This window comes from Curtobacterium sp. MCPF17_002, from assembly GCF_003234115.2.
Taxonomy (GTDB): Bacteria; Actinomycetota; Actinomycetes; order Actinomycetales; family Microbacteriaceae; genus Curtobacterium.
Genome location: NZ_CP126251.1, coordinates 1,182,754 through 1,296,722, shown reverse-complemented (window position 1 = coordinate 1,296,722; position 113,969 = coordinate 1,182,754). Strand labels below are relative to the sequence as shown.

Here is a 113,969-nt window from a genome sequence, read left to right as displayed (position 1 = left end):
TCCCCGGTCGCCTACTACCAGCAGATCGGTCGTGCAGGCCGTGCGACCGACAACGCCGACGTGCTCCTGCTGCCCGGGCGTGAGGACCGCGAGATCTGGCAGTACTTCGCCAGCGCCTCGATGCCCACCCAGGAGCGCGCGACGGCCGTGCTGCAGGCGCTGTCCACCGACACGGCGATGTCCACCGTCGCGCTCGAGGGACTCGTCGACATCAAGCGGTCGACCCTCGAACTGCTCCTCAAGGTGCTCGACGTCGACGGTGCCGTCCGCCGGGTCACCGGTGGCTGGGTCGCCACCGGGCAGCCGTGGGAGTACGACGCGCCCCGGTACGAGCGGGTCGCCGCGGCCCGCGCCGCCGAGGCCCGTTCGATGCTCGACTACGAGTCCACCACGCAGTGCCGGATGCAGCTCCTGCAGCAGGACCTCGACGACCCGTCGGCGGAGCCCTGCGGCCGGTGCGACAACTGCGCGGGCGCCTGGTTCCCGACCGCGGTGTCCGACACCGACGCGTCCGGCGCCGCTGCCGCGCTCGACAAGGTCGGGGTCGAGATCGCTCCCCGCGCGCAGTGGCCGTCGGGCATGTCCGCGCTCGGCGTGGCCGTCCGCGGCAAGATCGGTCCCGACGACCTCGTGCAGCCCGGCCGTGCCGTCGCCCGCCTCACCGACCTGGGGTGGGGCGGCCCCCTCCGGACGCTGTTCGCCGCCGCGACGCCGGACGGCCCGATCACGCGCGAGCTCGTCGACGGCTGTGTCCGCGCACTCAAGGACTGGCCGTGGGACGTCCGGCCGACCGGGGTCGTGGCGATGTCCTCACGGTCCCGCCCCGAACTCGTCGCCTCGCTCGCCCAGGCGCTGTCGACGATCGGACGGCTGCAGTTCCTCGGCACCCTCGGTCGGACCGGCGGCACGCCGCGCGGTGACGGCGCGACGAACAGCGCCTACCGGCTCTCCGGCGTGTGGGACACCTTCCATGTCGGCCTCGAGCTGGCGGCCACCCTGCAGTCGCACGAGGGGCCCGTGCTGCTGGTGGACGACCTCGTCGACAGCCGGTGGACGATGACCGTCGCCGGACGGGAGCTCCGGCGTGCCGGGGCCTCGGCGGTGCTGCCGTTCGCCCTGGCGACCGTCGCCTGACCGACTCCCTACGCGGCGGTGCCGATCGCGTCGAGTTCCTCGAGTGCGTCCGCCGGCAGGGTGAAGCCCGCCGCGGCGACGTTGTCCCGGAGGTGCGCCACCGACGACGTCCCCGGGATGAGGAGCACGTTCGGCGACCGCTGGAGCAGCCACGCCAGGGCGACCGTCAGCCGGGACACACCGAGCCGCGCCGCGACGGTGTCGAGCGCGCCGGACTGGATCGGTGAGAAGCCACCGAGCGGGAAGTACGGCACGTAGGCGATGCCCTGGCTGGCCGTGAGCTCGAGCATGGCCTCGTCCTCGCGCCGAGCCAGGTTGTACAGGTTCTGCACGCACACGACGGGCGCGATGGTCTGCGCTTCGGCGAGCTGTTCCGCGTCCACCGTGGACAGGCCGAGGTGCTTGATGAGCCCCTGCTGCTGGAGTTCCGCGAGCGCCTCGACCTGGGGCGCGATGCTGCCCGGCTGCGGCGCGTCGAACCCACCCATGCGGAGGTTCACGACGTCGAGCTGCTCGAGGCCGAGGTTCCGCAGGTTGTCGTGCACCTGCTCGACGAGCTCGTGCGGCTCGCGGGCGTGCGGCCATCCGCCGTCGGCGTCACGCCGGGCGCCGACCTTCGTGACGATGTGGAGGCCGTCCGGGTAGGGGTAGAGGGCCTCGCGGATGATCTCGTTCGTGACGTGGGGACCGTAGTAGTCCGACGTGTCGATGTGGGTGATCCCGAGCTCGACGACGGTGCGGAGGACGCGGATGGCCTCGTCGCGGTCGGCGGGCGGCCCCATCACGCCGCGGCCAGCCAGCTGCATGGCGCCGTACCCGACGCGGGTGAGCTCGAGGTCGTCGGCGAGGCGGTACGTGCCGCCGGGGAGGGTCGTGTCGGTCATGTCCACCACGATGCTCTCGCGTGGCCCGGTGCCGCACAGCCCGGTGCGACATGGCCGCTGTCGTGCAACGACGACGATGTCGATCCGGGTCAGCAGCACTGGGCACGCCTGCGCCACCCCGAGCCGCGCCAGCCGCTACCGCCGCACCGGCCTCGGGAACGTCGCCCGCATGTGGTCCGTGGTGAGCACGTCCCCGATGCCGACCATCAGCAGCGAGAACACGATCTGCTCGATCACCATCCAGAACGGGTAGAGGCCCGGGATCGCCGCCACGACGAGCGTCACGATCGGGAAGATCCGGCTGAAGAGCCGCAGTCGCTGGTACGCCCAGTAGTACCCGAGCTGCGCACGCCACGCGAAGACGTAGAGCGTCAGGGTGATGAGCAGCACGACCGTCGCCCGGAACCACACCGCCCACGGGATCGTCTCCCCCGCGCGGGTCAGCAGCACCGCGACCACGATCGCCGCGAGGCCGACGATCGTCTCCGCAACGAGCAGCCACCGGATCCAGCGGAACGACCGCACGGTGTCGGGGTGCTCGAGCATGTCCTCGCGGATCACGTAGCCGGACTGCCGACCGCCGGCCAGCCGGTCGAGGCGCAGGCGGCACCAGAGTCGGTCCGCCAGGGCACCGAGCCCGTCGTTCTGCTGCGTCACGGTCCCATCGTGCCGTATCCGGCGTCCAGAGCCAGACCGCGCGCGGATCGCACCCTCCCACGAACGTCGCGCCCCGCCACACCGGGGCGCGACGTCCGCGCGGGGGTGCGACGCCCCCAAGCCCCGAGCGCACCCAAGCCCCGAGCGCACCCAGGCGCCGAGCGCACCCAGGCGCGGATCGCACCAAGGCCCGGCGCACCGCCCGCGGGCGCGTCAGTCGACGGGGATCAGCTGCGCGCCGCCGAGGACCTCGCCGTTGTCCGGGTCGACCAGCAGCAACGAGCGGACATCGGCGGGCAGACGCTCCGGCCAGTCGATCGTGAGCGACTGCTCGGACGTGTCGATCGGGATGCTCCCGACGTCGACCACGTCGCTGCGCTTCGACCAGTACCCACGACGTTCCCCGACGACGATGCCGTCGGAGAGGACGACCCGGACCGACCGCAGGTTCCGGTTCGTCGACCACGCCGTGAAGTGGTCGAAGGTGATGAAGAGCCCGAGGTCCGGGTCGTTCTCCATCCGCACGTGACCGGCCGCGTAGCGGTCGATCCAGATGAGGTTGCCCTCGACCGGCGGCACCCGCTCCCACCACGGCGCGATCGGAGAGCCCTCACCGCGCTCGTGGACCTCCGGTTCGGGCAGGGGCGCACCGAGTGCGTTCGACGGCACCACCGGGTCCCCACCGCTGACGCCCTCCTGTGCGAGCGGACTGCCGGTCGCGACGGGCCGCGCGTCGTCGCTCTGGCGGTCGACCCGGATCGTGTTCCAGGTAACGGCGAGGGCGAGCACGGCGACGGCCGCGAACAGCCATCGTCGTCTCGCCCCCGTCATGCCCGTCCCCCGATCGACCTCAGCGCTTGCGGCGCTCCCGCACGCGCATGTTGACGTTGATCGGCGTGCCCGAGAAGCCCCAGACCTCGCGGAGTCGACGGGTGATGAACCGTCGGTACTGCGGGTCGAGGAAGCCGGTCGTGAAGAGCACGAACGTCGGCGGCTGGCTCGACGCCTGCGTGCCGAACAGGATGCGGGGCTGCTTGCCGCCGCGGACCGGGTGCGGGTGCTCCTGCACGAGTTCGGCGATGAAGGCGTTGACCTTGCCGGTCGGGATGCGGGTGTCCCACGACTCGAGCGCGGTCTCGAGCGCCGGCACGAGCTTCTCGAGGTGACGACCGGTCCGAGCGGACATGTTCACGCGCGGGGCCCACGCGACGTGCGCGAGGTCCTGCTCGATCTCGCGCTCGAGGTAGCGGCGGCGCTCGTCGTCGAGCAGGTCCCACTTGTTGTAGGCCAGGACGAGCGCACGACCGGACTCGAGGACGAGGTCGATGATGCGGAGGTCCTGCACGGAGATCGGCTCGGTGACGTCGAGGACGACGACGGCGACCTCGGCCTTCTCGAGCGCGGCCGTGGTGCGGAGCGAGGCGTAGAAGTCCGCACCCTGCTGCAGGTGCACGCGCTTCCGGATGCCGGCGGTGTCGACGAAGCGCCAGACCTTGCCGCCCAGCTCGATCTGCTCGTCCACCGGGTCGCGGGTGGTGCCGGCGAGGTCGTTCACGACGACGCGCTCTTCGCCCGCGGCCTTGTTGAGCAGCGAGCTCTTGCCGACGTTCGGACGGCCGAGGATCGCCACACGGCGGGGTCCGCCGACTTCTTGCTTGGCGACGGCGGAGGTGTCCGGCAGCGTCTTGATGATGAGGTCGAGGAGGTCCGCGACGCCACGGCCGTGCAGCGCCGACACCGGGTGCGGTTCGCCGAGGCCGAGGTTCCACAGCTCGTACGCGTCGAGGTCGCGGCGGTCGTCGTCGGACTTGTTCGCGACGACGATGACCGGACGGTCGGTGCCGCGGAGCATCTTCACGACGTGCTCGTCCGTGGCGGTGATGCCGACCGTGACGTCGACGACGAAGAGCACGGCGTCGGCGAGGTCGATCGCGACCTCGGCCTGTGCGGCCACGGAGGCGTTGATGCCCTGCGCGTCCGGCTCCCAGCCGCCGGTGTCGACGAGGGTGAACCGCTTGTCGTTCCAGTCGGCCTTGTACGAGACGCGGTCGCGCGTGACGCCGGGGACGTCCTGCACGACGGCCTCGCGCCGACCGAGGATCCGGTTGACGAGCGCCGACTTGCCGACGTTCGGGCGACCGACGATCGCGAGTACCGGGTACGCCGGCAGGTAGGTGATGCCGTCTTCGCCGAGCTGACCGGCTTCGAGCAGGGCGACGTCTTCCTCGTCGAGCTCGTAGTCCTCGAGCCCGGCGCGGAGCGCGGTCGCCCGCTGCTCGGCCTCGGCCTCGTCGAGTCCGGCGAGGCGCTCACCGAGCGCGTCGTCGTACTGGGGGAAGTCGTCGTGGTCGTTGTCGAGCTGCGCCATGTGGGTTCCTTGCCGGCGACCCTTCGGCCGCGTGTTGTCAGTGCGTGGCCGCGGGGCCAGGCCTTGCTGTCAGTGCGAGGCCGTGGTGGACCAGGCCTTGCTGTCAGTGCGTGGCCGCGCGGGCCAGGTCGACGACCGCCTGCACGGTCTGGTCGAAGTCGAGGTCGGTGGAGTCGAGCGTCGTGACGCCGTCGGCGGCGTTCATGAAGTCGACGACCTTCGCGTCCGCCGCGTCGCGACGAGCGAGTGCGGCAGAGGTCTCGGCGGCGGACTGGGTCGTGACCTCGGCCGCACGCCGTGCCATTCTAACGGACTCGTCGGCCGTCAGCAGGATCCGGACTTCGGCGTCGGGAGCGACGACGGTCGTGATGTCCCGTCCCTCGGTGATGATGCCCGGGGCGTCGGCCTTCCGCATCACCGTGCGGAAGAGCTGGACGAGGCGCTTCCGCACGTCGGGGAGCTTGGCGATGTGGGCCACGGCACCGGTCACCTCGGGGGTCCGGATGGCGTCGGTCACGTCGGTCTCCCCCACCCGGACGAAGTAGGCGTCGGGGTCGGTGCCGATGGCGTAGTCGAACGTGTCCCAGCTCGCGAGCACCGCCGACGCGTCGTCGAGGTCGACCCGCTGCTGCAGGACGTGCCAGGCGAGGGCACGGTAGGCGGCACCGGTGTCCTGGTACCCGAACCCGAGCGCGCGCGCCGCCGCACGGGAGACGCTGGACTTGCCGCTGCCGGCGGGGCCGTCGACGGCGATGACGGTCTTGGCGACGTAGGCGCCGTCGGCCAGGCCGGCCGGCATCGGGTCGCGGGTGGAACCGAGTTCCCCGTCGAGGCCGCCACCCGAGCCGGCACCACCGAGGGGACCCGGCTGGTCGTCGGGGCTCGGCAGACCGGTGTCCGGCGCGTCCGGGCCGCCGGTCACCCCGGAGTCCTGCACGGCCGCGTTCGTGGCGGCGTCGGTGTCGTCGTTCAGGCCCATGCTGCTGCGATCCTCCATCCGCGGCCCTCGAGTTCCTCGACGAGCCGCTGTTCCTGCTCGGGCACGACCGACACCTCGACGATGCCGATCGGTGCGCCCGGTGAGTGCTCGAGGCGCATGTCCTCGAGGTTGATGCCGATCTCCCCGATGAACGTGAGGAGTGCGGCGATCTGCCCGGGGGTGTCGTCCACGAGGACGACCACCTGGGCGAAACGCCTGGTGGTGCCGTGCTTGCCCGGCAGCCGTTCGACGCCGCGGTTGCCCGCCGCGATCGTCTCGGCCAGGGCACGGGGCGAGCCGGACGCCGACGGGTCGTCGAGTGCTTCGAGCACGCGGTCGAGGTCGTCGCGGAGGTCGGCGAGCACCGGCCGGATGTTGCCGGCGTTCGCGCCGATGATCTGCACCCAGAGCCCGGGGTCGCTCGCGGCGATGCGCGTGACGTCGCGGACACCGCCGCCGGCGAGCTCGAGCGAGCCCTCGGGGGCGTCGCGCAACCGTGACGCCATCAGCGTGGAGACGAGCTGCGGCGCGTGCGAGACGTAGGCCACCGCGAGGTCGTGCGACCGCGGGTCCATCGGGACCACCGTCGCACCGACGTCGAGGGCCAGGTCCTCGACCAGCGCGGCGCGCTGGTAGGTGATGCCGTCGTGCCCGGCGACCACCCACGGGCGGCCGACGAACAGGTCGGCGCGGGCCGCGGTCGGGCCGCTGCGCTCACGACCGGCCATCGGGTGCGACCCGATGTACCGGCTGACGTCGGCGCCGGCCGCGACGAGGCTGGCCAGGGGGCCGGACTTCACGCTGGCGACGTCGGTCACCACGGCGTCCGGCCAGGCCGCGAGCTCGCGTCCGACGACCGTCGCCACGACGTCCGGCGGGACCGCCACCACGACGAGCTCCGGCGCGTCGCCCGGAGCGGGGTGACGGCCGGCGCCGTAGTCCACGGCGAGCGCCAGCGCGGCAGGCGACACGTCGTCGAGGACGACGTCGACACCCTTCTCGCGGAGCGCGAGGCCGATGGACGCACCGAGCAGGCCGGTGCCGACGATGCGCACGGGTCCCCGCAGCCGCCGGTCGATGTCCGGTTCGGCGTACAGGGGCGTGGGGTCGGTCACCCGGCAAGCCTACCGATGCGTCAGTCCGCCGACTCCTCGCCCTCGTCGCCCTGTGCAGAACCCTTCGCCTCACGGGCGATGCGGAGGAGCTTGCCGAGCTCGACCGTCGAGAGCTCACGGGTCTTGCCGATCGGCAGCGACCCGAGCTGCAGCGGACCGAACGAGCGGCGGACGAGTTCGAGCACCGGGTGGTCGACCTCGTCGAGCATGCGGCGGACGATCCGGTTGCGGCCGGAGTGCAGGGTGATCTCGATGAGCGACTCCCCGCGGGAGGACTCCAGCAGGCGCACCTTGTCGGCGGCGATGGGCCCGTCCTCGAGCTCCACACCGTCGAGCAGCCGCTGCACCGTCGCGGGGTTCACGTTGCCGCGGACCTTCGCGATGTAGGTCTTCGTCACACCGAACGACGGGTGTGCGAGGACGTGCGCGAGGTCACCGTCGTTCGTCAGGACGATGAGCCCGGAGGTCTCGGTGTCCAGTCGGCCGACGTTGAACAGGCGTTCCTCGTACCGGTCGACGTACTCCGACAGGTCGCGACGACCGCGCTCGTCCTGCAGGCTCGACACCATGCCGGTCGGCTTGTTGAGGAGGATGTACCGACGCGATGCGTCGATCTGCACCGGCACCCCGTCCACGGCGATCTCGTCGGTTGCGGGGTCGACCCGGCGGCCGAGCGCGTCGACGACCTCGCCGTTGACCGTCACGCGGCCCTCGACGATCAGGTTCTCCGCGACTCGTCGGGATGCCACGCCCGCACCGGCGATCACCTTCTGCAGGCGCTCGCCCTCTGCCTGGAGGCCCGGTTCGGCTCCGGCAGGTGCCGTCCCCTCCGATGCGTCCCAGTCGGGGATGATGGGCCGTTCCGGCGTGCCCTCCAGCGGGGCGCCGGACTGGTCACGGGCACCCTCCGGCTGCGGTGTCGTGCGACGGTCCGGGGTGCGGGGGCCGGTGCCACGGTTGCGGTCGCTGTTGCGCGCGGTCGTGGTGCCGCCGACGTAGCGGCGGCCGTTGTGCCAGACGCTGCTCGGACGGCCGTCCGGGGTGCGCCGGTCCTCGCGGGCCGGGTCACGCCGGTCGTCACGCCGGTCGTCACGCCCCTGGTACCCGCCGCGGTCATCGGTGCGACGGGGAGCGTCACGGCGGTCGTCGCGGCCGCGGTAGCCGCCACGGTCGTCGTCTCGACGCGGAGCCTCACGACGGTCGTCGCGGCCGCGGTAGCCGCCACGGTCGTCGTCGCGACGCGGAGCCTCACGGCGGTCGTCGCGGCGGTCGTCACGGCCGCGGTAGCCACCACGGTCGTCGTCGCGACGCGGAGCCTCACGGCGGTCGTCGGTGCGGCGCGGCGCATCACGGCGGTCGTCGCGGCGGTCGTCACGGCCGCGGTAGCCACCACGGTCGTCGCGCTGCTGGTCGTCGCGCCGGACGAAGCCGCCGCGCTCGCTGCCGCGGCGGTCGTCGTCGCGTCCGACGAAGCGTCCGCGGTCACCCCCACGGTCGTCGCGGCCGCGGTACCCGCCGGACGCGGGACGCTCGTCACGGCCCCGGTATCCACCACCCGAAGCCGGACGGTCATCACGACCCCGGTAGCCACCACCAGAAGCCGGACGCTCGTCACGACCCCGGTACCCGCCACCGGACGACGGACGCTCGTCACGACCCCGGTACCCGCCACCGGACGACGGACGCTCATCACGACCCCGGTAGCCACCACCAGAAGCCGGACGCTCATCACGGCCGCGGTAGCCGCCACCGGAAGCAGGACGCTCGTCACGGCCGCGGTAGCCGCCACGGTCGTCGTCACGGCGGCCGGGAGCCGGACGCTCGTCGCGGCCCCGGTACCCGCCGCGGTCGTCGCGACCGGAGTCACCAGGCCGGCCACCTGCACGGCCGGAGCCGGCGTTGCGGTCGCGGGACGGGCCTCCAGGCCGGCTGCCACCATCGCGACCGGACCCGCCTCGTGGGCCGCCTCGTCGTTCTTCCTCATACGCGGCCATCGGGGATCCCTTCGTTCTGCTCGAAGCCGTCGGCACCGTCGTCCAGGAGGGGCGAGATGAGCGGCAGCTCGTCGAGCGAGTTGATGCCGAGCTGCTGCAGGAGCAGGTCGGACGTGACGTAGTTGATGGCGCCGGTCTCGGCGTCCGTGAACGACTCCTCGATGAGTCCTCGGGCGACCAGGGTGCGGACGACCCCGTCGACGTTCACGGCGCGGATCGCGGCGATCTGCGAGCGGGTGATCGGCTGCTTGTAGGCGACGACCGAGAGGGTCTCGAGCGCGGCCTGCGACAGCCGGGAGGGGCGCTCGGCCTCGACGAACTGCTCGACGACAGCGTCCAGGTCCTCGCGGACGTAGAAGCGCCAGCCTCCGCCGACCTCGCGGAGTTCGAACCCGCGCCGGATCGTGCCGTCGACACCGTCGAAGTCGGCGACGAGGCGTTCGATTGCCTGCCGGACCGCGGGCACCGGCGCGCTCACCGCCGTGCCGAGGGCCACGAGGGACTGCGGCTCGTCGGCGATCATGAGGATCGCCTCGAGCTGTCGGTCGATCGGGATCTCCGGGTGCGGGACGTGCGCCTCGGGCTGTTCGGGCTCGGGCTGTTCGGGCTCGGCGTGCGCCTGCTGCGCCTGCTCGCGCCGTTCGTGGATCTCGTGCTCGATCGCCCGGGCGTCCGCCATCTCGTCCGCACCACCGGGCTCGGCGCTCGACAAACCGGCGCGCGACGCACCAGCGCGCGACGCGTCTGCCACGTCATCCGTCATAGTCGGCTCCCAGGTTGGCGAGGCTCTCGTCGGACCAGTCGTCGGCGGTCCAGCGGAGCGTGAGCTCCCCGAGCGGTTCGAGCTGTTCGAACGAGATGGATGCGTTCCGGTACAGCTCCAGGATCGCGAGGAAGCGAGCCACCACGATACCCGTCTCCGAGACACCGGCGACCAGTTCACGGAACGAGACGTCCTCGTCGGCACGGGTCCGGAGGATCGAGACGACGATCGCCGCCTGCTCCCGGATGCTCACGAGCGGCGCGTGCAGGTGGTCGAGTCCGACGGTCGGGAGCTCCCGCGGCGCCAACGCCATCGTGGCCAAGGCCGCGAAGTCCTGCACGGACAGGGTCCAGACGAGCTCGGGCGTCCGCGCTCGGAAACGCTCCTCGAGCCGGACGCTCCGCACGTGCCGGCGCGACTCGGTCAGCCACCGGGACCCGAACCAGTCGGCGGCCTGCTTGAACGCCCGGTACTGCAGCAACCGGGCGAACAGCAGGTCCCGCGCCTCGAGCAGCGCCACGTCCTCGGCGTCGACGAGTTCCCCCTGTGGCAGGAGCCCGGCGATCTTGAGGTCGAGGAGCGTCGCCGCGACGACGAGGAACTCACTGGCCTCGTCGAGTTCGTCCTGGGACTCCGCCAGCCGGACGTACTGGATGAACTCCCCCGTCACCGCGCCGAGCGACACCTCGGTGATGTCGAGTTCGTGCTTGGTGATCAGCGAGAGGAGCAGGTCGAACGGTCCGTCGAAGTTCCGCAGACGGACCCGGAAGCCGGGCGCGGTCGTCGTGCCCGCGGGAGCGTCGGATGCACGGCCGCGCGTGTCGCTGTCGTCAGGCGACGGCGAGCTGTCGTCAGGCGACGGCGCCACGCTCGACGAGCTCCCGTGCGAGCTGCCGGTACGAGTGCGCGGCGGCGTGGTCCGGAGCGGTCTGCGTGATCGGCCGGGCCGAGACGGTCGCGTCCGGGAACTTCACCGTGCGCCCGATCACCGTGTCGAGCACGCGGTCGTCGAAGGTGTCGACGACGCGCTCCATGACCTCGCGCGAGTGCAGCGTGCGCGAGTCGTACATCGTCGCGAGGATGCCGTCGAGCTGCAGCGCCGGGTTGAGCCGGTCACGCACCTTGTCGATGGTCTCGATGAGGAGTGCCACACCACGGAGCGCGAAGAACTCGCACTCGAGCGGGATGAGCACGCCGTGCGCCGCCGTGAGGGCGTTCACCGTCAGCAGCCCGAGCGACGGCTGGCAGTCGACGAGGATCACGTCGTAGTCCTTGGCGACCTTCCGGAGCACGCTCGCGAGGATCTGCTCCCGCGCGACCTCGTTCACCAGGTGCACCTCGGCCGCGGACAGGTCGATGTTCGCCGGGATGACGTCGAGGTACGGCGTGTTCGTCGGCTGGATGACCTGGTTCGGGTCCTTGATCGACCCCATCAGCAGGTCGTAGATCGTGGGGATGTCGTGCGTCCGCACCCCGAGGCCCGCGGACAGCGCGCCCTGCGGGTCGAAGTCCACCGCCAGCACCTTGCGGCCGTACTCCGCGAGTGCCGCGCCGAGGTTGATGGACGTCGTGGTCTTGCCGACGCCGCCCTTCTGGTTGCAGAGGGCGATGATGCGAGCGGGGCCGTGACCGTCGAGTTCCTCGGGCACCGCGAACTGCCGGACGGGCCGTCCGGTCGGACCGTAGGTGGTCTCGCCGGCTCCGGGGGTGGTCGTCGGGTTCGTGCTCACCCGGCCATCGTACCGGCGTGGTGACGGAGACCCGGGCCGCACCGCCGTACCGGCGCTGTGACGGAGACCCGGGCCGCACCGCCGTACCGGCGCTGTGACGGAGACCCGGGCCGCACCGCCGTACCGGCGACGCGACAGACGGAGGCGAGTCGCGCCTCCAGTCCGGTTCTGGCCTGGAGGCACGGATCACGCCCGGCGCAACGCCACCCGCATGCTGTCCACCCGGTCCGCGATGACGGCGTCCGCCGTCCAGCGCTGCTGGAGGCGACCGACGAGCTCCCGCACCTGCTCCTGGTCGAGCCCCGGATGGAGCGCGAGCCCCACCGTCAGCTCGGCACCGGCGAACCGGCCGAGCGGGTCCCCCGGTGCCAGCTCGACCCGCGCCACCGCCCCTTCGCCGACGACGGAGTCGGCGAAGGCCTGCGCGACCTCCGGGTCCTCGAAGCAGGGTGTCCAGGGCAGGTCCTGCCCGAGCGCCCACACCGCGGGGCGCCGCAGCACGAACTCGGTCGGCGCCGTCGGGTCGAGCACGACGAGCTGGGTGTCCTCGCTCGCCGCGGCCATCGCCACGCGGCGGGACTCCACCGGCACCGGTCGGGCATCGGCGTCCCAGGAGCGCATCGCCTCCACCGAGGTGAACGCGGGCATCACGCTGCGACCGTCCGGCCCGGCGACCGTGACGATCGAGAGTTCCTGCGTCTTGTCGACGAGCTGGCCGGCGTCGGTGTGTCCGACGTCGCCGGCCTCGGCGATGAGCGGGATGAGCAGTCGGGCGCTGCGGAGCGCGTCGACGATCACGCGCTGCGAGCCGCCGTCAGGCAGGGCCGCGATCGCAGCGATCAGCGCCGGGTCGGCGAGGCCGTCGTCGTCGTCGAACGCGGTGTCGTGGTGGTCGAACGAGCGACCGTCCCACGCGAAGCCGGCCGAGTCGGCCGCGCCGCCGGGAGTGTGCGCGTCGTCGGTGTGGACGTCGTCGTTGTGCGCCTGGTCCGGGGCAGCCGGCCCGGTCCCGCGGCCGTTCGAGATCCCCGCCACCCGGCTACTCCGAAGCGATGTCGAGGGCGGCCGGCAGCGTGAACGCCCCGGAGTACAGCGCCTTGCCGATGATCGCACCCTCGAGCCCGTGCGGCACGAGGGCACGCAACGCACGCAGGTCGTCGAGCGTCGAGATGCCGCCGGAGGCCACCACGGGCTGGTCGGTGCGATCGCACACCTCGCGGAGCAGCTCCACGTTCGGGCCCTGCAGCGTGCCGTCCTTCGTCACGTCGGTGACCACGTACCGGGCGCAGCCGGCTTCCTCGAGTCGGTCGAGCACCTCCCACAGGTCCCCGGCGTCCTCCGTCCAGCCGCGACTCGCGAGGGTCGTCCCCCGGACGTCGAGCCCCACCGCGATCTGCTCGCCGTACGTGCGGATCACGCGGGCCGCCCACTCGGGGTTCTCCAGCGCGGCCGTCCCGAGGTTCACCCGGGCCGCTCCCGTCGCGAGTGCCGCCTCGAGGGAGGCGTCGTCGCGGATGCCGCCGGACAGCTCGACCGCGACCCCTTCGACCTCACGCACCGCGTGCGCGATCACCCTGCGGTTGTCGCCGCGGCCGAACGCCGCGTCGAGGTCGACGAGGTGGATCCACTCCGCGCCCTGGTCGCGCCACGTACGCGCCGCGGCGACCGGGTCGCCGTAGGAGGTCTCGCTGCCCGCCTCGCCCTGGGTGAGGCGCACCGCCTGGCCGTCGACGACGTCCACGGCGGGCAGCAGGACGAGGGGCGGGGTCGCGATGAGGTCGGTCATGGTCCTTGTCGGTTTCGTTGCGGGGCCGGGAGGTCCGGCGGTCGGCTTGCGACTGTCGGCCTGGAGGCGCGGGGCGGCTCCGGTGAGCGGCCAGCGCCCGGCCGTCGCCGGGTCTAGAGCGAGTTCACCCAGTTCCGGAGCAGGCGGATGCCCGGCTCCCCCGACTTCTCCGGGTGGAACTGCGTTGCGGTGAGCGGGCCGTTCTCGACGGCGGCGACGAAGCGCTGCCCGTGCTCCGCCCAGGTCAGGCGCGGCGCGCGGAACGGCCCGTACGCCTCGAGCGGGAAGTCGGTCACGCCGTACGAGTGCACGAAGTAGAAGCGCTCGTCGTGCAGGCCGTCGAAGAGCACCGAGTCCTCCGGCGCCTCGACGGTGTTCCAGCCCATGTGCGGGAGGACGTCGGCCTGGATCTGCTCGACCGTCCCCGGCCACTGTCCGAGCCCCTCGACGTCGGCACCGCGCTCGATGCCCCGCGAGAAGAGGACCTGCATCCCGACGCAGATGCCGAGCACCGGACGGCCGCCGGCCAGCCGTCGGTCGACGATCTCGCCGCCCTGCACGCCCTCGAGCTGGTCGATGACCGCGGCGAACGCGCCGACCCCGGGGACGAGCAGGCCGTCCGCCTTGAGCGCGGCCTGCTTGTCGGAGGTCAGCGTCACGGCGGCGCCGGCGCGCTCGAGTGCCTTGGCGGCGGAGTGCACGTTGCCGGAGCCGTAGTCGAGGACGACGACGTTCGGCTTCGCGCCCGTCGTGCTGCGGTCGGTGGCGCTGTCGTCCGGCGTGCTCGGCTCGGTCACAGCGCACCCTTCGTGGACGGGATGCCGTCGACGCGCGGGTCGAGCTCGACCGCCTTCCGCATCGCCCGGGCGAACGCCTTGAACTCCGCCTCGGCGATGTGGTGCGGGTCGCGACCCTCGAGGACGCGGACGTGCACTGTGATCCCGGCGTTGAAGGTGATCGCCTCGAACACGTGCCGGATGAGCGACCCGGTGAAGTGGCCGCCGATGCGGTGGAACTCGAACCCGGCGGGCTCCCCCGTGTGCACGAGGAACGGCCGCCCGGAGACGTCCACGACGGCCTGCGCGAGGGCTTCGTCGAGCGGCACGAGGGCATCGCCGTAGCGACCGATGCCGGACCGGTCGCCGAGGGCCTGCTTGAGCGCCTGACCGAGCACGATGCCTGTGTCCTCGACCGTGTGGTGCACGTCGATGTCCGTGTCGCCGGTCGAGCGCACCCGCAGGTCGATGAGCGAGTGCTTGCTGAACGCGGTCAGCATGTGGTCGAAGAACGGCACGCTCGTCGAGATGTCGGACGTGCCGGTGCCGTCGAGGTCGAGCTCGAGTTCGACGCTCGATTCGCTCGTGCTGCGGCGGATCGAGGCGGTGCGCGCGGTCATGCCCCAAGCCTAACCGGCGGCTGGTCGGCGGCCACGCGGCGCATCGCGTCGAGGAAGGCCGTCGTCTCCTCCTCCGTCCCCGCGCTCACCCGGAGGTGGCCCGGGATGCCGAGGTCACGGACGATGACGTCCTGCTCGAGGAGCGCCTCGAACGCGGCGTGCGGGTCAGCCACCCCTCCGAAGAGGACGAAGTTCGACCAGGTCTCGTAGGTGCGGTACCCCATCGCCTGCAGCTCGGTCACCATGCGGTCGCGCTGCTGCTTGATGTCGTCGACCATCGCGAGCATCTCGGGAGCGTGCCGGAGTGCCGCGACCGCTGCCGCCTGCGTGAGGACGGACAGGTGGTACGGCAGCCGGACGAGCCGGATGGCGTCGATGACCGCGGGGTGCGCGGCCATGTAGCCGACGCGGGCGCCCGCGAAGGCGAAGGCCTTGCTCATGGTGCGGGACACGACGAGTCGCTCGCGTCCGGGGAGCAGGGTGATCGCACTCGGCACGTCGGACGGCATGAACTCGGCGTAGGCCTCGTCCACCATGACGATGCCGTCGGTGGCGTCGTACGCGGCCGTGATCGTCTCGATGGGCAGGGGCGTACCGGTGGGGTTGTTCGGGCCGCAGAGGAACACGATGTCCGGCTGGTGCTCCTCGATCGCTTCGACGACCGTCTCGGGAGCGATCCGGAACTCGTCGTCACGCTGCGCCGGGATCCACGTGGTGCCGGTGCCGGCCGCGAGGATCGAGTGCATCGAGTAGGTGGGCGGGAACCCGAGTACGGAACGCCCGGGTCCGCCGAACGCCTGGAGGAGCTGCTGCAGGACCTCGTTCGATCCGTTCGCCGCCCAGATCTGCTCGGGGGTGAGCCCGTGCTGGAGGTAGTCGGCGAGCGACTGACGGAGCTCGGTGAACTCGCGATCGGGATAGCGGTTCACGGTCGCCAGCGCCTGGCGGATCGACGCCACGATGTCCTCGGCGACGTCAGCGGGCACCGGATGCGTGTTCTCGTTGACGTTGAGCTGCACGCGGACGTGCTTCTGCGGGGCGCCGTACGGGCTCTGCCCGCGCAGGTCGTCTCGGATCGGGAGGTCTTCGAGCGTGAATGCCACCGATCCATCGTAGGCCGCGTGACTGATCATGCGACCGGCCGTCCGGACGGTGTGCTGACCACTCCCGCAGCCGTGGTGTCGCGCGGTGCTACTGGCCGGAGGTGTACTTGGCCGGGATGGCGATCTGCTCGCCGGCCTGGAGCCCGGAGCCGTCCAGCGCGTTGAGGCTGATGACGTCCTGCACGAAGTCGCGCGGGTCGGCGTTCGGCGCGGTCTCCTCCGCCAGCTGCCAGAGCGTCTCGCCCGGCTGGATGGTGACGGTGTCGAAGTGGACGTTCGCCGAGGCGTTGCCGGCCGAGGCCTGACCGCCGTTGAGCACCGCGAGGGCGACGACGATGAGGAGCGGGATCGCGACGAGCGTCGTGATGACGAATCGACCGCGGCTCGTGAGGCGCAGGCGCGTCCGCACAGCGGGAGCCGAGGTGCGCTGGGTGTCAGCGATGGCGATGGTGCTCATGTCGTTCTTGCCTTCCCGTTCGGGTGAACCGAAGTCCTGTACCGAACATACGTTCGAATCCGTGGTCACACAAGTCCTGTGCGGAGATTTCTGGGGGGATTTCTGCCGACACGCTCGAACAGGTGTTTGTCCGGCGGGGACCGGTCGGATACTGTTTCGATCGACTGGGACAAGTCAAACGGGGACCACCGACATTCCCGTGGGCATGCTCCCGGCACCGACGAAGGGCGAGACGACGTGGCGGACGAACTGCGGGTCCAGAAGCCGTTGACGGCGAAGCAGCAGGCGATCCTCGACGCGATCCGCGCGTCGATCGCCAGCCGGGGGTACCCGCCGAGCATGCGCGAGATCGGCGACGCTGCCGGCCTCTCGTCGCTCTCGAGCGTCTCCCACCAGCTCGGCCAGCTCGAACTCGGCGGCTGGATCCGTCGCGACCCGAACCGTCCCCGTGCGCTCGAGGTCCTCGTCGACGAGCCGACCCCCGACGTCGACGGCCCCGACGTCGACGCGACGACGCTCGTCCCCCTCGTCGGCCGCATCGCCGCCGGTGTCCCGATCACGGCCGAGCAGCACATCGACGAGATCGTGCCGCTCCCCCGTCAGCTCGTCGGGACGGGCGACCTCTTCATGCTCAAGGTCGTCGGCGAGTCGATGATCGACGCCGCGATCTGCGACGGCGACTGGGTGGTCGTCCGGTCGCAGCAGACCGCCGAGAACGGTGACATCGTCGCCGCCATGCTCGACGAGGAAGCGACCGTCAAGGTCTTCCGCCAGCGCGACGGCCACACCTGGCTGCTCCCGCGCAACACGGCGTTCGAGCCGATCCTCGGCGACGCCGCCACCGTGCTCGGCAAGGTCGTGGCGGTCCTCCGCTCACTCTGACGACCCTGCTGACGCCGGCCGCGTCAGCCGTCGGAACAACGAAAGTCCCCCGGAACCGCACCATGGCGTGGTTCCGGGGGACTTTCGTTGTGCGACCGGCGAGGCGGGGCCGCACCGCGCCTCCAGTCGGGGTCGGTCCCCGTCAGGCGGACGGGACGGACGCGACCACGAACGGGTCGAGCTCGGCAACCTGCCGACGGAAGACCCGCACGTTCAGCCGGGTGCCGTCCTGCACGTAGTCGACCGACTCCACCGCACCCGCGTCGTGCAGCGACGACACGAGGTCACCGCGGTCGTACGGGATCACCACGGTGAGGGACACGTCGGGCTCGGGCAGCCGGGCCTCGATCGCCCCGAGCAGCTCAGGGATGCCCTCGCCCGTCCGGGCCGAGACGAACACGGCGTCCGGCACGAGGCCGACGAGCACGAGCCGCTGCGACTCGTCGATGAGGTCCGACTTGTTGAACGCGACGATCTCCGGGATGTCCCGGGCACCGACGTCGCCGATGACCTCGCGCACCGTCGCCAGCTGCGCGGCAGGGTCCGGGTGGGACCCGTCGACCACGTGCACGATGACGTCGGCCTCGCCGACCTCTTCCAGCGTGGAGCGGAAGGCCTCGACGAGCTGGTGCGGCAGGTTCCGCACGAAGCCCACGGTGTCGACGAAGGTGAACTCGCGGCCCTTCGCACTCTCGGTCCGGCGGACCGTGGCGTCGAGCGTCGCGAACAGCTGGTTCTGCACGAGCACGCCGGCACTCGTCAGACGGTTCAGCAACGAGGACTTGCCCGCGTTGGTGTACCCGGCGATCGCGACGCTCGGGACGTCGTTGCGGTGCCGGTCGGCGCGCTTGGCCTCACGCGCGGGGCGGAAGCCGGCGATCTGCCGACGGAGCTTCGACATCCTGGTGTGGATGCGGCGCCGATCGAGCTCGATCTTCGTCTCACCAGGACCACGTGAACCCATGCCCGCACCGCCGGAGACCTGGCCACCGGCCTGGCGGGACATCGACTCACCCCAACCGCGGAGTCGCGGGAGGAGGTACTCGAGCTGCGCGAGTTCGACCTGCGCCTTGCCCTCCCTGGTCTTCGCGTGCTGGCTGAAGATGTCGAGGATCACGGCCGTGCGGTCGATGACCTTCACCTTCACCACGTCCTCGAGCGCACGGCGCTGGGAGGGTGCGAGTTCGGTGTCGGCGATGACCGTGTCGGCGCCGGTGGCCTTGACGACCATCGCGAGTTCCTCGGCCTTGCCCTTGCCGAGGTAGGTCGCCGGGTCGGGGTTCGGCCGGCGCTGCAGCAGCCCGTCGAGGACCACCGCGCCGGCGGTCTCGGCGAGGGCCGCGAGCTCGCGGAGGGAGTTCTCGGCTTCGGCGGCGTCGCCCTGCGGGTACACGCCGATGAGGACGACCTGCTCGAGCCGGAGCTGCCGGTACTCGACCTCGGTGACGTCCTCGAGTTCTGTGGAGAGGCCGGCGACGCGACTGAGGGCCGCGCGGTCCTCGCGGTCGTACTGGTCGCCGTCGCCGTTCCAGCCGCGGTCGTCGACCGACCGGGTCTGGATGGCCTGCGCGGGTGCGAACACGGACGATGACGCCCGGGAGTCGGCATTGCGCAGGACTCGTTCGACGACACCGGCAGCGCTGTCGTCGGTGGTTGGTTGGTCGTGCTCAGTGGGTTCCGTCATGCTGTCCACAGGCTACCTCCGCCGCGCTCGGGACACACGGAGATGCCGGTACGGTTCATCCATGGCGAACGACCACTACTTCTCAGCGAGTCCGGAGAGCGACGCTCGCCCCCGCCAGATCGACGTCACCCTCGCGGGCCGACCGCTCACGCTGACCACCGCCGCGGGCGTCTTCAGCCCCGACGGCCTCGACCGCGGCACCCGCGTCCTGCTCGGTTCCGTCCCGCCACCCGCCCCCGAGGGCGCCCTCCTCGACGTGGGCTGCGGCTGGGGTCCGATCGCGATCACGATGGCGCTGCACTCCCCCGAGGCGCAGGTCTGGGGGGTCGACGTCAACGAACGGGTGCTCGGTCTCGCGCGGGCGAACGCCGCAGCCGCCGGCGCCTCGAACGTCTCGATCGCGTTGCCCGACGACGTTCCCGCCGAGCTGCGCTTCCGGACGATCTGGTCGAACCCCCCGATCCGCGTCGGCAAGGACGAACTGCACCAGATCCTGCTGACCTGGCTGCCCCGACTCGAGGTCGGCGGCGACGCGTGGCTCGTCGTGTCGAAGGACCTTGGCGGCGACTCGCTGCAGCGCTGGCTGCGGGACTCGCTCGACGCGGCGTTCCACGTCACGCGCGCGACGACCGCGAAGGGGTTCCGCGTCCTGCGGGTCCACCGCACCGCGGAGTAGTCGCGCGCGGGCCGGGCGGCATCGCGGCGCGGGCCGGGTCGCGAGACATTGCGGCGCGGGCCGGGTCGCGAGACGCCGCCCGGGTCGCAAGACACCGCCATTTCCGGCGGCGTCTCGCGTCTCGTGTCTCGCGTCTCGGCAACCGCCCCGACGCCAGAGCGCCCGAGCGCCCGAGCAGGGTCAGACGGTCAGGTCCCCGGAGAAGACGAGGTCTGCCGGACCGGAGAGCGAGACGTGCTCGCCGTCCTCGGTCGCGAACATGCGGACGGTCACGACGCCGCCGGGCACGCGGACGCGCCAGGTGTCCGGCGCACCGTTGCCAGCCCAGTGCCGCGTCGCGAGGGCCGCGGCGACCGCTCCGGTCCCGCAGGACAGCGTCTCGCCGCTCCCGCGCTCGTGGACTCGCATCGTGATCTGGCCGACGCCGTCCTGGACGAGCGGTTCGCCGGGCAGGACGAACTCGACGTTCGCCCCGGCTGCAGGCAGCGGGTCGAGCACCGGCACGTACGTGAGGTCGAGGTCCGAGAGCTCGTCGTCGGTCGCCACGGCCACGACGACGTGCGGGTTGCCGACGTCGATGCCGAGGCCAGGACGCGCGCCGTCGAGGTTCTTCGCGCGGACGAGGACGTCGTCAGCGCCACCGCCCTCGATCCCGAGTCCCCAGCGGCCGAGGTCGGCCGAGAAGCCGTTCGTGGTGCGCTGGATGTCGACGAGCCCCTTGCGGCTGCCGACCGTCAGGGTCTCCCCCGGCGCGAGGTCGACGAGCCCGGACTCGGTGAGGTACCGGGCGAAGACGCGGATGCCGTTGCCGCACATCTCGGCGACCGTGCCGTCGGCGTTGTGGTAGTCCATGAACCACGTCGCGGCCGGGTCGATGGCGACGAGCGCGCGACCTTCCGGCAAGGATTCGGACCGCACCGCGCGGATCACACCGTCGCCGCCGACACCGAAACGCCGGTCCGCGATGGCCCGGATCCGGTCCGGGGTCAGGTCGACCGTGGCGTCGGGGTCGGCGAACAGGACGAAGTCGTTGCCGGTCCCCTGGCCCTTGGTGAAGTGCAGCTCGGTCACGGGACGATCCTACGGGCAGCGTCCGTCAACGCGGCCCGGTCGGCGCCGGTCACGTCGAGGACCTCGGCGTCCGCGTACCGACGGAACCAGGACACCTGCCGGCGGGCGTACTTCCGGGTCGCGATGCCGGTCGCCTCGACGGCCTGCTCGACCGTGGCATCCCCGTGCAGGACGTCGAGCGCCTGCGAGTAACCGATCGCCGCACGCGCCGTGCGGCCCTGTTCAAGCCCGAGGTCCCGCAGGCCACGGACCTCGTCCACCAGGCCCGCGTCGAACATCCGTGCCGCCCGCCCGTGCAGCGACTCGATCAGCTGCGCGCGTTCGCGCTGCAGGTGCAGGATCCGAGCGGGTCGCCAGGCGCGGGGCGCGGACGGGAGGCTCGGGGTCACGACCTCGGATCGGCTCGCGATCTCGAGGGCGCGGATGAGTCGCCGCGGGTTGCGCGCGTCGATCGTGGACGCGGCCGCCGGGTCGAGGACGCGGAGATGCTCCAGCAGGATGCCCGGCCCGAGCTCGTCGTGCTCGCGTTCGAGTCGTGCGCGGAGCTCCGGGTCGGTGCCCGGGAACGCGAGGTCGAACAGCACGGCCGAGACGTACAGGCCGCTGCCACCGACGAGCACGGCGATCCCGCCCCGCCGCTGGATCGCGTCGATGTCCGCGCGGGCGTCGCGCTGGTACGCGGCGACGCTCGCCTCGTCGGTGACGTCGAGGACGTCGAGCTGGTGGTGCGGGATGCCGTGACGCTCGTCGACCGACAGCTTGGCGGTGCCGATGTCCATGCCGCGGTAGAGCTGCATCGCGTCGGCGTTGACGATCTCGGCGTCGCGGCCGGCGGCGCGGAGGCGCTCCGCGATCGCGATGCCGAGGTCCGACTTGCCCGTCCCCGTGGCACCGACGACGGCGATCAGGTCGGTGTCGTGCACATCGCGGGCGACGGCGTGACGGGCACCCTCGCCGGAGCGGTCAGCGTCCGACACGGAGGGACGGCAGCCCGAGGGAGACCGGGCGGGGCCCGTCGACGGGCGCGGCCGGGGTCGGGGTCGGTACGCCGCAGCTCTCGGCCTGGGCACGGTCCCACGCGTCTCCGGCACGGGTCCGTCGGATCGGCAGCGGGCCGTCGTTGTCGGCGATGAGGAAGTGCGGCGCGGACCGCGTCACCTCGACCGTCACGACGTCGCCGGGGCGCGGGATCCCTGAGCCCTGCGGGACGGCGAAGTGCACCAGCCGCGAGTCCTCCGCACGCCCGGACAGCCGGTGGGTCGCGTCGTCCTTCTTCCCCTCGCCCGTCGCGACGAGCACCTCGACGCGGCGACCGACCTGCTCGGCGTTCTCCTCGGCGGTGATGTGCTCCTGCAGGGCGACGAGGCGCTCGTAGCGCTCCTGCACGACCTGCTTCGGGAGCTGCTCGTCCATCGTGGCGGCCGGCGTGCCCGGACGGATCGAGTACTGGAAGGTGAACGCGGACGCGAACCGTGCCTGCTCGACGACGCGCAGGGTGTCCTCGAAGTCCTCGTCGGTCTCACCGGGGAACCCCACGATGATGTCGGTGGTGATCGCCGCGTGCGGGATCTTCGCGCGCACGCGGTCGAGGATCCCGAGGAAGCGCTCGCTCCGGTAGCTCCGGCGCATCGCCTTGAGGATCCGGTCGGACCCGGACTGCAGCGGCATGTGCAGCTGCGGCATCACGTTCGGCGTCTCCGCCATCGCGTCGATGACGTCGTCGGTGAACGCGGCCGGGTGCGGGCTGGTGAAGCGGACGCGCTCGAGGCCCTCGATCCGCCCCGTCGCGCGGAGGAGCTTCCCGAACGCCTGCCGGTCTCCGAACTCGACCCCGTACGAGTTGACGTTCTGACCGAGCAGCGTGACCTCGATCGCGCCGTCGTCGACCAGCGCCTGGACCTCGGCGAGCACGTCACCGGGGCGGCGGTCCTTCTCCTTGCCGCGCAGTGACGGGACGATGCAGAACGTGCAGGTGTTGTTGCAGCCGACGGAGATCGAGACCCACCCGCTGTGCGTCGACTCGCGCTTCGTCGGGAGCGTCGACGGGAAGACGTCGAGCGCCTCGAGGATCTCGATCTGGGCCTCGTCGTTGTGCCGCGATCTCTCGAGCAGTGTCGGGAGTGACCCCATGTTGTGGGTTCCGAACACCACGTCGACCCACGGCGCCTTCTCGAGGATGACGTTCTTGTCCTTCTGCGCCAGGCAACCACCGACGGCGATCTGCATGCCGGGGTGTTCCCGCTTGATGCCGGCGAGCTGTCCCAGGTTGCCGTACAACCGGTTGTCGGCGTTCTCGCGCACGGCACAGGTGTTGATCACGACGACGTCCGCCTGCTCACCGTCCGCCGCGACGTACCCGGCGGCCTGCAGCGACCCGCTCAGGCGCTCGGAGTCGTGCACGTTCATCTGGCACCCGTAGGTGCGGACTTCGTAGGTGCGGGGGCGCGCTTCGACGGTGGCCATGGTCGTCCCAGTGTAAATCGGTCCGGGATGCCCGAACGGCGTTGCTACTCGAACCGGACGGATCCGCGAGGACCGCCCGTCGGCCGCCCGCCGCCGTCGAGTGCACGCTCGACCGCGATCCGGACGACGCCGCCGTTGTAGCCCTTGCGCATCAGGAACCCCGACAGCCGACGTTCGGCGGTCGCACGGTCGAGACCACGGAGCTGTCCGGCACGCTTCTGGGCGAGCTCGATGGCGCGAACGAACTCGTCGTCCTCGTCGTCGGCGGCTGCGTCGAGTGCGGCGTCGATGGCGGCCTGGTCGATCCCGCGCCGTCGGAGTTCGGCGACCACGCCCTGCCGACCGAGGCCCTTCCGGTCGTGCAGGCGGTCGACGAGGTCCGTCGCGAGGGCGACGTCGTCGAGCAGCCCGACACGCACGAGGCGATCGATCTCGTACTCGACGACATCGGGATCGAGGTCGTTCTTCGCGAGCATCGTCCGCAGTTCGGACGTACTCACGCCCTTGCGTCCGAGCGCACGCATGCTGAGCCGCTCGGCATCGGCACGCTGCTCGTCGATCGGGCGCGGCGCGTCGGCCGGGTCGATCTCCTCGCCGGAGCCGATGGCGAAGACCGACGCGGTCGATGCGCCAGCATCAGCACCGGCATCCGTGTGCCCGACGTCACCGTCGCCACCGTCGTCACGGCCGTGTTCGGCGCGGGTGTCCCGAGCCGGGTCGTCACCGACGACCGGCGACAGCCACTCGGCCTGGGCTCGTGCACCCTGGATCGGCAGCGGCACCGGAGTGTCTGCGTCAGCGTCCGCGCTGTCATCGCGGTCCGCGCGCCCGAGGATCGGGACGGGCGGCTGGTTGCTCGAATCCGGCACCGACGCCGTTCGACGACGGGACCGCGCACCGAACAGGTCAGTGACCGGTGCGAGGTCCGCGTCGTCGTCGTGGTCGCTCGTCACGCGCCCTTGCGCTCCGCGATCTTCGGCGCGATCGACTCGACCGGGGCATCCGCCTCGGCCTTCGCCCCACCGACACCGAGCTTCGCGAGGATCTTGCCCTCGATGTCGGCAGCGATCTCCGGGTTCTGGATCAGGAACGAACGCGAGTTCTCCTTGCCCTGCCCGAGCTGGTCGCCGTCGTAGGTGTACCAGGCGCCGGACTTCTTGACGATGCCGTGGTCGACACCGAAGTCGAGCAGCGAGCCCTCGCGCGAGATGCCCACACCGTAGAGGATGTCGAACTCCGCCTGCTTGAACGGCGGCGCCATCTTGTTCTTGACGACCTTCACGCGGGTGCGGTTGCCGACGGCGTCGGTCCCGCTCTTGAGCGTCTCGATGCGTCGGATGTCGAGTCGGACGGAGGCGTAGAACTTCAGCGCTTTACCACCGGAGGTGGTCTCGGGCGATCCGAAGAACACACCTATCTTCTCGCGCAGCTGGTTGATGAAGATCATCGTGGTCTGCGTCTGGTTCAGCCCACCGGCGAGCTTGCGCAGCGCCTGGGACATGAGTCGTGCCTGGAGGCCGACGTGGGAATCGCCCATCTCGCCCTCGATCTCGGCGCGGGGCACGAGCGCCGCGACGGAGTCGATCACGATGAGGTCGATCGAGCCGGAGCGGACGAGCATGTCCGCGATCTCGAGCGCCTGCTCGGCGGTGTCCGGCTGCGACACCAGCAGCGCGTCGATGTCGACACCGAGCTTCTTCGCGTACTCGGGGTCGAGCGCGTGCTCGGCATCGATGAAGGCCGCGATGCCTCCGGCGCGCTGGGCGTTGGCGATGGCGTGGATCGTGAGGGTCGTCTTACCCGACGACTCCGGGCCGTAGATCTCGACGATGCGGCCGCGGGGCAGCCCACCGATGCCGAGCGCGACGTCGAGCGCCACCGACCCGGTCTGGATGACGTTGACCGGGGCGCGTTCGTCCGACCCGAGGCGCATGATCGCACCCTTGCCGAACTGCCTGTCGATCTGAGCGAGTGCGGTCTCGAGGGCCTTCTCGCGGTCTGCCGGTGATGGCATGGGGGTGCTCCTTCGTGCTCGATGTCGGCCGCCTGTAGGCTGTCGCGTCCACTCCGGCCGATGGTGCAAGGCCAGTGCTTCAGTGACAAGGCTTCGGGCTGTTCCCGTTGACTCCGAACCTAGGGCGGGCCACCGACATCACTGCCTGCGACCGCGCGATCTGTGGACGGATCCCCGAACAGCGTCGATGTGGAGGAAGCTACCACCGAATCGAACACGCGTTCGAGCAACACGCCGAACACGTGTTCGGATGCAACGACGGTCCCCGAGGTCGGCGACGGCGCAGGAAGCGCCGAGTGCGCCGCGCGCCGCGCGCCGCGCGCCACGCGCCACGCGCCGCGCGCCCAGATCAGTCGTGCGGCTCCGCGAGCCCCTTGCCGTGCCGCTTGTCCAGCGGGACGTCCTGCGAGTCGCAGAGCGCGTCCCAGACCCGGCGCGCGTCGATCCCTGCATCGAGGGCGTCGGCCGCCGATCGTCCGCCGAGCTCCTCGAGCACGACGTCACGACTGACGACGGCACCGTAGGCGTCACCGAACACCTGGTCGACGGCTCGCCAGAACTCACTCACGCGCATCGTTCCACCCTACGACGAACGCCCCCACCGGCAGGACCGGTGGGGGCGTTCGGGAGCGGTGGCGTCAGCGCACCGCGAGGTCGTTGTCGAACTCGGCGACGAGGTCGTCGGGGAGTGTGTCGGGGACCGGGGTGAGGCCCTCGACCACCGCGAGGCGGTCGCCCACTTCGCGCATGATGGTCGAGATGGGCGTGTCCAGCGCGTCCGCGACGGACGCGAGGATCTCCGAGCTGGCTTCCTTCTGCCCGCGCTCCACCTCACTGAGGTACCCGAGCGCGACACTTGCCTTGGACGCGACCTGACGGAGGGTCCGGCCCTTCTGCAAGCGGAAGTCACGCAGAACGTCGCCGATTTCCTGACGAACGAGAACCATGAGAACTCCTCCTCTCTGTCGTCTCCGCGCCCGCTCGAGCCGGTTGGCCGAGTTCGGGTTGAGCAACAATAGCGTTGCCGGTTGCAGCATGCTAGCGAGGCCGGCTGCTGTACCGCTGGAGATTTCGTGAGATGTAACCCAGCGGAAACGGGACCTATTCCCGGGCCCGGATCCTGGACGACATCCGTGCCAGGAGTTCGGAGACGGTCGCGTGCCGGATTGCGTCCCGGTCACCGTCGAGGTGCAGCTCGTACGCCGCTGTTCCCGCCGCCGAGGCGATCCCGACGAAGACCGTGCCCACGGCCTTGCCGTCCTGCGGGTCCGGCCCGGCGACACCGGTCGTGCTGATGCCCCAGGTCGCCGGTTCGCCGTCGATCGACATCGCGATCCGGACACCGGCTGCCATCTGTCGTGCGACCTCGGCGTCGACCGCGCCCTTCGCCGCGAGCAGCTCGGCGTCGACCCGGAGCAGCTCGTGCTTGATCGGTGTCGCGTACGCCACGACCCCGCCGCGGACGACGGCGCTCGCACCCGGGACGTCCACGAGGGTGGCGACGACGAGTCCTCCGGTGAGCGACTCGGCGACGGCGAGCGTCTCGCCCCTTGCGGTGAGTTCCGCGATGAGTCCCGGGGCCACCGGGACGGGGACGGGTGCTGGTTCGTCGGTCACGCTGCGCTGCGGTTGTGCTTCCATGCCTGCCAGAGGTAGTCGATGCCACTCAGGATCGTTGCCAGGAACGCGGCCGTCATGAGGATACCGTTGACCCAGTGCGCCCACTCGCCCACCAGGTTCCACCACGGGAAGAGCGCTGCGGTCAGCGCCACGGCCTGCAGCACGGTCTTGATCTTGCCGCCTCGGCTCGCCGGGATCACCCGGTCGGACAGCACCGCGAAACGGAACACCGTGATGCCGATCTCGCGCACCATGATGAGGACCGTCACGTACCAGGGCAGCTCGGCGAGGATCGACAGCGCGACCAGGGCACCACCGATGAGCACCTTGTCGGCGATCGGGTCGACGAGCTTGCCGAAGTCCGTGACGAGGTTCTGGCGACGGGCGATGATGCCGTCGGCACTGTCCGTGACGATGGCGACGACGAAGACCACCGCGGCCCAGATCCGCAGCGCGCCGTCGTTGCCGGCGTCCGCCAGCAGCAGGACGAAGAACAGCGGTGCCATGAAGATGCGCACGACCGTGATGATGTTGGCCACGTTCGCCGTGGAAGCCGGCCCGGGGCCCTTCCGCAGCAGTCGTCCGCGCCACGGGAACCTGGCACCGTGCGACGTGTCCGTACCGTTCGAGGCGGTCATCGCACTCACTCCCTGCCCGTCAGTCCCCACGCGTCCTCGTCGGGCTCGTCGTCGGTTTCATCGTACCCGCGGGTCATGTCCCCCACCGGGTCGGCGCCGTACCGATCGCCGTCGTCACCGGACGCAGCACCGGCTCCGGCACCAGCGGCACCGCCGGCACCACCAGCGGCGCCGCCGGCGGCTGGCGCTGCGGGAGCGGGCGGTTCCTCGCCGCGGAGCTTCGCGAGCACGGACGGCAGCTGGTCGGTCGTGACGAGCACGTCGCGGGCCTTCGAACCCTCGGACGGGCCGACGATGTCGCGGGACTCCATGAGGTCCATCAGGCGTCCGGCCTTGGCGAACCCGACGCGCAGCTTGCGCTGGAGCATCGAGGTCGACCCGAACTGCGTCGACACGACCTGCTCGACGGCGGCCAGCAGCAGCTCGAGGTCGTCGCCGATGTCGGCGTCGATCTCCTTGCGCTCGACCACGGCCTGGACGTCCTGGCGGTACTCCGGTCGGGCCTGCCGCGTGACGTGCTGGACGACCTCGGCGACCTCGCTCTCCTGCACCCACGCACCCTGCACACGAAGCGACTTCGACGACCCCATCGGCAGGAAGAGCGCGTCGCCCTGACCGATGAGCTTGTCGGCGCCTGGCTGGTCGAGGATGACCCGGGAGTCGGTGACGCTGGTGACGGCGAAGGCGATCCGTGACGGCACGTTCGCCTTGATCAGGCCGGTGATGACGTCGACCGAGGGCCGCTGCGTCGCGAGCACGAGGTGGATACCGGCGGCTCGGGCGAGCTGGGTGATGCGGACGATCGACTCCTCGACGTCGCGCGGGGCGACGAGCATGAGGTCGGCGAGCTCGTCCACGACCACGAGCAGGTACGGGTAGGGCTTGAGCTTCCGCTCGCTGCCGGCGGGCAGGATGATCTCGTTGTTCTCGATCGCCTTGTTGAAGTCGTCGACGTGGCGGAACCCGAACGACGCGAGGTCGTCGTACCGCATGTCCATCTCCTTCACGACCCACTGCAGCGCTTCGGCCGCCTTCTTCGGGTTCGTGATGATGGGCGTGATGAGGTGCGGGACACCCGCGTAGATCGAGAGCTCGACGCGCTTCGGGTCGACGAGGACCATGCGGACCTCGGACGGCTTCGCCCGCATGAGGAGCGACGTGATCATCGAGTTGATGAACACCGACTTGCCCGAACCGGTCGAACCGGCGACGAGCAGGTGCGGCATCTTCGCGAGGTTCGCGACGACGAAGCCGCCCTCGACGTCCTTGCCGACGCCGATGGTCATCGGGTGCTTCGACTTGCGCGCCGCGTTCGACCGGAGCACGTCGCCGAGCGACACGGTCTCGCGGTCGGTGTTCGGGATCTCGACACCGATCGCGCTCTTGCCCGGGATCGGCGAGAGGATGCGGACCTCGTTCGACGCGACCGCGTACGACAGGTTCTTCGAGAGCGCCGTGACGCGCTCGACCTTCACACCGGGGCCGAGCTCGATCTCGTACCGGGTGACGGTCGGGCCGCGCGAGAAGCCGGTGACCCGCGCGTCGACCTTGAACTCGGTGAGGACGCTGGTGATCGCGGCGACGATGTCGTCGTTCGCCTGGCTGCGTGCGACCGAGGGCGAGCCGGAGCTCAGCGTCGTCGCGGCGGGCAGGCGGTAGGGCGCTGAGGGGTCCTCGTCGTCGTCGGCCGCCGACGGCAGACCGTCGACTGCAGCAGCAGCGACGTCGTCCACCGGCAGGGACGGGGAGACCGGAGCCGCCGGGGAGACCACCGGGGACACCGCTGCGTCCGGGCGGATCACCTCGGTCGCCACAGGGCGATCCGGCACGGCGGTGCCGAAGTCGCGGAGCGCCTGCTCGGCGACCTCGAGGTCGTGCTCGACGGAGTCGTTGAGGTTGATCGATGCCGGCTCGGCCGGGGTGTGGTCGACCAAGCCGGCAGCAGCCCCCGCGTTCGCAGCCGGAGCAGCGGACGCAACGCCCGCCGCGCCTGCCGCCGGGACGCCCGGAACGGTCGACGTCGCCCCGGTGATCACCGGGCTGTCGTACGCCGGGTCTTCTTCACGGCCGGACTTGTTGCGCCGCCACCACGGGACGGTGCCACCGTCCGCGTCGCCGTCTCCGTCGGTCGACGCGGCCTTGTCGTCCGCGAAGCCGAGGTCGTCGAAGAGCTGGAAGTCGGTGTCGCCCTTCTTCCCGCGCTTGGAGGCCCTCGCGCGCGGCGCCGGCGGTTCGGCGACGGCTTCCTCCGGCTCGGCGGCGGGAGCCGGTGCGCCGAACAGGTACGCGTACAGCTCGTGCGAGCGACGGCCGAGCTTGTTCGGCGGGGTCTTCGTGATGATGAAGAGCGAGAGCACGAGGAGCACGATCGCGACCGGGACGGCGACCCACGCGGTGGCGACGGTGACGAGCCACCCGATCACGACCCAGCCGATCACCCCGCCGGCGGCGGCAAGTGCGGGCATGCCGTCGGCGGCACTGGGCTGACCGCCGAACACGTGGCAGAGGGACGCGATCGACACGAGCAGCAGCCCGAGGCCGATCCCGATGCGGGTGTTGTCGTGCACCGACGCCGGGTGCCGGAAGAGCCACCCCGCGAAGACGACCATGATGACCGGGAGCGCGAACGCCAGCCGGCCGAAGATCCCACCGAACGTGTACGCGTCGAGCGCCACCGAGACGGAGTTCGTCGGGTTGAGCCACTCCACCACCGCGCCGGCGATGGCGAGGACGAACAGCAGGAACGGGAAGCCGTCGCGCCGCTGGTCCTTCTCGAGCGTCTCCTTGCCGAGCAACCGGAACATCGCTCCGACGCCGTGCGCCATCGCGAGCCAGAAGGTCACGAGCGGGTTCTGCTCACGGAACACCGGCGTCGGTGCCACCTGCGGGAGCTTCTTCGTCGTGGCCTGGGTGCGCGACGGAGCACGCGTCCCGCTTTCACGGGACGACGAGGACGCGCGCGAGCGCGTGGTCGACTTGGTGCCTCCGGCCATGGGCAGAACCCTAATCCCCACTCAGGACAAACCAAGGGAGGCCCGCCGCAGCACCCTCAGTAGCGGATCGCGTCGATGACCTTCACCCGGACGGCCAGGATCGCCGGCAGGAACCCGGCGAGCGCCCCGACGGCCACCGCCGACCCGACGCCCACGAGCGCCGCCTCGAGCGGGAACGGCGCCCCGCCGACCTCGACGCCGCTCGTGATGAGTCCGCGGACGGTCTCGTTCCCGAGCACCGCGGCGCCGATCATCACGCCGATGCCGCCCGCGACGAGCGTGCCGAGGACGTTCTCCAGCAGCACGGCGACGAAGATCCGTCCGGCCGAGGCACCGACCCCGCGCCGGATGCCGATCTCGCGGATGCGCTGTCGGACGCTGACGAGCGAGACGTTGAGGAGTCCGAGCCCACCGAGCACGAGGACGAGCACCGCGACGCCGGCGATGACGTACCGCATGGCCCCGAGCGGGTCGCCGTCGACGGAACCCGCAGCGTCCATCCGGCTCGCGTCGACCGTCGCGCCGTTCCCGACGGCACGTTCGGCATCGCTGGCGATGCGCTTCGCGAGGGCCTTGCCCCCGGTCTCCGGAACCCACACCTCGAACGACCGCTGACTGCCGTCGTCGGCGACCGGCACCGCGCTCCTCGTCGCCACCGAGTTCGCGAGCTGGTAGAACATCGGCTCGGTGTCGTACTCCGACGAGGCGTACTCGCCGACCACCACCGCGGTGACCCCGGGCGTGCCCGGCAGCCGGACGGTGGGGTGGGTCACGACGTCCGCACCGCCGAGCTGGTCGAGGAACGCCCCGTTCACGACGATCGCGGGTGCGAGGCGGTCACGGTCGGACTCGGTGAACCACTCCCCCGACGCCATCCGCAGGCGGTGCATCTCGGCGTACGGCGGGTCGACCGTCTGCCCCTGCACCTCAGTGACCCCGTCCGGGAACTGCACTCGGCGGGACGTGTACGTCGCCTCGCTGGCGAACCGCACGTCGTAGCGGGCGGCGGCGGCGCGGAGCTCACGGTCGAGCGCGTCCGCGGACCCGGACGCGGACGCAGACCCGGACGCGGACGCAGACCCGGACGCAGACCCGGACCCAGAACCGGACGCGGCATCCGACCCGTCGGCCGTGCCGGTGAGGCTGTAGGTCGCGGCGCGCCCACCGTACTGCTCGCTGAAGGCCTCGGTGACCCGTTCCGCGAGCGAGCCGAACCCGACCACGACGGCGAGGGAGGCCACGGCGATCGTCACACCGATGAGGCTGAGGACGACGCGGCCACGGTGCACGCGGAGCTCCTGCCAGGACTCGACGAACGTCCCGACGACGGTCGTCAGCACGCGGTTCACGCGGCGGCCCCCGTCCGCGACTCGCCGGGCGAGGCCACCCCGATCCCGGCCGACGCCGCGGCCGAGGCCGACGCCGGGGCCGACGCCGACGCCGCGGCCGAGGCCGACGCCGACGCCGAGGCCGAGGCCACCGCGGCGTCCACCACGGCGTCCACCGCGGCGTCCACCACGACACCGTGGTCGATCCGGTGCACGACGTCCGCGCGCGCTGCGACGGCCGGGTCGTGCGTGATCGTCATGAGTGCGGCTCCGGTCTCGGCAGCGACGGTCTCGAGGAGCTCCATCACGGAACGGCCGGTGTCGACGTCGAGGGCACCGGTCGGCTCGTCAGCGAGGATGAGCCGCGGCTCCCGGACCAGGGCGCGGGCGATCGCGACGCGCTGCTGCTCGCCGCCGGACAGCCGGTGCGGCTGCGTGTCGCCCCGGTCCGCGAGCCCGACCCGGTCGAGCATCTCCAGCGCGAGCCGTCGGCGGCGCCAGAACGTCCGACCGGTCGCGTAGAGCAACGGCACCTCGACGTTCTCGATCGCGGTCCTCCCCTGCAGCAGGTTGAACTGCTGGAACACGAATCCCACCTCGTCGCCGCGGATGCGGTCACGGCGCAGGGACCCGGCGCGGCCGACGTCCACCCCGTCGAACTCGTGGACGCCCTCGGTCGGGGTGTCGAGCAGCCCGAGCACGTTGAGCAGTGTGGACTTGCCGGAGCCGGACCGGCCGACGATGGCGACGCGGGTGCCGGCGTCGACCTCGAGGTCGACGCCGCGGAGGATCTCGAGCGGCGTCCCGTCGGGCAGCTGCACCGACTTGCGCAGTCCGCGGACGCTGACGAGGCTCATCCGATCACCACGGAGCCGCCGTCGGCGGACTCGTCGTCCTCCGTCTGCTCCTTGCCCGGCACGAACTGCAGGACGGTGTCGCCCTCGGCGAGGCCGGACCGCACCTCGACGGTCTCGCCGTCGTTCAGGCCGAGCACGATCGACTTCTCGGTGCGCGCACCGTCCTCGCCGACCACGGTGACGACGCCCTTCTGCGCGGTCCCCTGCACCGCCGTCGTCGGGAGGGTCAGGACGCCCTCGGCCGTGCCCGCGGGGACGGCGACCGTGACCTCGAGGCCGGGGAAGACCGTGACGCCGCTCGGCACGTCGCACTCGAGCTGGGTGCCACCGGACGACCCGGAACCGCCGCCGGAGTCGTCGGCGGACTCGTCGGAGGCTGCGCCGTCCGACCCCGCTGCGCTCGTCAGCGACAGGTTCGTGCACGTGAACGGTGCCGGGCCGTCCGTGACGGTGACCGTCGCCTTCGACGGACGGGACGTCAGGCGGTAGAGCTGCGCCGCGTCGAGGGTCGCACTGGCGCGGTACGCCTCAGGGGCGACCCGCGCGACGGTGTCCCCGATCGTCACCGGCTGCTTCGTGACGAGGTCGAGGCCCGACACGGTGCCACCGGACGTGGCCACGACGGTCGAGAAGGTCACGGTGGGCGGCAGCGGCGCTCCGTCGTCGGCGGTGCCGGTCGACGGGGTCTCCACCCGCACGTCGATGACCGGTGCGCCCTGCTCGACGTGGGCTCCGTTCGCCACGAACACCTTGTTCACGGTGCCCTCGACGGACGAACGCACCGCGGTCGAGGCGACGGACCGGATGGTGCCGGTCGCCTCGACGTCGTTGACGACGTCGCCCTTCTCCACCGTCACGGTGGGGTCCGCGATCTGCCCGGTGGGCACGGTCTCCTCGCCCTCGGGCTGGGCCGCGAAGAACGCGAGACGGACGAGGGACACCGCGATGGCGGCGAACACGAGGAACTTCAGGCCGGGCCACACCCAGCGACGCAGGACGGTCACCCCGGGACACTATTGAGTGACATACCGACGGGACATCATCCTGTGGGATGAACCAGGTTGGCCGACGGGCCGGAGATCGACTGGAGGCCCGGTGCACGTCCGTCAGGAACGTGCACCGGGCCTCCAGTCCGGTTCTCCGGCGCGACGCGCGTCGGCGACGCGCGCCCAGCAGGCGCTACGCCTCGATGACCACCGGGACGATCATGGGGCGACGACGGTGCTTCGTGTTCACCCAGCGACCCACCGTCCGGCGGACCACCTGGCTGAACGCGTGGCTGTCGCCGGTGCCGTTCGCGGCCGCCTCGGCGAGTGCCTTGGCGATCTGCGGACGGATGTCGTCGAAGACCGAGTCGTCCTCCGCGAAGCCGCGCGACTGGATCTCCGGGCCGATGACGCACTGCCCGGTGGTGAAGTCGACCGCGCAGAAGACGGAGATGAAGCCCTCTTCCGCGAGGACGCGGCGGTCCTTGAGGTCGGCGTCGGTGATCTCGCCGACGGTCGACCCGTCGACGTAGACGTACCCGATGTCGAGCTGCCCGGCGACGTTCACGACGCCGTCCTTGAGGTCGACGACGATGCCGTCCTGGCCGAGGATCACGTTGCGCGGCGGCACACCCGTCTGGATCGCCAGGTCGGCGTTCGCGTACAGGTGGCGCTGCTCGCCGTGCACCGGCAGGACGTTCCGCGGCCGCAGGATGTTGTAGCAGTAGAGGAGCTCGCCGGCCGAGGCGTGCCCGGAGACGTGCACCTTCGCGTTGCCCTTGTGCACGACCTTCGCACCGAGCTTCGTCAGCCCGTCGATCACGCGGTACACCGCGTTCTCGTTGCCCGGGATGAGGGACGACGCGAGGATGACGGTGTCGCCCTCGCCGATCTCGATCTGGTGCTCGAGGTTCGCCATCCGCGCGAGCACGGCCATCGGCTCGCCCTGCGACCCGGTCGACATGTAGACGATCTGGTCGTCGGGGACGTTCTTCGCCTTCTTCGTGTCGATGAGCACGTTCTCCGGCACGCGGAGGTACCCGAGGTCGGCGGCGATCGTCATGTTGCGGATCATCGAGCGGCCCATGAACGCGACCTTGCGGTTCGCGGCGGCGGCGGCGTCGAGGACCTGCTGCACGCGGTGCACGTGCGACGAGAAGCTCGCTACGACGACCTTCTTGCGGGCGCGCATGATGATGTTCTCGAGCACGGGGCCGATGTCGCGCTCCGGTGCGGTGAACCCGGGGACGTCGGCGTTGGTCGAGTCCGGCAGGAACAGGTCGACGCCGGCCTCACCGAGCCGGGCGAAGGCCCGGAGGTCGGTGATGCGGTCGTCGAGCGGGAGCTGGTCCATCTTGAAGTCGCCCGTGTGCAGCACACGCCCGGCGGGGGTCGTGATCGCGACGGCGAGGGCGTCCGGGATGGAGTGGTTCACGGCGACGAACTCGAGGTGGAACGGGCCGATCTGCTCGGTCTGGTCCTCGGCCACGACGAGCGTGTACGGCTTGATCCGGTGTTCCTTGAGCTTCGCCTCGACGAGGGCCAGCGTCAGCGTGGAGCCGATCAGCGGGATGTCGTCGCGGAGCTTCAGGAGGTACGGAACGGCCCCGATGTGGTCCTCGTGACCGTGCGTGAGCACGACCCCGAGGACGTCGGAGAGGCGGTCCCGGATGGGCGCGAAGTCCGGCAGGATGAGGTCGACCCCGGGCTGGTGCTCCTCGGGGAAGAGGACACCGGCGTCGACGATGAGCAGCTTGCCCTCGTACTCGTAGACGGTCATGTTGCGACCGATCTCGCCGAGTCCCCCGATGGGGATCACGCGGAGGGTGCCGGCTTCGAGCGGCTGGGGTTCGGAGACTTGTGTGGGCATTCGGTCCTACGGATTCGGGTGACGCGCGTTCAGCGCGCCACGGTTCGTCAACGGGTGGTGCCTGGCACCTTTGGCAATGCGCCGCCGGCTGCCGCGTTGCGGTCCGGGCGGAAGTTCGAGAAGTCGGCACCGGGGATGTCCCGGACGGCTTCGAGCGAGGTCTCGATGGCGTACGCCTCGGAGTCCTCGGGGCCGACGAGCGGCAGACGGACGCGCGGGCTGCCGATGCGGCCGAGCCCGTGCAGGATGTACTTCGCCGCGACGGTCCCGGGGACGTGCGTCATGACGGCGCGGACGAGGGGTTCGACGCGCTTGTGCTCGGCGGTCGCGGTGGCGAGGTCGCCCCGGTTCACCGCGTCGACGATGGTGCGGTACGGCGTCGACGTGATGTTCGCGGTGACGCCGATGAGTCCGGTGGCGCCGATCGACAGGTGCGGGAGCACGTTCGTGTCGTCGCCGGAGAAGTACATGAGGTCGGTGTTGTTGAGCACCCGGGAGACCTCGGCGAAGTCGCCCTTGGCGTCCTTCACGGCGAGGATGTTCGGGTGGTGCGACGCCCGCACGATGGTCTCGTAGGTGATCGGGATGCCGGTGCGGCCGGGGATGTCGTACAGGATCACCGGCAGGTCGGTGGCGTCGGCGATCATCCGGAAGTGCGTGAGCACGCCCGACTGGGTCGGCTTGTTGTAGTACGGCGTGACGATCATCACGCCGTCGGCACCGGCGCGCTCGCTCTGCTTGTAGAGGTGGATCGCGTGTGCGGTCTCGTTCGAGCCGCCGCCGGTGATGATCTTCGCGCGGCCCGCGGCGACGGACTTGCCGACCTCGACCAGCCGGAGCTTCTCCGGGTCGGTGAGGGTCGACGTCTCGCCGGTCGTGCCGGTCACGACGATGCCGTCGGCACCGGCGGTGATGCAGTCGTCGATGTGCTGCTCGACGCCTGGCCAGTCGACCTCGCCGTCGGCCGTGAACGGGGTCACGAGGGCGACGAGGACCTGACCGAAGGGATTCTCACGCGGGGACACGGTCACCAGCGTACCGGGGATGCGCGTCGGGACCGCCGTCCGTGTGGACGGTCGACCGCCTTCGGACCGGCCGGGAGGCGCGGATCACGCCCGCCTCGACCGTCACGCCCGCCGGGTGGCCGGCCATCCAGACGCCACGGGACGGCCGTCCGCACAACCGAAGCCACCCCGAACCGCGCGAAAGCGCGGTTCGGGTGCACTTCGGTTGTGCCGCGCTCGGCGGCGGCACGCTCCCGGCGCTCAGGCGCGGCGTCGCCACTCGAGGAAGCGGTAGCGGGCACCGCCGTTCCGGGACTCCTGCCACGGTCCGTCGTCGACGAGGGTCCAGTCGTCGCCGAGCGTCGGCGCCCGGGTGTCCCCCGCGACGTCGAGGTCGATCACGGTCTCGGAGACCCGATCGGCGAACGGCACCGCCGCGGCGTACACCTGCCCGCCGCCGATGACCCAGACGGGCTCGTCGGTGTCGAGCGCGGTCGCCAGGTCGTGCACGACCTCGGCGCCGTCGGCCGTCCACGTCTCGTCGCGGGTGAGGACGACGTTCCGGCGGCCGGGCAGCGGCCGGAAGCGCTCCGGCAGCGAGTCCCAGGTGCGTCGACCCATCACCACGGTGGCGTCGCCGGTGACCTGCCGGAAGTGTGCGAGGTCTTCGGGGACGTGCCAGGGCATCCCGCCGTCGGCGCCGATGACGCCCTGCACCGATCGGGCCCACACCATGCCGACGCCCCGCACCGGTTCGGTCCAGCCGGGTTCGGTCGGGCCGGGCTCCGCAGCCATCAGACCGCGACCGCGGCCTTGATCGCCGGGTGGTGGTGGTAGCCGACGACCGTGAAGTCCTCGTACTCGTAGTCGTCGATCGAGTCACGCGGGGCGATCTCGAGCGTCGGCATCGGGTACGCCGTGCGGCGCAGCTGTTCCTCGACCTGCTCGACGTGGTTGTCGTAGACGTGGCAGTCGCCGCCGGTCCACACGAAGTCGCCGACCTCGAGCCCGGTCTGCGCCGCGATCATGTGGGTGAGGAGCGCGTACGAGGCGATGTTGAACGGGACGCCGAGGAACATGTCCGCGCTCCGCTGGTACAGCTGGCACGAGAGCTTGCCGTCGTTGACGTAGAACTGGAAGAACGCGTGGCACGGGGCCAGCGCCATGTCCGGCACGTCGGCCACGTTCCACGCTGAGACGATGAGTCGGCGCGAGTCGGGGTTCGTCCGGATCTGCTCGATGACCTGGGCGATCTGGTCGACGTGCTCCCCCGACGGGGTCGGCCAGGAACGCCACTGCACGCCGTAGACCGGGCCGAGGTCGCCGTCCGCGTCAGCCCACTCGTTCCAGATCCGGACGCCGTGCTCCTGCAGCCAGCGGGCGTTGCCGTCGCCGCGGAGGAACCAGAGCAGCTCGTACGCCACCGACTTGAAGTGCACGCGCTTGGTCGTGACGAGCGGGAACCCCTTCGACAGGTCGTAGCGGAGCTGCGCGCCGAAGACGCTGCGGGTACCGGTCCCGGTGCGGTCACCCTTCGGAGCGCCTTCGTCGAGGACCCGCCGCAGCAGGTCTTCGTAGGGCGTCGGAACGGAGGCGTCGGGCTGCACGGTCTCGCTGTCGGTCACGGCAGCAGCCTAGACGCGACCACCGACGATTGGGAGCCGGCGCGGACGACGTACCCCGCGCCTCCAGGCCCCTGAGTACCGTTGCTCCCAAGGAGGCCCACATGGCGGAACAGCCGCTCTCGATCCTGGTGGCCGGCGCGTCCGGCTTCATCGGCACCCCCCTCGTCCGCGCCCTGCGCGAGGCCGGGCACCACGTGACCACGCTCGTCCGGCGGGAACCGCGCACGGCGGCCGAGTTCCGCTGGTCCCCCGGCAGCCGACCGCTCGACCCGGCGATCCTCGACGGCGCCGACGTGGTGATCAACCTCGCCGGCGCGAACATCGGCAAGCTGCCGTGGACCGAGACCTACAAGCAGGAGATCGGCAGGTCGCGGATCGACGCCACCGACACCCTCGTCGAGGCGATGCGGCACGCCACCACCCCACCCGCGCTCTTCCTGTCCGGCTCCGCCTCGGGCGTGTACGGCGACCGCCCGGCGGACGTCCTGCAGGACGACGCCGCCCCGGGCACCGGCTTCCTCGCCGAGGTCTGCACCGCGTGGGAGGCGGCGGCGAACCAGGCGCCGGACGGCGTCCGCGTCGTCACGCTCCGGACCGGCATCGTCGTCGGGAAGGGCGGCGGCGCGCTCGCACCGCTCGTGCCGCTGACGAAGGCCGGGCTCGGCGGCCGCCTCGGGACCGGTGGACAGCACTGGCCGTGGATCGCCCTCGACGACGAGGTCGGCGCGATCGTGCACCTCGCCACGAGCCCGTCCGCGTCGGAGGTCACCGGCCCGGTGAACCTCGCCGGACCGCAGCCCGCCGTGGCCGACCGGATCACGAAGCGCGTCGCCGAGGACCTGCACCGGCCCTACGTGTTCCGGATGCCGGAGTTCGCGCTCCGGCTCGTCCTGCGCGAAGCTGCCGACGAGATGCTCCTGTCGAGCCAGCAGATGGTGCCGACGAAGCTGCTCGAGTCGGGGTACGCGTTCCGGTACGCGCGCGCCGAGGACGCGGTCGACGCCACGTTCTGACGTGGTCGGCCCGACGGCCTGGAGGCGCGGGGCAGGCCCGTCACGCGCCTCCGGTCAGTGGGCGGTCGCCTTCGCGAGTGCCGTCCGCATCGCGGCGCGGGCCCGCTTCCGGTCCCCCGCCGCGTCGTACACGACACCGAGCCGGTACCAGCCGCGCCAGTCGGCCGGGTCCGCCTCGACGGCGGCCTTGTAGGTCGGGAAGAGCTCGTCCGCCGCTTCACGCACCGGCCGACCCGAGGGACGCACGGGCACGACGTCGGCCGGGGCCGCCCCCTCGTGCTCGAGCCGCGCACCGAGCCGGGTGATGCGCACGCCGAACCGGAACTCCAGCACGAGCAGCAGCGCCCCGATCGCGGCGATCACGAAGAGCGCCACACCGATGGCGATCCCGATCGCCAGGCCGGTCTGGATGAACGCCACGGCACGCTGCCCGACGAGCACGATGTACAGCGCCAGCAGCACCGTCATGAGGGCGGCGCCCCAGAACGGCGACCGCAGCGATCGAGCGACACCCACGGCGCGTCAGCCGATGCCGAGGACGCTGCCGAGGCCGACCGTCAGGCCGCGCATCGAGCCGACCGCGCCGAGGGCCGCGCGGATGCCGGCGACGTAGGCGACGTCGTCGTGCGTGTCGTGCCGGATCGTCAGCGTCTCGCCCGGTCCGCTCAGCAGGACGTCCTGCACGGCCTTGACGCCGGGCAGCCGGAGCGAGTGGATCGGGACGCTCGCGACCTGCTGCCCGCGGGCGCGCTGGTCCACGTGCGGGGCGTCGACCGGGCCGACGTCGCGTCGGGCGGCGGCGATGAGCTCCGCGGTGCGGACGGCGGTGCCGGAGGGCGAGTCGATCTTGCCGGCGTGGTGCGTCTCGACGATCTCGACGGCGGGGAACCACGGCGCCGCGATCGTCGCGAGGTGCGTGCCGAGCACCGAGCCGATCGAGAAGTTGGGGACCACGAAGACGCCCTGCTCCGGGCGCGCCTCGAGACCGGAACGGAGCGTGGCCAGTCGGTCACCTGACCACCCGGAGGTGCCGACGAGGACGTTGGCCCCGCTCGCGAGCGCGTTGTCCACGATCGCGGGGCTGAGCGCCGGCACCGTCACGTCGACCACGACGGCCGCGCCACCGAACACCGAGGGGGCGGCTTCGTGCGCGCCGTCCTTCGACGACAGGCTCGCGACGAGCTCGAACTCCGGGAGTTCCTCGACGACGGAGGCCACGAGGCCCCCGAGACGACCGGTGGCGCCGACGACGGCGACGGGAGTGACCATGTGTCCCATCCTAGGATCGACGCATGACGCTCGAGGTCAGGACCGTGCCGGCAGACATCCCCGAGGTCGACGCGCTGCTCGACGCGTACCTCGACGAGCGCGAGGCGACGTTCCCGAGCGCGCAGGGCTCGTACGCGCGGAAGCGCACGCCGGCTGCCGAGTTCACGCCGCCGAACGGCACCTTCGTGGTCGCGTACGACGACGACGACCACGACCGTCCGGTCGGCGGTGGCGGCCGTCCGGTCGGCGGCGCCCGTCCGGTCGGCTGCGGCGGACTCCGGCGCATCGCGGACGACGGCGACGACGTCCGCTTCGAGGTGAAGCACGTCTTCGTCACGGCGGCGGGGCGCGGGCGGGGCGTCGCGACGGCCGTGATGGACGCGCTCGAGGCGGACGCCGCACGGCTCGGGGCGACCGCGGTCGTCCTCGACACGAACGACTCCCTCGTCGCCGCCGGCGCGATGTACCGCAGCCGGGGCTACGAGCGCGTCGAGCCGTTCAACGAGAACCCGAACGCGACGGCCTGGTACCGCAAGCCGGTGCGATAGACCGGCTGGCGCCAGACGGGCTGTCCGCTAGACCGGCTGGCCGACCGGCAGACCCGTGCGGAGCTCCACCGGCAGGTGGGCGAGGTCGTTGAGCGCGACCACCTCGGCCGGCTTCGCCGAGCGGATCCGGATGATCGTCAGCGCCGTGTGCGCCACGTTCGTGCCCATCCAGCGCCACTCCGGCGCCTGGAACGCCTCGCGCACGAACCAGCCGATCACGGCGTTGTGCGTGATGAGGAGGTCGTGCCGGTCCTCGCGAGCGGGGGTGAACCACTCGGCGACGGCATCGCCCATCTGCGCCTGCCCGGCGACGATCTCCTCTTCCGTGATGCCGCCGTACCACCCCTGGTACGCGTGCGGCATGTCGGGCGTCGGCCCGGAGGGGATGCAGTCGAAGAGCAGGGTCGACGGTTCGGGCTGGATCGCCGGAAGCCGCTGCGCGAGGAACGAGGCGGTCTCGCTCGGAGCCTCGAGCGGCGAGTGGTACACCCCGTCGAAGGGCACACCGCCCAACCGGTCGGCCACGAGCATCGCCTGTCGCTTGCCGCGCTCCGAGAGCTTGCCGTCACGGAGACCGTGTTCCGCGTCCTGGTGCTCACCGTGCCGGACGAGGTAGAGGTAGTGCGACATGTCGGCGCTCAACCGCCGATCCCGATCGCGGCCGCGAGCTCGTCCTGCCGCACGGCACCGACCACCGAGGTGATCGTCGGACGGGTCAGGAGGTCGCGCGCCAGGTCGAGGACGGCGCCGGTGGTGACCCGGTCCACGCGCTCGAGGGCGGTGGCGAGGTCGGTGAACTCGCCGGTGCCGAGCTCGGAGCGACCGAGGCGGGTCATCCGGGCGTCGGAGTCCTCGAGCGAGAGCGTGAGCGCACCCTCGATCTGCCCCTTCGCACGGCGGAGTTCGTCGCTGGTGATGCCGTCGTCGACCATCCGGCGGAACTCGGCGTCGACGATCTCGATGACACCGGGCACGTTGTCGGGCGCACATCCGGCGTAGACACCGAAGGCGCCGTTGTCGAGGTAGGCGGGCGCGAAGGAGCTCACCGCGTAGGCGAGCCCGCGGCGCTCGCGGACCTCCTGGAAGAGGCGGGAGCTCATGCCACCGCCGAGGACGGCGTTGAGCACGCTGAGGACCGGGCGTCGCTCGTCGCGGAGGTCGAGCCCCTGCGACCCACGGAGCATGCTGACCTGCTCGGTGGGGCGGTGCACGACGGAGAGCTTCGGGATCGCCGGGTCGGCCACCGGCTGCGGCGTCCGACGGGCGAGCGGCGAGGCGTTCGGCGCGCCCTGGAACACGGCCTCGACCAGTTCGCAGAAGGCGTCGTGGTCGACGGCTCCGGCGGCGGTGACGACGATGCCGTTCGGGGCGTAGTGCTCGCGGTAGTGGGCCAGGACCTCGTCGCGCTGGACGGCGCGGATGCTCTCGGGCGTGCCACCGATCGGGCGGCCGAGGGCGTGTCCGTCGAAGGCCGCCGCGAAGAACGCCTCGCCGGCGACGTCGGCCGGGTCGTCCGCAGCCATCGCGAGTTCCTCGAGGATGACGCCGCGTTCGACGTCGAACGCCGCGGCCTCGAGCACGGAACCGGTGACCATGTCGCCGATGACCTCGATCGCCATCGGGACGTCGGCGTCACGGACGCGCGAGTAGTAGCAGGTGTACTCCTTCGCGGTCGCGGCGTTGTGCTCGCCGCCGACGGAGTCGAAGGAGATCGCGATGTCGAGCGCCGAGCGCTTCGCGGTGCCCTTGAAGAGCAGGTGTTCGAGGAAGTGCGTGGACCCGTACTGGCCCTCGCGCTCGTCCCGCGAACCCACCCCCACCCAGAAGCCGAGGCTGGTCGAAGCCGCGCCGGGCATCGCCTCGGTCAGGACCCGCACGCCCGAGGGCAGGACGGATCGGCGGACGAAGGCGCCCCCGGACGTCAGGAACGACGTGTCCGGGGCCTCGAGCGGCAGCGGCACTGGGTGGTTCATCGCAGACGAGCCTACTGACCCCCGGGGCTCCCTCGCCCAGTTTCCACAGGCGCACGGTACGTCACTCGAAGTGGGGTACATGAAAGGAGGATAGAAAGACTCGTCTGTCTGTCCTCCATTGTGGTACAGTCGTTCACGCCGGATCGAAAGCCCCCCTAGATTCCGATCCGGCGGCTCGGGACATCAGTCCTCGCGGCCACGAGTCCCCCCACTCGGTCGCGGAGCCGATGAACCAAGGAGCCACGCTGTGACGGTCGATTCCCCCCAACCGACCGTCCAGCGTCTCCCTGGCCCGAGCACGAACCTCGCGTCGCCGGACGGGTCGAGCGTCCCCCCGACTCCCCGCTCCGGCGGCGCGAAGGTACGCATCCTCGAGACGGCCAGCCGGCTCTTCTACGAAGAGGGCATCCACAGCGTCGGGGTCGACCGCCTCATCTCCGAGGCGAGTGTCACCAAGGCGACGTTCTACAAGCACTACGGGTCGAAGGACAACCTGATCCTCGCCTACATCCGGACGCAGCACGAGCGGGTGCAGCAGCGGATGGAGCAGCTCATCGCGGACGCCGGCACCCCCTCGCGGGCCGTCCGCGACTGGGTCGCCGCCCTCACCGACGAGGTCAACGACCCCGACTTCCGCGGGTGCGCGTTCCTCAACGCCGCCGCCGAGTACCACGACCCGCGCGACCCCGTGCGCGAGGTCGTCGCCATGCACCGCGACTGGTACACCGAACGGCTGGCCGACCTGCTGCAGGACGCCGGACACACGCTGCCCGGCGACGGAGCGGACGAACTCATGCTCGCGCGCGACGGCGCCATGTCCGGCGCGTACGCCGGTGACGCGATCGCCGCGACGGCGGCCCTCGGCCGCGTCGTGGAGCGCGTGCTCGCAGCCTGACCGCCCGCTGCTGACCGGCTCGTGCCGGTGCGTCTCGTCGTTCGCTCGCGCGACTATGTCATTCGCTGTCGCTGTCGCTGTCGCTGTCGCGACCACGTTCCGGCCTGGAGGCACGGGACCGGCCCGCACCGCGCCTCCAGTCCGTCGCCCTTCCGCCGTCCACCGCGCCTGCCGCGGCCCCGCCACGCGGGTGGGCTTCCGAGGTGCCGGGTGTTGGCTGGACGCATGGCCAACGACCCCAACTGGAACCTCCCCGAGGTCCCCTCGTTCACCCTGACCAGCCCCGACTTCACCGACGGCGGAGCCCTGCCCGACTGGGCGCGCGGCACCGACGCCGGGGGCGAGGACCGCTCCCCCGCGCTGGAGTGGTCCGGCGCTCCCGAGGGCACGCAGAGCTACGTCCTCACCGTGTACGACCCCGACGCGCCGACCGGATCGGGGTTCTGGCACTGGAGTCTCACCGACCTCCCGGCGTCGGTGCACGAACTGCCGCAGAACGCCGGAACGGACGACGCCCTGCTCCCTGCCGAGGCACTCCGCCGCCGGAACGAGTTCGGCACGGACACGTTCCTCGGTGCCGCTCCGCCCGCCGGACACGGGCCGCACCGCTACTTCTTCACGGTGAGCGCGCTCGACGTCCCCGTGCTCGAGGCCCCGGCCGATGCCACCCCGGCGGTGGTGGGCTTCCTGCTCCGTGACCACCTGCTCGGGCGTGCGCAGCTCGTCGGCACGCAGGAGACACCTGCCGCCTGACCCGCGCCCCGTCGCAGGCCCGACGGCGAACGGCCGCCGTCCCGGAAGGGACAGCGGCCGTTCGTGCGTCAGGACGCGGGGAGGATCAGCCCTCGGCCGGGTCCTCGGTGTGCGCGCGGACGGTCTCGACCGGAGCGGACTCGGTCTCCTCCGCCACGACCGGCGCGAGCGACAGCTTGCCGCGGTCGTCCACCTTGGTGACCTCGACCAGGACCTTCTGGCCGACGCCGAGCACGTCCTCGACGTTCTCCACACGCTTGCCACCGGCGAGCTTGCGGACCTCGGAGACGTGGAGCAGACCGTCGCGGCCCGGGAGCAGCGACACGAACGCACCGAACGTCGCGATCTTGACGACCGTGCCGAGGAACTGGTCCCCGATCTCCGGGTTCGTCGGGTTCGCGATCGCGTTGACCTGCAGACGAGCAGCCTCGGCCGAGGGGCCGTCGACGGCGCCGATGTAGACGGTGCCGTCGTCCTCGATCGAGATGTCGGCACCGGTCTCGTCCTGGATGCCGTTGATCGTCTTGCCCTTCGGGCCGATCAGCTCGCCGATCTTGTCGACGGGGATCTGCACGGAGATGACGCGCGGGGCGGTGTCAGCCATCTCGTCGGGGGCGTCGATCGCCTCGTTCAGCACACCGAGGATCGCGGAGCGCGCTTCCTTGGCCTGCTTCAGCGCGGCGTCGAGGACCGACGAGGGGATGCCGTCGAGCTTCGTGTCCAGCTGGATGGCCGTGACGAAGTCCGAGGTGCCGGCGACCTTGAAGTCCATGTCACCGAGGGCGTCCTCGGCACCGAGGATGTCGGTCAGCGCCGCGTAGCGGGTCTGACCGTCGACGGTGTCGGAGACGAGGCCCATCGCGATGCCCGCGACCGGGGCCTTGAGGGGCACACCGGCGTTGAGGAGCGACAGGGTCGAGGCGCAGACGGAACCCATCGACGTCGAACCGTTGGAGCTGAGGGCCTCGGACACCTGACGGATGGCGTACGGGAACTCCTCGCGCGACGGCAGCACCGGCACGAGGGCGCGCTCGGCGAGGAAGCCGTGCCCGATCTCGCGACGCTTCGGCGAACCGACGCGACCGGTCTCACCCGTCGAGTACGGCGGGAAGTTGTAGTGGTGCAGGTAGCGCTTCTTCTTGACCGGCGACAGCGAGTCGATCTGCTGCTCCATCTTGAGCATGTTCAGCGTGGTGACTCCCAGGATCTGGGTCTCGCCGCGCTGGAAGATCGCCGAACCGTGGACGCGCGGGATCACGGCGACCTCGGCGTCGAGCGGACGGATGTCGGCGAGGCCGCGACCGTCCATGCGGACCTGCTCGGTCAGGATCCGGCCGCGGACGACCTTCTTCGTGACCGACTTGTAGGCACCGCTGACCTGGCCGTTGGCGGACTCGGGGAGCTCACCGGCGGACACCTTGGCGGCGACTGCCTCCTTGACGCGGGCCTTCAGGGCGTCGTCGGCGTTCTGACGCTCGAGCTTGCCGGCGATCTTGTAGACGTCACCGAGCTCGGAGAGCGCGAGGGACTCGACGACCGAGTAGACCTCGGGGGCGTAGGCCGGGAAGACCGGGAAGTCCTGGATCTCCTTCGCCGACTGCGCGGCGAGCTTGGCCTGGGCGTCGACGAGGGACTTGAGGAACGGCTTCGCCGCCTCGAGGCCCTGCGCGACGACGGCCTCGTCGGGCTTCGTGGCGCCGCCCTGGATGAGGTCCCAGCTGTGCTCGGTGGCCTCGGCCTCGACCATCATGATCGCGACGTCCTCGTTGCCCGCCTCGTCCGTGACGACACGGCCGGCGACGGTGAGGTCGAAAACGGCCTCGGCGAGCTGCGACGCCTTCGGGAACGCGACCCACTGGTCGGTGCCGTTGGCGCCCGGGATGAGCGCGAGGCGCACACCGGCGATCGGGCCGGAGAACGGCAGACCGGAGATCTGCGTCGACGCGGACGCCGCGTTGATCGCGAGCGCGTCGTAGAACTCGTCCGGAGCGATGCTCAGGACGGTGATGACGATCTGGACCTCGTTGCGGAGGCCGTCGACGAACGACGGGCGCAGCGGCCGGTCGATGAGACGGCAGACGAGGATCGCCTCGGTGCTGGGACGGCCTTCACGGCGGAAGAACGAACCGGGGATCTTGCCGGCGGCGTACGAGCGCTCCTCGACGTCGACCGTCAGCGGGAAGAAGTCGAATCCTTCACGCGGGTGCTTGCCGGCGCTGGTGGCCGAGAGGAGCATCGTTTCCTCGTCGAGGTACGCGGCGACCGCGCCCTGCGCCTGCTGTGCGAGCCGACCGGTCTCGAACCGGACGGTGCGCTTGCCGAATCGACCGTTGTCGATGACGGCCTCGGCGAACTTGATCTCGGGACCCTCCAAAAGGGTGCCTCCTTGATGTGTTCGGCAGGCTGGGGCCACGGCACCCGATGGTGCGTGCACGCCGAAGTGATCGGGACGCATGTCTGGCCAGCAGTAGAAGCACTCGGGAAACCATCCGGCCCGCGAGCCACCACCGATGACCAGCTCCGTGCCCGGCCTGCGCAGTGTTTGTCGTAACGCCCGGGGAAACGGTCCCCGGACGTCTTGGACTTTACCAGTCCGCAGGGAAACGGCGGCGAGGCTCACGGCGAACGGGCGTGTCCCCGATAACCTGCGGAGATGCGCCTCACCCCCTCCCGGGGCTTGTTCGTCGCGGCTGCACTGGTCGTCGGCGTGCTCGTCGCCCCTGTCGTCTCCGCAGCACCGGCGATCGCGACGGAGTACCCCAGCTGGCAGGACGTGCAGCACGCGAAGGGGAACGAGGACACCAAGAACGCCGAGATCGCACGCGTCCAGGCGGCGCTGCAGACGGCGCAGGCAGCCGCTGCGGCGAAGTCGCAGGCGGCGCTCGACGCCTCCGAGAAGGCGGACGACGCCGAGGCGGAGCTGACGGCCGCCACCCAGGCCGCCACGAGCCTCCAGGCCCAGGCGGACCGCGCGACCAGGACAGCCGACCGTGCCCAGCAGCGCGCCGGCCAGCTGGCGGCGAACCTGTACCGCGACGGCAGCTCGAACGAGATGACCACCCGGATCGCGACCGCGAAGGACCCGGGCCAGCTCCTCTACCAGCTCGGGGCGCTCGACCAGCTGTCGTCGACGTGGGCCGGCGTCATGGACGACGCGTCCGTCGCGGCGAAGACCGCGTCGTCGTTGCACGCACAGGCGACCCGGGCCGAGCACGAGCGCACCGAACTGGCGGACGCGGCCGAGACGAAGGCGACCGCCGCGAAGGACGCCGAAGCCGCGGCGGACGCCGCCGTGGACGACACCCAGCAGCACAGCGACGAGCTGTACGCGCAGCTCGCGTCACTCAAGGACACCACCGCGCAGACCGAGGAGCGGTACGCACTCGGCCAGAAGGTCGCGGCGCAGAAGGCCGAGCAGCAGCGGAAGCGCGCTGCGGCGGCTGCGGCGGCCGCGGCGGTCCCGACGCCCGGCACGAGCGCGTCGGACGCCACCAGCGGCGGCTCCGGCACGTCGTACCCGAGCACCGGCGGCGTCGTGGTCGACCCGGCCGGCGCGCAGGCCTACGCCCGGAGCGCGCTCGCCTCGTACGGCTGGGGCTCGGACCAGTTCGGGTGCCTCGTGTCGCTGTGGACGCAGGAGTCCGGCTGGCGGGCGAACGCCCTCAACGCCTCGAGCGGTGCGTACGGCATCCCGCAGTCGCTCCCGGCGGACAAGATGGCCGCTGCCGGTGCCGACTGGCGGACGAACGCGGCGACGCAGATCAACTGGGGACTCGCGTACATCAAGAGCGCCTACGGGTCGCCGTGCGGCGCGTGGAGCCACGAGATGGGCGTCAACCCGCACTGGTACTGAGCGCGGGCGGGCTCGGTCTCGCGGGCTCGTGGGCTCGCGCGCTCGGTCTCGCGGGCTCGCAGGCTCGCGGTCGAGACACTCCCACTGCTGCGAGACACCGCCTGATCACGCGGAGTCTCGCACCCGAGGCGGCGTCTCGCCCACGACGCCGGCCACGTCGACGGGCCAGCGGCCCAGCCGGACGACCGAGCCGTCCGCCGCGACGAGCCGAGCCGCGCGGCCGCTCCGCCGCAGGGCCTCCACCGCCCCGTGCCCGCGCACGATCGCCGCGGTCGTCATCGTGTTCGCGGTGGTGCAGGACGGGGCGACGACCGTCACCGAGCGCCAGACCGGATCGGCCGGCAGACCCCAGCGCGGGTCGAGGATGTGGTGCCGCGCGTGCCCGTCCTGCTCCCAGCGGCGCTTCTGCGTGCTCGAGGTCGCGACGGACCACCCGGCGGCGAGCCGCACGTGGTCGACGGGGTCGTCCTCGAGGTCCTGCACCCGCACCTGCCAGCCGCCGGACGGGTCGGGGCCGGCGGTGGCGACGTCCCCGCCGAGGGACACGAGCGCGCCGACGCCGAGCCGTGCGGTGATGCTCGCCGCCGCCGCGTCCGCCGCCGCGGCCTTCGCGATCGCGCCGAGGTCGAGCGTGATGCCCGCCGGCACGCGGAGGAAGGTGCCCGACAGCAGGACCCGCTGCCACGCCGGTCGGTCGTCGAGCGCGCGCGCCATCGCCTCGGGAACGTGCACCGGTTCGGCGCCGGCGAACACCGCGTCGTAGCCGAGCGACACCATCCGTCCGCCGAGGGTCGGATCGACGTCGCCGTCGGTCGCCCGCGCTGCGTCGAGGGCCTGGTGGACGAGGCTGGCCAGCAGCGGGGAGACCTCGGCACCGCGCACGAGGTCGTCGGCCCGTGCCACGAGTTCGGAGTCGCTCCGGAAGCGGCTGCACGCGGCGTCGACGGCGGCGGTGACCTCGCGGACGCAGGACTCGGCGGCGGCGAGGTGGCGACGGTCCCGGTGGTCCAGGACGACGCGGGCGGTGGTGGTCCAGCAGTCCCACTCGGCGGCGGCACGCACGGTCACGAACCCGTCGTCGTCGCGTCGGAGCTGCCGGTGTCCGCGCTGCCGGTGCTGGTGCTGCCCTGGGTCACGCCCTGATCGGTCGAGGTCCCGGAATCGGTCGACGTGCCCGAGCCGGACGTGCTCGAGTCGGACGTGCTCGAGTCGGACGTGCTCGAGTCACTGCTCTGCGTCGTCGTGCTGCTCTGCTCGTGCCCGAACCACAACCCGGCGCCGGTGACCATCGCGACCACGAGGCCACCCACGCTGACGAGCGCGCTCGTGACCTTCGCCGATCGTCTGCCGTTCCCGCTGCTGTCCATCGGTACTCCTCGTCGTCATGACGAGGTTCCCGAGCCAGCCGATGAACGACCAGTGGACCGTCTGCACCGTTGCCCGACGACCCCTGTGTCCCTCCTCAGAGCGATCCTGCCCATCACACGTGGAGTAGGAAGCGGATCCGCGCATAGGGAGTCGGAAATTCCGACCTCCTACGAGCGATTCCGCTCCCTACGAGCGATTCCGCTCCCTACGAGCGATTCCGCTCCCTCCGCGCGGGGCGGTCAGTGACCGAGGCCGCCGAGGAGGGACGCGAAGTCCACGGTCGCGGGGAGCGCGTCGGCTTCCTGCGGGGTCCGACGGGAGGCGCGGATCGCCCAGGCCAGGTCGACCCCGGCCCGGCGGATGCGTCCGTCCAGTGCGGCCGAGTCACCCTCGCTCCCCCAGTCGTCGGTCGCGGCGAACACGCCGGTGGGGACGACCGCGGCACGGAGGTACGCGAAGACCGGACGGAGCGCGTGCTCGATCGCCAGCGAGTGCCGAGCAGTCCCGCCGGTGGCCCCGAGCAGCACGGGCATGTCGGCGAGGGAGTCCTTGTCGAGCACGTCGAGGAACGACTTCGCGAGGCCGCTCACCCCGGCGGTGAAGATCGGCGTGACGAACACGACCGCGTCGGCCTCGACCACCGTCGCCATGGCTGCGGACAGGGCCGGCGCCGCGAACCCGGTGAGCATCGCGTCGGTGATCTCGTGTGCCAGCGGACGCAGGTCGACGTGCAGGACCTTCGCCGTGCCTCCAGGCAGTCCGGTGGCGTCCGGTGCCGTGAGCGACGCGACGGCGGCCTCTGCCAGGCGGTCGGCGAGCAGGCGGGTGGAGCTGGGCTCGGAGAGCCCGGCGGAGACGACGGCGATGGTGGTCATGGTGAGTCCCGACTTTCGCTGCGTTTGCATGAACATCGTACCGAACCACGACGGGCGCGCAACCATTCCCGGCGAAGTGCGATCGGAAAACGGAGAACGCCCCGACCCTCCGAAGAGGACCGGGGCGTTCGGTCAAGCCGTTGGGCGACGACTAGCGGCGCAGGCCGAGGCGCTCGATGAGCGCACGGTAGCGGGCGATGTCGACGTCGGAGAGGTAACCGAGGAGACGGCGACGCTGACCGACCATGAGCAGCAGACCACGACGCGAGTGGTGGTCGTGCTTGTGCTCCTTGAGGTGCTCGTTCAGGTCGTTGATACGACGCGTCAGAACGGCGACCTGGACCTCGGGGGATCCGGTGTCGCCCGGGTGGGTCGCGTACTCTTCGATGATCTCCTGCTTGACCTTCGCGTCAAGTGCCATGGAGGATCCCCTTCCTGCTCTGCATGAGAGCGGTGTCCGTTGCGCGGTGCCCACACCGGATGTGTGAGCGCTCTTTGTCCGCGGCCGTTCGACGGCAACCGCAGAAGACTACCAGAGTCAGGCGGTCCGAGCGCGCAGTCGGCGACGACGGGGTGCGGGGAGCAGGCTGCGGACGAGTCCGACGACCGTCGCGCCGAGCAGCCCGCCGAGCCCGTTCGAGAGCACGTCGCGGGGGTCGGCCACGCGGTACGGCAGGTAGACGGCCTGGGCGATCTCGATGCCGGCGGACAGGCCGACGCCGACGACGGCGCCGAGGAACCACCAGCGGCGCGGCAGCCACAGCGCCGCGAGCATGCCGACGGGGACGAACATGGCGATGTTCGCGAGGAACTCCGTGCGCTCGTACGTGAACCACGTGCCGTGCGGCAGCTGCTGCACCCAGGCGATCGCGTGCAGCACGAGGGAGTTCTGCGCCGACGTGAACACCTGGGGCGTCAGCGTCATCCGCCAGATCACCCAGGCGTACGCCGCGGTCAGGGCGAGGAGGAGGAGCTTCCGGAACATCACGCCAGTCTGGGGCACGGTCCTGGCAGGAACCACCACCAGTCCTGGGGGAACGCCCGGCTGGGGTGGGCGTGCCCCCGTCGCACCTGCGAGCATGGGGCCATGCCGAGTCTCGAGGGAACCCGTGCACGCCGTGACACCGGCCGGCGCCAGTGGCTCTGGCTCGGCCTGGGGGCGATCGTCGTCGTGGCGCTCGTCACCACGCTCGTGCTCGTGCTCCCCCAGACCCGCGAGACCGGCGGCCGGCAGGTGGCCGAGCGGAAGTCGGCGTCCGACGCGTTCCCCGGAGGCCTCGCGACACAGCCGGCGACCGAGAACCAGCCGGGCCGCCGAGAAGCCGAGGCCCGCGCCGACGGCCAGGACTCCACCGCGTCGAAGATCGCCGTGATCGCCGACCAGCCGATCGCCACGTGGCTGACGAACACCTCGACCAGCACGACCCGGGAGACGATCCGCGACGTCGTCCGGAGTGCCGAGCAGCAGCACCGGACGCCGGTGTTCGTGCTCTACAACGTGCCCGACCGCGACTGCGGCAGCTACTCGAAGGGCGGCACCGGGTCGAGCGAGTACCTGCCGTGGGTCCGCTCGGCGGTGCGGGCGATGCAGGGGTCGAAGGCCGTCGTGCTCGTCGAGCCGGACGCCATCGCCCAGATCCAGGTCTGCAAGCGCCTCGAGGAGGACCGGCTGCCCCTCCTCCGGAAGGCCGTGGGCGAGCTGACCGGGCACGGGCTCACCGTCTACCTCGACGGCGGGAACGAGAACCGCGTCCCGACCGCGACGATGGCGAAGTGGCTGCGCGAGGCCGGTGTCGACCGGACGCAGGGCTTCTTCACGAACGTGTCGAACTTCTACCGCGTCGACCAGGAGCGCGCGTACGCCGACGGACTCGCCGACGCGATCGGTGGCGACCCGCACTTCGTCATCGACGTCTCGCGGAACGGCCAGGGGTGGCGCGGCACGTGGTGCAACCCCGACGGGGCCGGACTCGGACAGGCGCCGCACGTCACCCGGGGCTCCACCCGCCTCGACGCGCTGCTCTGGGTGAAGACGCCGGGGCTCAGCGACGGCACGTGCAACGGCGGGCCGGCCGCCGGGCAGTGGTGGGAGTCGTACGCACTGGGCCTCGTCGAGAACCGCAAGCGCGACTGACGGACACCGCCCCTAAGCGCTGTCGGTGCCCGGTGGTTGCATGAGCGCATGACCCCGACCGGCCGCCTGCACTCCGTCGTCCCGCCGTACCTCCTCCGCGCCGTCGCCGACGCCACGGACTTCCCCCGCGCGGCCGAGGCGGCCCGGACCGCCCTCGCGTCGCTCGAGACCGTGCAGGCCCCGAAGCACGCGCACCTCCGGACGCCGCAGGGCGTCAGCGGCACCGTCGACCGGTCGCCACAGCGCACCGTCTCGGACGCGAAGGGCTCGACGACGTTGCCGGGCGCACCCGTCCGGCACGAGGGTGACCCGGCCTCGGGCGACCCCGCGGTCGACGAGGCCTACACGGGCCTGGGCGACACGCACGCCTTCTGGCTCGAGGTGTTCGGCCGGGTGTCGATCGACGGCGCCGGACTCCCGCTCGACGCCACCGTGCACTACGGGCAGGACTACGACAACGCCTACTGGGACGGCAGCCGGATGGTGTTCGGCGACGGCGACGGCGAGGTGTTCAACCGCTTCACGATCGCGGTCGACGTCATCGGCCACGAGCTCGCGCACGGGGTCACCCAGTACACCGCCGACCTGACGTACCAGGGGCAGTCGGGCGCGCTCAACGAGTCGGTGAGCGACGTGTTCGGCTCGCTCGTCGCGCAGTACGCGGCACGGCAGAGCGCGGAGCAGGCCTCGTGGCTCATCGGCGAGGGGCTCTTCACCGATGCGGTCCACGGCGTCGCCCTCCGCTCCATGCGTGCCCCGGGGACCGCCTACGACGACCCGGTGCTCGGGAAGGACCCGCAGCCCGCGACGATGGCCGGCTACGTCGAGACCACCGAGGACCAGGGCGGCGTGCACACGAACTCGGGGATCCCGAACCACGCGTTCTTCCTGGCGGCGACGGCGATCGGCGGCAACGCCTGGCAGGGCGCCGGTGCCGTCTGGTGGGACGCGCTCACCTCGGACGCGGTCACGGCGTCGATCGACTTCGCCGGCTTCGCGACCGTGACCGTCGACGCGGCGCGGACCCGCTTCGGCGAGGGCTCCGCACAGCACACCGCGGTGCAGGAGGCCTGGCGGACGGTCGGCGTCCTCGACTGAGCCCCGTTCTCGACTGCGCCCCGCCGTTCTCGACTGCGCTGCTCTGGCGGCGTACCGTCGGGGCATGCACATCGACGTCCGTCGCACCGGGGGCATCGCCGGCACCTCGCGGGGCTGGCGCGTCGACACCGACTCCTGCGACGACCCGTCCGGCTGGTCGGAGCTGGTCGACGCGCTCCCCCGGGATGCGCAGCCCGCGCCGTCACCTGCCGTGCGCGACGACTTCACCTGGACGATCACCGTCGAACGCACCACGGTGACGATCCCCGGCACCCGCCTCGACGGGCCGTGGGCCGACCTGGTCGCGCGGGTGCGGTCCGAAGGCGACAAGTCCTGAGCCGGGAGGCCCGTGGCGGCGCCGCCCCGCGCCTCCCGTCCGCCCGGTGCGCACGCTCACCTGCCTGCGCTCACCTGCCCGCGTATCAGGCCACGTCGATGACCGTCAGGCGACGCGTCGGCCGCGTCATCGCGACGTAGACCGCGGCCGCAGCGCGTGCCGCGTCCGCCCCGACCCGTTCCGGGTCGACGAGCAGCACGCCGTCGAACTCGAGGCCCTTCGCGTCCGCGCCCGTCAGCACGGTGACGGACCCGGGCCGCGGCGAACCGAGGGACCGCACGTCGGCCTCGGTCCGGGCGAGTCGCTGCCGGACCGTGTCGACGTCGGCCTCCGGCACGATGACGCCGATGGTCCCGCTGCCGATCCGGTCGCGCTCGGCGTCGACGACCCGTGCGACGGTGTCGAACACGTCGCCACGCGCCACGCTGAGGCGCTCGACGGGGTCGCCGTCGCGGACGGCCTCGTTCCGGGTGACCGTGAGCCCCGCCGCGTCGGCGAACGCCCCGGCGGCCTCGACGATCGACCGCGGGGTGCGGTAGTTCACCGTGAGCTGCTCGACGCGGTGCTCGAGCGGCACCTGCGGCGCGCGGCCACGACGGCGGCGGGCGAGCGCTCCGATGACGTCGTCCCAGGTGCGCGCGGCACCGGGCGAGGAGCCCTGCGCCATGTCGCCGACGATCGTGAACGACCGGAGCGGGTTGCGGCGGGCGAGCACATGCCACTGCATCGGCGAGAGCTCCTGCGCCTCGTCGACGACGATGTGCCCGTAGGTCCACTCGCGGTCCTCGGCGGCGCGCTCGGCGGTCGTGCGCGCGTCCCCGCCCTCGGCGAAGGACCCGGCGACCTGCTCGGCCGTGACGATGCCCTCGACGCCCATGTTCTCGATGGCCTGTCGGGCGTTCTCGATGTCGCGGTTGCGGCTGGCCTTGGCCGCACGCTTCGCCGCGCCGCCGGTGGGGTCGAACGGGCCGAGGAGTTCGGCGGCCTCGTCGAGGAGTGGGACGTCCTCGACGGTGGTCTCCGCACCGCGGGCACGCTCGAGCAGCGCACGGCGTTCGGGTGTCCAGTGCGGGGTGAGCGAGGCGAGCCAGTTCGGCCGGGCGTAGAGGTCCTCGAGGAGCTTCTCCGGCGGCAGCGGGAGCCACGCGGTGTTGAGCAGGATCCGGGCGTCGTACGACGACCGGATGTCCTCGCGCAGGACCTTCTCGTCGGCTTCGTCCACCGTGGTCCCGCGCTCGCGGAGCTGGTCGGCGAGCAGACGGGTCATCGAGTCGAGCGCGATCTTGTTGAACGTGACCCGGGCGGCGTTGTGCGGCTTGCCGCGGTCCTGCGCGCGCTTCATGGCGTCGGCGACGAGCCCCGGTGGGACGACGAGCCGCTCGCCCTCGACGTCGAGCGTCACGGACTCGGTCGGCACGACCTGGCGCGACCGCACGGCCCGGCGGAGCAGCTGGGCCATCTCGGCCGAGCCCTTCACCGCGGCGACGTCGCGGCGGTCGTGCTTCCGGGCGTGCACGCCCGGGTAGAGCGAGCCGAGGGACGCCATCACGACGCCGGTCTCACCGAGCGACGGCAGGACCTGCTCGATGTAGGTGAGGAACGCCGGCGACGGGCCGACCACGAGCACGCCCGAGCCGCGGAGCCGCTCGCGGTACGAGTAGAGCAGGTACGCGGCACGGTGCAGCGCCACGGCGGTCTTGCCGGTGCCGGGGCCGCCCTGCACGATGAGGACGCCCTCGAGCGGGGAGCGGATGATCCGGTCCTGCTCGCCCTGGATGGTGGCGACGATGTCGGTCATCCGGCCGGTGCGCTCGGCGGTGACGGCGGCGAGGAGCGCGCCCTCGCCCTGCAGGTGGGTGCGCTCGTCGTCGTAGAGGGTGGCGTCGAAGACCTCGTCCTCGACGCCGACGACGCTGCGGCCCTCGAGCGTCAGGTGCCGTCGGGCGCGCATGCCCATCGGGTGCGCGGCGGTCGCCTGGTAGAACGCGCTGGCACCGGGGACGCGCCAGTCGAGCAGGAGCGGGCGGTGGTCGGCGTCGCGCAGGCCGACACGGCCGATGTAGCGGAAGGCGTCCTCGGCACTGTCGGGCTCGGACACCTCGAGCCGGCCGAAGACCAGTCGGTCGCCGACGCGGTCGAGCGTGGCGATGGTGTCCTCGTAGAGCCGCGCGAAGGCGTCGCGCTCACTGCGGCTCTGGTGGTTGCCGCCGACGGCCTGACGGCGGGTCTCGGCGAGGCGTTGCTCGGCCTCGGCGGTGAGCTCGTCGAGACGGGCGAACAGCCCGTCCACGTAGCCGCGCTCGCGGTCGATCTCGGTCGGTTCGGACACACACAACCCTTCGGGAAGAGGGGAACCCAGTGTAGTCCCACCACCCCGCCGACGAGTACCGCTGCGCAGCGCGGACGCGCTGCGCAGCGGCGGTGTCACATCTCTTCGTGCGTGTCCGGGTCGCCGTCCCAGAGCCGGCCGCGCTCGAGGGCGGAGATGGCCGCCACCTCGTCGTCGGTCAGCTCGAAGCCGAACACGTCGAGGTTCTCGCGCTGCCGCGTCGCGTCGCCGGACTTCGGCACCGGGACGGCACCGATCTGGACGTGCCAGCGGAGCACGACCTGGCCGGGGGTGACCCCGTGGGCGGCCGCGGCGTCGGCGATCGGCTGCTCGGTGAGGAGGTCCGAACCCGTCGCCAGCGGGCTCCAGCTCTCGGTGACGATGCCGAGTTCCTGGTGCACCTTCCGCAGTTCCGCCTGCGGGAAGTACGGGTGCAGCTCGACCTGGTTCACGGCCGGTGCGACACCGGTGGCGTCGACGATGCGGCGCAGGTGCTCCGGCGTGAAGTTCGAGACGCCGATCGAGCGGACCTTGCCGCTGTCACGGAGGTCGACGAACGCCTTCCAGGTGTCGACGAACTTGTCCACCGACGGGTTCGGCCAGTGGATGAGGTACAGGTCGACGCTGTCCAGGCCGAGGTTCCCGAGGGTCTCGTCGATCGACCGGTGCGCCTCGTCGTAGCCGTGGTGGCGGCCGGGCAGCTTCGACGTGACGACGAGGTCCTCACGCGCCACGTCGGACGCGCGGACGGCCTGGCCGACGGCGTCCTCGTTGCCGTAGTTGAGCGCCGTGTCGAGCAGCCGGTAGCCGCCGGCGATCGCGGTGCCGATCGCCGCTGCGCCTTCGTCGCCGTTGAGACCGTAGGTGCCGAGGCCGAGCTCCTGGAAGCGGTGGCCGTCGTTCAGCTCGATCGTCGGGGCTCCGACCTGCATCAGCGGACCCCGAGCAGGTCGATCACGAAGATGAGGGTCTTGCCGGAGAGGAAGTGGCCGCCACCGGCCGGGCCGTAGGCGAGCTCCGGCGGGACGACGAGCTTCCGGCGACCGCCGACCTGCATGCCGGGGATGCCCTCCTGCCAGCCGCGCACGAGCGCCGCGAGCGGGAAGTCGATCGGCTCGCCGCGGTTCCACGAGCTGTCGAACTCCTCGCCGGTCTCGTACTCGACGCCGGCGTAGTGGACCTTGACGGTCGATCCGGCGCTCGCGACGTCGCCGTCACCCTCGACGATGTCGGTGATGACGAGCTCGGTGGGGGCCGGGCCCTCGGGGGCGTCGAACTCGGGCTTGCTGTTCAGGTCAGTCATGCCCGCAAGTCAACCAGAGAGCGCGACTCCACCGCGCAGCGGGTACGGACCCGGTGCACAGGCCCCAGAATGGTTCCACCGTGACATCATCCACACCGACCGACGAGCGCCGACGACGGCTCCTCGCGGACCTCACCCCGCTCCGCCGCTCCCCCGCCTTCGCCCGGCTGTGGGCCGGCACCGCCATCGCCGGGATCGGCACGCAGATGACCACCGTCGCGGTCGGCCTCGAGGTCTACGAGATCACGCACTCGACCTTCGCCGTGGCGCTCGTCGGCGTCATCGCGCTGCTGCCGATGATCGTCGCCGGGCTGTACGGCGGCATGCTCGCGGACGCCTTCGACCGGCGCACCGTGGCGCTCGTCTCGTCGATCATCGCCTGGGTGGCGGTCGCGCTGATCGCCACGCACTCGTGGCTCGGGCTGCACAGCGTCGTGCTGCTCTACGTGCTGGCGACGGTGAACGCGGTGGCCGCGACCGTCAGCAACGCCTCCCGCTCGGCGATCGTGCCGCGCCTGGTCGGCACCGACCTGCTGCCCGCGGCGAGCGCCCTGGGCGGGATCGCCTCCGGCTTCCAGGTCACCGTCGGGCCGGCGGTCGCGGGCGTGCTCATCGCGACCGTCGGGTTCGCACCGACCTACACGATCGACGTGGTGCTCTTCACGTTCGCCTTCCTCGGGGTGTTCACGCTGCCGCGGATGGCCGCCGACCACGGGGCCCTCCGTCCCGGGCTCGGCTCGCTCGTCGAGGGCGCGCGGTTCCTGCGGAGGTCGAAGAACATCACGATGACGTTCGTGCTCGACATCGTCGCGATGACGTTCGGGCAGCCCCGCGTCCTGTTCCCCGCGATCGGCGCCCTCGTGATCGGTGGCGGGTCCATCACCGTCGGCACGCTCACCGCCGCCTACGCGATCGGGGCGCTGCTCTCGAGCGTCTTCTCCGGTCCGCTGGGACACGTCCGGCGGCAGGGCGAGGCCGTCGGCTGGGCCATCACCGCGTACGGCGGGGCGATCGCCGCGTTCGGCGTGGTCATCGCGCTGGCGCCCGTGCTCGGCGGCCGCTCCGGTGAGTCGTTCTCGGTGGGCATCCTGCCGGCGCTCGGCCTCTCGGCGCTGTTCCTCGCCGCCGCCGGCGGCGCCGACAACGTCAGCTCGGTGTTCCGGAACACGATCCTGCAGGCGGCGTCGCCGGACGGGATGCGCGGACGCCTGCAGGGCATCTTCATCGTCGTGGTCACCGGCGGTCCGAGGCTCGGCGACCTCTACGCGGGGCTCGTCGTCGCGGCGGGCATCGCGTACCCGCCGATCATCGGCGGCGTGCTCATCATCGCCCTCGTCGCGCTGCTCCTCCGCCTCGTGCCGTCCTTCCGCCGGTACGACGCCCTGCACCCGCACGCGAACTGACGGCCCCGCCGCCCTCACCCCCGCAAGACGCAACCTCGACGACTGCCCGCAGCGACATTCCCCTGCGGGCAACCGTCACGGTTGCGTTTTGCGGAAGGGGGCGGGGCACGAGACGTGACCGATGGGCGGCCTGGAGGCGCGTGGCGGCGCCGCCACGCGCCTCCAGGCCGTCACGTGTCGGGTACGGTACAACGCATGCCGGACAGCGCATCGCGCGACCTCCAGCGGACGGGAGTCCGCGCCGTCGTCCGGCGCACCTACCACTCGGTCATCCGGCACCGCGTCGTCGACGCGGCCGCGTCGTTGACGTTCTTCGCGCTCCTCACCGTCTTCCCGACCGCGCTCACCGTCGTCTCCGCCCTGTCGATCGTGGACCGGCGGGGCGACAGCCTGTCGGACATCATCGAGGTGCTCGGGTTCATCGTGCGACCCGAGACCGCGCAGCACCTCGAGGGACCGCTCCGGCAGCTGCTGACGCTCGACAACCCGTGGCTCGGCTTCTCGATCGGGCTCGTCCTGACGCTGTGGTCGCTGTCCGGGTACGCGACGGCGTTCGGGCGGGCGATGAACACCGCGTACGAGGTCGAGGAGGGCCGGCGGATCTGGAAGTTCCGCAGCATGATGCTCCTCGTCACGCTGCTCGTGATGGTCGGCGGCGCCATCGCGATCGTCATCCTGCTCGGCACGCCGACGATCTCCGCCGCGGTGATCCGGCAGCTCGGCTGGGCGCCGTGGATCGACGACGTCTGGAACGTCGTGAAGTGGCCGGTCCTGGCGGTGGACCTCGTGGTGATGGTCGCGACGCTGTACTACGCGACGCCGAACGTGAAGACGCCGCAGCTCCGCTGGGTGTCCGCGGGCGCCGGCTTCGCCATCGTGACCTGGGCGTTGGCGACGCTCGGCTTCGCGCTCTACGTCGAGACCATCGGCGGCGGCAACAAGGCGTACGGGTGGCTCGGCGGTGCGATCCTGCTGCTCGTCTACCTGTACATCTCGAACTTCGTGCTCGTCGTCGGCGGTGAGCTCGACTCCGAGGTGATCCGCATGCGGCAGCTCCTCGCCGGCATCGAGGCCGACGAGTCGATCCGGCTGCCGCTCCGCGACGTCACCCGGAACTTCACGCTCGCACGCTGGCGGGACCAGGACATCGCGGCTGCGCACCACGTCCGCATCGCTGCCACCCAGCGCGCCGAGGAGCAGGGCGAGCCGCCGACGCCGACGGAGGAGCACCTGCGCGACATGTCGCAGCAGGTCCGGGCGGGCGAGCCCACCATCGGCTGAGCGGGCCCGCGGCCGCGCGTGAGCGACCGCGCCCGCGCGGCAGCGCCCGCGCCCGCGGCCGCGCGTCAGCGCTCGCGCGCGGCCTCGTCCAGCATCTCCTCGGTCACGACCGGGATCGCCCCGGTCGCGAGCTCGATCCCCGACAGTCGCGCCGGGCTGAGCACCCGCTGCACCTGGTCAGCCTCCATGAGCCCCGCCGCGGTGACGAGCGTCGCGATCGGCGTCGAGGTCGTCAGCGCCGTGTGCGCGATGGACGCCGCGGCCGCGTAGCCGATGTACGGCGTCAGGGCCGTGACGACGCCGACGTTCGTGTCGACCTGGGCCGCGAGCTTCGCCTCGTTCGCCTCGATGCCGGTGATGCAGTGCTCCCGGAGCGTCGCACAACCGCGGGCCATCCACTGCAGCGACTGCAGGATGGAGTGCGCGATGATCGGCTCGAAGGCGTTGAGCTGGAGCTGCCCGCCCTCCGCCGCCATCGTCACCGTCGTGTCCGCACCGGCGACGGCGAACGCGATCTGGTTGACGACCTCGGGGATCACCGGGTTCACCTTGCCCGGCATGATCGACGACCCGGCCTGCCGTGCCGGGAGGGTGATCTCGCCGAGTCCCGCCTGCGGCCCCGACGAGAGCAGCCGCAGGTCGTTGCAGATCTTCGAGAGCTTCGCCGCGCTCCGCTTCACGGTGCCGGACAGGGTCATGAACGCGCCGGCGTCGCTCGTCGCCTCGATGAGGTCCGGCGCCGTCACGATGGCGAGCCCGCTGGCGATCTGCAGCTGCCGCCGGACCTCTTCGCGGTACTGGGGGTCAGCCGTGATGCCGGTGCCGATCGCCGTCGCACCGAGGTTCGTCTCCGCCAGCAGGGGCATCACCGTGCGGAGCAGGAGGACGTCCTCCTGGATGGTGTGCGCGAACCCGGTGAACTCCTGCCCGAGGGTCATCGGCACGGCGTCCTGCAGCTGCGTGCGGCCGACCTTCAGGACGTCCTGGAACGCCCGGCCCCGCTCGGCGAAGGCCCCCGACAGCAGCTCGAGCTCGCCGATCAGGCGCTGCACGCCGAGGATCATCGCCAGCTTCACGCTCGTCGGGTAGGTGTCGTTCGTCGACTGGCTGCGGTTCACGTGGTCGATCGGGTGCAGGTACCCGTAGTCGCCCCGCTCGTGGCCGAGGAGCTCGAGTGCCCGGTTCGCCAGGACCTCGTTCGTGTTCATGTTCGTGCTCGTCCCCGCACCGCCCTGGACGACGTCGACGACGAACTGGTCACGGAGGCCTCCGTCGCGGACCTCCTGCGCGGCGCGGTCGATGGCGTCGGCGCGCTCGGCGTCGAGCACCCCGATCTCCTTGTTCGCCCGGGCCGCGGCCTGCTTGACGGTGGCGAGCGCCTCGATGAGGTCCGGGTACACCGCGATCGGCACCGAGGTGATCGGGAAGTTCTCGAGCGCCCGGAGGGTGTTGATGCCCCAGTAGGCGTCGACCGGGACCTCCCGCGATCCCAGGGAATCGGTCTCGGTGCGGGTCTGCGCGCGGTCAGGGGCCTGTGCTGCTTCGTTGCCGGTCACGCCACGAGGCTAGCCCGTCCGGCCGGTCGGTTCCCGGGTCCGGAGCGCGCGTCGTCCGGAGCGGGGCGCGCGGTGGACTGGACCCCGACGGCCTGGAGGCGCGGTGCCAGCTGGCACCGCGCCTCCAGGCCCGCATCGGGTCGCGCCCCGGGCGCGCACCGTCAGTGGAACTGCGGGACGATCAGGTAGATGCCGTAGAGCACGGCGGCCGCGGAGATCGCGAAGAAGACGATCGCCAGGGCCCGGAAGCCGCGGACGCCGGGCGGCGTGTTCCCGGGCAGCGGGAAACCGCTCGTGGCCGGGCCGACCGTGCCGTCGTCCTTCACGGTGTACTTGCCCGCACGGGTGTCGGCGGCGCTCCAGAGGCGGAGGCCGATCGAGTAGACGGTGACGACGAACACCGCGCCGACGAGCGACACGATGGCCACGGTCAAGAAGGCGAACCAGTCGATGCCCATCAGGCGACTCCATCCGTCAAGAATGCGAAGCAGCGAGAGTCAGAACCGATGCCCATCAGCGACGGCCTCCCTTGCGTCCGGCCATCCGACGCAGCGTGCGCTCACGGCTCAGCTCGGCGCGGCGGGCGGCGACCGTCTCCGCGCGCTTCTTGCGCTGCAGGTCGCGCAGCTCCTTGCGGGTGAACACGGCGTTCGCGGCGACGTCGACCTCGATGGCGGCCGCCTGCTCGTGCGGCTTGCGCTGCGACCAGAGGTACAGGCCGAGGATGACGACGGCACCGACCACCGCGTCGATCACGAGCCCGACGATGCCGAAGCGGGCGATGCCCGACGCGACGGCGCCGACGGCGGCCGAGGCCGGGAGCGTGATGAACCAGGCGATGACGATCTTGCCCGCGGTCGACCACTGGATCTTCGAACCACGGCGACCGAGCCCGGCACCGATGATCGAGCCGGAGGACACCTGCGTGGTCGACAGCGCGAAGCCGAGGTGGCTCGACGCGAGGATCGTGGCGGCGGTGGACGCCTCGGCCGCGAAGCCCTGCGTGGCGCGGATCTCGGTGATGCCCGACCCGAGGGTGCGGATGATGCGCCAGCCGCCGGTGTAGGTGCCGAGCGCGATCGCGAGGGCACAGGCGACGATGACCCAGAACTGCACGCCCTCGTTCGACGACTGCGCACCCGAGGCGATGAGGGTCAGCGTGATGACACCCATCGTCTTCTGCGCGTCGTTCGTGCCGTGTGCGAGCGACACCATCGAGCTGGTGAAGACCTGGCCGATGCGGAAGCCGCCGCGTTCGTTCGGGAAGACCGGGCGCCGGGTGATCCGGTACGCGATGCGTGTCGACAGGAAGGACACCAGCGCGGCGATCACGGGCGACAGGAACGCCGGGATGATCACGACGGTCAGGAGGGCCCCGTAGTTCACCGCGTTGAACCCGGCACCGACGATCGCGGCACCGATCAGTCCGCCGAACAGCGCGTGCGAGGACGACGACGGCAGCCCGCGGAGCCACGTGATCATGTTCCAGACCACCGCCCCGATGAGTCCCGCGAAGATCATCTCGGGGCTGATCGCGACGCCACCGGGTCCCTCGTTGATGAGGCCGTGCGAGATCGACGTCGCGACGGCCGTACTGAGGAACGCACCGACGAGGTTGAGCACCGCGGCGACCGTGACGGCCACCTTGGGCTTCATCGCACCGGTTGCGATCGGTGTCGCCATCGCGTTGGCGGTGTCGTGAAAACCGTTTGTGAAGTCGAAGAAGAGGGCCAACGCGATGACCAGGACGACTATGAGTGTGATGTCCACCGCGGGCCAGTGTTCCAGTCAGACGGCCGGAGGGCAAACCCTGCGCGCAACCTCGTGTCCAGCCGTCCTGCGGGGCGCCCTGCGCGACCGTACAGATCCGGTCCCATGCCTCTGGGAGAATGGACGGCATGGACACCGTCGAGCTCCTCATCCTGCTGGTCGGATCGCTCACGGTGACGGGCTTCGCCCGGGCCTGGGGACTGCCCGCTCCCCTGCTCGTGACGGCCGTCGCGCTGGCCGCGTCGTTCCTGCCGGGGCTGCCGCCGATGGAGATCGACTCCGAGGTGATCCTCACCGTGATCCTGCCGCCGCTGCTCTACTCCGCGGCGCTCGACGTGTCGTGGCAGAGCTTCCGGGGGTCGATCAAGCAGATCCGCCGTCTCGGCATCTTCCTCGTCATCGTCACGGCGCTCGTCGTCGGTGCGGTCGCGTACTTCCTGATCCCGGACATGACGCTCCCCGCCGCGATCCTCCTCGGCGCGATCGTCGCTCCGCCGGACGCCGTGTCCGCGGCCGCGATCGGCCGGAAGCTCGGACTCCCCCGCCGGGTGATGACGGTCCTGTCCGGTGAGAGCCTCATCAACGACGCGGCGTCGCTGACCCTGGTGCGGGTGTTCACGCTCATCATCGCGGGGACGTCGCTGACCATCTGGCAGGACCTCGGGATCTTCGGGCTCGCGATCGGCGTCGGACTCGTCGTCGGCGGCGTCCTCGGGGTGCTCGTGCACTGGATCCGGATGCGCATCAACGACCCGGTGGTCGAGACGATCATGAGCATCCTGCTGCCGTTCGTCGCGTACATCCTCGCCGAGCACCTCTCCGGCTCCGGCGTCATCGCGGTCGTCACCGCCGGCCTCTACATCGGCTACAACTCGCCGAAGGAGGGCTACGCCACCCGCCTGCAGGAGCGGCCGCTGTGGACGAGCATCGACGTCATCCTCGAGGGGTTCGTCTTCGCCCTCATCGGCCTGCAGCTCAACACCGTCGTGCACGACCTCATCGAGAGCGAGCGCAGTCTCGCGCAGACGCTCACCGCCGCCGGGGTGGTGCTCGTCGTCGTCATCCTCGTCCGGCCGCTGTTCGTCTTCGAGTCGTACGTCCGCAACCGCTTCAACGGTCGATGGCTGCGGCCCCTCCGCATCCGGATCTCCCGCGGTCATCCGTCGCTGCGCTGGCTGCGCGGGACGGCGGAACCGAAGCTCAACTGGCGGGAGCTCACCGTCATCTCGTGGACCGGCATGCGCGGCGTGGTCACCCTCGCCGCCGCGGTGTCCGTCGTCGCGAGCCCGACGGAGATCCCCGCGCAGGACACCATCTTCATCATCGCGTTCATCGTCACGGTCGGCACGCTCCTGCTGCAGGGGCTCACCCTGCCGTTCGTCATCCGCGCCCTCAAGGTGCAGGACCCGGCGGAGGACGACGAGGACGTCCGCAGCGAGATGCGCCTCAACCAGCGCACCACCGAGGCGGCGATCGAGCTACTCGAGAAGCGCCGTCCGGACTGGTCGAAGCAGTTCGGTGACGAGGCCGTGAACTCGGTCGTCAACCGGCTCAAGGCGCGTCTCGAGCGACAGGCGGAGACCTTCCGCCGCGACGCCGAAGAGGAAGAGGTCGAGGAGCGCAACACCCCGGTCCGTCTGCGGGGGTCGCAGATCCAGGACATCCGGCGGGAGCTGCTCGACCGTCGTCGCGAGATCGTGCTCGAGGAGCGCGAGAAGGGGAACCTCGACGAAGAGGTCATGCGCCGCGTGCTCGTGACGCTCGACGCCGAGGAGCTCGCGATGGACTCGGCCCAGGCGTCGCGCAGCCGGTCCTGACGCAGGCGCCGCGCAGCGCAGCGCACCGGGCGTATCCTGACGCTTCGACCAAGAACAGGAGCGCATCGCCGAGTGAGCACGCCGCGGAACGACGTCCCCAGGAACAACGACCTCCCGGATCGTGACGGGGGGCCGCGGCAGAACCCCGCTCCGAAGCGCACCACCCGCCCGTCCACCCGCGGCGGATCGAAGCCCCGTCGGGGCGCACCCGTCGCCGGGACCCGGCCGGCCCGCAGCGGCAGCGGCTCCCGCACCCGCCAGGCGCCCGCTCCGGCACCGCAGCGGATCAGTCGCTACCGCAGCTGGTACGGCACGCTGCACCCGTCGCTGCAGCTCATCGGCCTGCAGCTCTGGATGCCGCTGTTCTTCATCGTCGGCTTCTGCCTCTGCTACGTCTTCGCGTTCCACTCCCCGCACCCGCACGACGTGCCGATCGCGCTCGTCGGCAGCGACCCGACCTTCGTCACCGCGGTGCAGAAGGCGCTGCCGGGCGAGTACGTCTTCCACCTCTACGACTCCCTCGCCACCGCGAAGCACGACGTCCTCACCGGCACGATGGCCGTGGCGTACGACCCGAGCACGAACGAGCTGTTCAAGGCGAGCGCGCACCAGTTCCAGGTCGCCTCGCTCGTCCCCGCGACGCTGAGCACCGTCCTCACCGGGATCGGCGTGGCTGCGCCGACCGTCACCGAGCTCGCACCTCTGCCCGCGTGGGACGAGTACGGCACCGTCGCGATGTACGTCATGCTCGCGTGGTGCATCGGCGGCTACATGGTCGCGATGTTCATCGGCATCATGGGCGGCCCCCTCCGGCACCGCACCCGCATGGCGGTCATCGTGGTCGGCGGTCTGGTCATCTCCCTCATCACGAACACGCTCGCCGGTCCCGTCCTCGGCGCGATTCACGGGCACTGGATCCAGCTCGTGCTCATCGCCTGGGGCTGGATCGTGGCGATCGGCCTCGCCGTCAACGGTCTGAGCTACTTCGTCGGCCGGTTCATCGCCGCTCCCGCGATGATCTGCTTCGTCTTCCTGTCGATGCCGTCGTCCGGTGGCGCGTACCCGAAGTGGTTCATGCCCGAGCCGTTCGCGTGGCTCAACCACGTCGTCGTCGGCTCGAGCATGGTCGACATGATCAAGCACCAGGTCTACGGCGTCGGTCCCGGCCCGGCCCGCGGCCTCATCACGATGGCCTGCTACGCCGCCGCCGGCCTCGTGCTCATGTACTTCGGCAAGATGTGGTGGGAGCACCGCCGCATCCGCGCCATCGTCACCGGCCGGACCACGATGTTCCAGGACGCCCAGACCGCGAACCGCGAGTTCCTCGGCGAGCAGCGCGACGCCGAGCTCGAACGACACGGCCTCATCTCGACCGAGACCGGCACGCTGACCGTGCTGCGCGACGGCGACTGGGAGGACGAGCGCGTCGGGGGCGACGTCTTCATGGGCGGACGCGACGGCCTCGAGACGGCCACCACCACGACCGGACGCATCCCCGTGGTCCGGAGCGGGGACCGCGGCACCCCGACGCGGCAGCCGGGAGGCGCGGGGACCGGACCACGCACCCGTCCCGTCCCGCGCACGGAGACTCCTCGGGCCCCTGGCCGGTCCGACCCGTCGGCTCGCGGCGATGCACCCGCCCGCTCGGACGGAGCCCGACCGGAAGCCTCCGGCGACGCTCCGCACGGTCGGCACGCGGACCGGTGAGCCGGACGCGACGGGTATCGTGGGGGCCATGAACCCCCGGATCACCTGGCACCGCGCCCTCGTCACCGTCGTCGTCGTGTTCCTCGTGCTGGCGGTCGGGTTCTACGTCGCGAGCGTGGTCCTCGCCCCCGCCGACGGCCGGAACGTCGCCGGCCTGTTCGTCGGCTGGGCGATGTTCGCCGTGATCGCCGCGATCGTGGTCGGCATCATCGACTTCTTCGTGCGTCCGCTCGGCGGCCGGAGCGGTGACGCCGAGGTCATCGCCGCCGCCGAAGAGGCCCGCACGGGCAGCACCCGCACCCAGAACCGCTAGCACTCGACGACGTTGACGGCGAGGCCGCCCTCGCTCGTCTCCTTGTACCGCGCGGACATGTCGTCGCCCGTCTGCCGCATCGTCTCGATCACGGTGTCGAGGCTCACGACGTGCCGCCCATCCCCCATCAGCGCGATCCGTGCAGCCGTGAGGGCCGTCGTCGCCGCGACCGCGTTCCGCTCGATGCACGGGATCTGCACGAGCCCGCCCACCGGGTCGCACGTCAGGCCGAGGTGGTGCTCGAGCGCGATCTCCGCGGCGTTCTCGACCTGGTCCGGCGTGCCGCCGAGAACGGCCGTGGCGCCAGCCGCCGCCATCGCACAAGCCGAGCCCACTTCGCCCTGACACCCGGCCTCGGCACCGGAGATCGACGCGCCGGCCTTGATGAGCGAGCCGATCGCCGTCGCGGTGAGCAGGAAGTCCCGCACCGCCGGCCCCTCGAGTCCGAGGCTCGTCGTGAGGTGCCGGAGCACTGCGGGCAACACACCCGCGGCGCCGTTCGTCGGCGCCGTGACGATCCGGCCGCCCGCGGCGTTCTCCTCGTTCACGGCGAGCGCGTAGACGGCGATCCACTCGGTGGACGACGCCTCCGTCCCGCACGCCACGAGGTGTGCAGCGGCGTCGGCAGCCCGGCGGCGCACGCCGAGCCGACCCGGCAACGTGCCCCGCTGCCCCAGGCCCTTGTCGATGCAGGCGTGCATGGTGCCGGCGATCCGGTCGAGTCCGGCGTCGATGGCGTCGTCGCTGCGGGTGAGCCGTTCGTGGTCGCGGGCGACCGCCGCGATGCTGCGGCCGGAGGCGGAGGCGACGAGTTCCTGCCCGGACCGGTAGGGGCTCGAGGTGGCGACCGTCCCGGTGGGTGCGCGGTCCGCGGAGTCGACCCGCGCCTCCAGGCCGCCCGCGAGGACCACGAAACCGCCGCCGACGGACAGCCACGTCTGGGTGAGGAGGACGCCGTCCGTGCCCTCCGCGCCGAGCGTCATCGCGTTCGGGTGACCGTGGTGACGGGCGAACGGCTCGAACGTCATGTCCGCGCGGTGGAACGGGACGACTCCACCGGGCACGGGGACCGGGTGCGCGCGGTCCTGCCCCGGCGCGGTCATCGCCGCCCAGGTGCCCCGCACCGCATCAGGGTCGCAAATCTCGGGGTCGGCGCCGCCCAATCCCGCGAGCACGGCGTCGGGCGTGCCGTGCCCGATGCCGGTCGCCGCGAGCGAACCGTGCAACGCGCACGTCCAGCGCGTGACGTCGATGAGGCGGTCGCCGAGCGCCTCGCGGAAGCGGGCCGCGGCGCGCATCGGCCCGACGGTGTGCGAGCTCGACGGGCCGATGCCGACCGAGAAGAGGTCGAACACCGACACGTGGACGGAGGCCGGAGCCGCGGTGCGGACTCGAACCTCGGGACCGGGGTGCTCCGTCGTCAGCAGGTCAGACATCGCCGCGGGCGATCGTCGTCGCTCCCGGCGCGCGCGTCCGAGCGGCCTCGAGCAGTCTGTCTGCTGCCGGCCCCGTTGCCGCGGCCACGACCGTCCGGGCGAGACCGATCGCGGCGTCGATCGCGGCGACGTCCCCGGTCGGACCGCCCGCGTCGGCGGCGAAGGTCGGCGTGTGCGGGACTCCCACGGCGCCGAGCAGCGCGATCATCGGGTGGATCGACGGCACCACCTGGGACACGTTCCCCATGTCGGTCGACCCACCGGTCTGCTCAGCACCGCCGGCGACCGTCCGGCCGAGACCGCGCAGCGCCTCGTCCCACAGCGCTGCGAGCACCGGGTCCTGGCGGAGCTCGTCGTACCGCGGCTCGGCGCGCTCGTCCGTCCAGGTGCAGCCCGTGGCGATCGCCGCACCCTCGAAGCAGGCGAGCACCCGCCGCTTCGCGTCGAGCATCACGTCGAGGTCGCGCGCCCGCACCTCGGCGCGGACGAGTGTCATCCCGGGGACGATGTTGGTCGCGTCGCCGCCGTGCTCGACGTACGCGGCCACCCGGATGCCGTCGGCGAGCTGCTGGCGGAGCAGCCCGATCGCGGTCAGCGCGAGGGTTGCGGCGTCCCCCGCGTTGACGGCGCGGTGGGGTGCCGCGGCAGCGTGCGCCACACGGCCGGTGAAGGTGACGTCGAAGCGGTCCACCGCCTGGGTGCCGACAAGGGCGCAAGCGAGGTCCTCGGCGGCGGCGGTGCCGTGCGCCATGAGGGAGATCGTCGCGCCCTCCCACGCGCCCCGCTCGAGCAGGATCGCCTTCCCGCCGCCGTGCTCCTCCGCCGGGGTCCCGAGCAGGACCACGGTCAGTCCGGCCTCGTCGGCGACCTCGGCGAGCGCCAGGGCCGCGCCGAGTCCGGCGGTCGCGATGACGTTGTGGCCGCAAGCGTGGCCGATGCCGGGCAGGGCGTCGTACTCGGCGCAGACCACCACCCGGAACGGGCCGGTGCCGGCGACCGCCTCGAACGCGGTCGGCAGACCGTACGCGCCGCGTTCGACCGCGAAGCCGGCCCGCTCGGCCTCGGTCGCGAGCAGTTCGGCGGCACGGTGCTCCTCGAACGCCGTCTCGGGGTCGGCGTGGATCGCATGGCTGATCTCGAGGAGCCGATGGGTGCGAGTGCGGACGACCGACTCGACGCGGGCGGTGAGGTCAGCGACGTCAGCTGTGGTGCGGGTGGCGGGGGTGAGGGCGGTAGTGGTGTCGGTCATGGTGCTTCCTCCGATGGTGCGGGCAGTGGTGTCGGTGGCTTCAGTTCCAGAGGCCGAGGGCGAACTCGGCGACGACGACCGAGAGCAGGTACGAGGTGATGATGGCGACCAGCCCGACGGGCACGATCTTCCAGCCGATCGAGCGCAGCTTCGGCAGGTCCTTGCCGAGGGTGAGCCCGGCGACCGTCAGCACGACGGTGCAGATCGAGAGGAAGTCGACGGCGTCGATCACCTCGACGAGCCAACTGCCGATCGGCGAGATCGGGCTGGTCGCCAGGGCTCCGAGCGTCGTCACGACGATGAGGCTCGCGACCTTGCCTCGGGTCAGCCGGTACACGGCGAGGCCGATGAGGACGAGGACGGACATCAGGGCGTAGCCGGCGGGGACGCGCCACGAGAACCCGCCGGCGGCGATCGACGACACCACGGTGCCGACGACGAGGAGCGCAGGGATCGAGACCAGGAGCGGGACGGGTAGCGGCCGAGCGGCCTCGGTTGCGTCGACGGGAGCCGGTGCGGCGAAGGCGGGTGCGGGTACTGCCGCGGCGGGTGCCGGTGCGGTCGCCGCCGCCGCCGTCGTTGCGCGCCGCGTCAGCTTCTCGTAGAACTTCTGCGCGAGCGGCAGTGCCACGTACATGCCGACGTACATCCCGAGCAGCCCGGTGATGAGATTCGACGTCGCCGCGAGCGCCAGCACCTGGTCCTGCATGCCCGGGTGCTCGGCCACGACCGCGGCCACGGCGGCCGCCATCATCGACCCCGAACCGACCCCGGCACCCATCGCCAGCGCCAGCGGGTCGAACACGCCGAGCGACGTGGCGAAGGACGCGACGAGGGTGATGACGACCGCACCGAGCAGAGTGCCGAACACGTACATCGAGAGCGTGCCGCGGTACTCGTCCGAATCGGGTCCGAAGCGCTCGCTCACCATCGCGAACGACCCCTCGCGGTCGATCGAGAAGGTCGCACCGATCGTCGCTCGGCCCATCCGCAGCAGGACGGCGAGCGGGAGCGCCAGGACGATCGTCCCGAACAGGTGCCCGACCTCCTGCAGGAGCAGCGCGGGCCCGGCCTCGACGAGCAGTCCGACGTTCGGACCGATCGTGACCGAGAGCCGCGCGATGAGCACGAGCACGGCGATGCCCATCACGGCGCTCGCCGCACGCTGCAGGTCGACCGAGAGCGGCCGGACGCGCTGCGACGACACCACACCGCCGACCAGCAGTCCCCAGACCATCGGCAGGACGGTGATGCTCGCGATGCCGATCGGGATCACGGCAGGACCGACGACCTGTGCGAGCGAGGCGACGACGAGCAGCAGGACGAGCACGACCCAGACGCGCTGGCGGCGGGGCGCGTGGACCTGGTGCGGTGCGGCGTGCGACGCCGGTGCGGGCCGGGTGCTCTCGGCTGGAGCGGGGGTGGTGGTGTCGGTCAATTGGAGTTCCTCCTGATCGGGAGATCGGCGACGGGGACGGGTCCGTGGAGCGATGACCGCAACGTACGATTGACGTGTTTCCGCCGCGTCACAACGCAGGATCTCCCCGTTAGGAAGGGCTGAAATGCAGGATCATTCGCTCACGATCGGCGAGCGTCGGCTCCTGCACGCACTGCAGATCCAGCCACGGGCGCCCTGGTCGGCGATCGCGACGGCCCTCGGGAGCGATGCCGTGACCGTTGCCCGACGGTGGGCACGGCTGCAGGAGCAGGGCACCGCGTGGATCGCCGTGTACCGCGCGACGCCCGCGGTGACGACCGCGCTCGTCGAGGTGCAGTGCCCGCCGTCCGAGACGATGAGGATCGTCGAGGAACTCACCGGTGACCCGGAGGTCCTCACGATCGACGTCACCACCGGCGGCCGGGACCTCCTCCTCACGATCGTGTGCGAGGGCCGCGACGACCTGGCCCGGTTCGTGCTCGACCGGATGGGCACCCTGCCCGAGATCCGCGGGCTCCGGACCCACATCGCGACGGCCACACTTGCGGACGCCCGGAAGTGGCGCCTCCGCGAGCTCGACCAGACGGAGATCGCCGCACTCGAACCGCCCGCACCTCCGGCACGGTTGCCCGCGGTCCCCGCGGACACCGTCGAGCACCTCCGCGCCGTGCTGGCACGCGACCCCCGGATCACGATCACTGCGCTGGCGGCCGAGATCGGCGTCACCCAGCCGCGTGCGTCGGCGCTCCTCGCCGCCGTCCTGGCGTCCGGCGAAGTCGTGCTCCGCACCGAGATCGCCCGCCCGTTCTCCGGGTGGCCCGTCTACGCCTGGTACTTCCTCGACGTGGACCCCTTGCAGCGGACCGCCGCCGTGCAACGGCTCGTGCGGCTCGGCGAGTCACGGCTCGTCGCGTCGGTCGTCGGTGGCTACGACATCGCGCTCGCCGTCTGGCTCCGCTCGATCGACGACGCTGCACGGATCGAGACGTACTTCGCGGAACACGTACCGGGCGTCCGGGTCGCGGACCGCTCCGTCGTGCTCCGGACGCCATACCACCTGCAGAAGCGGCTCGACACCGAGGGGCGCTACCGTCCGTCCGACGGTGCCGCGGCCGGGGGCTCGACGCCCGTGCCGGTGTAGCCCGACACCGTGGCGTCGTCCTCGGCGAACGTGAACCGCGCCCGCACCGAGCCGCCGGCGAGCACCCCCGGCAGCCAGTACCGCGCGTCGTCCCACATCGCGTCGTACGGCACGGCATCGACCGGGATCCACCGCGGGACGAGTTCGTCACTGCCCGACGGGCTGCCCTGCCAGCGGCGGCAGACGAAGACGTCCGAGACCTGGGACCAGGACGGACGGTACGGGAACCGGTAGTCCAACGTGCCACGCGCCTCCAGGTCGACAGCCTCGATCCGCAGGCCGACCTCTTCGCGCACCTCGCGCACCGCGGTCTCGACCGCGGACTCCCCCGGCTCCCGCTTGCCGCCGGGACCGACCAGGCGGCCCGTGCCGAGGCCCCGTCGTTTCTCGCCGAGGAGGACCTGCGGACCGGACCCGTCGTCGCGCAGCAGGTAGACGACGACCACGGCGGGGTGCTGGGACTTGCTCTCCTCGCGTGGGGGCACGCGTCCAGTCTGGCCGAAGAAGTGGCGTACGCTTTTTTCATGGCAGGCGGGCTGCGGGGGCACCATGGCTGATTCCCGGAGGACCGGGCGCAGCCTCGAAGTGCTGCGCGCCGAGGCGGCCGAGGAGATCTCGATGATCGTCGAGCACCGGAGCCGTCAGGGCGAGGACCCGTGGGACTTCATGCCGACGCTCCCCACGGTCGACGAGCAGGTCGTCCTCATCCTGCGGGCCGACGCGGTCGAGCTCGACGCCGCGATCGGCAAGCGGAGCGCCCAGTGGTCGATGCACCCCGCCTCCGGGCAGGGCACGCGGTTGGGCGAGGAGTACCACCGCCTGCGTCGCATCGCGCTGCAGCACCCGGAACTCACCGAGGCGGTCTGGAAGCTGATGGGCGCACTGCCCGAGGCCCGCTAGCCCCTTCCGGCCTCCCCTGCGGTTGGATGGGTGCATGACCGAAACCGTGCTCGCCGTCCTCAACCAGCCCTCCCGCGACGCCGCGCCGCACGACCCCGCCGCGGACGCCTTCACCTGGGCGAAGCCGCTCGAGGAGCACATCCAGGTGCAGGACCTCGGCATCACCCGCGGCGACGGGGTGTTCGAGACGATCACGGTGATCGACGGCCGACCGCAGGCACTCGAGGCGCACATCGCGCGCTTCGGCCGCTCCGCCGCGATGCTCGACCTGCCGGCCCCCGACCCGGACGCGTGGCGGCAGGCCATCGAGGCCGTCTGCGCCCGGCTCGACCCCGTCCGCGAGGCCTTCGCCAAGACCGTGCTCACCCGCGGCGTCGAGGGCTCCGACCGGCCGACCGGCTGGGTGTACGCGGCGCCGTCCGGCGACTCCACGGCAGCGCGCACCGAGGGCATCTCGGTCGTCACGCTCGACCGCGGGTACCGGCACGACGTCGAGCGCACCTCGCCATGGCTCCTCCAGGGTTCGAAGACGCTGTCGTACGCGGTGAACATGGCGGCGCTCCGCGAGGCAGCACGTCGGGGCGCCGACGACGCCGTGTTCGTCTCCACCGACGGCTACGTGCTCGAGGGCACCCGCGCCAACCTCATCCTGTCGGTGGGTGGCCGGCTCGTCACGCCCCGCACCGACATCGGGATCCTCGCCGGCACGACGCAGGCGGACGTCTTCCGGTTCGCCGAGCAGGAGGGCATCGAGACCGCGTACGAACTCCTCACCCTCGACGACTTCCGCGGGGCCGACGCGGCGTGGCTCGTGTCGAGCGTCCGGCAGGCGGCGCCGATCCGGTCGGTGAACGGCAACGCGCGGGCGATCGACGCCGAGCTCACGACCCGGATCAACGACTTCCTGCTCGCGCGCGAGGTCTGAGCGCGGCGCCCCCGGCGCGTGCGCCGCGCGCGTTTCGTGCTGAGCGACACGTCACGGGGCGGCGCGCGCGTGAGGTGTCGCGCACCGCGAAATGCGGCGTGGGTCCACGACGGACTGGAGGCGCGGTGCCAGCTGGCACTGCGCCTCCAGTCCGTGTCGTGCTCGCTACCAGCGCGGGGTGGTGACGCCGGCGCCGTCGGCCCACTCGAAGACGGACGCGCCGTCGATCCAGACGCGCGTCGCGCGGCTGGTCGCGTCGAGCGGGTCGCCGTCCCAGAGGACGAGGTCAGCGTCGTAGCCCTCGGCGAGGCGGCCGACGCGGTCGCCGAAGCCGAGGAAGTCGGCCGGGTTCGTCGTGAGCGCCTCGAGGGCGGTCTGCCGGGGCAGCCCCTCCTTCACGGCGGCGGTCGCCTGGTCGACGAGCATGTTGATCGGCACGACCGGTGCGTCCGTGGTGATCGCGATGCGGACCCCGGCGGCGGCGATCGTCGCGAGGTTCGGGATGCCGCGGTCGCGGAGCTCGACCTTCGAGCGGCTCGTGAACAGCGGGCCGTAGATGACCGGGATGTCCTTCTCGGCCAGGACGTCCGCGATCTTGTGCGCCTCGGTGCCGTGGTTCACGACCAGGCGGTAGCCGAACTCCTCGGAGAGGCGGATGGCGGTCGCGATGTCGTCGTGACGGTGGGTGTGCTGGTCCCAGACGAGCTCGCCGTCGAGCACGCGGACGAGCGTCTCCTTCGTGAGGTCGCGGGCGAACGGCTCGTCCTTCGCAGCGGCGGCGTCCCGTGCGGCACGGTAGTTCTGCGCCTCGACGAAGGCGTCGCGGATGATCTTGGCGACGCCGAGGCGGGTCGACGGCGTCTGCCCCTTCGCGCCGTAGACGCGCTTCGGGTTCTCACCGAGGGCGCTCTTGATGCTCACGGAGTCCGAGATGAGCTGCTCGTCGATCGTGCGGCCGCCCCAGGTCTTGATCGCGACGCTCTGGCCGCCGATCGGGTTGCCGGAACCGGGCTTCACGACGATGGAGGTGATGCCGCCGGAGAGGGCGTCGCGGAACCCCTCGTCGTCGATGTCGATGGCGTCGATCGCCCGGACGCCGGCCATGTTCGGCCCCGTCATCTCGTTCGTGTCGTTGCCGGCTTCGCCGTTCGCCTCTTCGTGGATGCCGACGTGGCCGTGCGCCTCGACGAACCCGGGGACGAGCCACGCGCCACCGGCGTCGATCACCTCGAGACCGGAGGGCGGAGCGACGTCCGCGCCGAGTGCGGTGATCTTGCCGTCCTCGACGACGACGGTGCCGTCGAACTCGGGGGCGGAGACAGGGACCACGTGTGCGTTCGTGACGACGAAGGAATTGCTCATGCCACCACGGTAGCGAGGTGCGGCGACAACGCTGACATGCATACGGAATACCGAAAGGTGGCGTCGGCGGCCGCGGTCCTCGTAGCGTTCGGCCACCACGCTTCCGAACCAGGTCACGGAGGACCCATGCCACGCCGGACGTCGCACACCTCGTCGCACACCTCGTGGCGCACCTCGCCGCATACCTCGCCGCACACCTCGCCGCACACCTCGTGGCGCACCTCGCCGCACGCCACGACCACGGTCCCCTGGCGGAGCACCGTCCGGGGACCACGCCCGGATCGTGAGACGACGACGATCCGTGTGTCGATCCCGTCACGCATCGCCGACGCCAGTTGGACGCCGGACGACGACACGGCCCTCCTGCTCCACCGGGCGGGCGCGGCACTCCTCGAGCTCGATGCGCAGCACGGTGCTGGTCTCACAGCGCTCACCGGCGTGCTCGATCGGACCGAGGCGGTGGCGTCCTCCCGCATCGAGGAGGAAGCCGCCACGCTCGAAGACGTCGCACGGGCCGTCGTGGGCATCCGGGCGAACACGAGCGCGACGGCGATGGTCCGGGCCGGCGGTGCGATCGACGGACTCGTGTCCGCAGCGGGCTCCGGCCGCATCACCGAGACGTCCGTGCTCGACGCACACCGCAGCCTGATGCGCGACGATCCCACCGACGGCCGGTACGCCGGCCGGTACCGCGACGTCCAGAACTGGATCGGCGGCGGGTGCACGCCGCGACTCGCCCGGTACGTCCCGCCGCCGCCGGAACTCGTCCCGGCGCTGATGGACGACCTCTTCGCGTTCCTGCACCGCGACGACCTCCACCCGATCGCCCAGGCGGCCATCGCGCACGCGCAGTTCGAGTCGATCCACCCGTTCACGGACGGCAACGGGCGGATCGGCCGGGCACTCATCGCCGCCGTGCTCCGTCGACGTGGGCTGACCCGGTTCGTCACGGTGCCGATCGCGACGGCACTCGTCGCCGAGCGGGACCGCTACTTCTGGCACCTGGAGCGCTTCCGCGACGGGCGCGCGGACGAATGGGTCCGCGACGTGGCGATCGCGATCGGCACCGTCTGCGACGAGGCCACGCTCACCGCGCTGCTCCTCGACGAGGTCGCTGTCGAGCGGTCGGCCGGCCCGTGCGCCGAGGGTGTGCTGGCCGTGGTCGGTCGGGCGCTGGACGACGACCCGGTCCTCACGGAGGACCGGCTCGAGACGCTCCTGCACGGCGATCAGGGCACGGTGGACACGGTGACGGACGACCTCTGTCGAGCCGGAGTGCTCCGTTCCGTCACCGAGCGGCGGCGGGACCGGGCGTGGGTGACGATCGCCGCCGCCGAGGAACTCGCCGCGTTCGGCGACCGCGTCCACGCCACCGTCCGACAGCGGGCGAATAGGGTGGGGTGGTGAGCAGCGAGCACACCCAGGCCACCCCTCCCACCGCCGCCAAGCGGCCCGTCACGAGGACCCACCACGGCATCGACTTCGTCGACGACTACGAGTGGCTGCGCGACAAGGAGTCGCCGGACACCCTGGCCTACCTCCAGGCCGAGAACGCCCACACCGACGCCGAGACGGCGCACCTGGGTGGCCTGCGCGACCGGATCTTCGCCGAGGTGAAGAACCGTGTGCAGGAGACCGACCTCTCCGTGCCCGTCCGGATGGGCGACTGGTGGTACTTCACGCGCACGGCCGAGGGCAGCCAGTACGGCGTGCACTGCCGCGCGCCGATCGCGGGACCGGACGACTGGACCCCGCCGGCGGTCGAGGAAGGCGCCGCGACGCTCACCGGTGAGCAGATCGTCCTCGACGGGAACTCCCTCGCCGACGGCCACGACTTCTTCTCCCTCGGCACCTACGACATCAGCGACGACGGCACGCGGCTGGTGTACGGCATCGACGTCGAGGGCGACGAGCGGTACACCCTGCACGTGCGTGACCTGTCCACCGGCACGGACCTCGGTGACGAGATCCCCAACACCGGGTCCGGGGCGACGTTCGACCCCTCCGGGCGGTACGTGTTCTACCCGACGGTCGACGACTCCTGGCGACCGGACCGCATCTGGCGGCACACCGTCGGCAGCAGCGCCACCGACGACGTCCTCGTGTTCGAGGAGCCCGACGACCGCTACTGGGTCGGGGTCGGCGTCACGCGGTCGTCGCAGTACATCGTCATCGAGCTCGGGTCGAAGATCACGTCCGAGGCACTCGTGCTCGACGCCGCCGACCCGACCGGCGAGTTCCAGGTCGTGTGGCCACGACGAGACGGCGTCGAGTACGAGATCGAGCACGCCATCGTCGGCGGCAGCGACCGGTTCCTGGTGCTCCACAACGACGGTGCCGAGAACTTCGAGCTCGTCGACGTCCCCGCGGACCACCCGACCTCGGAACAGGACCGCCGCGTCGTCGTCGCGCACGACGCCGAACGCCGCATCGAATCGGTGGACGCCTTCGCCGGACACCTGGCGCTCGAGTACCGGTCCGAAGCACTCCCCCGCATCGCGATCATCCCGATCGAGGGCGACGGCTACGGGGACGCGCACGAGGTCCCGTTCGACGAAGCCCTCTTCTCCGCCGGCCTCGGCGGCAACCCCGAATGGGACCAGCCGACGCTCCGGATCGGGTTCACCTCGTTCGTCACGCCGTCCGAGGTGAGCGACCTCGACCTGGCGACCGGCGAGGTCACGGTCCTCAAGCGGCAGCCGGTCCTCGGCGGATACGACCCCGCCGACTACGTGCAGGAGCGTGACTGGGCGACCGCGGACGACGGTACCCGCGTGCCGATCTCGCTCGTCTGGCGCCGCGACGCCGTCGAGGCCGACCAGCCCGCGCCGCTGCACCTGTACGGCTACGGCTCGTACGAGCACTCGATCGACCCCGGCTTCAGCGTGATGCGTCTCTCGATGCTCGACCGCGGCGTCGTGTTCGCCGTGGCGCACGTCCGCGGCGGCGGTGAGATGGGCCGGCACTGGTACGAGAACGGCAAGACCCTCACGAAGAAGAACACCTTCACCGACTTCGTCGCGGTGGCGTCGCACCTCATCGACTCCGGTCGCACCACGGCCGACCACCTCGTCGCCGAGGGCGGCAGTGCGGGCGGCCTGCTCATGGGCGCGGTCGCGAACCTCGCTCCGGAACGGTTCGCCGGCATCCTCGCGGCGGTGCCCTTCGTCGACGCGCTGACCAGCATCCTCGACCCCGACCTGCCCCTCACCGTGATCGAGTGGGACGAGTGGGGTGACCCGCTGCACGACCCCGAGGTCTACCGCTACATGAGCGAGTACACGCCGTACGAGAACGTCCGTGACGACGTGGAGTACCCGCGCATCCTCGCGGTCACGTCCATCAACGACACCCGCGTGCTGTACGTCGAGCCGGCCAAGTGGACGGCCAAGCTGCGCGAAGTCGGAGCGCCCGTGCTCCTCAAGACCGAGATGTCCGCCGGACACGGCGGTGTGAGCGGCCGGTACGACTCCTGGAAGGAGCGGGCGTTCGAACTCGCCTGGCTGCTCGACGTGCTCGGGCTCGCCGACGTCACGCCCGCCGCGGCGAACGCGAACCCGATCGCCGCGGGATGACGACCGCGCTGCTCGTCATCGACGTCCAGGCGGGCGTCGTGCGGCCGTGTCTCGACGGGCAGCAGGTCGTCGACCGGGTCGACGGGCTCGTCCGACGTGCGCGAGCTGAGGGTGTCCCCGTCGTCTGGGTGCAGGACGAACAGGACTTCCCCGTCGACACGGACGACTGGCAGCTCGCCGCGCCGCTCGTCCGCGACGCGTCCGAGCCGCTCGTCCGGAAGACCTACCGCGACTCGTTCGCGGACACCGACCTGCACGTGGTCCTCACCGACCTCGGGGTCTCGCGGCTGGTGGTCGCCGGGGCACAGACCGACTACTGCGTGCGCACGACCGCGCAGCGCGCTGCCGCCGAGGGCTTCGACGTCACCCTGGTCGAGGACGGGCACACCACGACCGACGCCGAGTGGCGCGGGGCCGTGGTGGCGGCGGCCGACATCATCGCGCACACCAACATGTACTGGAGCGGGCTGCGGTACCCCGGACGCCGCTTCGACGTGGTGCCCGCGGCGACCGTGGCCCTGTAGTCCCTGTAGTCCCTGTAGTCCCTCGCCGGGTGCCGGGCCCGGATGCCGGACTCGGGTGCCGCGTCTCGGCTGCCGCGTCTCGGGTGCCGGGTCTCGGGTGCCGAGGCCGGGTGCCGGGGGCGGGTGCCGGGGGCGGGTTCGCCCCGGCCCCGGTCACACCCGGTTGAGTGCCTGGACCGCCTCGTCGTAGGACTCCTCGGCGAGCCGGACACGGTCACCCGCGAGCACGCCGTACCCGAAGGTGCCCTCGCCCCCGCGTTCGGCGATCCCGGAGTGCACACGGAGCACGTCGAGCGCGTGCAGGGACCGCACCCGCTCGGTGAGGACATCGGCTGCGTCGCCGATGCGCCTCCACAGGGCGTGGGGGAACGCGTCGTCGCGCAGGACGTCCATCGCCATGCGCGCGCGGGTCGCGGCACGCCACGCGAGCTCGGTCGCCTCGCGCGCAGCGGTCTCCCGCTCGAGCACCGCGGAGGTCTCGTCGTCCTCGCCCACGGCGTCGCGCACGAGTTCGCGCACACGCGGCTTCTCGACCGCCGACACGTCCTGCGCGACCTTCTTCGGGGAGCGCAGTGCCCATGCCGTCGGTTCGGGGCGCTCCACGGCGTCGTCGAGCACGTCGAGGAGCTCGAGGAACGGTTCGCCGTGCAGGAAGGCGACGACGTCGCGCACGGCCACCGACCGGCGCTCACGGGTCGCGGCGAGGATGCGTTCCCGCGTCATCGCGTCGACCAGGGCGTCCTGGGCCGGCGTCGACGCGCGCGGCAACCGGTCGACGAGGTACTCGGCCAGTGCCGCGCGCGCCGTCACCGCCGCCAGGCCCTCGGCCGCCTCGGCTGCGCGGTCGACCTCGTCGGTCGCGGGGAAGGCGGGCCGGTAGGACCCGATGACCGCGGCGATGCCGAAGGCGGTCTCAGCCGTCTCCCTGAGGTCCGCCTGACCCCCGGAGCGGAGCAGGGAGTCCTGCTCGAGGAGCGTCGACCGCAGCTTGCGCAGTCGCTTGGTCAGTGCGCGTGCCGCGGTCCCCTTGTCGGGCTTCTCGGTGGATCGGAGACGGAGCGCCGGTGCGCCGTCGAGTCCACGCGCGAGCTTCGAGGACACGGCGGCGGGGCCGGCCCCGACCGCTGCGAAACGGCCGTCGAGTGCTGCGAAGAGCTCGTGCGCCACCTGCGCGTCGACACCGTCGACGGTCTCGACCTCGACCTCACGCCAGGTGCGCGGGGTCTCCGGCGCGTCGTCGTCCAGACGCTGCGCAGTGACCTGGTCGTCGGCGAGCTCGGCGATCTGGTCGCCGTCCTCGTCGAGGAGCCGGGTGACGGTCCTGGTAGTCGTGATGCGGACCACCGGACGGAGTCCCCGGCCACGGCGCTCGGTGAAGAGCGCGGCGAGCACGCCGTCCGGAACGGCGTCGGCGTCCTCGGTGAGCGGGAAGTGCTGCTCGTGACGGATCGTGTCCGACTCCGAACGCTTGATGTGCCAGCCGGCGTCCGGGCCGCCGGTGCGCCGGCGGACGGTGACCCGCGACGCCACGAGGTCGTACCGCTCGGTGTCCCAGTAGGTGGCGTCGAGCTCGAATGGTTCCTGGTGGTCGGTGCGGAGGATGCCGCCGACACCGATCAGGTCCGGGAGGTCACCGCCCTCGGGCAGGTCGTAGGTGCGCTCGATCTCGAGGTGCGTGTCACTCACGCGCTCTTGTCTACCAGGGCTTGCGGGTGCTGCTCGACCACGGCGGGCGCATCTGTGGAGAACTTCGTCGCGATGACCCCGGCCACCGCCGCCACCACGAAGGGGACGAGCTGGAGTCCCCACGAGACCGCCGTGCCACCGGACGCGCTGAGGCCCGCCCCGTCGAGTGCTCTGGCGAGCGGCGCGAGGAGCACCGCGACCACGACGGGGGCCGCGACGAGCACCCAGCCCCAGCCGGCACCGGGACGGACGGCCAACCAGACGGCGAGCACCGCGGCAGCGAACACACCGACCTGCAAGGAGTACTCGACGGGCAGCGAGAACTTGCCGGTGATGGTCTCCCACCACACCGCGGCGATCGCGAGGACGGCAAGCGCGCCGAAGACCCTCCGTCGCTTGCTCGCTCCGGTCACGAGCAGGGCCGAGACCGCGATCACGACTCCGGGGAAGACGGAGAGCGCGACTCCGACGAGGTCGAACAGCACCACGGCGCCCGGCAAGCCGTTGTACCGCTGGAGCAGGCTGAGCCCGACGGCGCCGGCGGCCAAGGACAGGAGCGCGAGCCCCACGAGGACCGGGACGGTCCGGATCGTGTGCGGCGCGGATCGGACGTGCAACGGTGCTGCGGTCATGGTTTCCCCCCAGGTGGATCGGTGTCCGGCGCGTCGGTGGAACAGCGCCGTGGTCAGTGCGCCGAACGCGAGCGCGGTCGGCGAGAGGTCGAGCTCGTGGGCGTCCCGGACGTCGGCGGCCCACTGCTCGCGGCGGACGTCTCGGTGGGCCGCCGGCGAGACGGCGACGGCCGCGCCGACGAGGATCCGGTCGAGCGCGCTCACGAGGTGACCGTCCGGCCGCTCGAGCGACCGGGACGAACCGGTCGGGTCGCCAGGGCGGCAGCCTCGGCGGTCTGCCGTGCGTCGAGGAGCCCGCGGGCCGCTTCGACGCCGTCGGCCGTGAACTCGTAGAGTCGCCGACGGGGGCCGGGCCGGTCCGCGTCGTCGTCCCACGAGGACCGGACCCACCCCTGTCGTTCGAGACGCTCGAGGATCGGGTAGACGGTGCCGGCCTGTCGCCCGGTCGCCTTGATGACGAGCAGGCCCCAGACGGGCCCGTCGCTCGACAGCACGGCGTCGAGCACGTCGAGCGTGGGTGCGGTCACGCGCTGGATCGGTTCCATGCCCTCAAACTACCTATATCGATTAAGCCGCACAAGTCCCCCAGGAGGACGGGTTAGCCTGACCTCATGAGCGAGACGATCACCCGTGAGGCGTTCGTGCCGGAGGCCGGCGCCGTCACGATGTTCACGACCACCTGGTGCGGGTACTGCGCGCGCCTGAAGAACCAGATGACGAAGGCCGGCGTGCCCTACACGGAGGTCGACATCGAGCAGACGCCGGGCACGGCGGAGCTCGTCGCCGAGGTCAACGGCGGCAACCAGACGGTACCGACGCTGGTGTTCCCCGACGGCAGCACCGCGACGAACCCGTCGCTCGCCGAGGTCCAGTCGCGCATCTGACGCCGGACGAGCACGCCGCCGCTCGGCATCGCACCCCCGCACGAACATCGCGCCCCGTTGTGACGGGGCGCGATGCTCGTGCGGGGGTGCAACTCGAGAGCGATCCGTGACCGCCGCAGCCGCAGCGCCAGCAGCGGCAGCAGCGGCAGCCGCAGCAGCGGCAGCCGCAGCGCCGCAGCCGCAGCCGCCCGCCGTCAGCCCTCCAGCGCCTCCGTCAGCAGGGCCGCCATCGCGTCGAGCTGGATGTCGCCCGAGTCGACGATCTCCTCGTCCGACCCGTCGAGCGCCCGAGCCGCCAGGGACGCCTTCGAGTCGATGAGCTCGGCGATCTTCGTGTCGATCGTCTGCGCCGCGATGATGCGCCACGCGGTGACGGGCTCTTCCTGCCCGATGCGGTGGACACGGTCGATCGCCTGGGTCTGCTCGGCCGCCGTCCAGGACAGTTCGGCGAGCACGACGTTCGACGACACCTGCAGGTTGAGGCCGACGCCCGCCGCGGTGAGCGAGCAGACGATGACGGCGACGTCGGGGTCGTTCACGAAGGAGTCGATCTCGGCGGTGCGCTGCGCCGCCGTCTGGTCGCCCCGGACGGTGGCGGTCCGGAGTCCCCGGCGTGCGAAGACCTCTTCGGCCTGGTCCATCACGTCGAGGTGCTTCGCGAAGAACACGACCTTGCCGACGTTCGACGCGAGCTGCGCCGCGTAGTCCGCCGCGAGCTGCGCCTTGGCGCGGCCGATCCGTCGGACCATCGAGAACACGTTCTCTCCGGTCGGCGAGGCGTCCTGGTCCTCGAGCTCCCAGCGGGCGACCTGCCGGACGAGCTTGTGGTCGATGCCGACGACCGGGTCCTGACCGGTGCGGGCGTCGAGCGCCTGGTGGTAGCGCTTGACGAGCTTCGCGGTGAGCTCGCGCTCGGCGTCGCGGATGGATCGACCGACCTCGTCGTCGAGCTCGACGGGGATGTCGGCGACGCGACGAGCCGGGATGTCCGCGGCGACGTCGACCTTGCGGCGTCGGACGATGCCCTGGTCGATGACGGCCTTGCGCGCCTCGACGAAGAAGCCCGGGTCGGCCGGCGTGAGGCCGATCTCCTCGAGCTCGTTCATGAGCTTCGCGCGCGGCTTCTTGTCGTCGATCCAGCCGAGGTACTCCCAGATGGAGCGGAAGTCCTCGACGGAGTTGATGAGCGGCGTGCCGGTCAGGGCCATCAGAAGCGGCGCGGAGGTGCGCTGCCGGATCTTCTCGGCGAGCTGCAGCACGAACTTCGAGCGCTGCGAGTCCTTGTTCTTGATGAAGTGCGCCTCGTCGACGACCATGCCCTTGAACCCGAAGTTCCCGAGCCAGCCGACGTGCCGGTCGAGGATCTCGTAGTTCACGATGATGATGTCGGCGAACCCGTCGAGGTCGTCGCCGTCCCCGTGGATGACGGTGGCGCGGTGGTTCGGCACCCAGCGCTCGGCCTCACGCGCCCAGTTCGTCTTGACGACGTTCGGCACGACGACGAGCAGCGGGAACGCGTTCGCGGCGTCGGCGGCGAGGAGCGACTGCGCGGTCTTGCCGAGACCCGGCTCGTCGGCGAGCAGGAACGTGCGGTGCCCCTCGGCCGCGGCGGCGATGAGCTCGGCCTGGTGCTTCATGAGCGTGGTGCCGGACCGGGAGTGCAGCGTCTCGGGTTCCGGCAGCGCCATCGTCGCCGCTCCCCCGCCCGCGCCGTACTCGAACGACTTGAACAGCGGACCGAAGAGCTCCCAGTTCGCCAGGCGACGCGGGTGCGCGACGGGCTGGTCGGCGAGCGCGAAGTCCGGCGGCAGGAACGGGTTCGCGAGCTGGCGCTGCACGACGGCCTGCGGCAGGACCGAGCGCACCGGGCTCTCGACCGTCGGGGATGGTTCGGCCGCGATGACGAGGTCCTCGGGCTGCAGTTCCATGCCGCCCGCGATCATCATGTCGCGCTTGACCGTGCGGGTCGCCTCGCCCACCGACGCCTCTTCGGTGAGGAGCTGGATGACGCTGGTGTCCCGTGCCGCGGTCTTCGCGAGGATCGTCGCGACCCCGTCGAGCCGCTTGAGCTGTTCCGCTCGCTGCGAGTCGGTGAGTTCCGGGTCGGCCTTGACCCGTGCGCGTTCCTCGCGCATGAGCAGGGCGACGGCTTGGAACTTCGAGCGGTTCGACGCCTTGAGCGGTCCGCGCTGCGCCGCCGCCTCGACCTCGCGCACGGCGCGGGCGAGGACGGGGATCACGCCGTCGTTGTCGAGCGGCCTGGTACGGCGGGATGCGGTCCGCGTCCCGCCGGCTGCACGCCGGGTGCCTGATCGAGCCAACGCTCCTCCTGTTCCGCCCGTTCGTCACGGGCGAGCCGCCCATCGGGGCGGGAATTCCTGGACCGGCGCCTGACACGGCACCGGTGCTCGCGGGCCACCATGGCCTGCTGCTTCGCCGGTCCCCGCCTCGGGACGTCCGGTGGACTCCCGCGGTCCGTTCCCATCGCGGCCACCGGGTGGCGCCGCATGCGACGGTCCGCGCCGGGATCCGGCGCCGTCACACGCACGTGACGCCCCCTCGGGACGACCACGGATCCGTTCCCCACGTCGGTCAAGTGACCGACTGCTGCGTCCGGAATCGACGCGGCACGCGGGGATCCGGTGCGTGCGCGCTCAGTTTACTCCCCGACCACCGACGGAGGCGACTCGGCGTCGCCCGCGCGAGTCGCGCCTCCCGGCACACCGGCCTGGAGGCACGGTGCGCGACCGACCGCACCGCGCGTTCCACGGTGCGGGGCCGGTTCAGACCTGTGGTGCGGACCGCGGACGGACCAGCCCACCGGAGGGGAGGATCGGGGCCGCGTCCGCCAGGGCGGCCTGCGTCGCGGCGAGGAGCTGCTCCGCGGTGTGGATGCCGTTCGCGGACCCGGTGGTCGCCTGCCCGCCCGCGTGGGCGAGGAGCTGCGCGCCGATCGCCGGACCGATCCGGTCGGTCTGGTCGGGGTTCCGCGCGACCCAGTCGCGGGCGACCGCGTCGGCGAGGCGTTCCGCCGCGGCGCCGCGCTCGGCGTCGCCCCGCGACCGGTGCCACAGGCCGGTGACGACGAGGTGCGCGACGACCGCTCCGATGTCGCGAACGGGGAAGCCCCAGCCGGCGGTGTCGATGTCGAGGAGGCCGGAGATGCGCCACGGCTCGTCCTCGTCCACGAAGACCTGCTCGAGGTGCAGGTCGCCGTGCACGACCTGCTTCGTGGTCGAGGCCCACCCGATCGAGCGCCGGCCGATCGCGTCGTAGAGCCCGTCGATCTCCTCGGCGTCCTGCGGCAGCGCGGCCACCAGGGTCCGTCGGTGCCAGTCGGCGTGGTCCATCGCGTCCGCGCGGGCCTGCTGGGTCATCGGGACCGTCGCGATCCGCCCGGTGAGCGCGGCGAGGGACGCGACGAACCGCGGGTCGTCGGCGATGTCGAGGATCCGGCTGCCGGCGGGCACACCGCGGATCCGTTCGAGCACGAGGAGTCCGTCGCCACGGCTCGACAGGACCCGCGGGACCGGCAGGCCCGCCGCGACGAACTGCTCGTGCGACTTCTCGATCGGCGCGACCCGGTGCGGACGGACGACCTTGAGGAACACCGTCCCCTCCGGAGCGTCGACGCGGACCACGGCACGCTTGCCCGGCCGGTACGCCGCGACGGTGAGGGTCGGGTTCGTGACCGGCATGCCGAGCGTCGTGAGGAGTTCGGCGACGGCGTCCCGGTAGGTCACCTGCGGCAGCACCGGCAGCCCGGGGTCGTTCGGGTACGCCCACACGGAGACGGGGTCGCCGGTCGCCGGATCGGTGACGATCGCACTGTTCTGGTCGTGCGTCCCACCGGTGTCGACGTAGGTCAGGACCGTGGCGCGTTGCCCGTTCCGGTCGACCGTGTCGACCTCGTACCCGTACAGGTAGCCGTTGCCCGAGGGCTCGACGGAGTGCGCGCGTGCGGCCACCACGGAGGTCCCGGAGCCGGCGAAGGCCTGCGGGATGACGCGCTCATGGTTGGGCCACACGAGACCAGTCAACCGGACCGGGACCGATTCGTCGCGTTCGTGCACGGCTCGGCGTGCGGACCGTGGCTACCGTGGTCGTCGTGAACCCGGTCGCGCGCCTCCGCAGCTCCAGCCGCACGCCGTTCCTGCAGGTCGTGAAGACCGCGGTCGCGGTGGTCGCCGCCGTGCTGCTCTGCCGGGTGCTCATCGACGGTCCGTTCCCGACCTTCGCCGCCATCGCCGCGCTGCTCGTCGTGCAGCCGAGCATCAACCAGTCGTTCGTGAAGGGCATCGAGCGGAGCGCCGGGGTCGTCCTCGGCGTCGTCCTCGCCACCGGGTTCCACCTGCTGCTCGGCGACTCGGTGTGGGTCGTGCTGCTCGTCATCGTGCTCGCGATCCTCATCGCCTGGGCGCTCCGGCTCACCCCGACGTCGGCGACGCAGGTCGGGATCAGCGGCATGCTCGTGCTCACCGCGGGCGTCGTCACCCCGAACTACTCGGCCGACCGGATCCTCGAGACCGTGCTCGGCGCGATCGTCGCCCTCATCGTCAACGCCCTGATCGTGCCGCCCGTGCTGCTCGGTCCGGCGCACCTCGCCGTCGCGCGGCTCGCACGGGACACCGCCGTCGCCTTCGAACGGATCGCGATCGGGCTCACCGAGGGCTGGGACCAGGAGCGCTGGCACGAGGCGCTCCTGCAGGCGCGGGCACTCCGGCAGCAGCACGCCAGGGCCGAGGCGGCCCTCACCGCCGCCCGGGAGTCCCTCACCATGAACCCGCGACGGGGCCCGCACGCGCAGGTGCTCGACGAGGACATCGCCATCGCCGAGCATCTGCGCGTGCTCGTCACCCGCGTCACCGGGATGACCCGCGCGATCCGCGACACCGCCACGCCCGACCTCCGTGCCGACCCGGTGGTGGGCAGCATCGCCACCGAGGTCGCGCGCATCGGGGCCGACGTGCGGGCGCTCGGGGCGCGGTCGGCGTCGGAGCTCCCCGATCCCGCGGGCGCCGCCGCCAGCTCCGCCGTCGCCGACGACATCGCGTTCCCTCCCTCGCAGGAGCCTCCCTCGCAGGAGCCCGCGCTGACCGCACCGATCGAGGTCGTACGGCCGAACTCGCGGCACTGGGTGCTCATCGGGGCGCTGCTCGAGGACATCCGCCGCGTGCGCGAGGAGCTGCTGGGCGAGGACGACTGACGGATCCGCGCGGGGCGTGTCCCGCGGTCTCCCGCGGTCTCCCGCGGTCTCCCGCGGTCTCCCGCGGTCTCCCGCGTCAGCGGGACGCGGATGCCGCCACGGCGGCGTTGTGCACGATGTCGTCCCAGATCGTCGCGGTCGGCACCGCGGCGTCGCTCGCGACCACCTCGGCCTCCGCGAAGCGGCTGATCTCCGCGACCGCCGCGTCCGCGCCAGCTGCGCGCGCAGCACGGCTGGCGACGTCGGGGACCGCGGTGCGCAGTTCGGCGACGACGCGGTCGCGGCTGTCGTCCTCCATGTCGCCGAGGACCCCGATGCCCTTCCAAGCGGCATCGAGTTCGGCGCGGAGTCGGACGAGGGCCGGGTGTTCCGGCGTTTCGTTCATGGTGCCCCCAGTGCGGACGATGGGCGTCGGGTACGCCTCGTCCGGAGCGCGAGCCTAGCAACGAAGCAAGAAGTCCTCACGTCCCACGAACGAGGGACAGACCGTTCTGCCCCGTGACGGTCGCTCACTGTGACGAGATTCAGCGAGTTCGGTGCCGGAACACCCCTGGTCCCCCGGTTCGATGCCACGATGGGTCCGAGGAGGTCGCTATGCGCCTGTTGGTGGTCGAGGACGATGACGAGATGCGCGCGCTCATGGAGCGTGGTCTCGCTGCTGAGGGGTACCGCGTCACGGCGGTCGAGAACGGGGTCGAGGCGCTCATCGCGCTCGGCGACCAGGCGTTCGACCTCGCCGTCGTGGACGTGATGATGCCCGGCATGTCCGGCTTCGAGCTGGCCAGGCGCATCCGTGAGCGCGAGGACCCCGTGCGGATCCTCCTCGTCACGGCACGCGACGCCGTCGACGACCGGGTGTTCGGACTCGACGCCGGCGCCGACGACTACCTGACGAAGCCCTTCGCCTTCGCCGAGCTGACCGCACGACTCCGGGCGCTCGGGCGACGCGAGTCCGCCGGCGCCCCGCGCACGATCGAGGTCGGCGACGTCGCGATCGACTCCGAGGCCCGTCGCATCCTCATCAAGGGCCAGCGCGTCGCCGTGAGCCCCACCGAGTTCGCGCTGCTCCGACTGCTCGCACGCTCCGTCGGCACCGTGGTCGACCGTCCGAAGATCCTCGAAGAAGTCTGGGACGGCTCGCAGCACGTCGACCCGAACGTCGTCGAGCAGTACATCTCGTACCTCCGGAAGAAGCTGACCTCGCACGAGGCCACCGTCGCGATCTCCACCGTGCGCGGCCGCGGCTACCGCCTCGACCTCCTCGGGGCGTGACCGGGCCCCGGCCCACCTCCGGATCGGACACCCCGAGACGGGGTCTGATCCGTCCGCTCCGGATGCTCTCGCTCCGCTCGCGGATCACCATCGGCTCCACCGCGATCGCCGCGGTCGTCATCGTGCTGCTCGTGCTCGTCATGCGGTTCCAGGTCGTGAGCGTCGTCGCGAGTGCGACCCGCACGCTCCTCGACGCCGACGCGGACCCGTACGTCGCGACGCTCGAGGTCGACAGCGACCCCAAGCTGTCCGCCCCCGGCAACGCGCAACTCGTCGCGGTGGTGTCGCCGTCCGGTGACATCGCCCTGTCGACCATGCCGCCGAAGGTGGAGCGCGCGCTCGGCAGCCTGATGTCGACGGAGGCCGGCACCTCGGTCATCCGTGTCTCCGGGTCGGAGTACCGCGTCGTCGTCGAGCACCCGGTCAACCAGGCGGGCCGCTGGACCGTCGTCGCGGCGCGCAACTCGCAGGCCGAGGCCATCGTCGTCGACGACCTCACCTCGACTCTGTCGCTCACCGGTCTCGCGATCCTCGTCGCGTTCGGCATCGCGTCCTGGGTCCTGGCGACGGCGGCACTCCGGCCGGTGAACCGGATGCGTCGCGAGGCCGAACGGCTCTCCGTCGCCCCCGAGCGCGCCGAACTGCCGGTCGGGCCGGCACAGGACGAACTGGCGTCCCTCGCCACCACCCTCAACGCGTTCCTCGCCCGCACCCGGCAGGCCACCGAACGCGAACGGCAGATGGTCTCGGACGCCAGCCACGAGCTCCGCACGCCCCTGGCGATCCTCACCACGCAGCTCGACCTCGCCTCGCTCGACGGCGACGACGCCGCGGCCCTCGCCGCCCACATCGAGCGGGCGAAGCTCAGCGTCGCACGCCTGTCACGGCTGGCGAACGACCTGCTCGCGCTCTCCCGCATCGAGGAGTCGGAGCGTCGCGACCAGGACGGCCAGCAGCAGACCCTCACCGCGTGGTCGGACCTCGGCGACGAGGTGATGTCCGCCGTCGACCGCGTGCGGCTCATCGCGTCGGCGAAGGACATCACCGTCGACTTCGACCTGGAGGCCCCGGTCACCGTCGGCGGCTCGGGTCCGGGCATCGGCGGCGGCAGTCCGGAACCGCGGTACCGGCTCGACACCGGCGGGATGGCGCAGCTCGTCACGAACATCGCCGGCAACGCCGTGTCCGCGCTCCCCCGCGGCGGCGGCGTCTTCGTGTCGTGGCGGAGCACCGGCGGCGAGGGCGTCCTGCAGATCACCGACGACGGCCCCGGGGTCCCCGAGTCGTTCATCCCGGTGGCGTTCGACCGGTTCACCCGGCCCGACGAGGCCCGCAAGTCGCGCCCGAACCCCGACCCGGCGACCGGCGGCATCCCCCTGCCCGGCGGCTCCGGCCTCGGGCTCGCGATCGTGCGGGCCGTCGCCGAACGGGCCGGGGGCACGGCGGCCATCCGCAACGTCCGTTCCGGCGGGCTCGAGGTCACCGTCCGCATCCCCGAGGCGTCCTAGCCGCCACGTCGCAGCCGCTGACTGCCCGCGTCACTGGAAGTCCCGCGACCGCGTCCGGACCGACAGGGACAGGTGCTCGATCCGGTCGGCCACTAGGTTGACGACCCCGTCAGGCGAGCGCTCGAGGATCCCCCGCACGATGACCGCCGGCGCCTCGCGCGCGACCCGCCGGTACCGCCCCCACACCCCGACGCTGCAGATCACGTTCACGAGCCCGGTCTCGTCCTCGACGTTCATGAACGTGATGCCCGACGCCGTCGCCGGACGCTGCCGGTGCGTCACGATCCCGCCGACCTCGACCCGCCGGCCGGTCTCGGCGGTGGCGGTGTCCTGCACGCTGAGCACCCCGCGGGCGACGAGTCCGTCGCGGACGTGCCGCACCGGGTGGTCGTCGGTCGTCATCCCGGTCGACCACATGTCCGCGATGAGGACGTCCCCGCTGGTCATCTGCCCGAACAGCGGCGGCTGCACCGTCACCTGGGTGTCCGGCAGCTGGTCGGGGCGTTCCGCGGCGGCCTGCGCGGCGGACCACATGCCACCGCGGCGGTCGACCCCGAGGGCGGCGAACGCATCGGCGGCGGCGAGCGCCTCGAGCTGCGCCGTGGTGAGGCCGACCCGGCGGGCCAGGTCGGACATGTCGGTGAAGGGGCCGTGGGCGTCCCGTTCGGCGACGATCTTCTCGGCGCTCTTCCGTCCGAGCGACGCGACCTCGGCGAGGCCGAGCCGGACGGCGAACGCGCCGTCGCGACGGTGCCGGGCCGTGTCGTCGGGCAGTGCCTTGTCGAACGGCAGCACCGGGGGCTGCTCGGTCTCGAGGCAGGCGTCGGCGACGACGGGAGCCGTCGTGTCCCCGTCGGGCACCGGCTCCAGCGTGGCGTCAACGCCGGAGCGCAGGATGTCCGGCCGCAGCACCCGCACCCCGTGCCGACGAGCATCGGCCACGAGGGTCTGCGGTGAGTAGAACCCCATCGGCTGCGCCCGGAGCAGCGCCGCCAGGAACGCTCCCGGGTAGTGCAACCGCATCCACGCACTCGCGTAGACGATGAGCGCGAAGCTGATCGAGTGGCTCTCCGCGAAGCCGAAGTTCGCGAACGCCTGGATCTTCGCGTAGATGGCGTCGGCGTCCTCGCCGTGGATGTCGTTCGCCGCCATGCCCACGTAGAGCTTCTCGCGGAGCCGGTCGATCTTCTCGTGTCCGCGCTTGGAGCCCATGGCACGCCGGAGCAGGTCGGCGTCGTCCCCCGAGCAGCCACCCACCGCGATCGCCATCTGCATGAGCTGCTCCTGGAACAGCGGCACGCCGAGGGTCCGTTCGAGCACCGGTTCCAGCGAGGGGTGCATGTACGTGATCGGTTCCTCGCCGGTGCGCCGCCGGATGTACGGGTGGACTGCACCGCCCTGGATCGGCCCGGGACGCACCAGGGCGACCTCGATCACGAGGTCGTAGAACCGTCGTGGCAGCAGCCGGGGCAGCGTGCCCATCTGCGCCCGGGACTCCACCTGGAACACACCGATGGTGTCCGCCCGGCACAGCTGGTCGTAGACGCCCTGCTCCTCCTTCGGGATCGAGTGCATGTCCCAGCGTTCCCCGCAGTGCTCGTCGGCGAGGTCGAAGGAGTACTGCAGGGCGGCGAGCATGCCGAGCCCGAGCATGTCGAACTTCACGAGCCCCATGTAGGCGCAGTCGTCCTTGTCCCACTGCAGCACCGTCCGGCCGTCCATCCGGGCGTGCTCGATCGGCACCACCTCGCCGACGGGCCGGTCGGTGAGCACCATGCCGCCGGAGTGGATGCCGAGGTGTCGCGGGAACCCGAGCACCTGCTGCGCCATGTCCACCACGGCGTCGGGGATGTCGTGGTCCTCGCTCTCGGTGACCGATCCCCACCGCTCGACCTGCTTCGACCAGGCGTCCTGTTGCCCGGGGCTGTGACCGAGCGCCTTCGCCATGTCCCGCACGGCGCCCTTCGGCCGGTAGGTGATGACGTTCGCGACCTGGGCGGCGTTGAACCGGCCGTACTTCTCGTAGACGTACTGGATGACCTCTTCCCGCCGGTCGGAGTCGAAGTCGACGTCGATGTCCGGTTCCTCGTCGCGCATCGCCGACAGGAACCGTTCGAACGGCAGGCCGTACCGGATGGAGTCCACCGCGGTGATCTCGAGCAGGTAGCAGACCGCCGAGTTCGCCGCCGACCCACGGCCCTGGCAGAGGATCCCCCGGTCGCGGGCGTACTGCACCATGTCCCGCACGATGAGGAAGTACCCGGGGAAGTCCTTGTCCTCGATCACCGAGAGCTCGCGTTCGATGCGCTCCCGCTTCTGCGGGTCCACGCCGTCGGCGCTCCCCGGGTAGAACCGGCGAGCACCGCGCCAGGTGAGTTCCCGCAGCCAGGACATCGTGGTGTGGCCGTCGGGGACGTCGATGTCGGGCAGCCCGGGCTTGACGGTCTTCAGCCGGAACCCCAGCTCGTCGGCGAGGGTCACGCTGTGCTCGACGGCACCGGGCCAGCGCGCGAACCGCCGGGCCATCTCCGCACCGGAGCGGAGGTGCGCGGTGGGTGCGGCCGGCAGCCAGCCGTCGATCTCGTCGAGGCTGCGGCGGGCCCGGACCGCGGCGAGCGCCGTCGCCACCGGGAAGCGGTCCGGGGTGGCGTAGTGCACGTTCCCCGTGGCGACGGTCGGCAGCGCGTGCTTCGCGGCGAGGGCGGCGAGGGCGTCGTTCCGGGTGGTGTCCATCGGGTCGCCCTGGTCGATGAGCTCGACCACGACACCGGCGGTGCCGAACCGGTCGAGCAGGGCACGGAGTGCTGCTTCGGCCGCAGTCTCGCCACCGCGCTCGAGCGCCTGCCGGACGGCACCCTTCCGGCACCCGGTGAGGACCCGCCAGTGCCCGTCGGACCGTGCCGCGAGGTCGTCGAGGTCGTACCGCGGCCGCCCCTTCTCGGCGCCGGCCGCCAGGTGCGCACTGGTGACGGCACCGGCGAGCCGGTGGTAGCCCTCTTGCCCGTCGGCGAGCAGCAGCAGGTGCGTGCCCTCCGGGTCGGGGACGCCGTTCTGCGGTTCGGTCAACCCGAGGGACAGCTCGGTGCCGTACACGGTCGCGACGGTCGGGTACGCCTCGGCGACCTCGGCCATCCGGGCAGCACCGTAGAAGCCGTCGTGGTCGGTGAGCGCGAGGCCGTGCAGGTGCAGTCGTGCCGCCTCTTCGAAGAGGTGCTCGGGTCCGCTCGCGCCGTCGAGGAAGCTGAACGTCGAGTGCGCGTGGAGCTCGGCGTACGGCACGACGGGCACGTTGCCGTCGTCGGACACCGGCGGGGTCGGTGCGTACGGTTCGCGTTTGCGGGACCAGGCCGGGCTGTCGCCGCCGTCGCCGTCGTGCGTGCTGCCCGGGCTCCGCTTGTCGGACAGGGCGCGTTCGAACTGGGACCACGGGATCGGCGGGTTGCTGTACCCCATCAGTGCACTCCCTTCCACACGATCACGTCGCCACCGCCTCGGCCCACCAGCGGTGATCGGCGAGCACCAGGTACCACGCGCGCCCCTCGGCGTCGACGAGCTGCAGTCGGTGCAGCCGCCGGCCGCCGGCTTCCCACCAGCGCACGACGAGCGGCCACGGTCCGGCCCAGGCCGTGACGGAACCGAACCGGCCGCCGCGCTCCCCCTCGGCCCGGAACCCTTCGGGCACCCCGGTCAGGGCACCGCGGTCGTCGACGTCGACGGTGCCGCCGTCGGCGGTGACGACGTCCACCGGGCGCGGACGGTCGAGCACGGTCGCCGGGGGCGGTCCGGGCAGCTTGCCGGGCCACGGGCGGTCACGCACGGTCGCCAGGGCACGCTCACCGCCGACCGGGGCGTCGCCCCACGGGACGAGCACGACACGCTCCGCCAGGGTTCGTCCGCCGCCGATCCGGGGTGTGACCACCCCGTCGTGTCCGACGAGCCCCTGCACGCGGGCGAGGGCGTGGTGCACCCGTTCGTCGGGTCCGGTCCCCCAGAGCCCGCGCTCGTGGTTCGCCATGTCGTCCACCGCGACGGGTTCGAGCACCACCGAGACGACGGGCGCCTCGAGCCCGGTCGGGTCGACCCCGCCGGCGAGCTGCCACCGCACCCGGTCGACGACGTCGGCGGCGTCGAACCACCGGGGGTGCACCCACGTGCGTTCGAGCAGGATGTCCCGCTCGTCGACGATGCCGACCCGGATCGTGGTGGCGACGAGCCCCGCTGTCCGGAGCCGTGCGGCGAAGTCGTCGGCGGAGCGCCGGAACGCGAACGCGATCTGGTCGGCACGGTCGAGCGGCGGTTCGAACGCTGCCTCGACCCGGAGCTCGGGCGGGACCGACCGTGCAGCGACCTCGCGCGGGTCGCGCCCACCGGCGAGCCGGTGCAGGAACGCCCCGGCGGGTCCGAAGCGGTCGCGCACCTGTTCGTCGCCGAGCGCGGCGAACTCCCCCAGGGTCGCGATGCCGAGCCGTCCGAGCAGCATCGCGAGGTCGGCGTCCCCGAGCACCCCGAGCGGCAGCCCGGACAGGAACGACGCGGAGCCGTCGACGGGCACGATCCGGACGCGTTCCCCCGGGCGCACCGGACGTGCCCGTGCGGCCTGCTCGGCGGCGAACGGGGTGTCGGCGACCCCGGCCCGGACACCGGGGGCGCCGTGGTCGGCGGCGATGCCCGCGAGGGTGGCCGCGGCCGCCCGCTCACCGCCGTAGTAGCGGCCCGGGCCGCGGGAGCGCAGCGCGATGGTGCCTGGTCGGAGGACCTCGACCCCGGGGACGGCTGCCTCGACCGCGCGGATGACCGGTTCGAACGCCCGGTGGTCGAGGGCGTCGTCGTAGGACTGCACGACGAGTTCGGGGCACCGTGCCTGGGCCTCTCGCACGCGGAGGCCACGGACGACGCCGTGCTGCCGTGCGCTGGCGGAGCTGGCGTACACCTGCCCCTTCGCCACGAGGGCGAACGGTGACTCCGGTGGCTCCCCGGCGGCACGGGCTGCGGCGATCACCGGCCAGTCCGGGCACCACAGCACGATCGTCCGGGTGGGGGGTGGTTCGGGCAGCGCGCCACCGCGGGCGAGTGCGTCGGCACGGATCGCCCGCGCATCGGGCACCCCGGCCCCAGCGCCCTGGCCGCGGGACCCGGCGAGCGCTCCGGTCACGCGGGACCCGGCCGAGCGGGACCCGCCCGTCCGGGACCGGCCGCCACCGCGGGGACTCACGACGCCACCGCCACGGGACGCAGCACGGACGACGAACCGCCGCCGACCGCCGCACCGACCGGCACGGCGGCACGCACGGTGCCGTCCGCCGCGGGCAGCAGCAGTTCGGCGTCCACCGGCCGCCCCGCCCCGGCCCGGCCGCTCGCCGACACCGTGGCCCGCCGCTCCGTCAGGAAGCCGTGCCCGTCCCCGATGCCGCTCCACTCGGAGCGCGTCACCCGCAGCGTGACGTCGGCCCCCGGCCAGGACCCGAGCGCGACGAGCGCCCCACCGCGCTGCCGCAGCCGCGCCGACAGCCGGGAGACGTCCCCGGGCACCACCCGGCCGAGCGGACGGGTGAGGACGATCTGTGCCACGTCCGCGAGCGCCGCGGTCACGGTGAGCCACTGGTCGCCCGGGTCCGGCACGAGCACGAGTCGCTCGAGGTCGATGCCGGCGGCGGCCGCTGCCTCGATGCCGAAGGAGGGCACGCCGACGACGGCGCACCAGGCCCCCGCGGCGGAGGCGGCCTGCAGCATGGTGATCGCGAGGAGCACCGATTCCTGCACCGCGTAGGAGCCCCCGACGCGGATGGCACCGCCGGGCAGCAGTGGCGCGAGCGCCTCGGCCGTGGGCAGCCCCTCGGTGTCGACGCGCGTGGACTCCATCTCGGTGACCCGCGAGCGCAACGACGTGATGCGCTCGAGCGTCGCCCGGGCATCCCCCAGGTGGTCGACACGACGCACCGGCCGCGCAGCACCGGATCGCCCGGTCGGCTCCGGTGGAGCCCCGGACGACTGGAGTGCCGTCGCCGTTTGCATGCCCTCATATTCGAACATGTGTTCGATGATGTCAACGAGGACCGACATCCTGTGGACAACCGTGTCGAACACGCGTTCGACACGCCGGGGCACCCGGAAACACCCCAGGACGGAGAACGACCCGGAGACCATCTACCAGCGCGCGACGGCCCCCACCCCGGCGAGCACCGACCGGGTCTTCGTCTCGACCTCGTCCGCCTCGTCCGCCGCGACCGACGACCACGTCACCGCACCGCCGGCCCCGAAGGTCCGCGAGCGGACGCTTCCGGAGTCCTCGTCGACCACCGTCACCAGTGTGCGGATCGCCACCGACAGATCGACCGCGCCGCTCGCCGAGAAGTACCCGATCACCCCCGAGTACACGCCTCGCGGTGCACCCTCGAGCCGGTCCGCGATCGCCATCGCGCTGGTCTTCGGCGCCCCCGTCATCGACCCCGGCGGGAACGCCGCACGCACGACGGCCGCCCGGGAGGCCCCCGGCGGCAGCACCGCCCCGATCGTCGACACCATCTGGTGCACGGTCGCGTACGTCTCGACGTCGCAGAGCCGGTCGACGTGCACCGACCCCGGCAGCACCGTCCGGAGCAGGTCGTTCCGCAGCAGGTCGACGATCATCACGTTCTCCGCGCGGTCCTTGGCACTCGCGGCGAGCTCGGCGCGCACCACCGCGTCGGCGGCGTCGTCGTCGAGTCGCCGCCTGGTCCCCTTGATCGGCTCCGCGAGCACGGAACCCCCGGCGTCGATCCGCAGGAACCGCTCCGGCGACCGGCTCGCGACGCGCAGCGGGCCGAGCCGCAGGTACGCGCCGAACGGGACGGGATCCGCCGTCCGCAGCCGCAGGTACTCGGCCAGGTGGGGGTCCGTACCGGACCCGACCCGCGCCTCCAGGCCCGTCGGCGGGAGCAGCCCGAAGGCGGTGGTGAGGCAGACCTGGAACGCGTTGCCCTCGCGGATCTCCGCGCGGCACGCGTCCACCGCGGTCTCGTAGGCGGCACGCGTCACGCGTCCGGTCGCTGCGGCCTGGAGGCCCGTGGGCGCGTCACCGACGTCGGCCCGCGTCGGCGTGTCGGTCACCGTCCCGAGCCATGCACGGTTCGCGGCGCTGGCCGCCGGTTCCGCATCCGTGACCAGGGCGAGCGCCCAGGCCGAGCCGCCCTCCTCGACCACCACGGCGCGGTCCGTGAAGCGCAGGTCGGCGTCCGCGTGCCCGTCCGCCGTGCGGTCGGCACCACCCGACTCGCGACCGAGCTCGTACCCGAGGAACCCCACCCACCCGAGCGCGAACCCGCACCCGTTGACCGGTTCCGACAGCACCGGCGTGCGCCCGAGCAGGTCGGCGAGCACGTCGAACGCCGCCCGTGCACCGTCGCGGGCGGGGCCGAACCACCGCTCCGACGCCGGGGACACCGTGACGGACGCCCGCCCGGCCTCGTGCCGGAACCGTGCCGAGAACGGGCCGTCGGTCCACGCCAGGACCGACCAGCGGGCCCGCGCGTGCGCGGTGGCGGGCGAACCGTCCGGCAGCGTGGAGTCGAGCCAGACGACGTCGGACCCGGCAGCGGCGGCCAGGGCTCCGAGGTCGGGCGTCGTGGTCAGCCGCCGGAGCGCGATCCGGGCCGGGCCCGGCGCTGCCGTCAGACCGCCGCGATCGTCCACGAGGCCGCGTGCGACGCGCCCGGCTCGAGCACGACGAGACCGGCGTCGGTGCCGGCGTTGAACGCGTCCGGGGCGCACGTCATCGGTTCGACCGCGAGGCCGGCACGGTGGTACTCGGGGATCACGTGGTCGGCGGTGTGCACCTGCACCCACGGGCACTCCGGCCCGAACGTGACACGGACACCGCGCTCGTCCGCCGCGGTGAGGACGATCGTGGCGACGCCCGCGGCATCACGCTCGAACCCGGTGTACGCGTGGTCGATGAACCGGTCGCCGATGCGGGTCGCTGACCGCAGGTCGAACTCGTCGTGCACCGGGGCCAGCCCGGTCGGGACGAGCCGGTCCTCGGTGACCTCGAGCACCTCGGCGGCCGGGAGCGTCAGGGTCCAGTCGTCAACACGGCCCTCGCCGCCGACGAGGTAGGGGTGCGGGCCGGTCCCCCACGGCGCGGCGTCCGGACCCGTGTTCGTCCCGGTGATGGTCGTGTGCAGCCCCTCGGCGTCGACGCGGTACTCGACGAGCACCTCGACGCGGAACGGGTAGCCGGCCTGCGCGGGCACCGTCGTCGCGAGGACCGCGCGGTCGGGCTCGTGCGAGGCGATGCGGAAGTCGGTCCAGGCGACCAGGCCGTGGAGCGCGTGCTGGCGGCTCGGTTCGGTCAGCGCGAGCTCGTGCTCGGTCCCGCCGAAGGAGTACTGCCCGTCGACGACCCGGTTCGGCCACGGGGCGAGGACGGCACCGCGGAAGGCCGGACGGACCTCGTCGGCGTCGAACGGCACCACGAGGTCGCGGCCCTCGTGCCGGAGCGTCCGCAGCGTCGCCCCGACGGAGGCGATCTCGGCCGTGTAGCCGCCGGCGGTGATCGTCAGGGCGGAACCGGACAGGGGTGCGTCGCTGCTCATGCGCTCAGCGTAGCGGCCTCAGCACCTGCCCCCGGGAACGACGAAACCCCCGCGGTTCCGAGGAACCACGGGGGATGTTGGTGGATCTGAGGGGACTCGAACCCCTGACCCCCTGCATGCCATGCAGGTGCGCTACCAGCTGCGCCACAGACCCGGACGATGTTGCTGCCGTTGCCCCCGGTTCCCCGGAGGCACCATAGAAGCGTACACCATGCGAACGCCGGGCAACGAAATCGTCACCGCCACCCGGGCGCGTCGCAACTAGGCGGTGTGGTCCACCGTGATCTCGAGCGGGATGGTCGGGCAGTCCGACCAGAGGCGCTCGAGCGAGTAGTACTGGCGGTCTTCTTCGTGGAAGACGTGCACGACGATGTCGCCGAAGTCGATGAGGACCCAGCGGCCCTCGCTCCGGCCTTCACGGCGGAGCGGCTTGGCCCCGGCTTCGAGGAGGCGCTCTTCGATCTCGTCCGCGATGGCGAGCACGTTGCGCTCGTTCCGGCCGGTCGCGAGCAGGAACACGTCAGTGAGCTGCAGCGGCCCGGTCACGTCGAGAGCGACGAGGTCCTCGGCCTGCTTGGCGTCGGCCGCCTGAGCGGCGATCTGCACGAGTTCCTGTGCACGTGAGGAGGCGGTCACGGATTCCTTCCGGTCGTCGAACCGGCAGTGTGCCGGATCGCTTGATGGGTCCTGATCATAAGCCACCCCACCGACGGCGGCCAGGCCGAGGTCGAGGGAGCACCGTGGTGACCGGGTGTCGGTGGCGGTGTCTAGCCGCCGAACGTGTGGGTGGTGACGAGGGCCACGATGATCACCGCGGCTGCGGCGACCCCGACGGCGCCGACCGTCACGCCGAGGATGAGCGGCGTGCGCGACTCCTTCGGCTTCGCGGCCGCGAGCACCACCTGACGGGTCGAGGTGTGGCTCGACACCGCTCGGCTGGCACGGACCGGGCTGGCGTCCGTGTCGGGCTGTTCGTCGTGCTGCTCGAGCAGCCGGTCGACCTCTGCACCGTCGATCGGCCGGTGCGACCCGGTCGAGGACAGCGAGGCGGGCAGGTCGATCGACCCGGTGAGGATGACCTCGCCGGTGGCGTTCAGCGCCCCGGTCGGGTCGGCCAGGGCCGAGTTCGGCAGGATGATCGCGTTCGTGTTGTTCACGGCGACGCGGCGGGTGCCCGTCGCGGCGTCGTGGACCTCGGTGTCGTGCGAGTCGTGGGCCTGCTGCGACCAGTGACCGACCGGCGGTTCGAACGCCGTCGTGACGGGCTTCGGCTCGACCGGACGCTGGAACGAGGCGGGGATGCGCGGCGCTTCCGTCTCGGCCGGGGCATCGCCTGCGCGGTCGGCGGCTCGCGGGGCCGAGGTCGGCGCGCTCACCGGACGGGAGGCCGACGAGGGTGCGGCCTGGACGGGCACCTCGTTCGTGTCGTCGTTCGTGTCGTCGTTCGTGTCGTCCCCGTCGAGGGAGAGCGGGAACACCGCCGGGGTCGACGACGCGATCCCCGGGGGCAGTGTCGGCAGCGGAGCAGCAACAGGGGCACTTGCGGTGCCTGCGGGTGCATCGGCAGCGACGTCGGCGTCGGCGACCGGCTCGGCGTCGGCGTCGGCGTCGAGCACGACGTCAGCGTCAGCAGCGGCGTCGGGCTCCGGTACGTCGGCGTCCGGCGGGGCCCAGGTCGAACGGTGCCGACGCGGCTCCTCGCTGTGCGCGGCCGCCTCGTCGAGGGGCTCGAGGGCGTCGGGCGAACCGTCGGCCTCGGTGGCCTGGGCGACGGCGGCCTGGTCCAGCACGACGGTCTCGGCGGCGGGCTCCGCCGACGGAGCATCGTCGGTGTCGTTCGGCCGCGGCTCCGCCTGGAGCGCATCGACCGACCCGAGCACGTCCTCCACGGTGCGGTCGGATGACTGGGGCGTCGGGTTCTGCAACGGGACCGGCTGGATCGCCTGCCCCTCGGCTGCACGCATCTGACGGATCTGGCGACGGGTGAGTCCACCGCTGCCGGGGACGATCTCGGTCGCGGAGGCCGGCGGCGCGGACGGCACACCGGACGGCGTCGTCGGCTCGCCGGACGGCACCGACGGCACGGCGGACTGCGCGGGAGCCCCGGGCGCGGGCGCGACGTGGGACCCGGGACGGCGGCGGGCTTCCGGCTCGTCGGCCGGTGCGGCGACGGTGGGTGGTGGCGTCGCGGGCTGCGCACCGGCTGCGGCGGCACGCTCCCGCTCGCGCGCCTGGCGCCGCGACAGAGGCGGCTGCGCGTCGGACGAACTCATGCAACGCTCCGATACAGATGGTGCTTGGAGATGTACTGGACGACACCGTCGGGGACCAAGTACCACACGGGGAAACCGCGTCTCACCCGGTCGCGGCAATCGGTCGACGATATCGCCAGCGCGGGAACTTCGAGCAAGCTTACGTCTCGTTCGGGCAATCCTGTGATGCTCAAGGCGTGTCCCGGACGTGTCACGGCGACGAAGTGCGCGAGTCCCCAGATGTCATCATGGTCCTTCCAGTCGACAATCTGCTGGACGGCGTCTGCGCCGGAGATGAAGACGAGCTGCGCATCGGGCCGCTGGGCGTGCAGGTCGCGGAGCGTGTCGACCGTGTACGTCGGGCCCGGACGGTCGATGTCGACGCGGCTGACCGTGAACATCGGGTTGGACGCGGTGGCCACGACGGTCATCAGGTAGCGGTGTTCCGCGTCGGTGACGCCGGACTTCATGTACGGCTGACCGGTGGGGACGAAGACCACTTCGTCGAGGTCGAACGCACGCGCGACCTCGGACGCGGCCACCAGGTGGCCGTTGTGGATCGGGTCGAACGTGCCACCCATCACACCGATGCGCGGACGACCCGTGCTCTCGAGCATGGAGTGGCAGGTCAGATCTTGGTGTGACCGAACTCGTCGACACCCGTCTCGTGGTGGCGGGTGGCCTCGAACTTCTGCGAGTGACGGTAGGCGACGTCGCGGAAGCTCCACGTGACGAAGCCGAGGAACGCGAAGAACAGCGCGCCGACGAGCGGGAAGACGTACGCGGGGACGCCGGAGGCGTGCTCAGCGGCTTCAGCGAGGAAGGTCATGTGTCCGATGCTCCGTTCGGTCGGGGGAATTCGCCGTTCAGTCTAGCCGCGGATCTGGCCCTGGCCGCGCACGATCCACTTGGTGCTCGTGAGTTCGGGCAGCCCCATCGGCCCGCGGGCGTGCAGTTTCTGCGTGGAGATCCCGACCTCGGCACCGAAACCGAACTCGCCACCGTCGGTGAACCGGGTCGAGGCGTTCGCCATCACGACCGCGGAGTCCACCTCGGCGATGAAGCGCTCTGCGGTGTCGACGTCGTTCGTGACGATGGACTCGGTGTGGTGGGTCGACCACCGTGCGATGTGGGCCATCGCCGCGTCGACGTCGGGGACGACCCGGATCGACAGGTCGAGGTCCATGGACTCCGTCGCCCAGTCGTCGTCCGTCGCGCGGAGCACGCCGGGGACGATGACCCGCGTGGCCTCGTCACCACGGAGCGTCACCCCAGCTGCACGCAGCCGGTCCGCGAGGACGGGCAGCAGCCGTTCCGCCGCCCGCTCGTGCACGAGGAGCGTCTCGAGGGCGTTGCACACGCTCGGGCGCTGCACCTTGCTGTTGAGCACGATGTCGACCGACCGGTCGAGCGGTGCCGACTCGTCGAGGAAGACGTGCACGACGCCCGCCCCGGTCTCGATCACGGGGACCCGGGACTCGGTGACGACGGTCTGGATGAGCGATGCGCTCCCCCGCGGGATGAGGACGTCGACCAGCCCGCGTGCACGCATGAGCTCGGTGGCGCCGGCGCGGCCGAACTCGTCGATGGTCTGCACGAGCTCGCGGGGCAGCCCGACCGAGGCCACGGCGTCCTGGATGCGGGCGACCAGCACCGCGTTGGTCCGTGCGGCCGCGGACCCGCCGCGGAGCACCACCGCGTTGCCGCTCTTCAGCGCCAGGCTCGCGATGTCGACCGTGACGTTCGGGCGCGCTTCGTAGATCGCCCCGACGACACCGAACGGCACCCGCACCTGCGAGAGCTGCAGGCCGTTCGGCAGGCGGGAGCCGCGGACGTGCTGCCCGACGGGGTCGGTGAGCCCCACGACGTGCTCGACCGCGGCCGCGAGGGCCTCGATCCGCGCGGCGTCGAGCCGCAGCCGGTCGAGCAGCCCCGAGGTCAGCCCGCCCTCCTCGCCCGCGACCAGGTCGTCGTGGTTCGCCGCGACGATCTCGTCCGTCGCCGTGCGCACATCCGCGGCGATCGCGAGGAGCGCCGCGTCCTTCACCGCGGTGGTCGCCGTGGCGAGGGCCGACGAGGCGCCGCGCGCGGCGACCAGCTTGTCGGTCAGGGTCGGTGCGGGAGCGGTCAGCGACATGCCTCGATTGTAGGCGCGGCCCTCCCCCGGTGACGGGCGTCGCGAGGGTGCGCGACCGGCCACCCGACGGGCGTCAGGCGGCGTGCCGGACCGGCACCGTGCCTCCAGGCGGCAGTGCCGGGGATCAGGACCGCGGAGCCGCCTCGAACCAGGTCCCCACCTGGTCACCCGCGAGCGCGCGCTCCACGAGCGCCGTCGCCGTCACGAGGACCGACGTGCCCGCCTCGGCGGCGAGCCGCGCAGCGGCGACCTTCGTGCCCGCTCCGCCGGTGCCGACGCCAGCCGTACCGATGGACCCGAAGGTGACCCCGGCGAGCTCGTCGCCGAACGGCACCTCGGTGATGGGCTCCGCGCCGGGCTGCTCCGGGGGCCGCGTGTAGAGCGACTCGACGTCGGAGAGCAGCACGAGCGCGTCCGCGCCGAGCAGCCGGGCGACGAGTGCCGCCAACCGGTCGTTGTCGCCGAAGCGGATCTCGTGGGTGGCGACCGTGTCGTTCTCGTTCACGATCGGCAGCACCCGCAGGGCGAGCAGCCGGTCGATCGCCCGCTGCGCGTTCACCCGGTGCGTGGGGTTCTGCAGGTCCCCCGCGGTGAGGAGGATCTGCGCGGCGACGACCCCGTGCCGGTCGAGTTCCTTCTGGTACCGGAACATCAGGACGTTCTGCCCGGTGGCGGCCGCGGCCTGCTGCGTGGCGAGGTCGTCCGGTCGGCCCTCGAGCCCGAGGAACGGGAACCCCGTCGCGATGGCACCCGAGGACACCAGCACGACCTCGGTCCCGCGACCGTGTGCCGCGGCGATCGCGTCGACGAGCGGAGCGATCTGCCCGGTGTTGTCACCGCTGACCGACGACGAGCCGACCTTGACCACGATCCGCCGCGCACGCGGGATGTCCTCACGCCGGGTGACGGGTCCGAGGCCGGTGCGCGCGGTCGTGTCGGTCATGCTGCGATCAGTCCTCGTCGTGGTCGGAACCGCGCCCCGACGAGTCGGTGGCGACGGTCCCGTCCGTCTCGTAGTCGTCGTCGTCCGCCCACAGGCCGGCGATGCGCTCCTGTTCGAGCTCGGCGCGGGCCGCGGCCTTGCCGTCCATCCGCTCGAAGTACTCCTCACGACGCTCGTTGCGGGTCGGACGCGAGGTCGCCCCGATGCGTGCGTCGGTACCGCGGGCACTCGTGATGAGTTCGGCGGTCGAGGTGAGCGTGGGCTCCCAGTCGAAGATCGTCCCGCCGTCGCCACCGATGACGACGGTGGACCCGGCGACGGCGCCGGCCTTGAACAGGCCGTCCTCGACGCCGAGCTTCGCCAGGCGGTCGGCGAGGTAGCCGATGGCCTCTTCGTTGGTGAAGTCGGTCTGCTGCACCCAGCGCTCCGGCTTGGCACCGCGGATGCGGTAGAAGCGGTGCTCCTCGCCGCCCTCGGCGCGGATCGTGTACGGCTTCTCGTTGACCGCCTTGGGGCGGAGCACGATGCGCTCGACCGCCGGCTCGGCAGCCCGGGAGGCGCGTGCCTGCTCCACGACGTCGGCCAGCGCGAACGTCAGCTCGCGCAGGCCCTTGCGGGACGCGGTGGAGATCGGGAAGACGCGGTAGCCCCGCGCTTCGAGCTCGGCGGTCACGAACTCGGCCAGCTCGGCGGCCTCGGGCACGTCGACCTTGTTGAGCGCGATCATCTGCGGGCGCTCGAGCAGCGGGACCTGGCCCTCGGGGACCGGGTAGCGCTCGAGTTCGCCGAGGATGACGTCGAGGTCGCTGATCGGGTCGCGGCCCGGGTCGAGCGTCGCACAGTCGATGACGTGCAGCAGGGCCTCGCACCGCTCGACGTGGCGGAGGAACTCGAGGCCGAGGCCCTTGCCCTCCGACGCGCCCTCGATGAGACCGGGGACGTCCGCGACGGTGAAGCGGGAGGAGCCGGACTCGACGACGCCGAGGTTCGGCGTGAGGGTCGTGAACGGGTAGTCGGCGATCTTCGGCTTCGCTGCGGAGATCGCGGCGATGAGCGAGGACTTGCCGGCGCTCGGGAACCCGACGAGGGCGACGTCCGCGATGGTCTTCAGCTCGAGGCTGACGTCACCGGCCCAGCCCTCGGTCCCGAGGAGCGCGAAGCCCGGGGCCTTGCGCTTCGTGGTGGAGAGTGCCGCGTTCCCGAGGCCGCCCTGACCACCGGGGGCGATGACGACGCGCATGCCCGGTTCGGTCATGTCGGCGATGACCGACCCGTCCTCGTCGTGGACGACGGTGCCGATCGGGATCGGCAGCTCGAGGGTCTCGCCGCTGATGCCGCTGCGGTGGTCGCCCATGCCGGGCTGGCCGTTCTTCGAGGAACGGTGCGGTGAACGGTGGTACCCGAGCAGGGTCGTCACGTTGGGGTCGGCGACGAGCACGATGTCGCCACCGTCCCCGCCGTTGCCGCCGTCCGGGCCGGCGAGGGGCTTGAACTTCTCACGGCGGACCGACACGCAGCCGTTACCGCCGTTCCCCGCGGTCAGGTGCAGGGTCACGCGGTCGACGAAGGTCGCCATGGTTCCACTCCTTGTCGTGCGGGGAGCAGTGCTCACCCGCGAAAAACCGAAGGAGGGGCGGGCACTCGGCCCGCCCCTCCCGCTCAGTCGCCTGAGCGCAGATCAGATCGTCGAACTGCTTACGCGTTGACGATGTTGACGACCTTGCGGCCGCCCTTGGTGCCGAACTCGACCGAACCGGCCGAGAGGGCGAACAGCGTGTCGTCGCCACCGCGGCCGACGTTGGCGCCCGGGTGGAAGTGGGTACCGCGCTGGCGGAGGATGATCTCGCCGGCGTTGACGACCTGCCCACCGAAGCGCTTCACGCCGAGGCGCTGTGCGTTCGAGTCACGACCGTTGCGAGTGGAGCTCGCACCCTTCTTGTGTGCCATCTTCTACTCCCGCCTTACGCGATCGAGGTGATCTTGACACGGGTGAGCTCAGCGCGGAAACCCTGACGCTTCTTGTACCCGGTCTTGTTCTTGAACTTCTGGATGATGACCTTCGGACCGCGGAGGTCCTCGAGCACCTCGGCGGTGACGGTCACGTTGGCGAGCTCGGAAGCGGCCGACGTGATCTTGTCACCGTCCACGAGGAGCACCGGGGCGAGGTCGATGTTGCCCTTGTCGTCTGCCTTGGCGCGGTCGAGGGTGATGATCGTCCCGACCTCGACCTTTTCCTGACGGCCGCCGGCGCGCACTACTGCGTAAACCACGTGGAAATCCTTACGTAACTCTGCTTGAGGGAAGTCTCGGGTGCCCACTTCTGCACGAGCGGCTCCCGGAGCCCGGGCCCGATCGGCGACGCAGGCAGAATGGCCCGCTGACACCAGGGATCGAGAATACTCGATGCCCCTACGTTCGGTCAAACGGCGACACACGTAGAGTTGCTCGTGTGACCGTGTTGATCGATCCGCCGACCTGGCCTGCGCACGACACGGTGTGGTCACACCTCGTCAGTGACCGATCCTACGACGAACTGCACGCGTTCGCCGAACGGGCCGGGATCCCGCGCCGCGCGTTCGACCACGACCACTACGACGTGCCCCTCGCGCGGTACGACGAACTCGTCGCTGCCGGGGCCACGGCGGTCACCGGGCGCGAGTTGGTCCTGCGCCTCATCGCGAGCGGGCTGCGGGTCACGCAGCGGGACAAGCGCGGGTACTGACCCGGCACCACCTCGCACCGTGCGAGGTCCCGCGCCCGACGCACGAACGGTGCGAGGTTCCGTGCGTCGTGCGAGGGTCAGGACCTCGCACCGGACGTGGAACCTCGCACCGTGGAACCGCGGGCCTCGCACCGTGCGAGCTCGCGCGGCACCGTACGGGCCCTGTGGGCTCAGCGGGGCGCCGGACCGCCCCAGGGGTTCGCCGGGGGCTGCTGACCGCCGTACGGCGGCACAGGAGGCTGCTGCGGCTGCTGCACTCCGGACTGCACGGGCACCGAATGCGAAGGCACCGAGTGCTGGTGCTGCTGCTGGTGCTGCTGCACGGGAGCCGTCTGCACGGTCGCGGGCGGCACGGCGTCGGCAGGACGGACGGTGCCGGGCGTGCCAGGGGTCCCTGCCGCACGGCGCCCACCACGGGGTCGTCCGAGCCACAGCCACGCCGCGGTCGACGTCGCCAGCAGCATCACCGTGAAGGGCACGCCGTTCTGGAGCGGGGACGTGACGACGTCCATGACGAGTCGTGCTCCCCCGTACCGGACGGCTCCGATCGAGCCCGTGAACACGCCCACGAGCGCGAGCGCGATGGTCCCGGCGGCTCCGGCGAGCACCGCGCGGAGCAGCACCGTCGGCAGCGGGCTGCGTCGGGTGATCGGGGTGAGGAACGCCAGGGCGAGGAAGGCTCCGGCGTAGAACGGGAACGGCGCGGCGAAGACCCCGGTGACGAAGCCCCCGATCAGGCTGTTGCCCGCACCGTAGGACGAGAACGGGTGCACCACGAGCGACGTCCCGAGCAGCCCGATGAGCCCGGAGACGAACTCGACGAGCACGAGCGACACCACGGCGATGAGCGCCCCGGCAGTGTTCGTGACCGAGGCGCCCGGCGCGAACGCCCGACGCGGATCGGCCTCGGGACGCGGACGTCGCTGCTGCTGCACGGACGGAGGCCCGGCGTACGGCCCGGGCTGCGGCGGCCCGTACTGGGGCGCACCGTACTGCGGCGCGCCGTACTGCGGAGCCCCGTACTGCGGCGCCCCGTACTGCGGCGCCCCGTGCTGTCCACCGCCCTGCTGCTGCTGGCCCTGGGGGCCCGGTGCGGGCTGGGACCAGCCCGCACCGTAGAACCCACGGTCCTGCTGCGACCGCTCGGGGTCGCCCGGGTTCGACATCGTCAGTTCCCCAGGATCACGGGGCCGTCGTCGGTCGTGTCGCCGTCGGTGTTCGCCGGCGCACTGATGCTCGGCGACGAGACCCGGCGTGAGCGCGACCGGCCCTGCCCCGGCTGCTTCGGCTCCGGGAGCGCCTGCAGGACGGAGTCGAGCAGGGACTCGGCGTCACCGCTGACCTTCCGCGGCTCGCGCTTGGTGGCGGCGATCGGGATGTCGAGGATCGCGACCGAGGTCTCGTTCGGGGTCACCGGGGCACTCGAGCTGACCCGGCGACGAGCCGGGGCCTTGGCGGCCTTCTCCGCCACCGGAGCAGCCGGCTCGGCCACCGGAGCAGCCGCAGGAGCAGCCGGCTCGGCGACCGGCGTAGCTGCGGGAGCGACCGGCGCGGCGGACTCGGTCGACTGCTCGGTCGACTGCTCGTTCGACGACGCAGAGTCCGGCGCACCGGCTCCGCGGCCACCACGACGGCGACGACGCTTCGGGCCGGAGGACTGCTCCCCCTGCTCGACCGACTCCGGCGACGACACCGGGGACACCGGCGACGAAGGCGACTCCGGCGACTCCGGCGACGACGGACTGTCGACGGACGCTGTCGGAGCGGACGCGTGGGTGTCGTGCTCCTCGTGCGGGATCGTCGACGCGGCGATGCGCGAGAGCGCGTTCTTCACGTCGTCGGTGATCTGGTGCGCCTGCGACGACTTCGACTCCTGGCCGCCGCCGTTGCCGCCGTTGCCGTTCGACGAGCTGCCGTTCGACCCGCTGCCGTTCGAGCCGCCGTTCGGCGTACTGCCGTTGCCACGACCCTTGCGACGACTCTTCGACGGACCCGGGTCGGCGTTGTTGTCGTTGACCTTCGCGTTGACCTCGTCGAGGGACTCGCGGAGCCCCACGCCGATCTTCTTGCGGGTCATCTGCACGAGGCCGAGCGAGGTGATCTCGGCGACCTGGTGCTTCGTCCGGTCACGGCTGAGGCACTCGACGAGACGACGCAGCACGAGGTCGCGGTTCGACTCGAGGACCATGTCGATGAAGTCGACGACGATGATGCCGCCGATGTCGCGCAGGCGGAGCTGGCGGACGATCTCCTCGGCGGCCTCGAGGTTGTTCTTCGTGACCGTCTCCTCGAGGTTGCCGCCGGACCCGACGAACTTCCCCGTGTTGACGTCGATGACCGTCATGGCCTCGGTGCGGTCGATCACGAGCGAACCGCCGGAGGGCAGCCACACCTTGCGGTCGAGGGCCTTCTCGATCTGCTCGTTGAGGCGGTACTCCTCGAAGGAGTCCGGCCCGTCGTAGAGCTCGACGCGGTCCTTGAGGTCGGGCGCGACCGCGGTCAGGTACTCGTCGATGGTGGCCCGTGCGGACTCGCCGTCGATGATGAGCTTCGTGAAGTCCTCGTTGAAGACGTCGCGGACGATCTTGACGAGCAGGTCCGGCTCGGAGTGCAGCATGACCGGCGCCTGGCCGTTCGCGACCTTCTTCTGGATGGCCTCCCACTGGCTGGTGAGGCGCTGGACGTCGCGGGTCAGCTGCTCCTCGGTCGCACCCTCCGCAGCGGTGCGGACGATTACGCCGGCGTGCTCCGGGAGGACCTCCTTGAGGATCTTCTTGAGGCGCGCGCGCTCGGTGTCCGGGAGCTTCCGGGAGATGCCGTTCATCGAGCCGTTCGGCACGTACACGAGGTATCGGCCGGGCAGCGAGACCTGGCTGGTGAGGCGGGCGCCCTTGTGGCCGACCGGGTCCTTCGTGACCTGCACGAGCACCTTGTCGCCGGGCTTCAGGGCGGCTTCGATGCGGCGCCCGTGGTTGCCGGTGTCGACGGAGTTCCAGTCGACCTCGCCCGCGTAGAGCACGGCGTTGCGACCGCGTCCGATGTCGACGAACGCCGCCTCCATCGAGGGCAGGACGTTCTGGACCTTGCCGAGGTACACGTTGCCGATGAGCGACACGTTCTGCGACTTGGTCACGTAGTGCTCGGCGAGGACGTTGTCCTCGAGCACGCCGATCTCGATCAACGAGGAGCTCGACCGGACGATCATCTGCCGGTCGACGCTCTCGCGGCGGGCGAGGAACTCGTCCTCGGTCACGACCTGGCGACGACGCCCGGCGTCACGACCGTCACGACGGCGCTGCTTCTTCGCCTCGAGCCGGGTCGAGCCCTTCACCTTCTGGGGCTCGGTGATGTACTCGACCTCGCGGCGGCGGGGTTCCTGGTGGTCGCGCGGCTCACGCGGCTCGCGCTGTTCACGCGCTTCGCGCGGCTCACGCAGGTCGCGCTCGGCGCTGGTCCCACGACGGCGGGAACGGCGGCGGCTGCCGCCCTGCTCGTCGTCGTCCTCGTCCACGCGGGACGCGCGGTACGACTGCTCCGGCACCTCCGGCAGGACCGGCGCGTGGAAGATCAGGCTGAGGGTGCTCGTCGCCTTCGGGACGAACGGCTCGGCCGCTTTGGGCGTCTCCGGCCCGGCGGGCGTGTCGGAGGCCTCGGAATCGGCAACGGCCCTGGAGGCGCGGTGCGTCTCCGCCCCGTCGCTCGCGCCGTCGACCGTGGTCACGTCCACCACCGGCAGGTCGCCGGTGACCGTGCTCACGTCGTGCGGCTCGGCGCTCGGGCTCGCGACCGCGTCGACCTCGACCGAGACCGATGCCGCGACAGGCGCGGACGGAGGCGCAGGCTCGGACACAGCGGCAGCCGACCCGTGGGCGGCGACCGCCTCGTCCGTCAGCGCGACCGTGTCGTCCGCGGGGGGCGTCTGCGTGACGTCCCCACGGGCCTCCTGGCCGGTCGACCGGGCGCGACGGCCGCCGAACAGGCGACCGCGACGCTTCGGCGCGACTTCTTCGTTGTTCGTGTTGTCGTTGTTCTGCTCCACCATGGACCTGGTGCACTCCTTGACCCCGCTCGCGCCCGTGTCGGACGGCGGGAATTCTGTAGTTGTAACGGGTGGCGACCACGCCCCCGCGTTCGCTGTCTTGTGACCGGTGCGGCAACTTGTGGTGTCCGCAGCCGTTCCGTCTCGGGCACCCGGCCCGTCCGGCTCGGCGTCGGAGTGACGCGAGTCCCGGTCACGGTGTGCTCTCACCACACCTGATCGTCCGGGCGGCGCCCGGAAAGCTTTCGTCGTCGCGCGGATCGGCCGCACGACATGCAGCGATTATCGCATGCCGCACGGGGAAAGGACCGGAACACGCATGCGATGATGACGCGGTGAGCACGCCAGCCCCTGCCGTCCGACGTCCGATCGCCATGGCGGTCTTCCTGCTGATCACCGGTCTGGTGGGCCTGTACGGGTCGTTCTCGCTCGTCCTGGACGAGTTCGCGAAGTACGCGGACCCCAAGAAGGTTCTGTCCTGCGACGTCAACCCGTTCATCAGCTGCTCGGACGTGATGGCGAGCTGGCAGGGGCACCTGTTCGGCTTCCCGAACCCACTGCTCGGCGTGATGGGCTTCGTCGCGCCGATCGCGGTCGCGGTGATGCTGCTCGCGGGCTTCCGGAACGGATCGCGCTGGTTCTGGATCGCGTTCAACGCGGGCGTGTTCCTGGCGTGGGTGTTCGTGACGTGGCTGTTCACCCAGACGGTGTGGTTCATCGGCGCGCTCTGCCCGTGGTGCATGCTCGTCTGGTCGATGACGATCCCGCTGTTCTGGGTGTTCACGATCTGGAACGCCGCGCAGGGCCGGTTCGGCGCCCGCACGCAACGGGTCGGCCGGGCGCTGCTCCCCTTCTGCTGGGCGTTCCCGCTGGCGAACTACCTGGTCATCGTCGTGACGATCCTCATCAAGTTCCCGACGATCCTGTCCTCCTTCTGACCCGTCTCCGGACGTCGTCCTGAACCCCCGCTGGACGTTTTCGATGACGCGTCATCGAATTCCTGGTTCCTTCCCAGCCAGGACGACCGATCGGCGCCTGGGCAGCACCTACGCTCGAACTCGATGAGCGAGAACGACGGCAAGAAGGCACGGCGGGATGCGGCACGCGAACGCGCCCGCGAAGCACGCGCGAAGGAGCAGGCGCGTCGGCGCCGCAACAAGACGCTGGGCATCAGCGGGATCATCGTCGGCGGGCTCGCGGTCATCGCGATCGTCGTCGTGGTGATCGCGAACTCGGTGCAACCGGCCGGCCCCGGGCCGAAGAACATGGCGAGCGACGGGCTCCTGCTGCACGGGGTGAACGGCCAGATCGTCCCCGTGTCGACGTCGGCCACCCCCGACGGCGGGAAGCCGACCCCGACGAAGCAGGACGACTCCGTCGCGAACATCACGGTGTACTCGGACTACATGTGCCCGTACTGCAACCAGTTCGAGACGAGCCAGATGTCCCAGATCCAGCAGTGGGTCCAGGCCGGCTCGGCGACGCTCGAGCTGCACCCGTTCAACCTGCTCGACCGGGTGTCGCTCGGGTCGAAGTACTCCACCCGTTCCGCCGCCGCGGCCGCCTGCGTGGCGAACTACGACCCGGACGCGTTCCTGGCGTACAACACGGCGCTCTACGAGAACCAGCCGTCCGAGAGCACGCGGGGGCTGACGAACGACAAGCTCGCGTCCCTGGCGAAGACGGCCGGGGCGACGAACGCGAAGGTGACGTCCTGCATCACCGACCAGCACTTCGCCGGGTGGGTCGGTGACGCGACGAACCGCGTGCTGAACGAGAAGATCCCGAACTCGTCGCTCGACAAGGTGACCGGTACCCCCGTGGTCATCGTGAACGGGTCCCAGTACAACGGCTCCCTGACCGACACCGACGCGTTCGCCGCGTTCGTCGAGCAGC

General features: G+C 71.6%; 106 protein-coding genes and 1 tRNA gene (2 of these 107 only partly in view). 29 read left to right on the top strand and 78 right to left on the bottom strand.

What is annotated here, in order from left to right:
- Window positions 1-1,134: the 3' portion of a RecQ family ATP-dependent DNA helicase gene (locus tag DEJ28_RS06200; RefSeq protein WP_181433711.1), read on the top strand. It extends 1,014 nt beyond the left edge of the window; 1,134 of the gene's 2,148 nt are visible here — the last part of the coding sequence; the start codon falls outside the window, past its left edge; its stop codon occupies window positions 1,132-1,134.
- A gap of 8 nt (window positions 1,135-1,142) precedes the next feature.
- Here the strand turns inward: DEJ28_RS06200 and DEJ28_RS06195 are convergent, their stop codons facing one another.
- The 16 genes from DEJ28_RS06195 to DEJ28_RS06120 all read right to left on the bottom strand — a co-directional run bounded on the left by DEJ28_RS06195 (window position 1,143) and on the right by DEJ28_RS06120 (window position 16,366).
- Window positions 1,143-2,018 carry an oxidoreductase gene (locus DEJ28_RS06195; RefSeq protein WP_111115624.1) on the bottom strand — a complete coding sequence of 292 codons (876 nt, stop codon included), beginning with the start codon at window positions 2,016-2,018 and terminating at the stop codon, window positions 1,143-1,145.
- A gap of 135 nt (window positions 2,019-2,153) precedes the next feature.
- Window positions 2,154-2,675, bottom strand: coding sequence for a hypothetical protein (locus DEJ28_RS06190; RefSeq protein WP_111115625.1), 522 nt, complete (start codon window positions 2,673-2,675; stop codon window positions 2,154-2,156).
- Window positions 2,676-2,888: 213 nt separating this feature from the next.
- Window positions 2,889-3,506, bottom strand: coding sequence for a hypothetical protein (locus DEJ28_RS06185; protein ID WP_111115626.1), 618 nt, complete (start codon window positions 3,504-3,506; stop codon window positions 2,889-2,891).
- A 19-nt stretch (window positions 3,507-3,525) separates the two neighbouring features.
- A complete protein-coding gene (gene der, locus DEJ28_RS06180; RefSeq protein ID WP_111115627.1) occupies window positions 3,526-5,043 on the bottom strand; it encodes a ribosome biogenesis GTPase Der in 1,518 nt (505 codons plus the stop codon).
- Between the two features lie 103 nt (window positions 5,044-5,146).
- Window positions 5,147-5,842, bottom strand: coding sequence for a (d)CMP kinase (gene cmk, locus DEJ28_RS06175; protein WP_111115693.1), 696 nt, complete (start codon window positions 5,840-5,842; stop codon window positions 5,147-5,149).
- 170 nt (window positions 5,843-6,012) lie between these two features.
- Window positions 6,013-7,137 carry a prephenate dehydrogenase gene (locus DEJ28_RS06170; protein WP_258368059.1) on the bottom strand — a complete coding sequence of 375 codons (1,125 nt, stop codon included), beginning with the start codon at window positions 7,135-7,137 and terminating at the stop codon, window positions 6,013-6,015.
- Window positions 7,138-7,157: 20 nt separating this feature from the next.
- The gene (locus DEJ28_RS06165; RefSeq protein WP_258368068.1) at window positions 7,158-7,913 is read right to left on the bottom strand and encodes a pseudouridine synthase; all 756 of its coding nucleotides are present in this window, start codon (window positions 7,911-7,913) and stop codon (window positions 7,158-7,160) included.
- A 1,204-nt stretch (window positions 7,914-9,117) separates the two neighbouring features.
- Complete coding sequence (scpB, locus tag DEJ28_RS06160; protein WP_502866946.1) at window positions 9,118-9,894, bottom strand: SMC-Scp complex subunit ScpB; 777 nt, start codon at window positions 9,892-9,894, stop codon at window positions 9,118-9,120.
- Complete coding sequence (locus DEJ28_RS06155) at window positions 9,884-10,762, bottom strand: segregation and condensation protein A (RefSeq protein WP_111115629.1); 879 nt, start codon at window positions 10,760-10,762, stop codon at window positions 9,884-9,886. Before DEJ28_RS06155 ends, scpB begins: the two co-directional genes overlap by 11 nt.
- Window positions 10,746-11,624, bottom strand: a complete 879-nt coding sequence (locus DEJ28_RS06150) for a ParA family protein (protein ID WP_111115630.1) — start codon at window positions 11,622-11,624, stop codon at window positions 10,746-10,748. The genes DEJ28_RS06155 and DEJ28_RS06150 overlap by 17 nt, the downstream gene beginning before the upstream one ends.
- Before the next feature lie 186 nt (window positions 11,625-11,810).
- Window positions 11,811-12,659, bottom strand: coding sequence for an SseB family protein (locus DEJ28_RS06145; RefSeq protein WP_111115631.1), 849 nt, complete (start codon window positions 12,657-12,659; stop codon window positions 11,811-11,813).
- Between the two features lie 4 nt (window positions 12,660-12,663).
- The gene (priA, locus tag DEJ28_RS06140) at window positions 12,664-13,410 is read right to left on the bottom strand and encodes a bifunctional 1-(5-phosphoribosyl)-5-((5-phosphoribosylamino)methylideneamino)imidazole-4-carboxamide isomerase/phosphoribosylanthranilate isomerase PriA (protein WP_111115632.1); all 747 of its coding nucleotides are present in this window, start codon (window positions 13,408-13,410) and stop codon (window positions 12,664-12,666) included.
- Window positions 13,411-13,523: 113 nt separating this feature from the next.
- Entirely contained in the window at window positions 13,524-14,207 is a 684-nt protein-coding gene (hisH, locus tag DEJ28_RS06135) for an imidazole glycerol phosphate synthase subunit HisH (RefSeq protein WP_111115633.1), read from the bottom strand.
- A complete protein-coding gene (gene hisB, locus DEJ28_RS06130) occupies window positions 14,204-14,806 on the bottom strand; it encodes an imidazoleglycerol-phosphate dehydratase HisB (RefSeq protein ID WP_111115634.1) in 603 nt (200 codons plus the stop codon). The genes hisH and hisB overlap by 4 nt, the downstream gene beginning before the upstream one ends.
- Window positions 14,803-15,909, bottom strand: a complete 1,107-nt coding sequence (locus tag DEJ28_RS06125; protein WP_111115635.1) for a histidinol-phosphate transaminase — start codon at window positions 15,907-15,909, stop codon at window positions 14,803-14,805. Before DEJ28_RS06125 ends, hisB begins: the two co-directional genes overlap by 4 nt.
- Window positions 15,910-15,997: 88 nt before the next feature.
- On the bottom strand, window positions 15,998-16,366 hold the full coding sequence (locus tag DEJ28_RS06120; RefSeq protein WP_111115636.1) for a LysM peptidoglycan-binding domain-containing protein: 369 nt from the start codon (window positions 16,364-16,366) through the stop codon (window positions 15,998-16,000).
- A gap of 237 nt (window positions 16,367-16,603) precedes the next feature.
- Here DEJ28_RS06120 and lexA point away from each other — a divergent pair, with 237 nt between their 5' ends.
- Window positions 16,604-17,248, top strand: a complete 645-nt coding sequence (gene lexA / locus DEJ28_RS06115) for a transcriptional repressor LexA (RefSeq protein WP_111115637.1) — start codon at window positions 16,604-16,606, stop codon at window positions 17,246-17,248.
- Between the two features lie 142 nt (window positions 17,249-17,390).
- On the opposite strand, the gene hflX is transcribed toward lexA, so the two are convergent.
- Complete coding sequence (hflX, locus tag DEJ28_RS06110; protein WP_111115696.1) at window positions 17,391-18,932, bottom strand: GTPase HflX; 1,542 nt, start codon at window positions 18,930-18,932, stop codon at window positions 17,391-17,393.
- A 61-nt stretch (window positions 18,933-18,993) separates the two neighbouring features.
- Between hflX and DEJ28_RS06105 the strand changes: the two genes are divergently transcribed.
- Entirely contained in the window at window positions 18,994-19,608 is a 615-nt protein-coding gene (locus DEJ28_RS06105) for a class I SAM-dependent methyltransferase (RefSeq protein WP_111115638.1), read from the top strand.
- Between the two features lie 180 nt (window positions 19,609-19,788).
- Here DEJ28_RS06105 and dapF read toward each other — a convergent pair whose 3' ends face one another.
- The 17 genes from dapF to DEJ28_RS06020 form a co-directional block, all read right to left on the bottom strand.
- Entirely contained in the window at window positions 19,789-20,679 is an 891-nt protein-coding gene (dapF, locus tag DEJ28_RS06100) for a diaminopimelate epimerase (protein ID WP_111115639.1), read from the bottom strand.
- Window positions 20,676-21,602 carry a tRNA (adenosine(37)-N6)-dimethylallyltransferase MiaA gene (gene miaA / locus DEJ28_RS06095; protein WP_111115697.1) on the bottom strand — a complete coding sequence of 309 codons (927 nt, stop codon included), beginning with the start codon at window positions 21,600-21,602 and terminating at the stop codon, window positions 20,676-20,678. Before miaA ends, dapF begins: the two co-directional genes overlap by 4 nt.
- Before the next feature lie 40 nt (window positions 21,603-21,642).
- Entirely contained in the window at window positions 21,643-23,142 is a 1,500-nt protein-coding gene (gene miaB / locus DEJ28_RS06090) for a tRNA (N6-isopentenyl adenosine(37)-C2)-methylthiotransferase MiaB (RefSeq protein ID WP_111115640.1), read from the bottom strand.
- 44 nt (window positions 23,143-23,186) lie between these two features.
- A complete protein-coding gene (locus DEJ28_RS06085; RefSeq protein ID WP_111115641.1) occupies window positions 23,187-24,095 on the bottom strand; it encodes a regulatory protein RecX in 909 nt (302 codons plus the stop codon).
- Window positions 24,092-25,156, bottom strand: coding sequence for a recombinase RecA (gene recA, locus DEJ28_RS06080; RefSeq protein WP_111115642.1), 1,065 nt, complete (start codon window positions 25,154-25,156; stop codon window positions 24,092-24,094). Before recA ends, DEJ28_RS06085 begins: the two co-directional genes overlap by 4 nt.
- A gap of 349 nt (window positions 25,157-25,505) precedes the next feature.
- The gene (locus DEJ28_RS06075) at window positions 25,506-25,730 is read right to left on the bottom strand and encodes a DUF3046 domain-containing protein (protein ID WP_111115643.1); all 225 of its coding nucleotides are present in this window, start codon (window positions 25,728-25,730) and stop codon (window positions 25,506-25,508) included.
- Window positions 25,731-25,794: 64 nt separating this feature from the next.
- Window positions 25,795-26,103: a helix-turn-helix domain-containing protein gene (locus tag DEJ28_RS06070; RefSeq protein ID WP_058742950.1), complete on the bottom strand. Its 309-nt coding sequence runs from the start codon at window positions 26,101-26,103 to the stop codon at window positions 25,795-25,797.
- A gap of 154 nt (window positions 26,104-26,257) precedes the next feature.
- On the bottom strand, window positions 26,258-26,797 hold the full coding sequence (locus tag DEJ28_RS06065) for a CinA family protein (protein ID WP_111115644.1): 540 nt from the start codon (window positions 26,795-26,797) through the stop codon (window positions 26,258-26,260).
- Window positions 26,770-27,414: a CDP-diacylglycerol--glycerol-3-phosphate 3-phosphatidyltransferase gene (gene pgsA, locus DEJ28_RS06060; RefSeq protein WP_502866945.1), complete on the bottom strand. Its 645-nt coding sequence runs from the start codon at window positions 27,412-27,414 to the stop codon at window positions 26,770-26,772. Before pgsA ends, DEJ28_RS06065 begins: the two co-directional genes overlap by 28 nt.
- A gap of 5 nt (window positions 27,415-27,419) precedes the next feature.
- On the bottom strand, window positions 27,420-30,407 hold the full coding sequence (locus tag DEJ28_RS06055) for an FtsK/SpoIIIE family DNA translocase (protein WP_111115646.1): 2,988 nt from the start codon (window positions 30,405-30,407) through the stop codon (window positions 27,420-27,422).
- Between the two features lie 56 nt (window positions 30,408-30,463).
- Window positions 30,464-31,756, bottom strand: a complete 1,293-nt coding sequence (locus tag DEJ28_RS06050; protein WP_111115647.1) for an ABC transporter permease — start codon at window positions 31,754-31,756, stop codon at window positions 30,464-30,466.
- A complete protein-coding gene (locus DEJ28_RS06045) occupies window positions 31,753-32,592 on the bottom strand; it encodes an ABC transporter ATP-binding protein (RefSeq protein WP_111115648.1) in 840 nt (279 codons plus the stop codon). Before DEJ28_RS06045 ends, DEJ28_RS06050 begins: the two co-directional genes overlap by 4 nt.
- Window positions 32,589-33,596: a permuted SH3 domain-containing protein gene (locus DEJ28_RS06040; RefSeq protein ID WP_111115649.1), complete on the bottom strand. Its 1,008-nt coding sequence runs from the start codon at window positions 33,594-33,596 to the stop codon at window positions 32,589-32,591. The genes DEJ28_RS06045 and DEJ28_RS06040 overlap by 4 nt, the downstream gene beginning before the upstream one ends.
- 175 nt (window positions 33,597-33,771) lie before the next feature.
- A complete protein-coding gene (locus tag DEJ28_RS06035; protein WP_111115650.1) occupies window positions 33,772-35,448 on the bottom strand; it encodes a ribonuclease J in 1,677 nt (558 codons plus the stop codon).
- A 47-nt stretch (window positions 35,449-35,495) separates the two neighbouring features.
- Window positions 35,496-36,473 (bottom strand): 4-hydroxy-tetrahydrodipicolinate synthase, encoded by a 978-nt coding sequence (gene dapA, locus DEJ28_RS06030; protein WP_092094536.1) that lies wholly within the window; start codon window positions 36,471-36,473, stop codon window positions 35,496-35,498.
- A gap of 240 nt (window positions 36,474-36,713) precedes the next feature.
- Window positions 36,714-37,247 carry a dihydrofolate reductase gene (locus DEJ28_RS06025; RefSeq protein WP_111115651.1) on the bottom strand — a complete coding sequence of 178 codons (534 nt, stop codon included), beginning with the start codon at window positions 37,245-37,247 and terminating at the stop codon, window positions 36,714-36,716.
- Window positions 37,247-38,077 (bottom strand): thymidylate synthase, encoded by an 831-nt coding sequence (locus DEJ28_RS06020; protein ID WP_258368062.1) that lies wholly within the window; start codon window positions 38,075-38,077, stop codon window positions 37,247-37,249. Before DEJ28_RS06020 ends, DEJ28_RS06025 begins: the two co-directional genes overlap by 1 nt.
- A 101-nt stretch (window positions 38,078-38,178) precedes the next feature.
- On the opposite strand from DEJ28_RS06020, the gene DEJ28_RS06015 reads away from it, so the two are divergent.
- Entirely contained in the window at window positions 38,179-39,090 is a 912-nt protein-coding gene (locus DEJ28_RS06015) for a TIGR01777 family oxidoreductase (RefSeq protein ID WP_111115652.1), read from the top strand.
- Between the two features lie 54 nt (window positions 39,091-39,144).
- Here DEJ28_RS06015 and DEJ28_RS06010 read toward each other — a convergent pair whose 3' ends face one another.
- Window positions 39,145-39,606, bottom strand: a complete 462-nt coding sequence (locus DEJ28_RS06010; protein WP_502866944.1) for a tetratricopeptide repeat protein — start codon at window positions 39,604-39,606, stop codon at window positions 39,145-39,147.
- A gap of 6 nt (window positions 39,607-39,612) precedes the next feature.
- Entirely contained in the window at window positions 39,613-40,359 is a 747-nt protein-coding gene (locus DEJ28_RS06005) for a 4-hydroxy-tetrahydrodipicolinate reductase (RefSeq protein ID WP_258368063.1), read from the bottom strand.
- 23 nt (window positions 40,360-40,382) lie between these two features.
- Here DEJ28_RS06005 and DEJ28_RS06000 point away from each other — a divergent pair, with 23 nt between their 5' ends.
- The gene (locus DEJ28_RS06000; RefSeq protein WP_111115655.1) at window positions 40,383-40,907 is read left to right on the top strand and encodes a GNAT family N-acetyltransferase; all 525 of its coding nucleotides are present in this window, start codon (window positions 40,383-40,385) and stop codon (window positions 40,905-40,907) included.
- A gap of 27 nt (window positions 40,908-40,934) precedes the next feature.
- Here DEJ28_RS06000 and DEJ28_RS05995 read toward each other — a convergent pair whose 3' ends face one another.
- Both DEJ28_RS05995 and DEJ28_RS05990 read right to left on the bottom strand, forming a co-directional pair.
- A complete protein-coding gene (locus DEJ28_RS05995) occupies window positions 40,935-41,537 on the bottom strand; it encodes a histidine phosphatase family protein (RefSeq protein ID WP_071293800.1) in 603 nt (200 codons plus the stop codon).
- 8 nt (window positions 41,538-41,545) lie between these two features.
- Window positions 41,546-42,880 (bottom strand): M16 family metallopeptidase, encoded by a 1,335-nt coding sequence (locus DEJ28_RS05990; RefSeq protein ID WP_111115656.1) that lies wholly within the window; start codon window positions 42,878-42,880, stop codon window positions 41,546-41,548.
- A 247-nt stretch (window positions 42,881-43,127) separates the two neighbouring features.
- On the opposite strand from DEJ28_RS05990, the gene DEJ28_RS05985 reads away from it, so the two are divergent.
- Together DEJ28_RS05985 and DEJ28_RS05980 are read left to right on the top strand one after the other, a co-directional pair.
- The gene (locus tag DEJ28_RS05985; RefSeq protein WP_111115657.1) at window positions 43,128-43,775 is read left to right on the top strand and encodes a TetR/AcrR family transcriptional regulator; all 648 of its coding nucleotides are present in this window, start codon (window positions 43,128-43,130) and stop codon (window positions 43,773-43,775) included.
- Window positions 43,776-44,000: 225 nt separating this feature from the next.
- Window positions 44,001-44,528, top strand: coding sequence for a YbhB/YbcL family Raf kinase inhibitor-like protein (locus tag DEJ28_RS05980; RefSeq protein WP_111115658.1), 528 nt, complete (start codon window positions 44,001-44,003; stop codon window positions 44,526-44,528).
- A gap of 85 nt (window positions 44,529-44,613) precedes the next feature.
- On the opposite strand, the gene DEJ28_RS05975 is transcribed toward DEJ28_RS05980, so the two are convergent.
- Entirely contained in the window at window positions 44,614-46,902 is a 2,289-nt protein-coding gene (locus DEJ28_RS05975) for a polyribonucleotide nucleotidyltransferase (protein WP_111115659.1), read from the bottom strand.
- A gap of 279 nt (window positions 46,903-47,181) precedes the next feature.
- Here DEJ28_RS05975 and DEJ28_RS05970 point away from each other — a divergent pair, with 279 nt between their 5' ends.
- A complete protein-coding gene (locus tag DEJ28_RS05970) occupies window positions 47,182-48,381 on the top strand; it encodes a coiled-coil domain-containing protein (RefSeq protein WP_258368064.1) in 1,200 nt (399 codons plus the stop codon).
- A gap of 105 nt (window positions 48,382-48,486) precedes the next feature.
- On the opposite strand, the gene DEJ28_RS05965 is transcribed toward DEJ28_RS05970, so the two are convergent.
- From DEJ28_RS05965 to DEJ28_RS05945, 5 genes are all read right to left on the bottom strand, one after another.
- Entirely contained in the window at window positions 48,487-49,449 is a 963-nt protein-coding gene (locus tag DEJ28_RS05965) for an FAD:protein FMN transferase (protein WP_111115660.1), read from the bottom strand.
- The gene (locus DEJ28_RS05960; protein ID WP_111115661.1) at window positions 49,446-49,748 is read right to left on the bottom strand and encodes a hypothetical protein; all 303 of its coding nucleotides are present in this window, start codon (window positions 49,746-49,748) and stop codon (window positions 49,446-49,448) included. Before DEJ28_RS05960 ends, DEJ28_RS05965 begins: the two co-directional genes overlap by 4 nt.
- Before the next feature lie 240 nt (window positions 49,749-49,988).
- Window positions 49,989-50,654 (bottom strand): CE1759 family FMN reductase, encoded by a 666-nt coding sequence (locus tag DEJ28_RS05955; protein ID WP_258368065.1) that lies wholly within the window; start codon window positions 50,652-50,654, stop codon window positions 49,989-49,991.
- Between the two features lie 121 nt (window positions 50,655-50,775).
- Complete coding sequence (gene rpsO / locus DEJ28_RS05950) at window positions 50,776-51,045, bottom strand: 30S ribosomal protein S15 (protein ID WP_070416523.1); 270 nt, start codon at window positions 51,043-51,045, stop codon at window positions 50,776-50,778.
- A gap of 117 nt (window positions 51,046-51,162) precedes the next feature.
- On the bottom strand, window positions 51,163-51,609 hold the full coding sequence (locus tag DEJ28_RS05945) for a VanZ family protein (RefSeq protein ID WP_181433712.1): 447 nt from the start codon (window positions 51,607-51,609) through the stop codon (window positions 51,163-51,165).
- Between the two features lie 102 nt (window positions 51,610-51,711).
- Between DEJ28_RS05945 and DEJ28_RS05940 the strand changes: the two genes are divergently transcribed.
- The 3 genes from DEJ28_RS05940 (at window position 51,712) to DEJ28_RS05930 (ending at window position 54,193) form a co-directional block, all read left to right on the top strand.
- A complete protein-coding gene (locus DEJ28_RS05940; protein ID WP_111115664.1) occupies window positions 51,712-52,758 on the top strand; it encodes a glycoside hydrolase family 6 protein in 1,047 nt (348 codons plus the stop codon).
- Window positions 52,759-52,806: 48 nt separating this feature from the next.
- Complete coding sequence (locus DEJ28_RS05935) at window positions 52,807-53,856, top strand: M4 family metallopeptidase (protein WP_111115665.1); 1,050 nt, start codon at window positions 52,807-52,809, stop codon at window positions 53,854-53,856.
- A gap of 64 nt (window positions 53,857-53,920) precedes the next feature.
- Window positions 53,921-54,193, top strand: a complete 273-nt coding sequence (locus tag DEJ28_RS05930) for a protealysin inhibitor emfourin (RefSeq protein ID WP_111115666.1) — start codon at window positions 53,921-53,923, stop codon at window positions 54,191-54,193.
- 85 nt (window positions 54,194-54,278) lie between these two features.
- On the opposite strand, the gene DEJ28_RS05925 is transcribed toward DEJ28_RS05930, so the two are convergent.
- From DEJ28_RS05925 to DEJ28_RS05915, 3 genes are all read right to left on the bottom strand, one after another.
- Window positions 54,279-56,522: a HelD family protein gene (locus DEJ28_RS05925; protein ID WP_181433713.1), complete on the bottom strand. Its 2,244-nt coding sequence runs from the start codon at window positions 56,520-56,522 to the stop codon at window positions 54,279-54,281.
- 95 nt (window positions 56,523-56,617) lie between these two features.
- Window positions 56,618-57,454 carry an aldo/keto reductase gene (locus tag DEJ28_RS05920; RefSeq protein WP_111115668.1) on the bottom strand — a complete coding sequence of 279 codons (837 nt, stop codon included), beginning with the start codon at window positions 57,452-57,454 and terminating at the stop codon, window positions 56,618-56,620.
- A complete protein-coding gene (locus DEJ28_RS05915) occupies window positions 57,454-57,825 on the bottom strand; it encodes an FKBP-type peptidyl-prolyl cis-trans isomerase (protein ID WP_181433714.1) in 372 nt (123 codons plus the stop codon). Before DEJ28_RS05915 ends, DEJ28_RS05920 begins: the two co-directional genes overlap by 1 nt.
- 80 nt (window positions 57,826-57,905) lie before the next feature.
- Between DEJ28_RS05915 and DEJ28_RS05910 the strand changes: the two genes are divergently transcribed.
- Together DEJ28_RS05910 and DEJ28_RS05905 are read left to right on the top strand one after the other, a co-directional pair.
- Window positions 57,906-59,228, top strand: coding sequence for an MFS transporter (locus tag DEJ28_RS05910; protein WP_111115669.1), 1,323 nt, complete (start codon window positions 57,906-57,908; stop codon window positions 59,226-59,228).
- Between the two features lie 195 nt (window positions 59,229-59,423).
- Window positions 59,424-60,509 carry a YihY/virulence factor BrkB family protein gene (locus tag DEJ28_RS05905; protein WP_111115670.1) on the top strand — a complete coding sequence of 362 codons (1,086 nt, stop codon included), beginning with the start codon at window positions 59,424-59,426 and terminating at the stop codon, window positions 60,507-60,509.
- A gap of 65 nt (window positions 60,510-60,574) precedes the next feature.
- Here the strand turns inward: DEJ28_RS05905 and DEJ28_RS05900 are convergent, their stop codons facing one another.
- The 3 genes from DEJ28_RS05900 to DEJ28_RS05890 all read right to left on the bottom strand — a co-directional run bounded on the left by DEJ28_RS05900 (window position 60,575) and on the right by DEJ28_RS05890 (window position 63,835).
- A complete protein-coding gene (locus DEJ28_RS05900; protein WP_111115671.1) occupies window positions 60,575-62,065 on the bottom strand; it encodes an aspartate ammonia-lyase in 1,491 nt (496 codons plus the stop codon).
- A 161-nt stretch (window positions 62,066-62,226) separates the two neighbouring features.
- Complete coding sequence (locus tag DEJ28_RS05895) at window positions 62,227-62,523, bottom strand: hypothetical protein (protein WP_111115672.1); 297 nt, start codon at window positions 62,521-62,523, stop codon at window positions 62,227-62,229.
- Between the two features lie 55 nt (window positions 62,524-62,578).
- Window positions 62,579-63,835: an inorganic phosphate transporter gene (locus DEJ28_RS05890; RefSeq protein ID WP_258368066.1), complete on the bottom strand. Its 1,257-nt coding sequence runs from the start codon at window positions 63,833-63,835 to the stop codon at window positions 62,579-62,581.
- A 128-nt stretch (window positions 63,836-63,963) separates the two neighbouring features.
- Between DEJ28_RS05890 and DEJ28_RS05885 the strand changes: the two genes are divergently transcribed.
- The 3 genes from DEJ28_RS05885 to DEJ28_RS05875 all read left to right on the top strand — a co-directional run bounded on the left by DEJ28_RS05885 (window position 63,964) and on the right by DEJ28_RS05875 (window position 67,672).
- The gene (locus DEJ28_RS05885; RefSeq protein ID WP_111115674.1) at window positions 63,964-65,652 is read left to right on the top strand and encodes a cation:proton antiporter; all 1,689 of its coding nucleotides are present in this window, start codon (window positions 63,964-63,966) and stop codon (window positions 65,650-65,652) included.
- 72 nt (window positions 65,653-65,724) lie between these two features.
- Window positions 65,725-67,359 carry an ABC transporter permease gene (locus DEJ28_RS05880; RefSeq protein ID WP_111115675.1) on the top strand — a complete coding sequence of 545 codons (1,635 nt, stop codon included), beginning with the start codon at window positions 65,725-65,727 and terminating at the stop codon, window positions 67,357-67,359.
- 28 nt (window positions 67,360-67,387) lie between these two features.
- Window positions 67,388-67,672, top strand: a complete 285-nt coding sequence (locus DEJ28_RS05875; protein ID WP_146248854.1) for a hypothetical protein — start codon at window positions 67,388-67,390, stop codon at window positions 67,670-67,672.
- On the opposite strand, the gene DEJ28_RS05870 is transcribed toward DEJ28_RS05875, so the two are convergent.
- Genes DEJ28_RS05870 through DEJ28_RS05860 form a run of 3 tightly spaced genes read right to left on the bottom strand, consistent with a single transcriptional unit; the run spans window position 67,669 to window position 71,795 of the window.
- Complete coding sequence (locus tag DEJ28_RS05870; RefSeq protein ID WP_111115677.1) at window positions 67,669-69,108, bottom strand: L-serine ammonia-lyase; 1,440 nt, start codon at window positions 69,106-69,108, stop codon at window positions 67,669-67,671. The two genes, DEJ28_RS05875 and DEJ28_RS05870, sit on opposite strands and share 4 nt — an antisense overlap.
- Complete coding sequence (locus DEJ28_RS05865; RefSeq protein ID WP_111115678.1) at window positions 69,101-70,357, bottom strand: M20 family metallopeptidase; 1,257 nt, start codon at window positions 70,355-70,357, stop codon at window positions 69,101-69,103. The genes DEJ28_RS05870 and DEJ28_RS05865 overlap by 8 nt, the downstream gene beginning before the upstream one ends.
- A gap of 40 nt (window positions 70,358-70,397) precedes the next feature.
- Window positions 70,398-71,795: a DUF3100 domain-containing protein gene (locus DEJ28_RS05860; protein WP_111115679.1), complete on the bottom strand. Its 1,398-nt coding sequence runs from the start codon at window positions 71,793-71,795 to the stop codon at window positions 70,398-70,400.
- A 124-nt stretch (window positions 71,796-71,919) separates the two neighbouring features.
- Between DEJ28_RS05860 and DEJ28_RS05855 the strand changes: the two genes are divergently transcribed.
- Complete coding sequence (locus DEJ28_RS05855; protein WP_111115680.1) at window positions 71,920-72,936, top strand: Lrp/AsnC family transcriptional regulator; 1,017 nt, start codon at window positions 71,920-71,922, stop codon at window positions 72,934-72,936.
- Here DEJ28_RS05855 and DEJ28_RS05850 read toward each other — a convergent pair.
- A complete protein-coding gene (locus tag DEJ28_RS05850; RefSeq protein ID WP_181433715.1) occupies window positions 72,882-73,421 on the bottom strand; it encodes an 8-oxo-dGTP diphosphatase in 540 nt (179 codons plus the stop codon). The genes DEJ28_RS05855 and DEJ28_RS05850 overlap by 55 nt on opposite strands.
- Before the next feature lie 64 nt (window positions 73,422-73,485).
- On the opposite strand from DEJ28_RS05850, the gene DEJ28_RS05845 reads away from it, so the two are divergent.
- Both DEJ28_RS05845 and DEJ28_RS05840 read left to right on the top strand, forming a co-directional pair.
- Window positions 73,486-73,836 (top strand): tryptophan synthase subunit alpha, encoded by a 351-nt coding sequence (locus tag DEJ28_RS05845; RefSeq protein ID WP_111115682.1) that lies wholly within the window; start codon window positions 73,486-73,488, stop codon window positions 73,834-73,836.
- Window positions 73,837-73,870: 34 nt separating this feature from the next.
- Window positions 73,871-74,761 carry an aminodeoxychorismate lyase gene (locus tag DEJ28_RS05840; protein ID WP_111115683.1) on the top strand — a complete coding sequence of 297 codons (891 nt, stop codon included), beginning with the start codon at window positions 73,871-73,873 and terminating at the stop codon, window positions 74,759-74,761.
- A gap of 165 nt (window positions 74,762-74,926) precedes the next feature.
- Here the strand turns inward: DEJ28_RS05840 and DEJ28_RS05835 are convergent, their stop codons facing one another.
- Window positions 74,927-76,123, bottom strand: coding sequence for an amidohydrolase (locus DEJ28_RS05835; RefSeq protein ID WP_111115684.1), 1,197 nt, complete (start codon window positions 76,121-76,123; stop codon window positions 74,927-74,929).
- A gap of 303 nt (window positions 76,124-76,426) precedes the next feature.
- Here DEJ28_RS05835 and DEJ28_RS05830 point away from each other — a divergent pair, with 303 nt between their 5' ends.
- From DEJ28_RS05830 to DEJ28_RS05820, 3 genes are read left to right on the top strand one after another with little or no spacing between them, the layout of a single operon-like run.
- Entirely contained in the window at window positions 76,427-77,530 is a 1,104-nt protein-coding gene (locus tag DEJ28_RS05830; protein WP_181433716.1) for a Fic family protein, read from the top strand.
- Window positions 77,527-79,698 carry a S9 family peptidase gene (locus DEJ28_RS05825; protein WP_111115701.1) on the top strand — a complete coding sequence of 724 codons (2,172 nt, stop codon included), beginning with the start codon at window positions 77,527-77,529 and terminating at the stop codon, window positions 79,696-79,698. The genes DEJ28_RS05830 and DEJ28_RS05825 overlap by 4 nt, the downstream gene beginning before the upstream one ends.
- Window positions 79,695-80,222, top strand: a complete 528-nt coding sequence (locus DEJ28_RS05820) for an isochorismatase family protein (RefSeq protein WP_111115686.1) — start codon at window positions 79,695-79,697, stop codon at window positions 80,220-80,222. Before DEJ28_RS05825 ends, DEJ28_RS05820 begins: the two co-directional genes overlap by 4 nt.
- Before the next feature lie 153 nt (window positions 80,223-80,375).
- Here the strand turns inward: DEJ28_RS05820 and DEJ28_RS05815 are convergent, their stop codons facing one another.
- The 3 genes from DEJ28_RS05815 to DEJ28_RS05805 are packed head-to-tail and all read right to left on the bottom strand — an operon-like array spanning window position 80,376 to window position 83,085.
- The gene (locus DEJ28_RS05815) at window positions 80,376-81,908 is read right to left on the bottom strand and encodes a CYTH domain-containing protein (RefSeq protein WP_181433695.1); all 1,533 of its coding nucleotides are present in this window, start codon (window positions 81,906-81,908) and stop codon (window positions 80,376-80,378) included.
- The gene (locus DEJ28_RS05810; protein ID WP_181433694.1) at window positions 81,905-82,744 is read right to left on the bottom strand and encodes a hypothetical protein; all 840 of its coding nucleotides are present in this window, start codon (window positions 82,742-82,744) and stop codon (window positions 81,905-81,907) included. The genes DEJ28_RS05815 and DEJ28_RS05810 overlap by 4 nt, the downstream gene beginning before the upstream one ends.
- Window positions 82,741-83,085, bottom strand: a complete 345-nt coding sequence (locus tag DEJ28_RS05805) for a PadR family transcriptional regulator (protein ID WP_111115461.1) — start codon at window positions 83,083-83,085, stop codon at window positions 82,741-82,743. Before DEJ28_RS05805 ends, DEJ28_RS05810 begins: the two co-directional genes overlap by 4 nt.
- A 66-nt stretch (window positions 83,086-83,151) precedes the next feature.
- On the opposite strand from DEJ28_RS05805, the gene DEJ28_RS05800 reads away from it, so the two are divergent.
- Entirely contained in the window at window positions 83,152-83,424 is a 273-nt protein-coding gene (locus DEJ28_RS05800) for a mycoredoxin (protein WP_111115460.1), read from the top strand.
- Window positions 83,425-83,618: 194 nt separating this feature from the next.
- Here the strand turns inward: DEJ28_RS05800 and DEJ28_RS05795 are convergent, their stop codons facing one another.
- Both DEJ28_RS05795 and DEJ28_RS05790 read right to left on the bottom strand, forming a co-directional pair.
- Window positions 83,619-85,745, bottom strand: coding sequence for a DEAD/DEAH box helicase (locus DEJ28_RS05795; protein WP_181433693.1), 2,127 nt, complete (start codon window positions 85,743-85,745; stop codon window positions 83,619-83,621).
- Window positions 85,746-86,207: 462 nt separating this feature from the next.
- The gene (locus DEJ28_RS05790; protein ID WP_146248843.1) at window positions 86,208-87,452 is read right to left on the bottom strand and encodes a phosphotransferase enzyme family protein; all 1,245 of its coding nucleotides are present in this window, start codon (window positions 87,450-87,452) and stop codon (window positions 86,208-86,210) included.
- 80 nt (window positions 87,453-87,532) lie between these two features.
- Here DEJ28_RS05790 and DEJ28_RS05785 point away from each other — a divergent pair, with 80 nt between their 5' ends.
- Window positions 87,533-88,630, top strand: coding sequence for an FUSC family protein (locus tag DEJ28_RS05785; protein WP_146248842.1), 1,098 nt, complete (start codon window positions 87,533-87,535; stop codon window positions 88,628-88,630).
- 76 nt (window positions 88,631-88,706) lie between these two features.
- Here the strand turns inward: DEJ28_RS05785 and DEJ28_RS05780 are convergent, their stop codons facing one another.
- Window positions 88,707-89,015 carry a hypothetical protein gene (locus DEJ28_RS05780; protein WP_111115457.1) on the bottom strand — a complete coding sequence of 103 codons (309 nt, stop codon included), beginning with the start codon at window positions 89,013-89,015 and terminating at the stop codon, window positions 88,707-88,709.
- A gap of 209 nt (window positions 89,016-89,224) precedes the next feature.
- Here DEJ28_RS05780 and DEJ28_RS05775 point away from each other — a divergent pair, with 209 nt between their 5' ends.
- Window positions 89,225-89,902, top strand: coding sequence for a response regulator transcription factor (locus DEJ28_RS05775; protein WP_070416542.1), 678 nt, complete (start codon window positions 89,225-89,227; stop codon window positions 89,900-89,902).
- Between the two features lie 62 nt (window positions 89,903-89,964).
- Window positions 89,965-91,410, top strand: coding sequence for a sensor histidine kinase (locus DEJ28_RS05770; RefSeq protein WP_111115456.1), 1,446 nt, complete (start codon window positions 89,965-89,967; stop codon window positions 91,408-91,410).
- Window positions 91,411-91,440: 30 nt separating this feature from the next.
- Here the strand turns inward: DEJ28_RS05770 and DEJ28_RS05765 are convergent, their stop codons facing one another.
- The 15 genes from DEJ28_RS05765 to rplU form a co-directional block, all read right to left on the bottom strand.
- Window positions 91,441-94,863, bottom strand: a complete 3,423-nt coding sequence (locus tag DEJ28_RS05765; protein WP_111115455.1) for an error-prone DNA polymerase — start codon at window positions 94,861-94,863, stop codon at window positions 91,441-91,443.
- Between the two features lie 22 nt (window positions 94,864-94,885).
- Window positions 94,886-96,562 carry a DNA polymerase Y family protein gene (locus DEJ28_RS05760; protein WP_258368041.1) on the bottom strand — a complete coding sequence of 559 codons (1,677 nt, stop codon included), beginning with the start codon at window positions 96,560-96,562 and terminating at the stop codon, window positions 94,886-94,888.
- A gap of 56 nt (window positions 96,563-96,618) precedes the next feature.
- Window positions 96,619-97,422, bottom strand: a complete 804-nt coding sequence (gene imuA', locus DEJ28_RS05755) for a DnaE2-dependent mutagenesis accessory factor ImuA' (protein WP_181433692.1) — start codon at window positions 97,420-97,422, stop codon at window positions 96,619-96,621.
- A 132-nt stretch (window positions 97,423-97,554) separates the two neighbouring features.
- Window positions 97,555-99,078 carry an anthranilate synthase component I family protein gene (locus tag DEJ28_RS05750; protein WP_181433691.1) on the bottom strand — a complete coding sequence of 508 codons (1,524 nt, stop codon included), beginning with the start codon at window positions 99,076-99,078 and terminating at the stop codon, window positions 97,555-97,557.
- The gene (locus DEJ28_RS05745) at window positions 99,057-99,980 is read right to left on the bottom strand and encodes an aldose 1-epimerase family protein (protein WP_111115453.1); all 924 of its coding nucleotides are present in this window, start codon (window positions 99,978-99,980) and stop codon (window positions 99,057-99,059) included. The genes DEJ28_RS05750 and DEJ28_RS05745 overlap by 22 nt, the downstream gene beginning before the upstream one ends.
- A 78-nt stretch (window positions 99,981-100,058) precedes the next feature.
- Window positions 100,059-100,134 (bottom strand) — tRNA-Ala (locus DEJ28_RS05740).
- A gap of 107 nt (window positions 100,135-100,241) precedes the next feature.
- On the bottom strand, window positions 100,242-100,616 hold the full coding sequence (gene rsfS / locus DEJ28_RS05735; RefSeq protein ID WP_111115452.1) for a ribosome silencing factor: 375 nt from the start codon (window positions 100,614-100,616) through the stop codon (window positions 100,242-100,244).
- Between the two features lie 131 nt (window positions 100,617-100,747).
- On the bottom strand, window positions 100,748-102,253 hold the full coding sequence (locus tag DEJ28_RS05730) for a hypothetical protein (RefSeq protein WP_111115451.1): 1,506 nt from the start codon (window positions 102,251-102,253) through the stop codon (window positions 100,748-100,750).
- Complete coding sequence (gene nadD, locus DEJ28_RS05725) at window positions 102,250-102,849, bottom strand: nicotinate-nucleotide adenylyltransferase (RefSeq protein ID WP_111115450.1); 600 nt, start codon at window positions 102,847-102,849, stop codon at window positions 102,250-102,252. Before nadD ends, DEJ28_RS05730 begins: the two co-directional genes overlap by 4 nt.
- An 11-nt stretch (window positions 102,850-102,860) precedes the next feature.
- Window positions 102,861-103,061 carry a hypothetical protein gene (locus DEJ28_RS05720; protein WP_079238598.1) on the bottom strand — a complete coding sequence of 67 codons (201 nt, stop codon included), beginning with the start codon at window positions 103,059-103,061 and terminating at the stop codon, window positions 102,861-102,863.
- A gap of 42 nt (window positions 103,062-103,103) precedes the next feature.
- A complete protein-coding gene (locus tag DEJ28_RS05715; RefSeq protein ID WP_111115449.1) occupies window positions 103,104-104,369 on the bottom strand; it encodes a glutamate-5-semialdehyde dehydrogenase in 1,266 nt (421 codons plus the stop codon).
- 124 nt (window positions 104,370-104,493) lie between these two features.
- Window positions 104,494-105,312 carry a glutamate 5-kinase gene (gene proB / locus DEJ28_RS05710; RefSeq protein ID WP_258368040.1) on the bottom strand — a complete coding sequence of 273 codons (819 nt, stop codon included), beginning with the start codon at window positions 105,310-105,312 and terminating at the stop codon, window positions 104,494-104,496.
- Between the two features lie 7 nt (window positions 105,313-105,319).
- Window positions 105,320-106,888 carry a GTPase ObgE gene (gene obgE / locus DEJ28_RS05705; RefSeq protein WP_111115448.1) on the bottom strand — a complete coding sequence of 523 codons (1,569 nt, stop codon included), beginning with the start codon at window positions 106,886-106,888 and terminating at the stop codon, window positions 105,320-105,322.
- A gap of 119 nt (window positions 106,889-107,007) precedes the next feature.
- Complete coding sequence (gene rpmA, locus DEJ28_RS05700; protein ID WP_111115447.1) at window positions 107,008-107,259, bottom strand: 50S ribosomal protein L27; 252 nt, start codon at window positions 107,257-107,259, stop codon at window positions 107,008-107,010.
- Window positions 107,260-107,273: 14 nt separating this feature from the next.
- Complete coding sequence (gene rplU, locus DEJ28_RS05695) at window positions 107,274-107,582, bottom strand: 50S ribosomal protein L21 (RefSeq protein WP_071293761.1); 309 nt, start codon at window positions 107,580-107,582, stop codon at window positions 107,274-107,276.
- Window positions 107,583-107,761: 179 nt separating this feature from the next.
- On the opposite strand from rplU, the gene DEJ28_RS05690 reads away from it, so the two are divergent.
- Window positions 107,762-108,034: a DUF4031 domain-containing protein gene (locus DEJ28_RS05690; protein WP_111115446.1), complete on the top strand. Its 273-nt coding sequence runs from the start codon at window positions 107,762-107,764 to the stop codon at window positions 108,032-108,034.
- 170 nt (window positions 108,035-108,204) lie between these two features.
- On the opposite strand, the gene DEJ28_RS05685 is transcribed toward DEJ28_RS05690, so the two are convergent.
- Window positions 108,205-109,200: a hypothetical protein gene (locus DEJ28_RS05685; protein ID WP_111115445.1), complete on the bottom strand. Its 996-nt coding sequence runs from the start codon at window positions 109,198-109,200 to the stop codon at window positions 108,205-108,207.
- 2 nt (window positions 109,201-109,202) lie between these two features.
- Complete coding sequence (locus DEJ28_RS05680) at window positions 109,203-112,076, bottom strand: Rne/Rng family ribonuclease (protein WP_111115444.1); 2,874 nt, start codon at window positions 112,074-112,076, stop codon at window positions 109,203-109,205.
- A 332-nt stretch (window positions 112,077-112,408) separates the two neighbouring features.
- Between DEJ28_RS05680 and DEJ28_RS05675 the strand changes: the two genes are divergently transcribed.
- Both DEJ28_RS05675 and DEJ28_RS05670 read left to right on the top strand, forming a co-directional pair.
- Window positions 112,409-113,011 carry a vitamin K epoxide reductase family protein gene (locus DEJ28_RS05675; RefSeq protein WP_258368039.1) on the top strand — a complete coding sequence of 201 codons (603 nt, stop codon included), beginning with the start codon at window positions 112,409-112,411 and terminating at the stop codon, window positions 113,009-113,011.
- 123 nt (window positions 113,012-113,134) lie between these two features.
- Window positions 113,135-113,969, top strand: partial view of a DsbA family protein gene (locus tag DEJ28_RS05670; protein WP_111115442.1) — the 5' portion only. 17 nt of this gene lie beyond the right edge of the window; only the first 835 of its 852 coding nucleotides appear in the window; the start codon lies at window positions 113,135-113,137; the stop codon falls past the right edge of the window.

Excerpts from the sequence above, each read along its gene's own strand:
- DEJ28_RS06195 (WP_111115624.1), bottom strand. The coding sequence starts at position 2,018 with ATGACCGACACGACCCTCCCCGGCGGCACGTACCGCCTCGCCGACGAC.
- DEJ28_RS06185 (WP_111115626.1), bottom strand. The coding sequence starts at position 3,506 with ATGACGGGGGCGAGACGACGATGGCTGTTCGCGGCCGTCGCCGTGCTC.
- der (WP_111115627.1), bottom strand. The coding sequence starts at position 5,043 with ATGGCGCAGCTCGACAACGACCACGACGACTTCCCCCAGTACGACGAC.
- cmk (WP_111115693.1), bottom strand. The coding sequence starts at position 5,842 with ATGCCGGCCGGCCTGGCCGACGGCGCCTACGTCGCCAAGACCGTCATC.
- scpB (WP_502866946.1), bottom strand. The coding sequence starts at position 9,894 with ATGACGGATGACGTGGCAGACGCGTCGCGCGCTGGTGCGTCGCGCGCC.
- priA (WP_111115632.1), bottom strand. The coding sequence starts at position 13,410 with ATGACCGACCTCATCGCGACCCCGCCCCTCGTCCTGCTGCCCGCCGTG.
- hisB (WP_111115634.1), bottom strand. The coding sequence starts at position 14,806 with ATGACCGCGCGCACCGCCTCGATCCGCCGCAGCACGAGCGAATCGAGC.
- DEJ28_RS06120 (WP_111115636.1), bottom strand. The coding sequence starts at position 16,366 with ATGAGCACCATCGCCATCGCTGACACCCAGCGCACCTCGGCTCCCGCT.
- hflX (WP_111115696.1), bottom strand. The coding sequence starts at position 18,932 with ATGACGGAACCCACTGAGCACGACCAACCAACCACCGACGACAGCGCT.
- DEJ28_RS06105 (WP_111115638.1), top strand. The coding sequence starts at position 18,994 with ATGGCGAACGACCACTACTTCTCAGCGAGTCCGGAGAGCGACGCTCGC.
- miaB (WP_111115640.1), bottom strand. The coding sequence starts at position 23,142 with ATGGCCACCGTCGAAGCGCGCCCCCGCACCTACGAAGTCCGCACCTAC.
- recA (WP_111115642.1), bottom strand. The coding sequence starts at position 25,156 with ATGCCATCACCGGCAGACCGCGAGAAGGCCCTCGAGACCGCACTCGCT.
- DEJ28_RS06075 (WP_111115643.1), bottom strand. The coding sequence starts at position 25,730 with ATGCGCGTGAGTGAGTTCTGGCGAGCCGTCGACCAGGTGTTCGGTGAC.
- DEJ28_RS06070 (WP_058742950.1), bottom strand. The coding sequence starts at position 26,103 with ATGGTTCTCGTTCGTCAGGAAATCGGCGACGTTCTGCGTGACTTCCGC.
- DEJ28_RS06065 (WP_111115644.1), bottom strand. The coding sequence starts at position 26,797 with ATGGAAGCACAACCGCAGCGCAGCGTGACCGACGAACCAGCACCCGTC.
- pgsA (WP_502866945.1), bottom strand. The coding sequence starts at position 27,414 with ATGACCGCCTCGAACGGTACGGACACGTCGCACGGTGCCAGGTTCCCG.
- DEJ28_RS06055 (WP_111115646.1), bottom strand. The coding sequence starts at position 30,407 with ATGGCCGGAGGCACCAAGTCGACCACGCGCTCGCGCGCGTCCTCGTCG.
- DEJ28_RS06045 (WP_111115648.1), bottom strand. The coding sequence starts at position 32,592 with ATGAGCCTCGTCAGCGTCCGCGGACTGCGCAAGTCGGTGCAGCTGCCC.
- DEJ28_RS06035 (WP_111115650.1), bottom strand. The coding sequence starts at position 35,448 with ATGCCCACACAAGTCTCCGAACCCCAGCCGCTCGAAGCCGGCACCCTC.
- DEJ28_RS06025 (WP_111115651.1), bottom strand. The coding sequence starts at position 37,247 with ATGGCTGCGGAGCCCGGCCCGACCGAACCCGGCTGGACCGAACCGGTG.
- DEJ28_RS06015 (WP_111115652.1), top strand. The coding sequence starts at position 38,179 with ATGGCGGAACAGCCGCTCTCGATCCTGGTGGCCGGCGCGTCCGGCTTC.
- DEJ28_RS06005 (WP_258368063.1), bottom strand. The coding sequence starts at position 40,359 with ATGGTCACTCCCGTCGCCGTCGTCGGCGCCACCGGTCGTCTCGGGGGC.
- DEJ28_RS06000 (WP_111115655.1), top strand. The coding sequence starts at position 40,383 with ATGACGCTCGAGGTCAGGACCGTGCCGGCAGACATCCCCGAGGTCGAC.
- DEJ28_RS05995 (WP_071293800.1), bottom strand. The coding sequence starts at position 41,537 with ATGTCGCACTACCTCTACCTCGTCCGGCACGGTGAGCACCAGGACGCG.
- DEJ28_RS05990 (WP_111115656.1), bottom strand. The coding sequence starts at position 42,880 with ATGAACCACCCAGTGCCGCTGCCGCTCGAGGCCCCGGACACGTCGTTC.
- DEJ28_RS05980 (WP_111115658.1), top strand. The coding sequence starts at position 44,001 with ATGGCCAACGACCCCAACTGGAACCTCCCCGAGGTCCCCTCGTTCACC.
- DEJ28_RS05970 (WP_258368064.1), top strand. The coding sequence starts at position 47,182 with ATGCGCCTCACCCCCTCCCGGGGCTTGTTCGTCGCGGCTGCACTGGTC.
- DEJ28_RS05960 (WP_111115661.1), bottom strand. The coding sequence starts at position 49,748 with ATGGACAGCAGCGGGAACGGCAGACGATCGGCGAAGGTCACGAGCGCG.
- DEJ28_RS05955 (WP_258368065.1), bottom strand. The coding sequence starts at position 50,654 with ATGCAAACGCAGCGAAAGTCGGGACTCACCATGACCACCATCGCCGTC.
- rpsO (WP_070416523.1), bottom strand. The coding sequence starts at position 51,045 with ATGGCACTTGACGCGAAGGTCAAGCAGGAGATCATCGAAGAGTACGCG.
- DEJ28_RS05945 (WP_181433712.1), bottom strand. The coding sequence starts at position 51,609 with ATGTTCCGGAAGCTCCTCCTCCTCGCCCTGACCGCGGCGTACGCCTGG.
- DEJ28_RS05940 (WP_111115664.1), top strand. The coding sequence starts at position 51,712 with ATGCCGAGTCTCGAGGGAACCCGTGCACGCCGTGACACCGGCCGGCGC.
- DEJ28_RS05935 (WP_111115665.1), top strand. The coding sequence starts at position 52,807 with ATGACCCCGACCGGCCGCCTGCACTCCGTCGTCCCGCCGTACCTCCTC.
- DEJ28_RS05930 (WP_111115666.1), top strand. The coding sequence starts at position 53,921 with ATGCACATCGACGTCCGTCGCACCGGGGGCATCGCCGGCACCTCGCGG.
- DEJ28_RS05920 (WP_111115668.1), bottom strand. The coding sequence starts at position 57,454 with ATGCAGGTCGGAGCCCCGACGATCGAGCTGAACGACGGCCACCGCTTC.
- DEJ28_RS05915 (WP_181433714.1), bottom strand. The coding sequence starts at position 57,825 with ATGACTGACCTGAACAGCAAGCCCGAGTTCGACGCCCCCGAGGGCCCG.
- DEJ28_RS05905 (WP_111115670.1), top strand. The coding sequence starts at position 59,424 with ATGCCGGACAGCGCATCGCGCGACCTCCAGCGGACGGGAGTCCGCGCC.
- DEJ28_RS05895 (WP_111115672.1), bottom strand. The coding sequence starts at position 62,523 with ATGGGCATCGACTGGTTCGCCTTCTTGACCGTGGCCATCGTGTCGCTC.
- DEJ28_RS05885 (WP_111115674.1), top strand. The coding sequence starts at position 63,964 with ATGGACACCGTCGAGCTCCTCATCCTGCTGGTCGGATCGCTCACGGTG.
- DEJ28_RS05875 (WP_146248854.1), top strand. The coding sequence starts at position 67,388 with ATGAACCCCCGGATCACCTGGCACCGCGCCCTCGTCACCGTCGTCGTC.
- DEJ28_RS05870 (WP_111115677.1), bottom strand. The coding sequence starts at position 69,108 with ATGTCTGACCTGCTGACGACGGAGCACCCCGGTCCCGAGGTTCGAGTC.
- DEJ28_RS05865 (WP_111115678.1), bottom strand. The coding sequence starts at position 70,357 with ATGACCGACACCACTACCGCCCTCACCCCCGCCACCCGCACCACAGCT.
- DEJ28_RS05855 (WP_111115680.1), top strand. The coding sequence starts at position 71,920 with ATGCAGGATCATTCGCTCACGATCGGCGAGCGTCGGCTCCTGCACGCA.
- DEJ28_RS05845 (WP_111115682.1), top strand. The coding sequence starts at position 73,486 with ATGGCTGATTCCCGGAGGACCGGGCGCAGCCTCGAAGTGCTGCGCGCC.
- DEJ28_RS05840 (WP_111115683.1), top strand. The coding sequence starts at position 73,871 with ATGACCGAAACCGTGCTCGCCGTCCTCAACCAGCCCTCCCGCGACGCC.
- DEJ28_RS05835 (WP_111115684.1), bottom strand. The coding sequence starts at position 76,123 with ATGAGCAATTCCTTCGTCGTCACGAACGCACACGTGGTCCCTGTCTCC.
- DEJ28_RS05820 (WP_111115686.1), top strand. The coding sequence starts at position 79,695 with ATGACGACCGCGCTGCTCGTCATCGACGTCCAGGCGGGCGTCGTGCGG.
- DEJ28_RS05805 (WP_111115461.1), bottom strand. The coding sequence starts at position 83,085 with ATGGAACCGATCCAGCGCGTGACCGCACCCACGCTCGACGTGCTCGAC.
- DEJ28_RS05800 (WP_111115460.1), top strand. The coding sequence starts at position 83,152 with ATGAGCGAGACGATCACCCGTGAGGCGTTCGTGCCGGAGGCCGGCGCC.
- DEJ28_RS05780 (WP_111115457.1), bottom strand. The coding sequence starts at position 89,015 with ATGAACGAAACGCCGGAACACCCGGCCCTCGTCCGACTCCGCGCCGAA.
- DEJ28_RS05775 (WP_070416542.1), top strand. The coding sequence starts at position 89,225 with ATGCGCCTGTTGGTGGTCGAGGACGATGACGAGATGCGCGCGCTCATG.
- DEJ28_RS05770 (WP_111115456.1), top strand. The coding sequence starts at position 89,965 with ATGCTCTCGCTCCGCTCGCGGATCACCATCGGCTCCACCGCGATCGCC.
- DEJ28_RS05765 (WP_111115455.1), bottom strand. The coding sequence starts at position 94,863 with ATGGGGTACAGCAACCCGCCGATCCCGTGGTCCCAGTTCGAACGCGCC.
- imuA' (WP_181433692.1), bottom strand. The coding sequence starts at position 97,422 with ATGCAAACGGCGACGGCACTCCAGTCGTCCGGGGCTCCACCGGAGCCG.
- DEJ28_RS05745 (WP_111115453.1), bottom strand. The coding sequence starts at position 99,980 with ATGAGCAGCGACGCACCCCTGTCCGGTTCCGCCCTGACGATCACCGCC.
- DEJ28_RS05730 (WP_111115451.1), bottom strand. The coding sequence starts at position 102,253 with ATGAGTTCGTCCGACGCGCAGCCGCCTCTGTCGCGGCGCCAGGCGCGC.
- nadD (WP_111115450.1), bottom strand. The coding sequence starts at position 102,849 with ATGCTCGAGAGCACGGGTCGTCCGCGCATCGGTGTGATGGGTGGCACG.
- DEJ28_RS05720 (WP_079238598.1), bottom strand. The coding sequence starts at position 103,061 with ATGACCTTCCTCGCTGAAGCCGCTGAGCACGCCTCCGGCGTCCCCGCG.
- DEJ28_RS05715 (WP_111115449.1), bottom strand. The coding sequence starts at position 104,369 with ATGTCGCTGACCGCTCCCGCACCGACCCTGACCGACAAGCTGGTCGCC.
- proB (WP_258368040.1), bottom strand. The coding sequence starts at position 105,312 with ATGACCGACACGACCGCGCGCACCGGCCTCGGACCCGTCACCCGGCGT.
- obgE (WP_111115448.1), bottom strand. The coding sequence starts at position 106,888 with ATGGCGACCTTCGTCGACCGCGTGACCCTGCACCTGACCGCGGGGAAC.
- rpmA (WP_111115447.1), bottom strand. The coding sequence starts at position 107,259 with ATGGCACACAAGAAGGGTGCGAGCTCCACTCGCAACGGTCGTGACTCG.
- DEJ28_RS05685 (WP_111115445.1), bottom strand. The coding sequence starts at position 109,200 with ATGTCGAACCCGGGCGACCCCGAGCGGTCGCAGCAGGACCGTGGGTTC.
- DEJ28_RS05680 (WP_111115444.1), bottom strand. The coding sequence starts at position 112,076 with ATGGTGGAGCAGAACAACGACAACACGAACAACGAAGAAGTCGCGCCG.